We start from the raw sequence: 114,726 nt of genomic DNA on the forward strand, positions 1-114,726 counted from the left end.
ATAGAAAGTGTACCGGATACAACGCGTATGCCCAACGCCGCATCGGGGGCGGTGAAAACTGGCGGGCCTGACGCAACAGATGCACACCTGCCAGAGGAGCAATCAAGCAGGTCGCCAAGCCCGCCAGCGCGACCTGCGTGCCGCTACCGAGCAAGATCTGCCATTGATTGGCGGCGACACATACCAACCCCGGCAACATGCTGAAATACCACGGCCGATGAAATACCAATAACGTCGCCATCGGCAGCAATACACCAAAGAATCCGAACATCAACTGCGCACTGAACACCTCAGCAATTACCAGCGCGATCAGCGCCAATCCTCGATCAATAAACGTCTTCTGCTGCCACCCTCGCGCAACCAACAGACCCAATGCCAAGGTGGGCAGCACGTTCAACGTATCGGCATCCTCGATAAACATCCGATAGGGCACTTCACTGATCACACTGAACAGCAACAGCCAGCCCAAGTAGCGCCACTGGCCGCTCACCGGCAGATTCCTGGTCCGATGCAAATTGGCTGCAATCGCCAGGCAAAACCACGGGAACGCCAGGCGCCCCGGCACGTACAGGCCGTCCAGGCTCAAACCGACATAGCGCAAATGGTCCAGTACCATGCTCAGCAGCGCCAGCCACTTGAGCAGATCCAGTGCGCCATCGCGGACGCGTCCGACAGCCAACGTTTGTGTACCGTGCATAATTCCCCAGTGACTTTGCATTTACAGTGCGTGCGCACCCGCGACAATCTTGGTTACAGTGCGCACCAACATCGACCACAGGAATGGGCCATGACCGACAAGAGCCAACAATTCGCCAGCGACAACTATTCCGGCATCTGTCCGGAAGCCTGGGCCGCCATGGAACAAGCCAACCACGGACATCAACGCGCCTACGGTGATGACGAGTGGACCCACCGCGCCGCCGACGGTTTCCGCAATTTGTTCGAAACCGACTGCGAAGTGTTCTTCGCCTTCAACGGCACCGCCGCCAACTCCCTGGCACTGTCCTCGCTGTGCCAGAGCTACCATAGCGTGATTTGCTCGGAAACCGCCCACGTTGAAACCGACGAATGCGGCGCACCGGAGTTTTTCTCCAATGGCTCCAAGCTGCTCACTGCACGCACCGAGAACGGCAAGCTGACCCCGGAATCGATCCGCGAGATCGCCCTCAAGCGCCAGGACATCCACTACCCCAAACCGCGTGTGGTCACCCTGACCCAAGCCACCGAAGTGGGCAGCGTGTACACCCCGCAAGAAATCCGCGCCATCAGCGCCACGTGCAAAGAGCTGGGCCTGAACCTGCACATGGACGGTGCCCGCTTCTCCAACGCCTGCGCGTTCCTGGGCTGCTCACCGGCCGACCTGACCTGGAAGGCCGGGGTGGACGTGCTGTGCTTTGGCGGCACCAAGAACGGCATGGCGGTAGGTGAGGCCATCCTGTTCTTCAACCACAAACTGGCCGAAGATTTCGATTACCGCTGCAAACAGGCCGGCCAGTTGGCATCCAAGATGCGCTTCCTGTCTGCCCCATGGGTAGGCTTGCTGGAAAACGATGCCTGGCTCAAGCACGCACGCCATGCCAACCACTGCGCGCAATTGCTCAGCAGCCTGGTTGCGGACATCCCCGGCGTGGAATTGATGTTCCCTGTGCAAGCCAACGGCGTGTTCCTGCAGCTCTCGGAACCCGCCATTGCAGGGCTTACAGCCAAGGGTTGGCGCTTCTACACCTTTATCGGCAAAGGTGGCGCGCGATTCATGTGCGCGTGGGACACAGAAGAAGAGCGCGTAAGAGAATTAGCCGCCGATATCAGGGAAGTCATGAGGGCTTAACGTGGGAGTTCGGCCAGCGAGTAATGGCCGATTGCCGAGTCTGTTTTTTGATATTTCTGACAGCAGCACGCTGGATCTTCGTTGACTAGCCTCTTGGAACCCGGAAGGAAAACGCAGTGATATCTGCCGCCTTCCGGGCTCGCTGCCCGCCGAATAACCGGCTGGAAACGTGAATCCAATGGAGAGCTTAATCATGGAATATCAAAGCAATGGCAATACCCTGCAAAGTGACGGCACCATCAGCACCACCGTTATCGACTGGGATGAATTCAGAAAGTGCGCCAAAGTCGGAGATACCATCCGCGAGCCATCGAAGACGTTGAGGATTTACGAAAAAGTCTATGAATTGACAGCACAAGGCCAGCACTTCGTCGTCCATATTTACGCCCAATAATCCTGTTAACGCCCAGGGCCCGCGCCGAAGACTCATGACCTCCGACGCGGTACTGACCATCGCTTACCTACAATGCCTTCGGCTGGAGCGCCGTCCAATCGTCAATGGGGCCGCGGTTATTGATAAAGGTGCCTCCACCGAACTTCACCGCCAGCTTGTTAACCGCGTTCAGCGCAGTGGTCACCGCGCCTTCCGCCCATCCGCCGGTAAAGGACACATCATCCCCTGCAAGAATGAACCCATCGGGATTCTCGCTATGCACACCGTTCATGAACTGTGAAAACAACAGGCGCTGGTATTCGTACTGCCCCGGCAGGTTCATCTTGAAAGCACATAGAAAAAACGGCTGCTCTTCCCAGTTGATTTCGACAAATGGATCGGTCATGCCGAACTCTGCGGCAAGGTCCAACTGATGATGGGCATACACCGAATCCAGCAAGGTCGAACATACCGCCACATGGGACGGCAACGGCGCGACGCGATCACCCAGGAACTTGAGACTGTCGTCATTCCAGGTGTAAGACAAAAACATTCCGCTGCCCCTGTAGGCACCGTGACTCGCAGCGTAGTCCAGCAGGTAGGTGCCTCGGGTAATACGGTCCGATAACGTCACACTCATCCGGTATTGTTGGTCCACACCCACATCGGTCCAGAAGGGCTTCTTGGTCTGGGCAAAGATTTTGGCCGACTGCATGTAATGGGTGTACATCACCGCTTCCCATTGTTTAGCAGACAGCAGGCCATTCATGAGATTGAAGCGTTCGGCACCGTCCATATAGCGGAACTTGTCCAGAATCCGTTTGTGGGGTGTATAGACCACGGCAGGGAAAGTGTATTGGTGGCTGCTTCCCAGGTTGTGATCAAAAATCCACACGTCGAACTGGCCGTCCGAGCGCCGCATGATCTGTCGCACCTCCTGCTTGAAAATCTGGGGAATGACCTGGGTGCTCAGGCTCTCGACGGTGGTACCTGCAGACCAGTGGGCCATGCTGTCGCCCATCGCATCAGGGCTACGCCCCCACAGCCGGCAAGGCAGCTCGCTGGAACCGTCGTACATCAATTTATGGTTGGTATCCAGGCCGGTGTACAGCACTCGCAGCACCTCAAGAAAGCAGTTCGGATAGTCGGTATTCCACCCGCCCGTACCAAAACCGATCTGGCCAAACAGGTCGATGTCTTCGCGGCTCCAGCCAGCCTGCTCGACCATGGCAGCAAAAAAACTGAGATTGTCCCACCCTGCGTCAATAATCGCGTTCCACAGTGTCTTGATTTTCGCCTGATCAAGGCTGCCCTCGGACATTGCAGCTTCCATCTCACTGAACTTGATTGGGTCCTGCTCCAGGAAAACGTCGAACAACTTACGCTCAATTTCGGCATATTCCTCGGGCAAGTTATCACCTTCGTAATAGACCTGGCGCTGCTGATAATCGACCACTGTGCTGGGGGTTGCGGGCGAACCGGGATTAGGAAAGTCCGCCGAATTGGCACTCATGTCGACCTTGTCGAAATAGTGCATCAACGCCTTGCCGGAAACGGGAAAACGCATGGCGCCCATCTCGCAGATGACGCTGTTGGCTGAGTCTTGTGGATCGCCCTTCACATAGGAATAGAGTCGCCCGCCAATGCGGTCGCCAGCCTCCACTACCACAGGGTGCAAGCCCATGCGCATGGCTTCATAAGCCGCGACAAGACCGGCAACGCCCGCCCCGACGATCAATACCTTGCTACCGAGGGCACTAATGGAAACCTGCCCCAACGGCGTACCGTTGCTGGCAGCCTGATCAAGGAACCGGGCGTAATGAAAAGGGAAGTCTGGAACAAGTGCGGTGACATCGTTAGCCAGCAAGCGCACCGCGCCTTTAGTGCGAGAAGGAATAGCAGACATGTTGAGCATCCTTGGCAAGAAGAGGACGTCCACCTACTGCTTCACTGCGAAGGGCGACAACGACGAATTCAACTCCTAGCGTAGAAGATCGTAGGAATTGTCTCTATATCACTTCGAGATAAAAACGCCTCCCAAGGCAAACCTCGCGCTTGCAAGGTTTTGCGCAATCAGTTCAGAAATTCCTGAAGTGATTATTTACAAATACCGATTCAATTGTACTTTTGGTTAACGGACTCTTCGCCGATCACTCAATAAAAACAGACCGCGAAACCTATGAGCACATCCTGCGACCGAGCGGCAGCCCCCAGCCCCACGCTGAAGATCGAAACCCGTTCCATTGACTATGTACCGCGTCATGAACGCCACGGCAAAGTCTGGCACCAGGCGCCTTTCTGGTTCACCGGCAACTTCGTACTGACGACCATGGTCACCGGGTTTACCGGTGCAGCCCTGGGCCTGAGCCTGGTGTATGCGCTTCTCGCGATTGTCATCGGTGTAGGCCTGGGCACCTTTGCCATGGCTTTCCACGCCAACCAAGGCCCACGCATGGGCTTGCCGCAGATGGTCCAGTCGCGGGCGCAGTTCGGCTTGCGGGGGGCGATAGTACCGTTCATCGCGGTGGTCTTCGTGTACATCGGTTTCAACGTCTTCAACGTGATTCTCGCAACCGACGCGATCAACACCGTGCTGCCCGGCGAGCGCGCGCCCTGGTACGCCTTGATGATCATCCTGGCAGTGATCATTGCAGTAGTCGGCCACGACCTCCTGCACACCATACAACGCTGGCTGACGTACGTGATGATCAGTGTTTTTGCCGTGTTGACGGTGGCTGCATTAATGAGCCTGCAAGCCGACTCGGCAGTGGTCGACGCACACTTTTCCTGGTCGGCCTTCTTGATTCAACTGTCAGCCGCTGCGGGGTACCAGATCAGCTACTCCGTGTACGTTTCGGATTACTCGCGCTACCTGCCGCATACCACACCCACGCGCAGCGTCGTTACCTGGACCTACCTGGGAGCCGCCGGCTCGGCGCTATGGCTGATGTCACTGGGGGCTTTCCTTGCATCAGCCCTGCCCTCCCCTGATGCTATCGCCAGCGTTCAGGCCGTGGGCAACCAAGTCATACCCGGCTTTGGTACCTTCACCGTATTGATCGCGGTACCAGCACTGGTGGGCATCATGGCGGTCAACTGCTATGGCGCCATGCTCACCGGAATCAGTGCCATCGATGGTTTCATCTCGATCAAACCACGCCTCAAGAGTCGAATCATCGGCATCAGCCTGGTGGCCGCAGTGATTTTTGTGATCGCCCTGAGCATCCCTGAGAGTTACCTGCACAGCTTCAATAACTTCGTACTCTTGATGCTGTATTTTCTGGTGCCTTGGACGGCAGTAAATCTCGCGGACTTTTATGCAGTACGTAAAGGGCGCTACGCAATCAGCGACCTGTTCAACCCTGCTGGCATCTACGGTCGCTGGTCAAGCGCCGGGCTCACTGCCTATTTTCTGGGCATCGCGGCGATGGTGCCGTTCATGTCTCTGGGGTTCTATCAAGGCCCTGTTGCGCTGTGGCTGGGCGGCGCTGACATCGCATTCGTGGTCGGCCTGACGGTCTCGGCAGCCACCTACTGCATCATGGCCCGTCACCGCGATCACGCTCTTGAGACCCGCGCCGTAGAGGCCAGTGACCGGCTTCTGGAAGGAGAATAGCCAATGACATCGATAACGGTCGTTTGCCATCAACTGGCACCCCGTATTGGCGATCTTGATTACAACCGCACGCTCAGTGAAAGCGCGATCCGTGGCGCAAGCGACGCCCAGGTCATCGTTCTACCCGAACTGATGCAAAGCGGTTACGCCTTCAATAATCGCGCTGAAGCCTATGCGGCTTCCGAGACAGAAGACGGCCCAACCTTGCGCCTGTGGTGTGCCCTGGCCAGTGAACTGGATCTCATCATCGTCGCCGGGTTCTGTGAGCGCCTGAGTGCTGGACGGGTCGCCAATAGCGTCGCACTGATCCAACCCGCAGGCCGGCTGACGGTGTATCGCAAAGTGCACTTATGGAACCGGGAAAAGCTGATCTTCACGCCGGGTGCCGAGCCACCTCCGGTCGTCGACACCCAGGTCGGCCGGATCGCCACGATGATCTGCTACGACCTGGAACTGCCTGAGTGGGTGCGTCTGGCCGCGTTGGCCGGTGCCGACCTGCTATGCGCTCCAGTGAACTGGCCGGAAGGTCCACGCCCGGCCGGCGAGCGGCCGGGGGAAATTGTCCGCGTCCAAGCCAGCGCGGCAGTCAATCGCATGTTCATTGCCGCCTGCGACCGCTACGGCGAGGAGCGAGGCATCAATTGGGTAGGCGGCTCGACCATTGTCGATGCCGACGGTTACCCGTTGGCCGGCGCAGTCTCCCATCAGCGGGAACAGCGGCTAGTCGCTCAACTGCCTCTGGCCGAGGCCAGAGACAAGTTCATCAGCGAGCATAACCATGTTCACCATGATCGAAGGCCCGTTCTGTACTGACTAGAACTCGATGCGCACATCGCCCTTGGGCACACTGCAGCACGACAGGATGTAGCCTTCGGCTTCGTCTTCCTCGGTGATCCCGCCGTTGTGCTCCATCTCCACCTCCCCGCCCAGCTTCATCACCTTGCACGTGCCGCAGATACCCATGCCACAGGCTTTGGGGATCAACAGGCCAAGCTTGGCAGCTGCCGCGTGGACAGTCTCGCCGGGTGCCACCCGAATGCTTTTGCCCGATGCGATGAACTCCACCTGATGCAGATCCGCGAGGTCGACTTCCGGCGCATCCGCCGCTTGCTCGGCCTGCTCCACGGCGTCGGCCCGCGCTTCCGGCGGCGTCGCACCAAAAGACTCTTCGTGATAACGCGCCATATCGAAACCGGCGGTTTCCAGCAGGCGTTTCACTGCGCTCATGTAAGGCGTCGGGCCGCAACAGAATACTTCGCGCTCCAGGAAGTCCGGCACCATCAGTTCCAGCATCTTGTGATTCAGATAACCGCGGTAGCCGGCCCAGGGTTCACCCAGGCCATGCTTTTCGCAAATCAGGTGCAGGCTGAAGTTGTCGATCCGCGACGCCATGTGCTCCAGCTCGCGGTGGTAGATGATGTCCTTGGGTGAACGCGCGCTGTGAACAAACGTCATGTCCACATTAGCGTTGGTGTCGTAGAACCAGCGCGCCATGGACATGACTGGGGTGATCCCCACCCCGCCGCTCAGGTACAGCACTTTCGGGCTGGGGAAGTCGATCGCGTTGAACAGCCCGACAGGTCCGTGCACCGCCAGCTCCTGGCCCTCGTGCAGCGTGTCATGCAGCCAGTTGGACACACGCCCGCCCGGTACACGCTTGATGGTTACCGAAAAGCTGTAAGGCACCGACGGTGAACTGGAGATCGTGTAGGAGCGCATGATCGGCTGGCCTTCGATTTCCAGCTCCAGGGTGACGAATTGCCCGGGCTTGAAGAAGAACAGAATCGGCTGGTCAGCCATAAAACAGAAGGTGCGCACGTCCCAGGTTTCCTGGATGACTTTGACGCAACGGACGATGTGCCGACCATTGGCCCAGGTCTGGGTGGTTACCGGATTCAGGAAATTGCTAGACATGTTGTTCTCCACCGCCGACGTCGGCCTTATGGTGGCGATTCTGCGTAACGCCGGGGCCACCCATTTACCTATCTGCGACATTCACATACTTACGGCGACCAGCCCCCAAAGACAGGGCCTTGCGCGTCGGGATCAGATTGGGCCATGTCGCCCATGGATAAGGTTCGACCCAACGCCGGGCCCACACTCGCTCCCAACAAAGACGCGTTCTTTACGCCTTGCTGCAAACCTGATCAGCCACTATTCGCCGGCCACACAGAATGGCCATGAGGACACACACGATGGACGTCACCGCAACCTTAAGCTTGGGCGATCCGCTGGAACCCGCACGCAAGGCCACCGCGCACATGCTGCAAGAGCGCGAGCGCACTTATTCGCTGCCGCAGCCGTTTTACTCTGACGAGCGGTTGTTTGATATCGACATGCAGGAGATCTTCCAGAAAGAGTGGTTGATCGCCGGCATGACCTGCGAAATCCCCGCCAAGGGCAACTACCTGACCCTGCAAGTGGGCAAGAACCCGATCATCGTGATCCGTGGCGCTGACGGGGTGGTGCATGCATTCCACAACGTCTGCCGCCACCGTGGTTCGCGCTTGTGCACCAGCGAAAAGGGCAAGGTCGCCAAACTGGTTTGCCACTACCACCAGTGGACCTACGAACTGGACGGTCGCCTGCTGTTCGCCGGTACCGAGATGGGCGCCGACTTCGACATGAAGCAGTACGGCTTGAAACCGGTAAACGTGAAGACTGCCGGCGGCTACATTTTCATCAGCCTGGCCGAGACCCCGCCGGCCATCGATGACTTCCTGTCGACGCTCAGCCATTACATGGAACCCTACGACATGGAAAACACCAAGGTGGCGATCCAGACCACCTTGTTCGAAAAAGCCAACTGGAAGCTGGTGCTGGAAAACAACCGCGAGTGCTACCACTGCAACGCCTCGCACCCGGAACTGCTCAAAACCCTGCTGGAATGGGACGACGTCACCGACCCGCGCGCCGACCAGGCGTTCAAGGACCACGTAGCCGCCTCCGCCGCCGCCTGGGATGCCGAGAAGATCCCTTACGCCCACGCCAGCTTCGGCCTGCGTAACCGCATCGTGCGTATGCCGCTGCTCAAGGGCACTGTGTCGATGACCCTGGACGGCAAGCAGGGCTGCGCCAAACTGATGGGTCGCATCAAGAACCCGGACCTGGGCTCGATGCGCATCCTGCACCTGCCCCATTCGTGGAACCACTGCATGGGCGACCACATCATCGTGTTCACCGTGTGGCCGATCAGCGCCCAGGAAACCATGGTCACCACCAAGTGGATCGTGCACAAGGACGCCGTGGAAGGCGTGGACTACGATGTGGAGCGCATGCGCCAGGTGTGGGACGCCACCAACGACCAGGACCGTCGCCTGGCCGAGGAGAACCAGCGCGGCATCAACTCAACCGCCTACCAACCTGGCCCGTACTCCAAGACTTATGAGTTTGGCGTGGTGAACTTTGTGGATTGGTACAGCGAGCGCATGTTGAACAACTTGGGGGCCGCGCCTGCGCCGTACCTCAAAGGTGTGGCTGCACACGAGTAACTGACACCCCAAGGATCAAAAGGTGGGAGGGGGCTTGCTCCCGATAACGGAGTATCAGCCAATGCATGTGCAAGCTGAGCCATCCCTATCGGAAGCAAGCCCCCCTCCACACTTCAAGCAGGCGCTGCCTACTATTTGATCAACTCTCGTGCAGACCGCTAACACCCTGCCCTCCAGCCTTTGCCCAACAACTTATCCACAAAGCCACCCACAGCAATTGTGGGCAAGTCGGTGTGCGGCTTAAATTAAATCAAGAAAATCCGTGACTTATTTGAAACCAAGGTATCTATCCTTACCTGATCATTTATTGATCATATCCGTGCAGACCTCGATTCATATGGCCTACAGCACTAAGCGAACACCTTATCCACAGATGCACCAACAGACTTTGGGGGCAACTTTATCCAACCTGTGGAAAAGCGCACAAACCCTGTATAAATCGGGCTTCCCGGGGTTTCAATGCAGAAAAAAGCCGAAATTGATCAATTTTTGATCGGCCCTCTTAAAGCCTTTGTTTACGTGGCTTACAGACGATAGCGAACATCTTATCCACAGATGCGCCAACAGACTTTGGGGGAAAGTCAGTACTGCCAACCGGGAAAACTCCTGGAAAAACCGCAGCTTAGGCTGGCTATTTTTCGTACATAGGGCTGCAAGGCTTGATACACAGGGGGTGTGGACAACCGCGAACAGGTTATCCACAAGCGGATCAACAGCGATTGTGGGTAAACCGCAGAACTCTTGTGGGAGGGAGCGCCCCCCCTCCCACAGCGGATCAGCGTACGACACCCTCTTCAATCAACAGCTTGAGAATCGCCTGAGCGCCCTCTTCAGCACTCACACCCTTGAGCACCTGCCCACCACCGCCACTGGCCTTGGCTGTGGCAGCCTTCATACGGTCGGCGCCGCTCTTGGCCTTGATCACCTTGAGACGCTTGGGCCTTGGCTTGGCCGGTTGCAGCAGGGCGCCTGTGAATAACTCGTCCTGTTCGATCTCCACCTCATGGGCCGCCAGTTCGCCACGTTGCGCCGGGCCGTATGCACTCTGGCGCGGTTTGGGCGCAGCGTTATCCACGGTGGCCAGAAACGGCAGGCGCACTTTCAGGCGCCGCCGCTGGCCGCGAGGCAAGGCTTGCAGTACATGGGCCACGCCGGCGTCGATGGATTCCACCTGGGCCAACCCTACAACCAGGGGCCAGCCCAATTGTTCTGCCAGCAGAAACGGCAACATGCCCGAGCCTTCACCGGTTTCCGCCTGACTGCCGGTGAGTACCACCTGGGCGCCGGCGTCATGCAGGTATTCACTGAGTACCGGCAAGGCATCGGCGCCGGGCGGTTGTTCCAGTACATGCAGTTGCGCCAGCCCCATCCCCAGGTAGCTGCGCAAGGTCGGCTCGTTGATATCGCCGGCGTGCAGCACCTGCAACTTATCCCCAGCCATTTGCAGGCCCAGCTCGACAGCGCGGGCGTCCTGCTCCGCACGGCGCGGGCGCCCGGAAGTGGGGTGGGCGCCGATGGATACCAAGCTGATTACAGTGGTTGTCATGGTCATGTCCCTAAGCTGCATCGCGCTTGGCGCCGTTGCGGTAGGCCTGCACCGCATCGATCAAGGCTTGCAGAATCGCGGCGCTTTCGCCGATCACCGACAGGTCGGCACGCTTGATCATGTCGCAGGTCGGGTCGAAGTTGATCGCCACCACCTTGTCGCAGGCCCCGATGCCTTGCAGGTGCTGGATCGCCCCGGAAATACCCACGGCCACATACACCCGCGCCGTGACCCAGGTGCCGCTGGCGCCGACCTGACGATCACGCGCCATGAAGCCATCGTCCACCGCCACCCGCGACGCACCTTCGGTGGCGCCCAGGGCCGCGGCGGTCTGGTGGAACAGCGCCCAGTCCTTCACGCCATTGCCACCGGAGAAAATGAATTCCGCTTCGGCCATGGGAATCGCCGCCGGATCCACCGCCACCGCCCCCAGGTCCTCGATACGCGACAAACTGCGCGCCAGGCTTGTGGTTAACTCTACGGGCAGTACCTCATGCCGGGTCTCGCTGACCGGGTCGGCACACTCAACGGCCGCCAGGATCAGGCGCGGCAGCGGCCGGGCCAAATCTTGCTGGCCCGCCCCCGCACGGCCGATGCACTCATCGCCCTTGATTTGCCAAACACGTGTCGCCGGGCGTTCCTTGAGGCTGGCGGCAAAGCGCCGACCCAGTTCGCCGCCGCCGCTGCGGCTGTCCGGTAGTAGCCAGTGGCGTGGATTGAACTGGTTATCCACAGCCCGCAGGCCTTGCACGCGTTGTTCCGGTGAATAACCGTCGAACGCGTGGCCATCCAGTACCAGCAGGCGATCGACACCGGCAGTGGCAAAGGCGTTTTCCTTGTGTTCACCAAACACCACGGCCAGCACCGCGCCGTCGCTGCCAGCCAGTTGCCTGGCCAGGCCAAGCAAGTCACGGTCGTGGCTGCTCAAGCGGCCACCGACCATGTCCGGCACCACACTGATGTAGAACGCGGGCGTTGGCACCTGATGCAGTGGCAACTGCACTTCCACCGCCGCTGTACGCTTGGCCGCACCGCCCTGCTGGGCGCCGCTGCGGTCAATACGCTTGATGCCGTTGGGGCCGATAAAACCGACACCGTGCACGTTTTTACGAATGATGCCGTTGGGCCCCATCCAGCTCTGCTGCACGGGCTGCATGGCCGCGTGCAAGGGGTGAAGACGGTTACGGGCGATCCATTCGGCCCGAGGGTCACGGCGAATAATGTCGCTCATCAATGCACCTCCGCGGGTTCACGTTTAGGCGCTTTTGCCGGCACGGGGTCTTCAAGCAAAGCGTCGGCCACCAACTCGGCAATGTCCTTGATCAATGGTCGCGGCTCGACCACACCTTCCAGCATCGCTGTGCACTGCGGGCAACCCACGGCCACCAGTTCGGCACCGGTTTCGCGGATGTCTTCCATGCGCATGTCGGGGATACGTTGCTTGCCGGGAATGTCAGTGATCGGCGCGCCGCCGCCACCGCCGCAGCAGCGCGAACGGAAGCCTGAGCGTTGCATTTCCTTGACCTCGATGCCCAACGCCCGCAGCACTTGGCGCGGTGCCTCGTATTCGCCGTTGTAGCGGCCCAGGTAACAAGGGTCGTGGTAGGTCACGCTGCTGCCTTTGTGCTGACCCAGGTTGAGCGCGCCGTCGCCGATCAACTCGGCCATGAAGGTGCTGTGATGCTGTACGAAGTAATTGCCGTTGAAGGCGCCGTACTCGTTTTTCAGCACATGGAAACTGTGCGGGTCGCAGGTAACAATGCGCTTGAAGCTATATTTGCCCAACGTCTGGATATTGCGCGAGGCCAACAATTGGAAAGTTGCTTCATCGCCCAGACGCCGCGCTACGTCACCGCTGTCGCGTTCTTCCAGGCCAAGTACCGCAAAGTCCACCCCCGCCGCCTTGAGCACTTTGACAAACGCCCGCAGGGTGCGTTGGTTACGCATGTCGAAGGCACCGTCGCCGACCCAGAACAGCACCTCGCAGCTGCCCTTGTCACTGAGCAACGGCAGGTTCAGGTCAGCCGCCCAGTTGAGGCGACCGCCCGGTGCGAAACCGCCGGGGTTATCGGTGGCAATCAGGTTTTCCAGGACTTCGGCGCCCTTGTTCGGCGTGGCGCCTTTTTCCAGGGTGAGGTGGCGGCGCATGTCGACGATGGCGTCGACATGCTCGATCATCATCGGACACTCTTCCACGCAGGCGCGGCAGGTGGTGCACGACCACAACGTCTCGGCATCCACCAGGCCATTGACGATCGGCTGATGCGGGTTACCGCCGTGTTCGCCCACCGGTTTGCCTGGGTATGGGCTACCGGCGAACTTGGCATCGGTGCCACCGGCCAGGCCAACGACCATGTCCTGAATCAGCTTTTTCGGGTTCAGGGGCTGGCCGGCAGCGAACGCCGGGCACGCTGCTTCGCACTTGCCGCATTGCACGCAGGCGTCGAAGCCGAGCAGCTGGTTCCAGGTGAAATCCTTGGGCTTTTCCACGCCAAGCGGCGCGGTTTTATCACTGAGGTCCAGCGGCTTCAGACCGGTGGAGCGGCCACCACCGAAGCGCTCGGCGCGGCGGTGCCAGGCCAGGTGCAGGGCACCCGCGAAGGCGTGCTTCATCGGCCCGCCCCAGGTCATGCCGAAGAACATTTCCGACACGCCCCACAGCACGCCCACGCTCAGCAGCGCAGCGAGCAGCCAGCCGCCAAAGTCAGCGGGCAGAATCCCGGCCACCGGCAAGGTCACCAGGAAAAAGCTCACCGAGAATGCCATCAGACTTTTCGGCAGGCGCATCCATGGGCCCTTGGACAGGCGCCCAGGCGGATTGCGGCGGCGCAGGTACATGAAGATGGCACCGACAAACATCAGCACCGACGTCAGCAGCAACGCATAGCCGAGGATGCGGTTATGCAGGCCAAAGCCATGCACCACAATCGCCAGCAACGCCGAGAGCACAAAGCCCAGAGCCGTGGCGACGTGGGTGTTGGCGATGTATTTGTCGCGGGCGACCACGTGGTGCAAGTCGACCATGTAGCGCTTGGGCATAGCCAAAAGACCGCCAAGCAAGTCGACTTTGGATGCACGCCCACGGCGCCACATGCTCATGCGGCGCAAGGCGCCGAGGACGGCGAGCCCCAAAGCGGCAAACAAGAGAATAGGCAACAAGGTGTTCAACATGATGAAGCTCCCACAGACCACACAGGTCTACTGTGAAACTGGCCTTGAAATGTGGGAGGGGGCTTGCCCCCGATAGCGGTGGGTCAGCTACAGCTGTATCAACTGACACTCCGCCATCGGGGGCAAGGCGAATCGTCGCACCGCCCCTCCCACATTTGAACCGAGTCCACATTGGTTCGGTGTCGGGTCAGAAATCCTTGCACAAGCGCAGGGCGTCGTAGATTGCGGCGTGGGTGTTGCGCTGGGCCACACAGTCACCAATGCGGAACAGCAAGTACCCTTCACCCGCTTCGCTCAGGCATGGCTGCGGCTTGATCGCAAACAGCGCTTCGACGTCGATCTGGCCCTTGTTGCGTGAGCCTTCCTTGAGCCCGTAGTAAAGGGCCTCGTCCGGGCGTACGCCGTTCTCCACCACCACCTGGTCGACCACACGCTCCTCTTTGGCGCCGGTGTATTCGTTTTCCAGCACTGCCACCAGCTTGTCGCCCTCGCGATAGACCTTTTCCAGCATCATGTCGCCAGTCATGATCACTTCCTTGGGGTACATGCTGCGGTAGTAAGTCGGGAACGACGTACCGCCAATTGCCACACCGGGCTTGATGTCGTCGGTGACGATTTCCACCTGGCAGCCTTTGTCGGCCAGGAAGTCCGCCACCGACATGCCGGTGAACTCGCAAATGGTGTCGTACACCAACACGTTCTTGCCCGGCGCGACTTTGCCGTCGAGCACATCCCAACTGCTCACCACCAAGCCTTCGGCGGCGCCCCAATGTTCGTTCTGTTCGATGAACGGATGCCCGCCCACCGCCAGCACCACCACGTCCGGACGCAGGTCCAGGATGGTCTCGGCATCCGCCGCCACGCCGAGGCGCAGGTCGACTTTCAAGCGCGCCAGCTCCAGCTGGTACCAGCGAGTGATACCGGCGATCTGGTCGCGCTGCGGCGCTTTGGAAGCGGTGGTGATCTGCCCGCCGATGAACTCTTTTTTCTCCAACAGGGTTACGTCGTGGCCGCGTTCGGCGGCGACACGTGCTGCCTCCATACCAGCGGGGCCTGCGCCCACCACGACCACTTTGCGCTTGGCCCCGGTGGTTTTCTCGATGATGTGCGGCACGCCCATGTATTCACGGGAGGTCGCGGCGTTCTGGATGCACAGCACGTCCAGGCCCTGATACTGGCGGTCGATGCAGTAGTTGGCGCCCACGCATTGCTTGATCTGGTCGATCTGGCCCATCTTGATCTTGGCGATCAGGTGCGGGTCAGCGATGTGCGCACGGGTCATGCCGACCATGTCCACATAACCGCCTTCGAGGATGCGCGTGGCCTGGTTCGGGTCCTTGATGTTCTGCGCGTGCAGCACCGGGACCTTGACCACTTCCTTGATCCCGGCTGCCAAGTGCAGGAAAGGCTCCGGTGGATAACTCATGTTGGGGATAACGTTGGCCAGAGTGTTGTGGGTGTCGCACCCCGAGCCCACCACGCCGATGAAATCGAGCATACCGGTGTCGTCGTAATACTTGGCGATCTGCTTCATGTCCTCATGGGACAAGCCGTCCGGGTGGAACTCGTCGCCGCACAGGCGCATGCCCACGCAGAAGTCTTCGCCCACTTCGGCACGCACGGCCTTGAGCACTTCCAGGCCGAACTTCATGCGGCCTTCAAAGCTGCCGCCCCATTCGTCGGTACGCTTGTTGACCCGCGTGCTCCAGAACTGATCGATCATGTGCTGGTGCACGGCGGACAGCTCGACGCCATCCAGGCCACCGGCCTTGGCACGACGCGCCGCCTGGGCGTAGTTACCGATCACGCGCCAGATTTCTTCCGGCTCGATGGTCTTGCAGGTGGCACGGTGCACCGGCTCACGCACGCCGGACGGCGACATCAGGGTCGGCCAGTTGAAGCCGTCCCAACGCGAGCGACGGCCCATGTGGGTAATCTGGATCATGATCTTGGCGCCATGCTTGTGCATGGCGTCGGCCAGGTTCTGAAAGTGCGGGATGATGCGGTCGGTGGACAGGTTCACCGAGCTCCACCATTCCTGGGGGCTGTCGATGGCCACTACCGAGGAGCCGCCGCAGATCGCCAGGCCGATACCGCCCTTGGCTTTCTCTTCGTAATACTTCACATAGCGGTCGGTGGTCATGCCGCCGTCGGTGGCATACACCTCGGCATGGGCGGTACTGAGCACGCGGTTGCGGATGGTCAGTTTGCCGATCTGGATCGGCGCAAACATTGCTTCGAAAGCCATGGCACGGTCCTCGGCTTACAACGGTTTGACGGTGAACAGGCCATCGTCGTGGCCCTCTTCGGAGCCTCCGTAGACTTGTTCGGCGACAGTGCGGATCTTGCTGCCACGGGCCTCAAGAATCTGGTCCATGGCTCCGGCAAACCAGCCGGTGAACATGTAGTCGACCTTGCGCCCGACCTTGCCGTACACGTAGACGAACGCCGAGTGCTCAAGCTTGACGCTGGCGGTGCCTTTATCCAGGTCGATGTCCTGGATCTTGAACAGGCCCCAGCCGCGTTGCGACAGGCGTTTCATGTAGTGTTCGAACACCGCGACGCCTTCCAGGCCGTGACACTCGGCTTCCTTTTCACACCAGTGCCAGGCGGATTTGTAGCCGGCCTTGTAGAGGATCTCGGCGTAGGCATCAGCGCCCAGCACTTCTTCGATACCCATGTGGTTGTTGACGAAGAAATGGCGCGGCACGTACAGCATGGGCAGGGCGTCGGAGGTCCAGACACCGGTTTCGCTGTCGACTTCGATTGGCAATTGCGGGGCGATCTTGGCCATGGAAACTTAACTCCAGAAAAATTCGTTGTGGTGTTGCCGATAGGTGTCTGGCTTATTCGCCCCAGACGTCCTTCAAGACGTTGACCCAGTTCTCGCCCATGATCTTGCGTACCACGCGCTCGGGGTGGCCGCGCTTGAGCAGGGTCTCGGTGAGGTTGGGGAATTCACCCACGGTGCGAATGCCCAGCGGGTTGATGATCTTGCCGAAGCTGGTCAGCCGGCGGGCGTAGCCCTTGTCATGGGTAAGCATTTCAAAGAAATCCTGGCCATGCCCCTGGGTGAAGTCGGTGCCGATGCCGATGGCATCTTCGCCGACGATATTCATGGTGTATTCGATGGCTTCGGCGTAGTCGTCGATGGTCGAATCGATGCCCTTGGCCAGGAACGGCGCGAACATGGTCACGCCGACAAACCCACCGTGGTCGGCGATGAACTTGAGTTCTTCATCGGACTTGTTGCGCGGGTGTTCCTTGAGCCCGGACGGCAGGCAGTGGGAATAGCACACCGGCTTTTTCGATTCGAGGATGACTTCTTCGCTGGTCTTGGAACCGACGTGAGACAGGTCGCACATAATGCCGACACGGTTCATCTCGGCGACGATTTCGCGCCCGAAGCCCGACAACCCGCCGTCGCGCTCATAGCAGCCGGTGCCCACCAGGTTCTGGGTGTTGTAGCACATCTGCACCACGCCAACGCCGAGCTGTTTGAAGATCTCGACATAGCCGAGCTGGTCTTCAAAGGCATGGGCATTCTGGAAGCCGAAGATGATGCCGGTCTTGCCCTGCTCCTTGGCGCGGCGGATGTCGGCGGTGGTTTTCACCGGGATCACCAGGTCACTGTTCTCGCGAATCAGGGTCTGGCTGGCGACAATGTTATTGATCGTGGCCTGGAAGCCTTCCCACACCGACACTGTGCAGTTGGCGGCGGTGAGGCCACCTTTGCGCATGTCTTCGAACAGGTCGCGGTTCCACTTGGCAATAATCAGACCGTCGATAACGATGCTGTCGGCGTGCAACTCGGCTGGGCTCATCAGGCGTCCCCTTATTGGCGATTCATGCGCCGAATCGTCTGCCGGCGCTTTGGGGCCAGCATATGCCCAGGGACAACCCGAGCCGGGTGCAAAAACGACAGGGGAATTGCCGAAAGCGTCAATCCACGACAAAGGCTGTGCAGACATGCCTGACGGGCGACTGTTCTTTGTCTTACGCTTGAGCCAGAATTCCGCATCACCTGATATGAGACGGCGCAATGAAATCGATTTTCCTGGCTTTGGCACTCATCGCAACCGGCGTTCACGCAGCCGAAGACACCGACAGCACGCCGTGCGACGGCATCGAAAACGACAAACAGACCCTGGCCTGCGCCGCCTACAACAAAACCACCGCCGAGCAATTGCTCAAGGATAACTATCAGGGCCTGCTGGAGCGCATGGCTTCAACCTACGGCAGCGACAAGACCAAACTGGCCGACATTACCGCCCGTCTGAAGGACGCCCAGCAGAAATGGGAAAAACTGCGCGATGCCGATTGCGCGGTGGACACCTTCCCGGCGGTCAATGGCAGCAAGGAGTATGCGATTGCGCAGAATGATTGCCTGGCGCGGATGAGTGATGAGCGGTCGGAGTTTCTGGAGTCGATTGGGCAGGAGTAAACGCCCTTCCACACGGCTGAGACGCGGGAAGGGCCTTGCCCCATTCAAGCCATGAAAGGTGACTTGAACGGCCTCTTGGTCAGCGGCACGCCTGGTGCGTAGGCATAACCCAGGGTGGTGATGTCCATCACGTCGCGGATACGACGCTGCCAGGGTTTGATCACATCATCGTAATTGTGCCCGGCTGGACCACCTTGCATTGGGCAGTAATGAGGCGCCAGATCAGGCTTATCCAGCTTCATTTGCGCCTGCCAGTCGGCCCAGATCTTGTCGATAAAGCAGTGATGCAGAAAAAACACCGGATCCTCGGGGGACGTCATTGCCAACATGTTGCCACCGATCCACAGATGGACTCGGTTGTGCAACTGCGAGCCCGGTGTGCTGACTTGCGGGTCGCCCTTCTGGGTGATCCATCCTTCAAGTCGGTTCCTGAAGCCTCGGTTGAACGGGCTGGCGTTGTAATTAGGCTCGTCATACAAACCTTCATTCATTGCCATCTTCACGTCGTCAGCCGTAGGCAGCGAGGTGACCCATTGCGAGAATTGTCGCTTCAGGCCCGGGCCCGGCAGGTCGTCTTCAGGGTACGCAGGCACGGGCCAATTGCCGTAACGGTGTGCAAAGGGCCCATCTTGCACCCTGGACTCATCGGTAGCGTCACCGTCACCACCCATCAAGCTTTGCTCCCACACCGGTGAGTTCGTCGGGTCGGCCGCATCCAACGTCCAATCCCAGTAAGGTATCGTGATGCCAGGCGTAATCGATTGCAGGTCGGCCTCCAACTGCAACAACATCTCACGGTGCCACGGCAAAAAGGCCGGACCCAAGTGAGCCCCGTTACGATAGTCGGGGTCTTGGGGTTCATCGGGATGAACCGTAGGCACCATCACTGCGTGGTGCCAATGCACATACTTGTCATATCCGCCATTGCGCTTGAGGGCCAACAGAGTATTGGTAAACGCTAGTCGTTCAGGCCCGCTCAGTGTTCGAATTTCCTTGCGTATATTCATTGCTAACCCACTCCATCCGAAAGCATGGAACCGCGCACGGGCTCCAGCCTTGAATCTAGTTGAGATCCAGCATCAGGAGCTACTGTCAGATCTGACAGGTTCGGCACAGTGTCTGACGAACGGTCTACACCGCGAACCAGGCCCGGGCTGCTACCATTCACGCCCTCTTTATCCGCTCAAGGCAACGTCATGATCATCTGCGGCATCGAAATCAAAGGCAGCGAAGCCATCATCGCCCTCGCCGCTCTGGACAATCAGGCGCTGACCCACGTCGCCCTGGCTACCAAGAAAATCGCCCTCGATGACGACGATGAGGCCGCCAATGTCAAAGCCTTCGCCGCCCAGGTGAAGGCGTTCGTGCAGGACAACGCCATTGAACGCATCGCCATCAAGAAGCGCAGCAAGAAAGGCGAATTCGCCGGTGGCCCGACGACGTTCAAGATTGAAGGGGTGTTTCAGTTGCTGGGCGGGGTGGAGGTGACGCTGCTGTCGCCGCAGACCATCAATGCACAGAACAAGAAGCACACCTTTGATCTGCCCGCGACGCTGAACAAGTACCAGCATGAAGCCTACAAGGCGGCATGCTCGGCCCTGGTAAAGAAATAAGCCACACCCGCTCTCTTTAGGAGCCGGCCTTTTAGCGCGGTGCAGGGTTCTTGTGTTGCAGCCAGTCACCGAAGGTTTTGTCCTCCAGGGCATAGCCGCCTCGGCTCGACTTCCACACCAGTTCCTTGTCGCGCAGGGCATCGATGCAGGCCTGGATGGTCTGGGTACCCGGCACCACGTCGCTACCCATCTTTTCCAGCGCCTTGCTGACAGCCGTGAGGGTGCTATCGGTGAATGGCGCAAAGGGTTCGTTGTTTTGAGAACGCTCCACCATCACCTCCAGCACGGCGCGCTGAGGGATGGTCAGGGCGTTCCAGGCGCTTTCGAACTCGGTCCATACACCCGCGCGCAGCAGTTCTGCACGACTGTGCAGCAGTTGGCCCAGATTGCTCGCCTCGCCCAGCTCCAATGCGACTTCACCGATGATCGTGCGCAACATCTCGGGACGCCGACCTACCCGCTCAAACGCCTCATCAATATCAGCCGCGTTGAATTGGTTGTTCTTGGCCAGGTGCGCGTTGAGGTGCACGGTGTAGGCCTGGGTGAACTCTTTGCCCAGCAGCGGAAACGGCGTGATGCTGGAACCGAAGAATGGCTGGCTTTTACCCAATACCAAATGGGCGAGTTTGTCGCGATTGGATCCGGTAAACACCAGGCGCAAACCGCTGCCCTCCTCGTCACGGCCTTGGTTGAGCTGATCCCGCGCAGCCTTCAACGCGAACATCGCATTGATACCTGATTCGGTGGTTAATGCGTGCTGTGCTTCGTCAATCACCAGCACAACGGGTTTTCCTGCAGCCCGATGGAGCAATTCCAACGCTTGGGTCAGCGTCGCACCGACAGGCAATTGTGGCTTGGTAAAGTCCCAGGAAAGCGTACGCAGAAAGCTTAGTTTCTCGATGCCAATGTTCTTTGCCAGTTTGCGAATGCCCTTTTCAAACGGCACCAACGCCCCCGCAATGGCACTCGCGATCAGCTCGGCGGGGTCTTTTTCCTTGTTGGCCCACAGGTCGACATACACCGCCAGCCAGCCCCGGAGCTGACATTCCGGAATCAGGTCTTCGCGCAGAAAAGTGCTTTTGCCCGTGCGTCGGGGCGCCGCAAGAAACAGGCCGGAGGTGAAATCCTGAATACCGGCCCCCACTAGGCCATCGGCAATACTGCTTGCCAGGGTGGGGCGGCGAAACACAAAGCCGCTGTGCGTGGACATGGTTTTATACTCAATTATGGAAAGGACTATAAATTATAGCGAAGAGTATAATTGACTATAATTGTCCGTCAAACCACCTCCCGTCGCCGATCCTCCCTAGGACACTTGGCAAACCTGGCGCGATAGCTGCGGGTGAAATAGGACGGCGACTCAAACCCACACGCAATGCTCACTTCCAGCACACTCATGTCGCTCTGGCGCAGCAGTTTCCGGGCTTTCTCCAGGCGCAGGCCGAGATAGAAGTTGCTCGGGGTGTCGTTCAGGTGCAGACGAAACAGGCGCTCCAGTTGACGCCGGGTGACCTTGATCGCGTCGGCCAGGGCCAGGGTGCTCAGGGGCGGCTCAGTGTGTTGTTCCATTTCGCCGATCACGTGCACCAGTTTCTTGTTGTTGATGCCGTAGCGCGTGGCGATCTGCATGCGCTGGTGGTCTTTGCGTGGGCGTATACGGCCGAGCACGAATTGCTCCGAGACCTGGACCGCCAGTTCCGAGCCGTGGGCCTGGGCGATCAGATCGAGCATCAAGTCGATGGACGCGGTGCCGCCGGCGCAGGTGATGCGGCGACGGTCAATCTCGAACAGCTCCTGAGTCACGCTCAACTGCGGATAGGCTTCCTTGAAGGCGTCGATGGCTTCCCAGTGCAGGGTCAGGCGGTGGCCATCGAGCAGCCCCGCTTCGGCCAGCACACAGGCGCCGGTGTCGATGGCGCCCAGGGTCACGCCGTCGTGATCGAGGCGACGCAGCCAATGCTCCAGCGCCGGGGTAGAGCATTGCAAAGGCTCGAAACCGGCCACCACTAATAATGTGGCGCCTTTTTCCAGCGGCTCCAGCGCGGCGTCGGCGTTGACCGACATACCGTTGCTCGCCAGCACCGCGCCGCCATCTGCACTCAATATGTGCCAGCGGTACAACTCGCCACGAAAGCGGTTGGCGACCCGCAGCGGTTCCAAGGCTGAGATAAAACCGATGGCCGAAAAACCCGGCATCAGCAAGAAGTAGAAATCCTGGGACATGGTGGCGCTCTCGTGGGGCGGGCAGCGTGGCACTGTGATACTCCCGTTCATGCACGGATTCAAGGGGACAGGTCGCTGCAGTGCAAGAGCCGGTCGCCGTCGTGCGTTTTGTGGCTCGCCAAGCTGCGTAACGTGGCGTCACGGTGCACAAAGACACCGGCCCCCACAATAACGACCTGCCGAGGGACCCACCATGAACCGACTGATTCGCCGTTGCGTACTTGCACTCAGCGCCAGCGCCGTTTTGAGCACTAACGCCATGGCAGCGGATGCCGCTTCATGCCAGAACGTACGCATGGGCGTGGTGAACTGGACCGACGTGATCGCCACCAGCGCCATGACTCAAGTGCTGCTCGACGGCCTCGGCTACAAGACCAAACAAACCAGCGCCTCCCAGCAAATCATCTTCGCCGGTATCCGCGACCAACGCCTGGACCTGTTCCTGGGCTACTGGAACCCGCTGATGACCCAGACCATCACGCCGTTTGTCGAAGCCGGGCAGGTCAAGGTCCTGGATAAACCCAGCCTGGAAGACGCACGCGCCACCCTGGCGGTGCCGACTTATCTGGCAGACAAGGGCCTGAAGACCTTCGCTGACATCGCCAGGTTCGAGAAAGAGCTGGGCGGCAAGATCTACGGCATCGAGCCCGGCTCAGGTGCCAATACCCAGATCAAGGCGATGATTGCCAAGAACCAGTTTGGCCTGGGCAAGTTCCAACTGGTGGAGTCCAGCGAAGCCGGCATGTTGGCCGCTGTGGACCGCGCCGTGCGCCGCAAGGAAGCCGTGGTGTTCTTTGGTTGGGCGCCGCACCCGATGAACGTGAATGTGGCGATGACCTACCTCACCGGCAGCGAAGACGCCCTGGGGCCGAACGAAGGCCGGGCCAGCGTATGGACCGTCACGTCGCCAACCTACGCCGAGCAGTGCCCCAACGTGCACACGCTGCTGACCAACCTGACGTTCACCGCCGCCGACGAGAGCCGCATGATGCAGCCGCTGCTCGATCACAAGGATGCCCTGGAATCCGCCAGGCAGTGGCTCAAGGATCACCCTCAAGACCAACAGCGCTGGCTGGAGGGCGTGACCACGTTCGATGGCAAACCCGCGGCCGCCAACCTGAAACTCACCCGCAAATAACCTTCTCCGAATCACCGTTTCGCGGCCACTTGCGGCCGCGAACGGCACCACCACGCCTGTAAGGAACCGCCTCATGAACCACGACGTCATCATCACCTGCGCACTCACCGGTGCTGGCGACACGACCGCCAGAAGCCCGCACGTGCCGGTCACCCCCAAACAAATTGCCGCCGCCGCAGTAGAAGCCGCCAAGGCCGGCGCCACCGTGGTGCACTGCCATGTACGCGACCCGCACACCGGCAAATTCAGCCGCGATGTAGCCCTGTACCGTGAGGTGATGGAGCGCATCCGCGAGGCCGACATCGACATCATCGTCAACCTCACCGCCGGCATGGGCGGCGACCTGGAAATCGGTGGCGGCGAGAACCCGATGGACTTCGGCCCCAACACTGACCTGGTCGGCCCACTGACCCGCCTGGCGCATGTGGAGGAACTGCTGCCGGAGATCTGCACCCTGGACTGCGGCACCCTCAACTTCGGCGACGGCGACACCATTTACGTGTCCACCCCGGCGCAACTGCGGGCCGGCGCCAAGCGTATCCAGGCCCTGGGCGTAAAGGCCGAGCTGGAAATTTTCGACACTGGCCACCTGTGGTTCGCCAAGCAGATGATCAAGGAAGGGCTGCTCGATAACCCGCTGTTCCAACTGTGCCTGGGCATTCCCTGGGGCGCGCCGGCCGATACCACCACCATGAAAGCCATGGTCGACAACCTGCCCGCCGACGCGGTGTGGGCAGGGTTCGGGATTGGTCGCATGCAAATGCCGATGGCCGCGCAAGCGGTGCTGCTGGGCGGCAATGTACGGGTGGGCCTGGAAGACAACCTGTGGCTGGACAAAGGCGTGCTCGCCACCAACGGCCAGTTGGTGGAACGCGCCATTGAAATCCTCAGCCGGCTGGGTGCGCGGGTCATGACCCCGGCCGAGGGGCGAATCAAGATGGGCATGACCAAACGCGGTTAAACATGTGGAATCGTCGCACCGCCCCTCCCACAGGGGATCCCCGAACTCTCTAGGAATGTGCCAATGAGCTTTATCACTGACATCAAAACCTTCGCTGCCTTGGGCAGCGGTGTTATAGGCAGCGGCTGGGTATCCCGTGCCCTCGCCCACGGCCTCGATGTGGTCGCCTGGGACCCTGCCCCCGGTGCCGAAGCAGCCTTGCGCAAACGCGTCGCCAATGCCTGGGGCGCGCTGGAAAAACAAGGCCTGGCACCGGGTGCCTCCCAGGATCGGCTGCGCTTTGTCAGCACCATCGAGGAATGCGTCAAGGACGCCGACTTCATTCAGGAAAGTGCCCCGGAACGCCTGGAGCTCAAGCTGCAGTTACACAGCCAGATCAGCGCGGCGGCCAAGCCAAATGCGTTGATCGGTTCGAGCACGTCCGGGCTGTTGCCAAGCGAATTCTATGAAGGTTCGACCCACCCGGAACGCTGCGTGGTCGGCCACCCGTTCAACCCGGTTTACCTGCTGCCCTTGGTGGAGGTGGTGGGCGGCAAGCGCACTGCGCCAGAAGCGATCCAGGCGGCCATCAAGGTGTATGAATCCCTCGGTATGCGCCCGCTGCATGTGCGCAAGGAAGTGCCCGGTTTTATTGCCGACCGGCTGCTCGAAGCGTTGTGGCGCGAGGCGCTGCACCTGGTCAATGACGGCGTGGCCACCACCGGCGAAATCGATGACGCGATTCGCTTTGGCGCCGGCCTGCGCTGGTCGTTCATGGGTACCTTCCTCACCTACACCCTGGCAGGCGGTGATGCCGGTATGCGGCACTTCATGGCGCAGTTCGGCCCGGCGTTGCAGTTGCCATGGACCTACCTGCCAGCACCGGAACTGACCGACAAGCTGATTGACGACGTGGTCGATGGCACTAGCGATCAGTTGGGCCAACACAGCATTTCGGCGCTGGAGCGCTATCGTGATGATTGCCTGTTGGCAGTGCTTGAGGCGGTGAAAACCACCAAGGCCCGGCACGGCATGACCTTCGCCGAATAAAGGGAGCCGATAATGCCCGCATTGACCACCTATACCACCCGAGTCCTTCCCGACTGGGTGGACTACAACGGCCACCTGCGCGACGCGTTCTACCTGCTGATCTTCAGCTACGCCACCGATGCGCTGATGGACACCCTGGGCCTGGACAGCGACAACCGTGAAGCCAGCGGCCACTCATTGTTCACCCTGGAGCTGCATCTGAACTACCTGCACGAAGTGAAACTGGGCGCCGAGGTTGAAGTGCACACCCAACTGATCGCCCATGACGCCAAGCGCCTGCACCTTTATCACAGCCTGCACCGGGTGGGCGATGACAAGGAACTGGCCGGCAATGAACAGATGCTGCTGCACGTCGATCTGGCCGGGCCGCAGGCTACGCCGTTCACCGAGGCCACGCTGCAACGGCTCGCCGCGATCAGCGCTGCACAGGCCGAGCTGCCAAGGCCCGCCCTGCTTGGCCGCGTCATCGGTTTACCGGCAAAAAAAGCCCCGAGCCAGCCGTGACTGGATCGGGGCAGAGGGGCCTTGTGTGAGCTGTGCATCTGGAGGGTGACCAAACCGTCAAGCTGCGTGCCTGGGATCAGTGTGCCTATTAACCGTATTGCCAAGTGACCCGAAAACGACCTGTTCATAGCCATCCAAGCCATTGCTCGATTCTGCGCTTGCCCACCCGGCGGGGGCCTACCAGAATCCAGGTCAATCCCTGTTCCCTACACCAGGATAAACGTCATGATGCACGCGGATTTGATTGACCAGGATGACCTGCTGAGCCAACTGCGCTCGCTGGGGTTTGAAGTATCCAGCGGCTCCAGTGCCGAGCAGGCGTGTGAATGTGCGGTGCGCGGTTTGAGCGAAGCGCGAGCCAAGGCGCTCAAGGGGATGGTGGAGCAGATGTATACCGGCAAGGCGACCATTTTGCCGGCGGTACGCCAGGCGATCGATAAGCAGCTGTTGCCGGCGCTGATGCAATTCAAACAGAACTCCGGCGCCTGAAAATACCGCTATCGCAGGCAAGCCAGCTCCCACAGGAGAACGCATTCCAAGGTGGGAGCTGACTTGCCTGCGATGCAGACGACTCGGTTTAGAGCCTTACACTGGCAAACGTCGACTCGTTCCTGGCCTGGCTCAACGCCGACATCGGCCCCGACAACGGTGACAACACCAGTGCCTGCGGAATCGGCATCATCGCCACTTGCTGGGTGGTGTTGGAACCGACACGTTCATCGCGTGGCGGTATGCCGAAGTATTCGCGGTAGCACTTGGAGAAGTGCGGCGTGGACACGAACCCGCACACCGACGCCACTTCGATGATCGACATCGGTGTTTGCTTGAGCAACTGCCGTGCACGGATCAGGCGCAGCTTGAGGTAATACCGCGACGGCGAGCAGTGCAGGTATTTCTGGAACAGCCGCTCCAACTGGCGGCGCGACACGGCGACATACACCGCCAGCTCATCCAGGTCGATCGGCTCTTCCAGGTTGGCTTCCATGAGCGCGACGATTTCCTGCAGCTTCGGCTGGTTGGTGCCGAGCATGTGCTTGAGCGGCACGCGCTGGTGATCCTGTTCGTTGCGGATGCGTTCGTAGACGAACATCTCGGAGATGGCAGCCGACAATTCACGGCCGTGGTCGCGGCTGATCAGGTGCAGCATCATGTCCAACGGCGCAGTGCCGCCGGAGCTGGTGAAGCGGTTGCGGTCGAGCGTGAACAGACGCGTGCTCATCGCGACGCGCGGGAAGGCTTCCTGCATCGACGCCAGGCATTCCCAATGCACGCTGCAATCAAAACCGTCGAGCAAACCCGCGCAAGCCAGGGCCCAACTGCCGGTACACACGGCACCCAGGCGACGGGATTGACGCGCCTGGCTTTGCAGCCACGACACATGCTCACGGGTGACCGTGCGCTGGATACCCACGCCCCCGCAGACGATGACCGTGTCCAGCGCCGGCGCTTTGTGCATGGAGGCGTCCGGGGTGATTTGCAGGCCGTCGCTGGCCCATACCTGGTTGCCGTCCACGCTCAGGGTTGTCCAGCGGTACAGCTCGCGGCCGGACAACTGGTTGGCCATGCGCAGGGGTTCCACGGCCGACGCCAGTGAAATCAGCGTGAAATTGTCCAGCAGCAAAAAGCCGATGGATTGAGGCGCACGGTTCTGGGGTTGGGCCCCGGAGTTGAACGACGTCATCGCGGTATCTCCTCACACAAAGCAGGTGATGGCCTCAGGCGAGGCTCTTGTTATTGCGCTCATCCCCTGCGAGAGGAGAGAGGCTTTGAATTGACAGAGCAAATGCCATGCCGAAAATTGAATGGCTATTCAATAACTCCTGAAAACGACCTGTTGATGCGTCTATATAAGCCCGCGCGTGGGGTGCGGGATATGGCGTGAGAAGGGTGCTACTCAAAGCGTGTGAGCAAATCGGTAGCACTTGTGGGAAGGCGCTTTGCGGGCGTAGGACATGTCTGTCACCCAAAGCACAATGCGCAGGTGACGAGAGGGAAATCGTTTGGTAGCTACTTATCTGTTTGCGACGCGCTAAAAGGTGGCGTTTTTTGATCTGGTGTTCACTTTATGAGCAATTGTGTCTGCACTATTGCTATCGGGGGCAAGCCCCCTCCCACATTTTGAAGGTGTTCACAAATCAAGTGTGGGAGGGGGCTTGCCCCCGATGCAGGCGACTGGGTCTCAGCACTCAACCGCACTCACCGCCAACCCACCGCGTGATGTCTCTTTGTACTTGTCATGCATATCGGCCCCGGTATCACGCATGGTGCGGATCACCCGGTCCAGGGAGATAAAGTGCTGGCCGTCGCCACGCAGGGCCATTTGCGCCGCATTGATGGCCTTCACCGCCGCAATCGCATTGCGCTCGATACACGGCACCTGTACCAGGCCGCCGACCGGGTCGCAGGTCAGGCCGAGGTTATGTTCCAGGCCGATTTCGGCGGCGTTGCACACCTGCTCCGGCGTGGCACCTAGAATCTCCGCCAAGCCAGCTGCGGCCATCGCGCAAGCCGAGCCTACTTCACCCTGACAGCCGACTTCAGCACCGGAGATCGAAGCGTTCTTCTTGCACAAGATACCTACCGCCGCCGCGCCGAGCATATAGTCGACCACGTTGGCTTCGGTGACCTCCTCACTGAACTTCATGAAGTAGTGCAGCACTGCCGGGATGATCCCCGCCGCGCCATTGGTCGGCGCCGTCACCATGCGCCCACCGGCGGCGTTTTCTTCGTTGACCGCCAGGGCGAACAGGTTGACCCACTCCATGGCGCTCAAGGTCGAGCCGATCACATTGGGTTTGCCCAGCTCTTGCAAACTGCGATGCAACTTGGCGGCGCGGCGGCGCACATTGAGGCCGCCGGGCAGGATGCCTTCGTGCTTGAGACCCTGCTCCACGCAATCCTGCATGGCGCGCCAGAGTTTCATCAGGCCACTGCGGATTTCTTCTTCGGAGCGCCAGGTCTTTTCGTTCGCCAGCATCAGTTCGGCGACGCGCAGGTTGTGGGTCTTGCACAGCTGCAACAGCTCAACCGCACTGGAAAAATCGTAAGGCAATTCGGTGCGGTCCATATCGGCCACGCCGCTTCGGGCCTGGGCCTCATCCACCACAAAGCCGCCGCCGACCGAATAGTAGGTATCGCGATGCAGTTCGCCGTCATCGCCCCATACCACCAGGGTCATGGCGTTGGGGTGGAACGGCAGGTTCTCGTCGAGCAAGCGCATGTCCCGCGCCCACACAAATGGCACCGGCAAGCGGCTGTCCAGCAACAGGGTGTCGGTTTCACGCAAGGTTTGAATGCGTACGCCGATTTGCGAGGGGTCGATTGCGTCCGGCCACTCGCCCATCAGGCCCATGATGGTTGCGGTGTCACTGCCATGGCCGATGCCAGTGGCAGACAACGAGCCGTACAGTTGCACTTCGACACGCCGAACCCGTTCCAACAGTTCACGCTCACGCAACGCCTGCACGAACAACGCCGCGGCGCGCATGGGGCCCACGGTGTGAGAACTCGAAGGCCCGATGCCGATCTTGAACAGGTCGAAAACGCTGATAGCCATTAACGTGTAACTCCTCGATAAGCGCGGGCCGGGCTTGAACGAGGTGCTACGCTCAGATCGCCCAGATGGCGGCATCATCAAGCTTTTGTTGCTCGCCACGGCGTCTCACACCGACGCATCCATGCTCACCAGCGTCGCTCGCGTGCGAACGCCTGTTTTGGCCGTTTTTTGCGGTGCAGATGGGTAAAAACAGCAGTTTTACCTTGGGAAAAAGCTGTAAGCGACGTCATCGGTACTGGATGCGACCCTCCCTGTACTGGATACGACGCCCCCTGTAGGCGTCAGATTTTCACTGGTACATGATCAGTCTCGACTCGTTTGCAAGGCACCGCGCCAGAGCTGTTCTCGCACGCTCCAACCGCAACACTTATAAAGCGCGGCGAATGCCGCCAGAAAAGACACAGGAGTCTACCCCGATGAAAGGTTCACCCTCGTTGTTGTTGGCCGCCATGCTGAGTCTGCCCGTCATGGCACACGCCGCAGAACCGGAACAGTGCAAGACCGTCAACTTCTCCGATGTCGGCTGGACCGACATCACCGTCACCACCGCGACCACCAGCGAAATCCTCAAGGGCCTGGGCTACAAGCCGCGCACCACGATGATTTCGGTACCGGTGACCTACAAGTCCCTGGCCGACGGCAAGAACATGGACATCTTCCTCGGCAACTGGATGCCAACCATGGAAAACGACATCAAGCAGTACCGTGATGCCGGCACCGTGGAAACCGTGCGCGCCAACCTGGAGAACGCCAAGTACACCCTGGCGGTCCCACAGGCGCTGTACGACAAGGGCCTGAAAGACTTCGCCGATATCGCCAAATTCAAGGATGAGCTGGGCGGCAAGATCTACGGCATCGAGCCGGGCAACGACGGCAACCGCACCATCCAGACACTGATCGACAAAGACGCCTTCGGCCTCAAGACCGCCGGTTTCAAGGTGGTCGAGTCCAGCGAAGCCGGGATGCTCTCCCAGGTTGAACGCGCCTCCAAGCGCAACCAGGCCATCGTGTTCCTCGGCTGGGAACCGCACCCGATGAACACCCGCTTCAAGATGAAGTACCTGACCGGCGGCGACGATTCGTTCGGCCCCAACTATGGCCAGGCCACCATCTACACCAACACCCGCAAGGGCTACACCCAGGAATGCAGCAACGTCGGCCAGTTGCTGAAAAACCTGGTGTTCACGCTGGACATGGAAAGCACCCTGATGGGTAACGTCCTGGACGACAAGATGAAGGCCGACGCCGCCGCCAAGGCCTGGCTGCAGAAGAACCCGCAAGTGCTCGACACCTGGCTCGCCGGTGTCACCACCGTCGATGGCAAACCAGGGCTCGATGCCGTTAAAGCTTACCTCGCCAAATAGCACCCGCTGACCCCGGGCCGGTGCGCTGGCCCGGGATGTTTTCCCCTTCGCATGTGGACATTCACTACCATGCTGACTGAACAGAAAATCCCTCTAGGCCAGTACATCGCTGCCTTCGTCGACTGGTTGACCCAACACGGTGCCAACTATTTCGACGCAATCGCATCGACACTGGAAACGATGATCCACGGCGTGACGTTTGCGCTGACCTGGTTCAATCCGCTGGCATTGATCGGTCTGATTGCGCTGCTGGCTCACTTCATTCAACGCAAGTGGGGCCTGACGGTTTTTGTCATCGCCTCCTTCCTGCTGATCCTCAACCTGGGGTACTGGCAGGAAACCATGGAGACTCTGGCGCAGGTGTTGTTCGCCACCCTGGTCTGCGTGGTCATCGGCGTGCCGCTGGGCATTGTTGCCGCGCACAAGCCGATGTTCTACACCATGATGCGGCCGGTGCTCGACCTGATGCAGACCGTACCGACCTTCGTCTACCTCATCCCTACCCTGACCCTCTTCGGGCTGGGGGTGGTGCCCGGGCTGATTTCCACGGTGGTGTTCGCGATTGCCGCGCCGATCCGCCTGACCTACCTGGGTATCCGCGATGTGCCGCAAGAGTTGATGGACGCCGGTAAAGCCTTTGGCTGCTCGCGCCGCCAGTTGCTCTCGCGCATCGAGTTGCCCCACGCCATGCCGAGCATCGCCGCCGGCATTACCCAATGCATCATGCTGTCGTTGTCGATGGTGGTGATCGCCGCCCTGGTGGGTGCCGACGGCCTCGGCAAGCCGGTGGTCAACGCACTGAACACCGCTGACATCGCCTTGGGCTTTGAAGCGGGTCTGGCGATCGTCTTGCTGGCCATCATGCTCGACCGTATCTGCAAACAACCCGACGCTAAAGTAGGGGGTGATGCATGAGCATTATCCGATTCGACAATGTCGACGTGATCTTTTCCAAAGACCCACGCGAAGCGCTCAAGCTGCTGGACCAGGGCATGAGCCGTAACGAAATTCTGAAGAAGACCGGGCAGATTGTCGGCGTTGAAAAGGCCAGCCTGGATATCGAGAAAGGCGAGATCTGTGTGCTGATGGGCTTGTCGGGTTCCGGCAAGTCGAGCCTGCTGCGCTGCATCAACGGCCTCAACACCGTCAGCCGTGGCCAACTGTTTGTAGAGCATGAAGGTCGCCAGATCGACATCGCCTCCTGCACCCCCGCCGAGTTGAAAATGATGCGCACCAAACGCATCGCCATGGTGTTCCAGAAGTTCGCCCTGATGCCTTGGCTGACGGTGCGCGAGAACATCAGCTTCGGCCTGGAAATGCAGGGCCGTCCGGAGAAGGAACGGCGCACGCTGGTGGATGAAAAGCTTGAACTGGTGGGCCTGAGCCAATGGCGCAACAAGAAGCCCGACGAGCTGTCCGGCGGTATGCAGCAACGCGTCGGCCTGGCCCGCGCCCTGGCGATGGACGCCGATATCCTGCTGATGGACGAACCCTTCTCGGCCCTCGACCCGCTGATTCGCCAAGGCTTGCAGGATGAGCTGCTGGAGCTGCAACGCAAGTTGAGCAAGACCATCGTGTTCGTCAGCCACGACCTGGATGAAGCGCTGAAACTGGGCAGCCGTATCGCGATCATGAAAGACGGCAAAATCATCCAGTACAGCGTGCCGGAAGAGATCGTGCTGAACCCGGCGGACGACTATGTGCGCACCTTCGTCGCCCACACCAACCCGCTGAACGTGCTGTGCGGACGCAGCCTGATGCGCACGCTGGACAACTGCAAGCGCGTGAACGGTTCGGTGTGCCTTGATCCGGGTGGTGACTCGTGGCTGGACCTGGCCGAAGGCAACACCATCCAGGGCGCACGCCAGAATGGCGTGGCGATGAACCTGCAGAATTGGGCGCCGGGGCAAGCGGTGGAAGGTCTGGGCCGGGTGCCGACGCTGGTGGACTCCAACATCGGTATGCGCGATGCGTTGCAGATTCGCTACCAGACGGGGAACAAGCTGGTGTTGCATGACAACAACAAGGTGGTGGGGATCTTGGGTGACAGTGAGCTCTACCATGCCCTGCTGGGCAAGAACCTGGGCTGACGCTCACTAAAGCAATGCGGTCAATGTGGGAGCTGGCTTGCCTGCGATAGCTATGTTGGATTCACCCTTGCTATCGCAGGCAAGCCAGCTCCCACATTCGACCGCATTCAATGCTTGCAACAGCGGCGCCAGTGAAGGCGCCGCCAGCTCAACTATCAGCTATAGACCCGGCCAAGGAGCTGCCGATGGCTTTCAAACTGATCGAGCACATCCCGGGTGATCTGTTCCTGGGTGAAGCCCATCAGGTCGTATTCCTGAGGCCCGTTGTGCAGGTACACCTCGGCGCGGTAATAACGGGTGCGCTCTTCTTCAGGCAAGTCAGCCGGCGCCGACGAGTAAGCATCCAGGCTCACTTCGTAGACAAACGGGTTGCCCTCTTCCATCTCGATCCGCACGCCGATGCAGCGCTTGGACTTGCCCAGCAGTGTCTGCACTTCCAGCCCTTGCTCACGCAGCGCAACCGCCGCTTCTTCCAGCGCCGGCGTTACGTGCTTGTCCATAAAGCGTTGCACGGTGGCCTGGCTCGGTTGCAGGTCCAGCGCCGTCAAGCGCTCGCTGAACCCACGACGCCCGCGTTCAGCCAGTTGCGCCTGCTCCTGTTCGATGGCCACGTCCTGGCGCATCGCCTTGTGCAAACCGAACATAAAGAAGATCAGCACCACCGAGAACGGCAGCCCTGCCAGCACCACCATGGTTTGCATGGCTTCGAAGTTGCCGGCAAACAACAGGCCGATCGTCACCAGCGTAATGACCGCCGACCAGAAGATCCGCAACCAGTGCGGCGCATCTTCGTCCACATTGCCGCCTTTGCAGGACAGGTTGGCCATCATCACCGCGCCGGAATCCGCCGGGGTCAGGAACAACACAAAGCCCACGAAGATCGATACGCCGATGACAATTTTCGATGCCGGGTAATGCTCAAGCAGTTGGTAGATGGCCATGGACGGTTGCTCCAGCGCCGTCTTGCCCAACTCCACCGCCCCGTGGTTCAACACCAGGTCCAGGGCCGAGTTACCGAAGATCGACAGCCACGCCAGGGTAAAGCCCAGCGGGATCAGCAACACGCCAGCTACCAGCTCACGCACGGTACGACCGCGGGAAATACGTGCGATGAACATGCCCACAAATGGCGCCCAGGAAATCCACCAGGCCCAGTAGAACAGGGTCCACAGGCCCATCCAGCGCTCGGTCTTGTCGGCGTCGCCTTCGTACACGTACAGGTCGAAGGTTTTCAGAATGATGCCGTTGAGGTAATCGCCGGTGTTCTGCACCAGGCCGTTGAGCAGGTGCAGGGTCGGGCCGAACAGCAGCACAAAAATCAGCAAGCCGCTGAACAGCACGATGTTGAGGTTGGACAGGCGGCGAATACCGTTTTCCACGCCCGATACAGCGGCGATGGTTGCCACGGTGCTCATCACGATGATCACGATCAGCAAGTTGGTGTTGCTGTGCTCCATGCCAAACAGGTTTTCCAGCCCCGAGGACACCTGCATCGAGCCGATACCCAGATTGGTCACCAGCCCCAGCAAGGTGACGAACATGCCGAAACCGTCTACCGCATGGCCGGCCGCGCCCTTCACCCAACGCTCGCCCACCAGTGGGTAAAGCGCCGAACGCAAGGCCAGCGGCTGGTTATGACGGTACGCAAAATACGCCACAGCCAGGCCGACCAGGGCATAGATCGCCCAACCGTGCAGGCCCCAATGCAGGAAGGTCAGCTGCAGCGCCTGGCGGGCCGCGCCATTGCTGGCCGCTGCGCCTTCGGGCGGGTTGAAGTAGTGGTCCAGCGGCTCGGACGCACCGAAATACAACAGCGAAATGCCGATGCCCGACGAGAACAACATGCCGGCCCAGGCGCCGTAGCTGAAGTCCGGGGTGTCGTCCTTACTACCCAGTTTCAATTTCCCGTAGGACGAAAACGCCAGACCGACCACAAACACCAGGTAGGCGGCGATGACCACCATGTAGTACCAGCCAAAGCTCTTGGAAAGCCAGGCCTGGGCTACGCCGAGCATGCGCCCGGCCTCCTGCGGGGCGATGATCAGGATGGCGGTCAATATCAGAATCAGCGCGGTGGAGGTGTAGAACACCCAACCGTTGACCCGGACCTTTTCCGGCGGGGTCTTTATAAGAGAGGCAGAACTCATGGCGCAGATGCTCCAGGCAGTGCGAGAGAGAAACACAAGGCAACGGTTATCCCGGGACATCGATTTTTCGGCAGTCGACGGACGGGTGTTATAAAGACACCCCGAAAATTCTTGAGCCCGCCGAAGCGGTGATCAGGCGCTGAAGTGGCCTGTTTCAAGGGTTTTTGCAGGTGTCAGAGGTTGCAGCTCGCAGGTAGGAAATATCTGTAGGCAGCGACCATTTGTCGCAGATCTTATTCTTTGTTGATTGAACGTTCAATCAAAACAAAATAGACTGGCCCTCAAGCCGACGGACGTGGATCGCCCATCGGCAGGCCTAAGGAGAGGTGCTACATGCCCAAGGTCGGTATGCAACCCATACGCCGCCAGCAGTTGATCGAAGCCACTTTGACGGCCATCGATCAGGTCGGAATGGGAGATGCCAGCATTGCGCTGATTGCGCGGCTGGCCGGCGTCTCGAACGGCATCATCAGTCACTACTTTCAGGACAAGAACGGCCTGATTGCAGCGACCATGCGCTACCTGATGAATGCGTTGATCGAGAACGTCCACGAACGCAGGCGTGCCTTGAAGGATGACAGCCCACGGGCACACCTTCAGGTGATCATCGAAGGCAACTTCGACGCCAGCCAGGTCAACGGCCCAGCAATGAAAACCTGGCTGGCCTTCTGGGCCACCAGCATGCACCACCCGTCATTGCACAGGTTGCAGCGGATCAACGATCACCGTCTGTATTCCAACCTGTGTTGCCAGTTCCGCCGTGCGATGCCGTTACCCGAGGCACGCAGCGCAGCCCGCGGCCTGGCGGCTTTGATCGACGGTTTGTGGTTGCGCGGCGCCCTGTCGGGAGACGCTTTCGACACGGAGCAAGCGCAACGGATCGCTTACGAATACATGGATTTCCAATTGGCCAAGCAGGTGAGTTAGAGCACTTATAAACGCTCAACCCCTGAACGTCCGCCGCTCAGTGTTGCCACAACTCCATGGCCCACTGTACGGCGGGTAACGCCAACCACTTATGCACTTGCGAGGACTTTATGGCCCGTTTCGACCTGCAAAAACTCTACATTGACGGCGGCTACAGCGACGCTGGCAGCGATGCCACCTTCGAAGCCATCAACCCGGCTAACGGTGAAGTTCTCGCCCAAGTGCAACGCGCCACGAAAGAAGACGTCGAGCGTGCCGTGGTCAGCGCTGAAAAGGGCCAGAAAATCTGGGCTGCCATGACCGCCATGGAGCGTTCGCGCATCCTGCGTCGTGCTGTCGACATCCTGCGCGAGCGCAACGATGAACTGGCCGCCCTGGAAACACTGGACACCGGTAAAGCCTTCTCCGAAACCAAGTACGTCGACATCGTCACCGGCGCCGACGTGCTGGAATACTACGCAGGCCTGGTGCCAGCCATCGAAGGCGAGCAGATCCCGCTGCGCGACACCTCCTTCGTCTACACCCGCCGCGAGCCGCTGGGTGTAGTCGCCGGTATCGGCGCGTGGAACTACCCGATCCAGATCGCCCTGTGGAAATCCGCTCCGGCCCTGGCTGCCGGCAACGCGATGATCTTCAAGCCAAGCGAAGTCACCTCGCTGACCACCCTGAAACTGGCCGAGATCTACACCGAAGCCGGCGTTCCGGCTGGCGTGTTCAACGTACTGACCGGCAGCGGCCGTGAAGTCGGCACTTGGCTGACCGAGCACCCGCGCATCGAGAAAGTCTCGTTCACCGGCGGCACCGACACCGGCAAGAAAGTCATGGCCAGCGCCTCGAGTTCGTCGCTCAAGGAAGTGACCATGGAACTGGGCGGCAAGTCGCCACTGATCGTGTTCGAAGACGCCGACCTGGATCGCGCCGCCGACATCGCGATGATGGCCAACTTCTACAGCTCCGGCCAGGTCTGCACCAACGGCACACGTGTGTTCGTGCCCAAGCATCTGCAAGCTGCGTTTGAAGCCAAGATTGTCGAGCGCGTTGCGCGCATCCGTGTCGGCGACCCGCAGGACGACAACACCAACTTCGGCCCGCTGGTCAGCTTCGCCCACATGGAAAGCGTGCTGGGCTACATCGCCAAAGGTAAGGAAGAAGGCGCCCGCCTGCTGTGCGGCGGCGATCGCCTGACCGACGGCGACTTCGCCAAAGGCGCCTTCGTGGCCCCGACCGTGTTCACCGACTGCACCGATGAGATGACCATCGTGCGTGAAGAAATTTTCGGCCCAGTGATGAGCATCCTCACCTACGAGACCGAAGAAGAAGTGATCCGTCGCGCCAACGACACCGACTTCGGCCTGGCTGCCGGCCTGGTGACCCGCGACCTGAACCGAGCCCACCGCGTGATTCATCAACTGGAAGCGGGTATCTGCTGGATCAACGCCTGGGGCGAGTCCGACGCCAAGATGCCGGTCGGTGGTTACAAGCAATCCGGTGTAGGCCGTGAGAACGGGATCAGCTCGCTGAACAACTTCACCCGCATCAAATCGGTACAGGTTGAGCTGGGCGATTACGCCTCGGTGTTCTAACACCTGCGAGTCTTGTATTGCCCGTGAGGCCATCGCGGGCAAGCCCGGCTCCTACATTTGCGCTGTGTGAACCCGATCAAATGTGGGAGCTGGCTTGCCTGCGATCGAGTGCGAAGCACTCGCCAGACCTGACCACACTTCAAAGAGGGTACATTCATGTCCCAAGAATACGATTACATCATTGTGGGTGCCGGCTCCGCCGGTAACACCCTGGCGACCCGTCTGACCGAAGACGAAGGCGTCACTGTTTTGCTGCTCGAAGCCGGTGGCCCGGACTACCGCCTCGACTTCCGTACCCAGATGCCGGCCGCCCTCGCCTTCCCGCTGCAAGGCCGCCGTTACAACTGGGCCTACGAAACCGATCCAGAGCCACACATGGACGGCCGCCGGATGGAATGCGGGCGCGGCAAGGGCCTGGGTGGTTCTTCGCTGATCAACGGCATGTGCTATATCCGTGGCAATGCCATGGACTATGACAACTGGTCGAAGCTGCCCGGTCTGGAAGACTGGACCTACCTCGACTGCCTGCCGTATTTCCGCAAAGCCGAAACCCGCGACATCGGCCCCAACGATTACCACGGCGGTGAAGGCCCGGTCAGCGTGACCACGCCGAAAGCGGGCAACAACCCGTTGTTCCACGCCATGGTCGAAGCCGGCGTACAAGCCGGTTACCCGCGTACCGAAGACTTGAACGGTTACCAGCAAGAAGGCTTCGGCCCAATGGACCGTACCGTCACGCCGAATGGCCGTCGCGCCAGCACCGCACGCGGTTACCTGGACACGGCTAAAAAGCGTTCGACCCTGACCATCGTCACCCACGCCCTTACCGACAAAGTGTTGTTCGAAGGCAAGCGTGCCGTTGGCGTGCGCTACCTGATCGGCGCCGCCGAAGAGCGCGTTGAAGCCCGTGCGCGTAAAGAAGTGCTGGTGTGCAGCGGCGCGATCGCTTCGCCGCAACTGCTGCAACGCTCCGGCGTCGGCCCGGCCAAGCTGCTGGAAAGCCTCGACATCCCAGTAGTCCACGACCTGCCGGGCGTCGGCGAAAACCTGCAGGATCACCTTGAGCTGTACCTGCAATATGCGTGCACCCAGCCGGTGTCGCTGTACCCATCGCTGCTCTGGTACAACCAGCCGGCCATCGGTGCCGAGTGGCTGTTCAACGGCACCGGTATCGGCGCCAGCAACCAGTTCGAAGCCGGCGGTTTTATCCGTTCGCGTCCGGAATTCGAGTGGCCGAACATCCAGTACCACTTCCTGCCGGTGGCGATTAACTACAACGGCAGCAACGGTGTGAAAGAGCACGGTTTCCAGGCGCACATGGGCTCCATGCGTTCGCCAAGCCGTGGCCGCGTGCAATTGAAGTCGAAGAACCCACGGGACTACCCGAGCATCCTCTTCAACTACATGGCCACCGAGCAGGACTGGCAGGAATTTCGCGATGGCATCCGCCTGACCCGTGAAATCATGCAGCAGCCGGCACTGGATCAATACCGTGGCCGCGAAATCAGCCCGGGTATTGAAGTGCAAACCGATGAGCAACTCGACAAGTTCATCCGCGAGCACGCCGAAACCGCGTTCCACCCGTCCTGCTCGTGCAAGATGGGCACCGACGAGATGGCCGTAGTGGATGGCGAAGGCCGCGTGCATGGTATGCAGGGCTTGCGTGTAGTCGATGCGTCGATCATGCCGATCATCACCACCGGTAACCTGAACGCGCCGACGATCATGATCGCCGAAAAAATCGCCGACAAGATCCGTGGCCGCAAGCCACTGCCGCGCAGCACCGCCGACTACTACGTGGCAGGCGATGCGCCGGTGCGTGGCAAGCCGATGCGTGAAGTAGGCCCTACTGCGCAGTAACTGATACACCGCGGTGCCTGATATCGCAGGCAAGCCAGCTCCCACATTTGACTGTGTTCACAAATCAAAATGTGGGAGCGGGCTTGCCCGCGATGAGGCCCGACCCGACACCGCAAGCCCCCCCTACACTTTCCTTGATCAGCTCTGCGCCCCGGCCTACTCTGTTGGCCTGCCGCGCGCCGAGCCGCCCACAAGGAAGGCCCCATGTTCGAACACCACGCCACTCTCAAGCAGCACTTCAGTGCCCTGCGCACCCGTGCCGAATTCTTCTCCCTGCGCTACGTACGCGAATCCGGCCAATACCTGTCGGTACGCAAGAACGTCGCCGAACCACCGCACCTGAGCCACGATGAAGGCGCCATGCTTACCGTGCGTCTCAATGGCGTAGAAGCCTATGCCGCGACCAACGACATTTCCCTTGCCGGCCTGCAAGCGGCCCTTGAGCGCGCCGAACAGCAAGCCCGGCTGATCCAGCCCCACGCCCTGCTCGACCTGCACCAACAGCCAGTGTCCAGCGACGTCGCCGACTACCTGTCCCCTGACCTCGACCAGCCCTTCCCGTCCCTGAGCGACTGCTACCAATTGCTCGGCGATGAATCTGCTGCCGTGCCCAGGGATGAGCGCCTGGTGACCTGGGAAGTGAGCCTTGGCACTACGCAGGTTGAACAGATCTATCTCAACAGCGCCGGCGCGCAATTGCGCCAGGCCCAGCGCTTCGTCTTCCCTGGCCTGAGTGTCACCGCCTTCGACGGCAACGACAGCCAGACCCGTACCCTGGGCGGTACCAACTTCGGCCAGCAAGGCAGTGCCGGTGTGATCCAGCGCTTTGGCCTGGTGGGCGCCGCCCGCAAGGTGGCCGACGAAGCCCTGCAATTGCTGCTCGCGCCGAATACGCCCCATGGCCCACGCGACCTGCTGCTGATGCCCGACCAGATGATCCTGCAGATCCACGAATCCATCGGCCACCCGCTGGAGCTGGACCGTATCCTCGGTGACGAGCGCAATTACGCCGGCACCAGCTTTGTGAAGGCCAGCGACTTCGGCCATCTGCAATACGGCTCGCCGTTGCTTAACGTGACCTTCGACCCCGATATCCCCGAGCAACTGGCCAGCTACGGCCATGACGACGACGGCACCCGCGCCAGCAAGCAATTTCTGATCCGCGATGGCCTGCTGCTCAAGCCCTTGGGCGGTGCGTTGTCGCAATTTCGCGCCAACCTGCCAGGCGTCGCCAACAGCCGCGCCTGCGGCTGGAACCGCCCGCCCATCGATCGCATGGCCAACTTGAATATCGAGGCCGGCGATAAAAGCATGGCGCAATTGGTGGGCGGTATTGAAAACGGCATCCTGATGTCGACCAACCGTTCGTGGTCCATCGACGATGCGCGCAACAAGTTCCAGTTCGGTTGCGAGTGGGGCCAGTTGATTGAAAACGGCGAACTCAAGGGCGTGGTGAAGAACCCCAACTATCGGGCAATTTCCGCGCAATTCTGGCGCAACCTCAGCGCGGTCGGCGACGCCAGCACCTTCAAGGTATTGGGTACGCCCAACTGCGGCAAGGGCGAGCCCAACCAGGTGATCCGCGTCGGCCATGCGTCGCCGGCCTGTGTATTCAGTAACATTGACGTATTTGGGGGCGATGCCTGATGAACCACTTCAAGGCACTGGTGGACTGGCTCAAGCAGGCCGTCACCGACAAGGAGCAGTTCCACCTGGGTTACGCGGATGAATCGTCCGAGTTCGTGCGTTTCAACCACGCACAGGTGCGCCAGGCCGGCCAGGTGCAACAGGCCAGCCTGAACCTCAAGCTGATCAACGATGGCCGCCACGCCGACCTGGGCATCACCCTGTCCGGCGAGGCGGCACTGGATCGCCAGCGTCTGGCCAATGCCCTGCAACAGCTGCGTGAAACCCTGCCGCTGCTGCCACGTGATCCGTACCTGCTGCTCAGCCACAACGCCTGGCAAAGCAGCAACGAACAGCGACGGCCGCTGCCGGCCCTGGCCCAGGTGCTGGACGACATCAGCCAGGCTGCCGACGGCGTCGATCTGGTCGGCTTCTACGCCGCCGGCCCCATCAGCCGTGGTTTCGCCAGTTCCTCGGGCGCGTTCGGCTGGCATTGCGCCAACAGCTTCAACTTCGATTTCAGCCTGTTCCACGCCAATGGCGAAGCGGTCAAGGCCAGCTACGCCGGGCACACCTGGGACAGCACCGAATTTGCCGCACGCTTTCAACAGGCCCGCGAGCAACTGGCGTTCCTGGGGCGGCCGCTGCACAAGCTGGCGCCCGGCCAATACCGTGCCTACCTTGCACCGCCAGCGCTGGAAGAAATCATCAGCATCATTACCTGGGGTGGTTTTTCGGCCCAGGCCATCGCCAGCAAAGGCAGTTCGTTGCAGCGCCTGTATGCCGGTGAGCAATCACTGAGCCCGCTGGTGACAATCAATGAACAGATCAGCGGTTCCCTGAGCCAGGCGTTTTCCACCGAAGGCTACCCGCGCGCGGATGTGCCCCTGATCCGGGCAGGCAAGGCCGAGGGCCAGTTGATCAACTCTCGCAGCGCCGCCGAATACGGTTTGAGCACCAACGGCGCCAGCAGCGACGAGTCTCCCAGCGCCTTGCAAATGGCGGCAGGCAGCCTGGTCCAGGCCGATATCCTCAAGCAGTTGGGCACCGGGTTATATATCAGCAACCTCTGGTACCTGAACTATTCCGACCTGCCAGCGGCGCGCCTGACCGGCATGACGCGCTTCGCCACGTTCTGGGTGGAAAACGGCGAAATCAAGGCGCCGGTCAGCACCATGCGCTTTGATGACAGTGTGTATCACTTGCTGGGTTCTCAGCTCGAAGCCCTGACCGCTGATCGGGAACTGCTACTGTCGGCCAGCACTTACAGCCAGCGCAATACCGCCTCCAACCTGCTGCCAGGTGCCTTGGTCAAACGCCTGACCTTGACATTGTAAACCCCGGTAATCCGGCCCTCTGTAGGCGCGAGCGCACCCGCGCCTACAGAGGGAATTGCACCCTCTCAGCCAGACTTTTCGCCGTTTCCTACCGCAAATTCCCAACTCACCGTCTGGAGCGCCCGGTTGGTTGTCGCCTGTAAAAAACCTCGTTATAACGGTTAGTGGCATCCCGCCACCCCACCCACGTGCCCACACGTGATGCATGACCTTGCCCAGTAAACGGCAAGCTGGAGCGCTGATATGAACCATGGAAGTTTCGTCATTGAAAGGCTGTTCAAACACTACAACGTTCACGTAGAGCAGCTCGGTAATAACCCGCAAAGAAAAACCGTGCTGATGGTCAATGGCGCCCTGTCCACCACGCGCTCCTTTGCCCGCACCAGCAAATGCCTGGCCGAGCATTTCAATGTGCTGCTGTTCGATTTGCCATTCTCCGGCTACTCGCGCGAGCACAACACCGACCTCGACTTGGTTACCAAGGACGATGAGGTGCAAATCCTGCGCGCCCTGGTAGAGCGCTTTGAGGTCAACCATTTAGTGTCCGCCTCGTGGGGCGGCATCTCCACATTGCTGACCCTGGCGCACAACCCACCCTCCATCGAAAGCTCCGTGGTGATGGCCCTGGCCCCCAACCTCAATCAGGCCATGCTTGAATACGTGGAGCGCGTGCGCGTGTTGATCGAGGCCGATGACAAGTCCGCGGTCGGCCACCTGCTCAACGAGACGGTCGGCAAATACCTGTCGCCGCGCCTCAAGCGCAACAACCATCGGCACCTGTCGACCATGGCCACTACCGAGTACCGCCAGGCGCGCTTTCACATTCACCAGGTCCTGGCCTTGGGCGATGGCAACTATTTGCCGGCGCTGCGACAGATCGAGACGCCGGTGCACTTTCTCAACGGTGCCCTGGACGAATACACCCCGGCCGCCGAGGCCCAGCTGTTCAAACAATATGTAGGCCGCAGCAGCTTTGCGGTGGCCGAGCATACCGGCCACCTGCTGGACCTGGAGTCTCGGGAAGCGGCGCTGGCAGTTCACCGTGCATTGCTGGATTTCCTGGTCGGAGAGCACGCAACGTTGTCGGACTTAGACGAACCGCCAGTGGGAAAATGAGCGACGAATGGCGCATAATCGCCAACACATAGCCTGCTAATAAAAGGGTCCCCATGCCGAATCGTGCCCCTCTCGATGCCAAGACCGCCCGCTGGCTCCCCTGGGTGGTAGCGATTGCCTTCTTCATGCAATCGCTGGATGGGACGATCCTCAACACGGCTCTGCCGGCCATGGCCCGGGACCTCGCGGAGAACCCGCTGCGCATGCAGGGGGTGGTGATTGCCTACATGCTCACCGTCGCCCTTCTGATCCCCGCATCCGGCTGGATCGCCGACCGTTTTGGCACCAAGAAGATTTTCTTTGGCGCGATCATGCTGTTCAGTCTCGGCTCGCTGCTGTGCGCACTGTCCAGCAGTTTGACCATGCTGGTGGGCGCCCGGGTAATCCAGGGCTTGGGCGGTGCGCTGATGCTGCCAGTCGGGCGGCTGGTGGTGCTGCGCGCCTATCCGCGTTCCGAGCTGGTGCGCATCATGGGTTTCATCACTATCCCCGGCCTGCTCGGCCCCTTACTGGGCCCGACCATGGGCGGCTGGATGGTGCAATACCTGACCTGGCACTGGATCTTCCTGATCAACCTGCCGGTGGGCATGATCGGCTGCTATGCCGTATGGAAGTTCATCCCCGACCTGCGCGGCAGCGAGCGCACGCGCTTCGACGGCCTGGGTTTCCTGCTGTTCGGCGCGGCGATGGTGCTGATCACCATCGCCATGGAGGGTCTGGGCGAACTGCACCTGCCGCACCTGCGGGTCATATTGCTGCTGTTCGGCGGGTTCGCCTGCCTGGCGGCGTACTGGCTGCGCGCCGGGCATATTGATAACCCGTTGTTCTCGCCGGTGCTGTTCAAGACCCGCACCTTTGCCGTGGGCATTCTGGGCAACCTGTTTGCGCGGCTGGGCAGCGGCGCACTGCCCTTCCTGGTACCGCTTTTGTTGCAGGTGGCACTAGGTTACTCGCCATCAGAAGCCGGGATGAGCATGCTGCCACTCGCGGCGGCGGCGATGTTTGCCAAATCCGTGGCAAGGCCGCTGATCGAGCGCCTCGGTTATCGCATCGTGCTGACCGGCAACACCTTGGCTCTGGGCATCATGCTGGCGAGCATGGGCCTGGTCAGCGAGCACACGCCCTACCCGCTGCTGCTGGCCATGCTGGCGGTGCTGGGGGCGATCAACTCGCTGCAATTCACGGCGATGAACACCGTGACCCTGATCGACCTCGACGACGCCCAGGCCAGCAGCGGCAACAGTTTGTTGTCGGTGGTGGCGCAGTTGTCCCTCAGCCTCGGCGTGGCCTGTGCCGGCGCGTTGCTTGGCGGGTTTACTGCCGAGGCCGGCAATGACGGTGTGGAAAGTGTCCTCGGCGCGTTCCAGCTGACCTTCCTCACCGTGGGCATCATGGCGATGCTGGCGGCGGCGATCTTCCTGCAATTGTCGCCAAAAGACGGCAAACGCGTGGTCAGCCGCGAGCACGATATCGAGCATTGACGGGCTTCTCGTCGAGAACTTGCGGGGAAAATCCCACAGGGCTGGTACACTGCGCGACATTTTGTTTTGCAGAGCCAGTCCCGTGACTACCATCGCCACCGCTTTTAATACTTTGCCCCTGTCCGCCGCCATGCTGGCTAACCTCGACTCGCTGGGTTACGTCGAGATGACGCAGATCCAGGCGCAAAGCTTGCCGGTGATCCTCAAGGGGCTGGACCTGATTGCCCAGGCCAAGACCGGCAGCGGCAAGACCGCCGCCTTCGGCATCGGCTTGTTGAACCCGATCAACCCACGTTACTTCGGTTGCCAGGCGCTGGTGATGTGCCCCACCCGTGAGCTGGCCGACCAGGTCGCCAAGGAAATCCGTCGCCTGGCCCGTGCCGAAGACAACATCAAGGTGCTGACCCTGTGCGGCGGCGTGTCCCTCGGCCCGCAGATCGCCTCCCTGGAGCATGGCGCCCACGTCATCGTCGGCACTCCGGGCCGCATCCAGCAGCACCTGCGCAAAGGCTCGCTGGTACTGGATGGCCTGAACACCCTGATCCTCGACGAAGCTGACCGTATGCTCGACATGGGCTTCTACGACGCCATCGAAGACATCATCAGCAAGACCCCGCCACGCCGCCAGACCCTGCTGTTCTCGGCCACCTACCCGGTGAGCATCAAGCAGCTGGCGTCCAAGTTCATGCGTGCGCCGCAGCAGGTGAAGGCCGAGGCGTTCCACTCCGACGACCAGATCGAACAGCGCTTCTACGAAATCTCCCCAGAAGAACGCATGGACGCGGTGACCAAGGTGCTGGCGCATTTCCGCCCTGCCTCCTGCGTGGCGTTCTGCTTCACCAAGCAGCAAGTGCAGGAAACTGTCGACCACCTGACGGCCAAAGGCATTTCCGCCGTCGGCCTGCACGGCGACCTGGAACAGCGCGACCGTGACCAGGTACTGGCGATGTTCGCCAACCGCAGCACCTCAGTGCTGGTGGCTACCGACGTGGCTGCCCGTGGCCTGGACATCGACTCGCTGGACATGGTGATCAACGTCGAACTGGCCCGCGACTCGGAGATCCACATTCACCGCGTGGGCCGTACCGGTCGTGCCGGCGAGACCGGTATCGCCATCAGCCTGGTGGCACCGTCCGAAGCGCACCGCGCCCAGGCCATCGAGCAACTGCAGAAGTCGCCGCTGAACTGGGACCAACTGGACAACCTCAAGCCGCAAAGCGGTGGCCCGTTGCTGCCGCAGATGAGTACCCTGTGCATCGCCGCCGGGCGTAAAGACAAGGTCCGCCCAGGCGACATTCTGGGTGCATTGACCGGTGAAGCCGGCATTCCGGGCGCCCAGGTCGGCAAGATTGCGATCTTTGACTTCCAGGCATTCGTGGCCGTAGAACGCGGAATCGCCAAGCAGGCGTTGCAGCGCTTGAATGACGGCAAGATCAAAGGCCGTTCGTTGCGCGTGCGGATCCTGTAAATATCTCGCACACCAATGGAGATTCAAATGTGGGAGGGGGCTTGCTCCCGATAGCGGAGTCTCAGTCAATATAGATGTGACTGAACCACCGCCATCGGGAGCAAGCCCCCTCCCACATTTGACTGTATTTCAATTCAGAATTTGTATGAGGACACCGTTTTGCGCTCGACCGAAGTTGTGATCATTGGCGCCGGCGCGGCAGGCTTGATGTGCGCACTGACCGCCGCCGGGCGTGGGCGCAAAGTGATGCTGATCGACCACGCCAACAAGGCCGGCAAGAAGATCCTGATGTCCGGTGGTGGCCGCTGTAACTTCACCAATATGTACACCGAGCCGGCCAACTTCCTCTCGCATAACGCGCACTTCTGCAAGTCGGCCCTGGCGCGCTACACCCAGTGGGATTTCATTGGGCTGGTGGCCAAGCACGGCGTGCCGTACCACGAGAAAAAACTCGGCCAGCTGTTCTGCGATAACAAGTCCAGCGACATCCTCGGCATGTTGCTCGATGAGTGCATCCAGACCGGCGTGAGCCTGCACCTGGACACCTCCATCGAGGAAATCGCCAGGCTCGATAACGGTTACCAATTGCAGACCACGCTCGGCGAGTTGCACTGCGAGTCGCTGGTGATTGCCACTGGTGGCTTGTCGATCCCCACACTGGGCGCCACCGGTTTCGGTTACCAAGTGGCCAGGCAATTCGGCCATGAACTGTTGCCGACCCGCGCCGGGCTGGTGCCGTTCACCATCACCGACCAGCTCAAGGAGTTGTGCAGCGAGTTGTCCGGCACCTCGGTGGATTGCCTGGTCAGCTGCAACGGCCAGAGCTTTCGCGAGAACATGCTATTCACCCATCGTGGCCTGAGCGGGCCGGCGATTTTGCAGATCTCGTCTTACTGGGAGTCCGGCGACACGGTGGAAATCAACCTGTTGCCCGATCATGACGCCCATGACTGGCTGCAACAGCAACAGGCCGAGCATCCCAACAGCGAGCTAAAGACCCTGCTGGGGGAGATTTTCACCAAGAAGATGGCCAACCTGCTGGCCCAGAGCTGGTTCGAATCCAAACCGATGAAGCAGTACACCCATGCTGAAATTGCCGATATCGCGCAAAAGCTTGGGAGCTGGCAACTCGTACCGGCCGGCACCGAGGGCTATCGCACTGCCGAGGTAACCTTAGGTGGAGTGGACACGCGGGAAGTATCTTCCAAGACCATGGAATCACTGAAAAGCCCTGGCCTGTACTTCATCGGCGAAGTGCTGGATGTGACCGGTCACTTGGGCGGGTTCAACTTCCAGTGGGCGTGGGCATCTGGTTACGCAGCCGCACAATACGTCTGACACAACGCAGTAAAAATGTGCCAGGGAAAAATTTGCTGTTGGATGTGATCACCACACTTGCCGTGGCGTCCTTGATAGCTCAATTTAGCGACAACGTCCCGGAAGACTCCAGACTTCATGTCATCGACCTCGTTCAAGCAGTCCATGCGGCGCCTGTGGGCGCTGGATAAATTCAGCTACAGCGTACGGGTGTTCATCGCCCTCACCGGCAGCATGGCGCTGTGTTGGTACCAGGATGAAATGACGCTGCTGATCCCGCTGTTCCTGGGGATTATCGCCAGCGCCCTGGCCGAGACCGATGACAGTTGGCAGGGCCGCCTCAACGCATTGGCGGTGACGCTGGTGTGTTTCAGCATCGCCGCGCTGTCGGTGGAGCTGCTGTTCCCCTACCCCTGGATCTTTGCCATCGCCCTGGCCCTGGCCAGTTTCTCCCTGACCATGCTCGGTGCGCTGGGCGAACGCTATGGCGCGATTGCCTCGGCCACCCTGATTCTGTCGGTCTATACCATGATCGGCGTGGACCAGCGCGGCGGCGCCGTCACCGACTTCTGGCATGAGCCGCTGCTGCTGGTGGCCGGCGCCGCCTGGTACGGCGTGCTGTCGGTGCTGTGGCAGGCGTTGTTTTCCAACCAGCCGGTGCAGCAAAGCCTGGCGCGGTTGTTCCGTGAGCTGGGGCGCTATCTCAAGCTCAAGTCATCCTTGTTCGAGCCGATCCGCCAACTGGATGTGGAAGCCCGGCGCCTGGAACTGGCCCAGCAAAATGGCCGGGTGGTCGCCGCGCTGAATGCGGCCAAGGAAATCATTCTGCACCGTGTCGGCAATGGTCGACCGGGCTCGAAGGTCAGCCGCTACCTGAAGCTGTATTTCCTGGCCCAGGACATCCACGAACGCGCCAGCTCGTCTCACTACCCGTACAACGCCCTGACCGATGCCTTTTTCCACAGCGATGTGCTGTTTCGCTGCCAGCGCCTGCTGCGCCAGCAAGGCAAAGCCTGCCAGACCCTGGCCGAATCGATCCAACTGCGCCAACCGTTCATCTATGACGACAGCTTCGCCGAGGCCCTGGGCGACCTGAACGCCTCCCTGGAGCACCTGCGCATCCAGAGCAACCCCGCCTGGCGTGGCCTGTTACGCTCGTTGCGCGCCTTGGCCGCCAACCTGTCCACCCTTGACCGCCTGCTGGGCGACGCCAGCAACCCCGATGCCCTGGCCGACGCTACCGACAGCAACCTGTTGGACCGCGCCCCGCGTAACTTCAAGGAAATGTGGACGCGCCTGCGCACCCAACTCACGCCGACGTCATTGCTGTTTCGCCACGCCTTGCGCCTGTCACTGGCATTGACCATCGGCTATGGCACCCTGCACGCCATCCACGCGTCCCAAGGTTACTGGATCATCCTCACTACCCTGTTCGTCTGCCAGCCGAGCTACGGCGCCACCCGCCGCAAACTCGGCCAGCGGATCATCGGCACCGCCATCGGCCTGACCGTGGCCTGGGCGCTGTTCGATTTGTTCCCCAACCCGGTCGTGCAATCGATGTTCGCCATCGCTGCGGGCCTGGTGTTCTTTATCAACCGCACCACGCGCTATACCCTGGCGACTGCAGCGATCACCCTGATGGTGCTGTTCTGCTTCAACCAGGTGGGCGATGGCTACGGGCTGTTTCTGCCTCGCCTGTTCGATACCCTGCTTGGCAGCCTGATCGCGGGCCTGGCGGTGTTCCTGTTCCTGCCCGACTGGCAAGGCCGACGCCTGAACAAAGTGCTGGCCAACACCCTGACCTGCAACAGCATCTACCTGCGCCAGATCATGCAGCAATACGCCGCCGGCAAGAGCGACGACCTGGCCTACCGCCTGGCCCGGCGCAACGCGCATAACGCCGATGCCGCGCTATCCACCACCCTGGCGAACATGCTGATGGAGCCTGGGCACTTTCGTAAGGAGGCCGACGTAGGCTTTCGCTTTCTGGTGCTGTCACACACCTTGCTCAGCTATTTGTCGGGTTTGGGTGCGCACCGCGAAACCCAGCTTCCGGCCGACGTGCGTGAGCATTTGATCGAAGGCGCAGGCAACAGCCTGGCGGCAAGCATTGATGAGATCGCAAGCGGCCTGGCCAACAAACAGCCGATTGCGATCCAGAGTGATGCCGAGGAAGGGTTGGCGGCAGAGTTGGAGCAAATGCCGGATGAGATCGATGAGGCGCAGCGGCTGGTGCAAACGCAGTTGGCGTTGATTTGTCGGCAGTTGGGGCCGTTGCGCACGTTGGCCGCGCACTTGATCAAAGACACCAGCGCGGCTTAGGCCGCTATCGGGGGCAAGTCGAATCGTCGCACCGCCCCTCCCACATTCGATTGGTGTATGCCGCTCCCTTGTGGGAGGGGCGATGCGACGATTCGACTTGCCCCCGATGAGGCCCGCACAGACGCTACATCCCATGCGCCTTCATCAACCGCGCATAACTGCCATCCGCCTTCATCCGTGCAATTTCCCGATCAAAACCGGCAACAATCTGCGCGTGTTCGGGGTTCTTCAGGCTGACCAGGATATGCAAGCTGTTCTGGCTCAAGGGCTCGCCCACAAACGCCACAGCATTGCGCACCCGCGGCGATTCCCGCGCCAGGTAGTAACGCGCTACGTATTCATCCTCCAACGTCAACCGCACGCGCTGGGCCGCCAACATGCGCACGGCCATGGCAAAGTTGTGCACCGGCACTTTCTGCAACAGTGTGTCTTGGTCAAACGCTGCCGAGTAGGCGTAGCCGCGCACCACGGCGATCTTCTCGTCGTGCAGTTCTGTCAGGTTGCGATAAGCAATGGGATCGTCGCTACGCTTGAGAAAGCGCACACGGTTAAGCAAATACTCGCGGGAAAACTGCCCCAACTGCGTACGGGCCTCGTCGTACCAGGCGTTGATCAGCACGTCGTAGCGCCCATCACCCACCCCCTTCAAGGCGCGAGCCCAAGGCACCTGGTCAAAATCACTGGCATACCCCGCACGGGCCAGGGCCGTGCTGACGATATCCGTGGCCAGGCCGCCATTGATCAGGGTGGCATCGGTAAACGGCGGCCAGCTATCCGCCACCAGGCGCAGGCGTTGTGCCAACACCGGTTGGGCCAGTAACAACACGGCGATCAAAGCAACGGCACGAGTCAATCGCGGCATGCTCAAAGTCCTTGGCGGGCAGGCAGTGGCCTGATAACAGTAGCTCATCAATGAGCGTGCACTGCAGATTACACAAAGAAGCCCGCTGCGCCCGCGCCGAATGATGGCAAATTGACGCCATTCACAAAATTACCATTTTAGACACCAGCGCCCGCCGCGCTTACTATTCTTGGCACGTCTTTATACGAGCACACATCATGACGGTCGATTGGGTCTGCAAACATCACGACGACTTGGGCAAGGAACAGCTGTACGCCATCCTGCGCCTGCGAAGCGAGGTCTTCGTCGTCGAGCAACAATGCGTTTACCAGGACATCGACGGCCAGGATCTGACGGGCGATACCCACCACTTGATGGCCTGGCAAGATGATGAGCTGGTGGCCTACCTGCGGTTACTGGACCCTGAATCCCAGGGCGATGACGTAGTGATCGGCCGTGTCATCGTCGCGCCGGTGGCACGGGGCACCGGGCTGGGGCATCAAATGATGGAGGAAGCGCTCAAGCGCATTGAGAGTATCTGGCCAGAAATGCCGATTTTTCTCTCAGCCCAGGCGCATTTGCAGGGGTATTACGGACGGTATGGGTTTGTGGTGGTGGGTGAGGAATACCTGGAGGACGATATTCCCCATATTGGTATGCGGCGGGCTTGATGGCCTCATCGGGGGCATGGGTATCTACACAACTTCGTAGCAGCCACCAGTAACCACGATGCGAAGCGAGCCGCTCTTGATCTTGATCTGCTTTTGATCTTGGGCGCCCCGTTAAACCACGCTGGCCGGAATTCGACAGGGATTTGGGGGGTAAACCGGCAGGGATGCCGGTTTAGCCGCCCCGCGCCATGGATGGCGCGTGGCGGCGGCCCCCCAAATCACTGGCGGATTACGGGCACACCGAGCCCAGGCGAGGTGCCGAGTGGTGGGGCAAGAGCCCTTTGGTTACTTTGGGGCTTTTCCAAAGTGACCCGCTGTCAGAGCGGAACCCTAAGTGGCCGTTACCTAAATAACGGATATGTACTCGGTTTGATCCGGCATCCTGGTCGGCCCTAAGGCCGCCATCGGGAGCAAGTCGAATCGTCGCACCGCCCCTCCCACAGGGTCCGGCTTCGCACCAAAGTTGTGTAGATACCCATGCTCATCGGGGGCAAGCCCAGCCACCACCTATGTCAGGGGTAACCCAACACCTGCTTGATCATCGCAAGATTGGCCGCGATCCACCCCCGGTCAATCGCACCCCAATCACGAATCCGATAATGCCCAGCGTGATTACGCGCCCCCTCTTCCTGCTCAAACTCGCACACGATATCCAAGTCAGCCAACGCCGCAATCGTGTCCTGGGCCGTGCGCCGTGGCATACCAGTGGCCTCGGTCAGCGCCGGGACGCTGCTGGCCAATTGGCTGTCGATCAAATACGCCACATACAGGCGGCGATAGAAGCTGCTTTTGGTCTTGCTCACATCCATGGTCTGTCGCCTTGTGGTTAGGGCTTGCCCTGCAAATCGCGCCAGGTAAGGTACACCCGCAGGTCGAATTCCACCTGATGGTAGTCCGGCATCATGTATTGGCAGAGTTTGTAGAACGCCTTGTTGTGGTCCGATTCCTTGAAGTGCGCCAGTTCATGCACCACGATCATGCGTAGAAACTGCGGGGCGGCCTCCTTGAACAGCGAAGCGATGCGAATCTCTTTCTTGGACTTGAGATTGCCGCCCTGTACCCGGGAAATCGTGGTGTGCAAACCCAAGGCGCGATGGGTCAGGTCCAGGCGGTTGTCGAACAGCACCTTGTCGATGGACGGTGCGTTGCGCAAGTGTTCCTGCTTCAGGGCCAGCGCGTAGGCGTACAGCGCCTTGTCGCTCTGCACGGTGTGGCGTTCGGGGTAACGCTGCTCCAGATAGGCACCCAACTGGTCCTTGGCGATCAGTTGACGCACTTGCTCCTGAAGCGCAGCGGGATAGGCCTGAAGGTATTTCAACGCAGTCATGGGGTGTGCAACGCAAATGGGACGGTCGCCAGTGTAGCGAATTCAACGCACGCGAGGGTACGACCAGCCGGCAACGTCCTCGGCCATCAACGGCAACGCCGCCCACGGCCCCTGGATACACGTGCAGCCATTGGCCTTGAGCCATTCTGTTTGCTCAAGGGTCTCTACGCCTTCAGCGATCACCAACACATCAAAATGCCCACACAACTGGATGATGCTGCGGGCCATTGCGGCATCCCGCGACGAGCCTGGCAGGCGCGCCACCAACTGCGGGTCAAGCTTGAGCGTGTCGAACGCAAGATCGCGCAAATGGGCCAGGGAGCAGTGGCCAGCACCAAAGTCATCCAGGGCTATACGCACGCCAATGCGGCGCAGTAACTGCAGCTGTTTGGCCGACTCCTCAAGGTTATTCATCAGGCAGTCTTCACTGATTTCCACCTCCAACTGCCGCCCACGCAGCCCATGTCGCTCCAGTACCTGCTGCAGTTGGTTGGCCAGGTTGGGCATATTGAACTGGCTGCTGCTCAGGCTCACGCTCAGCACCAGCTCAGGGTCGAAGGCAGCTTGCCAGGCCTGGCGCTGGGCAGCGACTTGCTGGTAGATCCAGGTGCTCAACTGGCTGATCAAGCGCGCCTCTTCCAACAGCGGCAAAAACAAACCTGGCGGCACATCGCCAACACTCGGATGCTGCCAGCGCAACAGTGCTTCGACACCGCGCAGACGCCCATCCTCCAGGCACACCTGAGGTTGGTACACCAAGGTGAAATCCTTGTTCGCAATGGCTGTGCGTACGCTGTCTTCGAGCATCAGCCGCGAACGGGCGCGGCCGTTCATTTCCTGGTCGTAGTAACGATACTGCTGACGTCCGGCGCGCTTGGCTTCGTACATAGCGATATCTGCTGCCCGTAACAGACCGCTCAGGTCCGAGCCGCAATCGGGAAACGTCGCAATGCCAATACTGACGCCGAGCATCACATCCAGACCGTCGACCTGCTGGCACACAGACACTCGCTCGATCAGCTTCTCCGCGATCTTCGCAGCCTGTTCGGGGAACTCCAGCTCCAGCAAGGCGGTGAACTCGTCCCCGCCAATGCGTCCGAGAATGTCGTAGGAACGCAGACATGCCTGCATTTGTTCAGAAACCCAACGCAGCACGCGATCACCGGCGTCGTGGCCCAACGTATCGTTGACCCGCTTGAAGCCATCAAGGTCCAGGTACAGCAATACCAGCGCCTGCTCGCTGCGTTCGCCGCGCAGCAACGTATTCTCCACCGCCTGATGAAAACCCCGCCGGTTCAGCAGCCCGGTCAACGGGTCGGTCACGGCCTGGAACTCCAGCTGCTGGTGCAGGTGGCGCACTTCAGACATGTCCAGCACTGTCACCACCATCGCCTGCTGCTCGGCAGGCAAGGGCGCGCAGGATAACGCCACCGGCACCTGCTGGCCGCGACCCGTACGCAAAATGGCATCGTGCTGGCGCCACGTCTGGCCCTTGCGATACGCCTCGTACATCGGGAAGCCCAGCCAAGTGGGCACATGAGGTTTTTGCAGAAAACTGAGGAAACTCTCCCCCTGCAACTCGGCCATCGTGGCATTGAGCAGCCGCGAAATGGCCGGGTTGGCGTATTCGATCACACTGGTTTCGCCCACCACCAGAATGCCCTCGGCGGCGTTATCCAGCACCGAGGCATTGAAGGCGCGGGCCAGTTCCAGGTCATGGCTCAGGCGCTGCAAAGCGCGGCGATTACGCTGGTGATCCAGCAACGCCTGCACCTTGGGCTTGAGGATAAGTGGGTCAAACGGCTTGAACAGGTAGTCGATCGCACCGCTGGCATACCCTTCAAGCACCGCGTCGGGTGAATGGGCAGTGGCTGTCAGGAAGATAATCGGCGTCATGCGCGTGCGTTGGCTGCCACGCATCAGACGTGCCACCTCAAAGCCATCCATACCGGGCATGCGCACGTCCAGCAACACCAGGTCGACGTCGTGGGCCAGCAGCAATTCCAAGGCTTCCAGGCCGGAAGCGGCGGTCATTACCCGCCAGTCTTCACACTGCAATAGCGCACGCATGCTGACGAGGTTTTCCGGGTAGTCATCGACCACCAAAAGGACCGAACTGGCATCGCCTGGGTGTGGAGCGCAATCCATGCTACGTCTCTTCCTTGGGGAGCTGCACCGGTCAGTTCTGTTACCAAACCCGGATAAATACTGAGGGCTCACTCTAGCCTCGGTTCCAAAAAAGCAGAAGTGACGTGGATGCCCTCATTGAAACAAAAGCCAGGAAGCCGACTAACGGTAAGGCCCTGCAGCCCGCGGCTCATGGGCAACATGGCTTTTTGGCATTCCTCTGACGCCAATTAATTGCCAGCGATTGTTTAACAATTGCACCAGCACCGCCTATAAAGAACCGGTAAGGCCTCTGGGCCAACGTTTTCACCCTCTGTAAAAGGCCAACACCATGATCGACCTCTCTACCTGGAACCTGAGCATTCCGGTCGGCTCCCCGCCCACGACCATCGACACCCCAAGGCTGCTGAGTGGCTTCAACGATCAATACTTCCAGGCCGAAGGCAGCGATGTGCAGTTCTGGACCCCCGTGACCGGCACCCGCACCGAAAACGCCATTTACCCACGCAGCGAACTGCGCGAAACCTACGCCGACGGGCGCCTGCGCAACTGGACCTACCCCGAGGCCGATAACTTCCTGCGCGCCACCCTCACGGTCAACCAGGTACCCACCTCCGGCAAAGTCGTTATCGGCCAGATCCACGCCTATGACAGCCAGAAACCACTGATCAAGCTGGAGTACCAGTTCAAGGAAAAAACCCAGACCGGCAACATCGTCGCCAAGGTGCGCATGCGCCCGGACGAGGCCGAGAGCCAGGTCATCATCGTCGCCTCCAACGTGCCGCTGGAGAAGAGCTTCACCTACGTTATCAATCTCAACAAAGCCGGGCTGCTCAGCGTGTACGCCGCCGACAGCGAGTGGAATGAACGCATTGGCGCTGCCTGGGGCGACAAGCCGTTGTACTTCAAGGCGGGGGTGTATGTGCAGGACAACAGTGGGGACAGCAAGGAAGGCGCGCGGGTGACGTTTGCGAAGTTGGATATTGATCACGAGTAAATGGATTAGCCTATTTCGAGTAGGCAACGTCCGATAAGCCCAAGGATCATTCCCCGATAAATCCAGACGATTAAATCCCCTGTGGGAGGGGGCTTGCTCCCACATTTGGCCTGTGTGGCCTGAGGGCCTGGTGTTCGTCCTACAGGACCGTTGCGGTCAGCCAGCTCGCCGCTTATAGTTCGCCCCGTCGCTGGCGTTGATCAGCGATAGGGTTTCGCAGCCCTAACGATACGTGTGTAACCAAGCATCATGAATACAACGATGAGCGCTTCGGCGCCCGTCGTCTGTTTTATGGTGGCTGTGTGTGGGAGACCTCCGGGTCTGCCGGGTTCCTCGTATCCTCGGTCTGCGAACCCGCGCACAGCTACCACCCACTTCGTTTCGCAGCGAATGGCGGTAGTCCTTTTCAGATACGAGGATATTTGCCATGACCCAACAGCTTCCACCCCGCCGTTTCACCCCCTGCACCGAAACCGCCACCGACTACCCCGTGCTTCTCATCGACAGCGACGCCCCACTGCTCGACCTTCACGCCTGCCTGCGCGAACGCCTCAACGCTGCTTTGGAACACCTGAACCTGATGGCCTGCTCCAGCCTGCCGGACTTTGCCGAGCGCGACCTGAACAACGTGGCCAACACCGCACGCATTCTGGTGCAGGACGTGAGTGATGTGTTTCGGGTCATTGAACACCGTGGATTCGATACATCACCGCCAAGCTGATCGAAACCCGGACACAAAAAACCCGCATTTCTGCGGGTTTTCTTGAGGCGACGAAAGATTGGAAAATCCCCCGCCCCTACTTCTGAACAGGCAATGTGAACTTGGCAGGCCCCTTTGAGTTCATCAGCTCAAAAGCACAGTCCGTGACTTTACTATTTGTACACTCTTTATGCTCATTCCAACCAGAACCGTTAGCCACGGGAGGCAAGACAAACCGCTTAGACAACCTAAAATAATCGTCCTTGCCTTTCCCGCTGTAATTACAGATTACGTAGTGATAAGGCAATTTCGTTTCGCTGTCTGCACCTTGTTTGATCGCTGCGCCCAGAAACTTGACGCCCTCAGCCCCAGAATAATCGTCAACGAGCTGTTCGCCACTCCATTGCTGCTCTTGCTCTCCAGCTGAAAACTGAATGCTCACAACCTTGATAGTTGAAGAATCTGGGCAAGATAACTGCGCCGCCTGTGCATTACCTATCAGCATCAACGCACCCGTCGCCGCAAAAAACTGAAGCCACTTAAGAGTTGAATGTGACATAGCATATTCCCCTTCCTGGATGAGTGAGCCAAGCATGCGCAAGAGCGTTAACTAGCGATACTGTCAACATTGACAGGTTTTAATACAATTTAGAAATAAGCAACGCAAATGTAATTGCGTTCAACTCGATTGCGCCTCCCTTCCTTTATGAAGACAAATGCATTAACACTGTTTTCTGCTGCCAAGCATGGAACTGCCCAATTTTCCATACCCTATCGTTCAGCGAGGTACAACAAATAGGTCGTTCTCGCTCAATCGCAAGATTTCGAGGCCTATCTGTATATCTGCCGCCATTTACTTTCAATTCCAAAACAGTATAAGACACTGTCATATTTCACAGGCGCCATGCAGACCAACTCTCTATAGCCTTACAAAAACGGCACAACAAAAAATGCGCCGCTTTAAGCTAATCCTTTATCAAACGTTATAGGGAAATTTATCATGAACAATGCCTAATCCAATGGGAACGTATGCCGGAAACAACTGCCAATCCCACTCAGCCTCGTTACTTGACAATCACAAGTGCCGACAGCCATACCGGTGACGTAAAAGCACTCTACCATGACGGAGCCAGGGCCAATTCAATCAGCGGAACATATAAATTCGCTAATGCGGAAAAAGGAGGACAAGCAAGGTTAGATTTGGCCAGCCCCCCGGGTGAGCAAACGTCTTAAAAAGAAGCCCGCATTATTGCGGGCTTCTTTTTAAGCGCCTAAGGCTCAGCTCACCTTAGCGCTCAACTCACTTTTCAAATAGCGGAGGGGTCGTGATGAGCAAAATGTCACCTATATCGAACTTTCAACTAAATTAATCTGATTATGTCCCTTATGACGGACATTTCAATTACCTTACGTCTGATGCAATTCAGGCCAAAAGCAGCACGTGCAGTTCTGGACCCCCGTGACCGGCACCCGCACCGAAAACGCCATTTACCCACGCAGCGAACTGCGCGAAACCTACGCCGACGGGCGCCTGCGCAACTGGACCTACCCCGAGGCCGACAACTTCCTGCGCGCCACCCTGGCGGTCAATCAGGTGCCCTCATCCGGCCAGATCCACGCCTATGACAGCCAGAAACCACTGATCAAGCTGGAGTACCAGTTCAAGGAAAAAACCCAGACCGGCAACATCGTCGCCAAGGTGCGCATGCGCCCGGACGAGGCCGAGAGCCAGGTCATCATCGTCGCCTCCAACGTGCCGCTGGAGAAGAGCTTCACCTATGTGATCAACCTCAACAAAGCCGGGTTGCTCAGCGTGTACGCCGCCGACAGCGCGGGTTCTTTCTGGGTCACATCAGGTTACTTGATACACATCAACATAAAGCTCATCGAGGAATCCCCAGCTGGTTTGTTATCACCTACTTTCAGTGTCAGCACGTTGACATAGTTGATAGCCGGAATGCTTCCCAACTTTGCATGCGCGTAATAAATATGATCGTCGGAACGGACATCAACTACCGACACCGAGCAAAATGACGGAACCTCTTTGAAAACGCCGGGTACGAACCTGACTTTGTAGTCGGAGAAGTAGTCAGGATGTGCAGAGCGCTCTACTTGTTTTATCCAAATGGGGGATTGCTTCACGACTTCCCCTTTGGCATCTATCGTCGCTGTCATGACCTCCGCCAGCGCAAAACGCCCCGCAACAGCGGTTGCAAATGCAACAGCGGTGAGTGCGAGCAACTTCCCTAACCTCATATTCTAATTCCCACAAGTTCGTCAATTGAATGCATGGCCGAACAGCCATAAAACCTATCCAAAACAATAACCGAGGCACTGTCAACGACGCACATTGAAATTAGAAACTAGTTACCAATGAGAGGGTAAATACCTACACTCGGGAAGCTTTTTTAGCTCAATAGCCGAGAAACCTGCAATCAGCTACATTGCCAGAGCCTGGCTTGCAGAAGGCATTATCGTCCCAGTTCGGTTGTACCGGTTGTGGCAGCGTCAAGAAACGCCGGGACATACGCAGAAAGGCAAAATGTTCAGGACCCTCATAATCACAGGCAACAAAAGGTCCGTTTTGCCCGGGTCTGATCCCGGCGGAAATGAACTTCAATCCAGCCAGATAGGACTCCTGTGCATAGGGATTTTCTCCACTCCAACCAGCGCCCGGCGCAACAGAGACGTAACGATAGCCCTGCTCCTGTTTCTCTTGCTGAATGGCACCGATGGCCGGGCACATTGATACCGCTGCAGGATGCTGCCGAGCACATCCGGCCAAAGCTGCCAGCCCAACCAAAGCGGCTGGAAACAATAGTTTCATACCCTTGCACCCCATCATTCCAGTCCTCATAAATACATGCTTCGTTATTTTTTTAAAGAAGTTCGCCAATACCGTGACGTCGAGCACTGCCAAATTTTAAACAGGTTATGTTAGCGAAGTGTCAGGCAATCATTCATGTTGGTCCGTGGAGGTGACTTGTTCGCTGGTGGGACAGGTAGTAGCCGCGTATGCATGTCCGATCGAGGCGGCCATACTCATCACTGCCATCACACGCAATAACACATTGATAGTTGATCGAGCTGATACCGCTTTTGCGGCATTGACACCTTTCACTATCATCCACTCCTTTAGATTCCTTGAAAGCTCATACTGAAGGAAGATGACAGGGCTCGACACTGTAATTCTTGACAGTTATTTAAATAAATTAGAAATAATGGTTATGCCTTTTCGAAATTATAGGCATGGCCGACAAACCTGGGAAACAACTTTATTTGACTGAAGAGGGCGCGCAGGCGATGAGCATGATGGAATCGCAGCTAAAAAAAAGCCCGCATCACTGCGGGCTTCTCTTCAAACGCATAAGGCTTAATTCACCTAAGCGTTCAACTCACCTTTGAGGTAACGCTGGTACATTGCTTCCAGCGAGATCGGTTTGATCTTCGAAGCATTACCCGCAGTACCAAACGCTTCGTAGCGAGCAATACACACGTCGCGCATTGCGGTCACGGTGGCACCGAAGAATTTACGTGGGTCAAATTCGCTCGGGTTGGTGGCCATCAGGCGACGCATTGCGCCAGTAGATGCCAGGCGCAGGTCGGTGTCGATGTTGACCTTGCGCACGCCGTACTTGATGCCTTCGACGATTTCTTCAACCGGTACGCCGTAGGTTTCTTTGATGTCGCCGCCGTACTGGTTGATGATCGCCAGCCATTCTTGCGGTACCGAGGAAGAACCGTGCATCACCAGGTGGGTGTTGGGGATGCGCTTGTGGATTTCCTTGATGCGGTCGATAGCCAGCACGTCGCCGGTAGGTGGCTTGGTGAACTTGTAGGCGCCGTGGCTGGTGCCGATGGCGATGGCCAAGGCGTCGACCTGGGTCTTCTTGACGAAGTCGGCCGCTTCTTCCGGGTCGGTCAGCATCTGGCTGTGATCCAGCACGCCTTCGGCGCCGATGCCGTCTTCTTCGCCGGCCATGCCGGTTTCAAGCGAACCCAGGCAGCCCAGCTCGCCTTCGACCGAAACGCCGCAGGCGTGAGCCATGGCCACGGTTTGTTGGGTGACGCGTACGTTGTACTCGTAGTCGGTTGGGGTCTTGCCGTCTTCGCCGAGGGAGCCGTCCATCATCACCGAGCTGAAGCCCAGTTGGATGGAGCGCTGGCACACGTCAGGGCTGGTGCCGTGGTCCTGGTGCATGCACACCGGGATATGTGGGAATTCTTCGATGGCCGCAAGGATCAGGTGACGCAGGAACGGGGCACCGGCGTATTTGCGCGCACCGGCCGAAGCCTGGACGATCACAGGGGAGTCGGTCTTGTCAGCGGCTTCCATGATGGCGCGCATCTGCTCAAGGTTGTTGACGTTAAAGGCTGGGACGCCGTAGCCGAACTCGGCTGCGTGGTCCAGCATTTGACGCATGCTGATAAGTGCCATTGTGTTGTCTCTCCCGGTCGAGGGTCGTTAATCGTGCAAGCCTGCCGTAGCGGCGGCTGCTATTCAAGTTATTGCAGATCAAGGGGTTGAGCTTGAGCTGCTGAATCGTTATTGCTGATGGGTTCAGTTGGCTTTGCAGCCGCGCCCAATCAAATCATCGGTGGCCACCCAGTACACCAGGCCTTCCTCACCTTTGGTGTGAAACGCCAATTGGCCGTCGCTGTACAGCACGCCCGAGGCGGCTACCTCTTGCTTGAGACGGTAAACCTGGTCCGAACCGCCGAGGCGTACATCCACTTCGGAACGGGCCTGGTTGGCGAAGCGCCAGTTGAGCTCGGCCTTGCTGTCGCAGGTCCAGGTGGTCCACTTGTCGGCAGGCTCTGCGGCCTTGCTGAACATGTTCATGCTGCTGCAACCGGCCAACAGGGCCAGGGCTGCCAGGGCGAAAACGCCTTTCATTGCCAATCCTCGCAGGGCGACCTGGGGCCGCCGTTGCTGTTGGTTAGTGGATCAGACCCGTCAAGGGCAACCCTGTTCCTGACCGTTGGGCGCGGAGTCGTATTTCTCCAGCCGTTCGTTGCCGATGCGCTTGTTGATCACCGGCATGGTCTCGGCTTGCCAGTCAGCCTGGTAACAGCTTTTGTTCAACGGTGCCTTGGCGTTGTCCGCCTCCGGCGCCGCGCTGGGTGTGCCGCTGCAGCCGGCCAACAGGCCCGCTGCGATCACCAGTGCCAACGACTTGATCATGGGAACGCTCCTTTTCCTGATCACGCGAGCCTTAGCCCTTGGCTCGGGTTTCCAACACTTCCACGGCCGGCAAAACCTTGCCCTCGACGAATTCGAGGAAGGCGCCGCCACCGGTAGAAATGTAGGAGATCTGATCAGCAACGCCATATTTATCGATGGCCGCCAAGGTGTCACCGCCGCCGGCGATGGAGAAAGCCGAGCTTTCAGCAATGGCTTTGGCCAGCACTTTGGTGCCGTTGCCGAACTGGTCGAACTCGAACACGCCTACCGGGCCATTCCACAGGATAGTCTGGGATGCCTTGAGCAGTTCAGCGAAATTGGCCGCGGTTTGCGGGCCGATGTCCAGGATCATGTCGTCAGCGGCCACGTCAGCGATGAGCTTGACGGTGGCTTCGGCGCTTTCAGCGAACTCTTTGGCAACGACCACGTCCACCGGCAATGGCACGCTGACTTTGGCGGCGATGGCGCGGGCGGTATCCAGCAGGTCCGGTTCGTACAGGGATTTGCCCACCGGGTGGCCGGCTGCGGCCAGGAAGGTGTTGGCGATGCCGCCGCCGACGATCAACTGGTTGCAGATCTGGCTGAGACTGTTGAGCACGTCCAGCTTGGTGGAAACCTTGGAACCGGCAACGATGGCCGCCATTGGCTGGGCCGGAGCGCCCAGGGCCTTGCCCAACGCATCCAGCTCAGCAGCCAGCAGTGGGCCGGCAGCAGCAACCTTGGCGAACTTGGCCACACCGTGGGTCGAACCTTCAGCGCGGTGAGCAGTGCCGAAAGCGTCCATCACGAACACATCGCACAAAGCGGCATATTGCTGGGCCAGTTCGTCGCTGTTCTTTTTCTCGCCCTTGTTGAAGCGCACGTTTTCGAACAGCACGATCTCGCCGGCTTTCACGTCCACGCCGCCCAGGTAGTCTGTGACCAGTGGCACGTCACGGCCCAGGGCCTTGCTCAGGTACTCGGCGACAGGCTTGAGGCTGTTTTCGGCGGAGAACTCACCTTCGGTCGGGCGGCCCAGGTGGGAGCAGACCATCACGGCCGCGCCTTTTTCCAGGGCCAGCTTGATGGTCGGCAGCGAGGCCAGGATTCGCGCATCGCTGGTGACCACACCGTCCTTGACTGGGACGTTGAGGTCTTCGCGGATCAGTACGCGCTTACCTTGCAGATCGAGGTCGGTCATCTTCAACACGGTCATGGGTCGCAGTTCCTGAATTACTGTTGAGGTTGTTTAGCGGCGATGTGCAGATAATGTTCCGCAACATCCAGCATTCGGTTGGCAAAGCCCCATTCGTTGTCGAACCAGGCCAGGATGTTCACCAGCCTGGGGCCGGAAACGCGAGTCTGGCTGGCATCGACAATCGCCGAATGCGGGTCATGGTTGAAATCACAACTGGCGTGGGGCAACTCGGTGTAGGCCAGCAAGCCTTTGAGCGGGCCGCTGGTCGCGGCGTCACGCAGTATCCGGTTGACCTCCGTCGCATCAGTGTCGCTGACGGTTTGCATGGTGATATCCAGGCAAGACACATTCACCGTCGGCACACGTACGGCTTTGGCCTGGATTCGCCCGGCAAGTTCCGGCAACAGCCGCTCGATGCCGCGAGCTAAGCCTGTGGATACCGGAATCACCGACTGGAACGCCGAACGCGTGCGGCGCAGGTCTTCGTGGTGATAGGCGTCGATCACCGGTTGGTCGTTCATCGCCGAGTGAATCGTGGTGATCGACACATAATCCAGGCCGATCGCCTGATCCAGCAGACGCAACAACGGCACGCTGCAGTTGGTGGTACACGAAGCGTTGGACACCAGCAGCTCATCACCGGTCAGGCAATCCTGGTTGATGCCGTAGACAATGGTGGCGTCGACATCCGCCTCGCTGGCCATCGGTTGGGAAAACAGCACACGCGGCGCACCGGCGTCGAGAAAACGCTGGCCATCGGCACGGGTGTGATAGACACCGGAGCATTCCAGCACCAGGTCGACGCCCAGTGCTTTCCAGTCGATGCCTTCGGGGGTGGCACTGCGCAACACTTGTACGCAGTTGCCATTGATATGCAGACAATCGCCGTCGACCCGCACTTCGCCGGGAAAGCGCCCGTGAGTGGAGTCAAAGCGTGTCAGGTATTCGATGCTGGCCATGTCGGCCAGATCGTTGATTGCAACAATTTCAAACCCGGCTGCCGCCCCTCGCTCGAACAGAGCACGCAAGACGCAACGACCAATGCGGCCGTAGCCGTTGAGTGCAACTTTGTAGGGACGCGGTTGGGGCATGGGGTTCTCGATCAAGGTTAGTTCGGTGTTGAATGTTCTGACGCCATCGCGGGCAAGCCCACTCCCACATTGGACCGCGATCCAAATGTGGGAGCGGGCTTGCCCGCGATAGCGCCAGTGCAGACAACGCAGACTGACTTAGTCTTCCAGCAACTCTTCAGCCTGACCCAGGATGTTTTCCAGGGTGAAACCGAACTCTTCGAACAACGCTGGCGCCGGCGCCGACTCACCATAGGTGGTCATGCCGATCACGCGGCCTTCCAGGCCCACGTACTTGTACCAGTAGTCAGCGTGAGCCGCTTCGATCGCGATACGCGCGCTGACCTGCAGCGGCAACACCGATTGCTTGTAGCCGGCGTCCTGGGCTTCGAACACGCTGGTGCATGGCATGGATACAACGCGAACGTTGCGGCCCTGCGCGGTCAGCTTGTCGTAGGCCTGAACGGTCAGGCCCACTTCGGAACCGGTGGAGATCAGGATCAGCTCCGGCTCGCCGATGCAGTCCTTGAGCACATAACCACCACGGCTGATGTCGGCGATCTGCGCATCGGTACGCACCTGGTGTTGCAGGTTCTGACGCGAGAAGATCAGCGCCGAAGGGCCGTCCTTGCGCTCGATGGCGTGCTTCCAGGCCACGGCGGATTCGACCGCGTCGGCTGGGCGCCAGCAGTCCAGGTTCGGCGTGGTGCGCAGGCTGGTCAATTGCTCGACCGGCTGGTGCGTCGGGCCGTCTTCACCCAGGCCGATGGAGTCGTGGGTGTACACATGGATCACACGCTTCTTCATCAGCGCAGCCATACGCACGGCGTTACGTGCGTACTCCATGAACATCAGGAAGGTCGCGCCGTAAGGCACCAGGCCGCCGTGCAGGGACACGCCGTTCATGATGGCGCTCATGCCGAACTCGCGCACGCCGTAGTACATGTAGTTGCCGCTGGCGTCTTCGGCCGAGACACCTTTGCAGCCTTTCCACAGGGTCAGGTTGGAACCGGCCAGGTCAGCCGAACCGCCGAGGATCTCAGGCAGCAGCGGGCCAAAGGCGTTCAGGGTGTTCTGGCTGGCTTTACGGCTGGCGATGGTCTCGCCCTTGGCCGCGACTTCGGCGATGTAGGCCGAGGCTTTTGCCGAGAAGTCGGCAGGCAGGTCACCGGCCAGGCGACGAACCAGCTCGTTGGCAAGCTCCGGGAATTCGGCGGAGTAGGCCGCGAAACGCTGGTCCCACTCGGCTTCGGTGGCCAGGCCTTTTTCCTTGGCGTCCCATTCGGCGTAGATATCGGCCGGGATTTCAAACGGGCCGTGGTTCCACTTCAGCGCTTCACGGGTCAGGGCGATTTCCGCGTCACCCAGTGGGGCGCCGTGGCAGTCTTCTTTACCTTGCTTGTTCGGCGAGCCGAAACCGATGGTGGTCTTGCAGCAGATCAGGGTTGGCTGCGCGCTCTTGCGAGCGGTGTCGATGGCGATCTTGATTTCTTCCGGATCGTGGCCGTCGACGTTGCGGATCACCTGCCAGTTGTAGGCTTCGAAACGCTTGGGGGTGTCATCGGTGAACCAGCCTTCGACTTCGCCGTCGATGGAAATGCCGTTGTCATCGTAGAAGGCAATCAGCTTGCCCAGGCCAAGGGTGCCGGCCAGGGAGGCGACTTCGTGGGAGATGCCTTCCATCATGCAGCCATCACCCAGGAACACATAGGTGTGGTGATCGACGATGTCGTGGCCGGGGCGGTTGAATTGCGCGCCCAGAACTTTTTCAGCCAGCGCGAAGCCGACAGCGTTGGCCAGGCCCTGACCCAGGGGACCGGTAGTGGTCTCCACGCCTGGGGTGTAGCCGAATTCCGGGTGACCGGGGGTGCGGCTGTGCAGCTGACGGAAGCTCTTGAGGTCGTCGATGGTGACGTCGTAGCCGGTCAGGTGCAGCAGCGAATAGATCAGCATCGAGCCGTGGCCGTTGGACAGCACGAAGCGGTCACGGTCGGCGAACGACGGGTTGCTCGGGTTGTGTTTCAGGTAGTCACGCCAAAGTACCTCGGCGATATCCGCCATGCCCATCGGGGCACCGGGATGGCCGCTGTTGGCTTTTTGCACGGCATCCATGCTGAGGGCACGAATGGCGTTGGCACGCTCACGACGGCTGGGCATCGCTGATCTCCTGGAGTTTACTTATAAAGAAACGGAAAAAAGGACCGGCATTTTCCCTCAGCCACCGCCTGCGGGCAATGACAGATAGTCACTTGAGGGTGTTTTTCCTGTGGTTTGGACGGCAATAGGTTGCAGAAACCTTTAACTGGTTCGTCTAAAGGTTATAGCGGCGGCTTATAACCGCCACTTATCGATCAATATCAAAACTTTTTGATATTGGCCTTGCAGGGATTTACACCCGTCACTAGACTGCTGGCCTTATGAACCTACCCGTGCCCTCCCTGCGTCCTGACGACGGCGATGAACTGGCAGCCCTTTGCAAGGCTGCAGGTGATCCGTTGCGCCTGAACGTATTGCGCGCACTGGCCAACGATTCGTTCGGGGTGCTGGAACTGGCGCAGATCTTCGCCATCGGCCAATCCGGCATGAGCCACCACTTGAAGGTGCTGGCCCAGGCCGACCTGGTCGCCACGCGCCGCGAAGGTAATGCGATTTTTTACCGCCGCGCCCTGCCCCATACCGAACAGCTGGGCGGCAAACTGCACGCCGCCTTGCTTGAGGAAGTGGATAACCTGGGCCTGCCGAGCGACGTACAGTCGCGCATCGGCCAGGTCCACGGGCAACGCGCCGCCGCCAGCCAGGACTTTTTCTCCCGGGTTGCCGACAAGTTTCGCGCCCAGCAGGACCTGATCGCCGGCTTGCCCCAGTACCGCGAAAGCGTACTGGCGCTGTTGGACAAGCTGAGCTTCAGTAGTGAAGCAACGGCCGTGGAAGTCGGCCCTGGCGATGGCGGCTTTCTGCCCGACCTGGCACGACGTTTCGGGCAGGTGACGGCGCTGGACAACAGCCCGGCAATGCTTGAACTGGCGCGCCAACTCTGTGAACGCGAAGCCCTGGGCAATGTGCGCCTGCAGTTGGCCGACGCCTTGAATGACACCAGCCTGCGGGCCGATTGCGTGGTGCTGAACATGGTCTTGCACCATTTCGCCGCCCCCGCCGACGCCCTCAAGCAAATGGCCGGGTTACTGCACCCCGGCGGTAGCCTGCTGGTTACGGATTTATGCAGCCACAACCAGAATTGGGCCAAGGAGGCCTGCGGTGATCTCTGGCTGGGTTTTGAACAGGACGATCTGGCCCGTTGGGCCACCGCTGCGGGACTCGTTCCCGGGGAAAGCCTCTATGTAGGTTTACGTAATGGTTTCCAGATTCAGGTCCGCCATTTTCAGCGACCGGCTGGCGACACTCACCATCGGTAAATATCAGGAAAACATCGAGATGAGCGAATACTCCCTTTTCACCTCCGAGTCCGTGTCTGAAGGGCATCCGGACAAAATCGCCGACCAGATTTCTGACGCGGTGCTGGACGCTATCATCGCTGAAGACAAGTTCGCCCGTGTGGCGTGCGAGACGCTGGTGAAAACGGGCGTGGCGATCATCGCCGGCGAAGTCACCACTACAGCCTGGGTCGACCTGGAGCAGATCGTTCGTGACGTGATCACCGACATTGGCTACAACAGCTCCGACGTCGGCTTCGACGGCGCGACCTGCGGCGTGATGAACATCATCGGCAAGCAATCGCCTGACATCAACCAGGGTGTAGACCGTGCCAAGCCTGAAGACCAGGGCGCCGGCGACCAGGGCCTGATGTTCGGCTACGCCAGCAATGAAACCGACGTGCTGATGCCGGCGCCGATCACCTTCTCGCACCAGTTGGTGCAACGCCAGGCCGAAGCACGTAAATCCGGGGTATTGCCTTGGCTGCGCCCGGACGCCAAGTCCCAGGTGACCTGCCGTTACGAAGGCGGCAAAGTCGTGGGTATCGACGCCGTTGTGCTGTCGACCCAGCACAACCCGGACGTGTCCTACGCCGACCTGCGCGAAGGCGTGATGGAGCTGATCGTCAAGCACGTGCTGCCTGCCGAGTTGCTGACCAAGGACACCCAGTTCCACATCAACCCGACCGGACAGTTCATCATCGGCGGCCCGGTGGGCGACTGCGGCCTGACCGGTCGCAAGATCATCGTCGACAGCTACGGCGGCATGGCCCGTCACGGCGGTGGCGCGTTCTCGGGTAAAGATCCGTCCAAGGTTGACCGTTCGGCCGCTTATGCCGGTCGTTACGTGGCCAAGAACATCGTGGCTGCCGGCCTGGCCGAGCGCTGCGAAATTCAGGTTTCCTACGCCATTGGCGTGGCGCAGCCTACGTCGATCTCGCTGAACACCTTCGGCACCGGCAAGATCAGCGACGAGAAAATCGTCAAGCTGGTACGTGAAATCTTCGACCTGCGCCCCTACGCAATCACCACCATGCTCGACCTGCTGCACCCGATGTATCAGGAAACCGCAGCCTACGGCCACTTCGGCCGTACCCCTGCGCAGAAGACTGTTGGCGATGACACCTTCAGCACCTTCACCTGGGAAAAAACCGACCGCGCCAACGACCTGCGTATCGCTGCAGGCCTGTAAGCGTTCGCGCTGTATACAGAAACACCCGGTAAAAAGCCCCGAGCAATCGGGGCTTTTTTGTGGGCGCCTGGATGACTTAGGCTGGGCTCCCTTTTCGAGCACGGATGCTCATGATGCATAAGTTCATGGCTTTTTTTCTCAGTGTTTTATCCAGCTGGACGTGGGCAGAAACGTGCCCCGATCACGCTCACCTGCAACTCGACAGCTTGGCCAGGCAGATCAGCCAGTGGGACGACAGTTACCACCGCCAGGGCCAATCCCCCATCAGTGACGAACTCTACGACCAGGCCCGCCAGCGCCTGGCGCATTGGCGCGAATGCACCCGCCAACCTGCGCCGCAGGCTAATAACCCGCTGGCCAGTTCACGCGGCACGTTACGCCACCCGGTCACGCACACCGGCCTGGAAAAGCTGCCGGACGAACCGGCAGTCAAGGAGTGGCTCAACACCCGCCAGGACGTATGGATCCAACCCAAGGTCGATGGTGTAGCGGTGACGCTCGTCTATCGCCAGGGCCGCTTGCAGCAGCTCATCAGCCGAGGCGATGGCGTGCTGGGCCACGATTGGTCGGCCTCGGCCGCCAGGATCCCCGGTATCGTCCAACAGCTGCCGGACGCGATTGATGTGGTGCTGCAAGGCGAACTTTACTGGCGCCTTGATCACCATGTGCAAGCGATAAACGGTGGGCTCAATGCGCGCAGCAAAGTGGCCGGGCTGATGAACCGGCGACAATTGAGCGACGCTGAGGCGGCAGGCATCGGCTTGTTCATCTGGGCCTGGCCTGACGGTCCGGCGGATTTCACCGAACGCCTGGCCACGCTGACGCGCTGGGGCTTCAGCGATACACAGCGTTATAGCCATCCCATTGAGCACATCAGCGAAGCCGCTCATTGGCGCACGCATTGGTACAACGCACCGTTGCCCTTCGCCAGCGATGGCGTGGTGCTGCACCAGGCTGCGCGGGCACCCGCCGAGCGCTGGCAAGCCAGTGCGCCTTACTGGATGGTCGCCTGGAAGTACCCAGCCATCAAAGCCCTGGCACTGGTGCGCAAGGTGCAATTCAGGGTCGGTCGCACCGGGCGCATCACCCCCATCCTCGAACTGGAACCCGTGTGGCTGGATGATCGGCAGATCAGCCGGGTCAGCGCCGGCTCCCTGAAACGCTGGCAAGCCCTGGATATCCGCCCCGGCGACCATGTGTCGATCAGCCTGGCGGGCCAGGTTATCCCCCGACTGGACGAGGTGATCCTGCGCAACGAAACCCGTGTGGACGTGCAGCTACCCGACCCTCGCGATTTTCACGCCCTGAGTTGCTGGCAACTGGAGCCCGGCTGCGAAGATCAGTTGCTCGCCCGCCTCACCTGGCTGAGCGGCAAACAGGGCCTGGCCTTGCCACATATGGGCCGTGAAACCTGGAACATATTGATCCAGGCCGGTCTAATCGCAGGCTTTCTCGATTGGTTAACCCTGGATGCGGCGCAGCTTGCTACCATTGAGGGCTTCGGTGATCGCACTCGTGAGCGAGTGCTCGACAGTTTTAACAACGCCCGGCAACGCCCTTTTTCACAATGGCTCAAGGCCTTGGGCGTACCGCCAGCGGCGCGCAACAACCTGGAGGGCGACTGGCAGACGCTGGCCGCCAAAGACACCCAAGCCTGGCTGGCCTCAGACGGCATCGGCCCGGGTCGTGCAGCGCAACTGAGCGCGTTTTTTCGCGACCCGCAGGTGCAAGCCTTGGCTGAAACATTACGCGAGGCCGGGATAGATGGGTTTTGAACGCCACCCGGCCACCTGATTGCGACCTTGGAGCTTTATAGATGAAATTTCTCGCCCCCTTTGCCTTGCTGACCCTCGCAAGTTTCACAACCATGCCACTGCTGGCCGCCGAAGAAGCGCAGCCGCTCACCGGCTGCGCCGCCAAGCGCCAGGCCATCAGCACCCAGATCGAACAAGCCAAGGCCCACGGTAACAGCGCCCAACAGGCCGGCCTGGAAAAAGCCCTGAGCGAAGTCACCGCCAACTGCACCGACGCCTCCTTGAAAAAAGAACGTGAAAACAAGGTGCTCGACGCCAAGCACGAAGTCTCCCGCCGTCAGGCCGACCTCGACAAGGCCATGAAAAAAGGCGATCCGGACAAGATCAACAAGCGTAAGGACAAACTGGCCGAGTCGCGCAAAGAACTACAGGACGCGGTGGAAGAACTCGACCAGTAAAAACGATCAGTGATCGCGGAACTGTTTATGACAGGCGCTGCAGGCGTCTTCGACTTTTTGCACCGCCGGCTGAAGGTTGCTGGCCTTGTAGGGTTGCACTTGGCTGGCGATCACCAATTCACCGGTGGCCGCCTCAAGGTCGCGGGCCAGTTGCTGGAACTGCGCCTGTTTCTGCCACACGTCGTCCTTGGCGCTGGTGTGATCTTCTTCGCGCACGCTTGGAAAGTGCTTCCACGGCTCATGGGACAACGCATCCAGCTTGACCGCGCCTTCTGCAAACCTGGCACCGTCGAACGGGATACGCCCGCGCAACATCCCGCCCAGGTCTTCGCCGGTCTTGAGCATCTGCTTGAAGATCGCCTTGCGTTGGCCCAGTGGGGAATTGGGGTCAACACCGCCACAGGCGGACAAGGCCAGGCAGGCCAGCAGTACAACGGTCAGTTTTTTTAGAATCATGATGGCTTCAGGTCACGGGAAACGGCGGCCAGTATCCTCGCCCCGCCCGCAAAGACCAATAGCCCTATTAATAATAAGGGTTGCCCGAATGCAGTGAAGCATGGGTAATCGCTTCAGGAAGTGCTTACATGAATATCACCGCGAAACCCTGGAGCCGCCGACTCGCGTGGGCTCTGCCAATGATCGCACTGCTGGCCGGCTGCGATGCAGGTAAAGATGCCGGCAAAGAGGTCGCCAAAGAAGAAGCCAAACCCCATGCGGTCGCCACCTATGTGAGTGCACCCTGGGAAGCCTTGCCGGTGGTTTCCGACAGCGATTTGCTGGCCGGTTTTGAATCCTGGCGCAGCGCCTGCCAGCGCCTCAAGGCCGACCCGGTATGGGGCACCACCTGCGCGGCAGCGGCCAGCGTACCGGGCGATGCCGTGGCGGTTCGCGGCTTTCTCAAGGAACACCTCGATGTCTTCGGCTTGCGTTCGGCCAACAACACACCCAATGGTTTGATCACCGGTTATTACGAGCCGGTCTACCCCGGCAGCCTGACCAAAACCGCTACCGCCCATGTGCCGGTCTACGGCGTGCCGGATGACTTGATTATCGTCAACCTCGAAAGCATCTACCCGGAGCTTAAAGGCAAGCGCCTGCGTGGACGCCTGGAAGGTCGGGTGCTCAAACCTTATGACGACGCCAGCACCGTCAACAGCCAGGGCTCCACTGCCAAGCCGATCGCCTGGCTGACCGACCCAATGGACCTGCAATTCCTGCAAATCCAGGGCTCAGGGCGTATTCAACTGGCGGGTGGGCGCCAACTGCGCGTAGGTTACGGCGACCAGAACGGCTACCCGTACCGCCCAATCGGCCGTTGGCTGGTAGAGCAAGGCGAGCTGAAAAAAGAAGAGGTGACCATGGGCGCCATCAGCGCCTGGGCCAAGGCACATCCGCAGCGCATTCCCGAACTGCTGGCGAGCAACCCCAGCTACGTATTCTTCAGCGCACGCCCCGACAGTAACGAAGGCCCACGCGGTTCGCTGAACGTGCCATTGACCGCCGGCTACAGCGTGGCAGTGGACCGCAAGGTCATCCCGCTGGGTAGCCTATTGTGGTTGTCGACCACCAAACCCGATGGTTCACCGATCACCAGACCTGTCGCGGCCCAGGACACCGGCGGCGCAATCACCGGCGAAGTACGGGCAGACTTGTTCTGGGGCACAGGTGATGCGGCGGGAGAGCTGGCAGGAAATATGAAACAACAAGGGCAAATCTGGATGCTGTGGCCCAAAGGCGCGGCTCTGCCGCAAGTACCGGATGCCCCCGCCGGCACCTGACAGACGCTGATAATGAAATGTGGGAGGGGCGGTGAGACGACTCCCCTTGCCCCCTCCCACAAAGGATTTGCTCAGGCGTTAGATCGAGACAAAGAAGAAACTCGCAATCAACGCCATTCCCACGGCCCACACCAGCGAACGCAAAATCGCCCAATCGGCCAGGTAGCAAATGATGTACAGCAGGCGGCTGGTGATAAACAGCACCGCCAGCACATTGATCGTCACCAGCTCGGCGTTGCCGGCCATGTGCGCAATGATCACTGCCGCGGCAAACGCCGGGGTCACTTCAAAGCTGTTGAGTTGCGCATTGTTGGCGCGCTTGGCGACACCCTCAACGGTATCGAGGAAAGCACGCGGGTCGTGGTTGTGCCGAGCTCCGAACTTTCCCGTGCTGAACTTGGCGACACCCGTGCATAGATAGGGCAGAAAAATTGCGATCAACACACACCAGAAAGCGACTGTCATCACTCATTCCTTTTTTGGATTTATCCGACGGTTAGAGTTTCATCACGAACATGCCGATCAGCACCAACCCACAAGCTATGAGCCGTGGCCGCCCAAAAGGTTCTTTCAAGTAACGCATGCCGAACAGCACCACCAGGATCACGCTGACTTCCCGCAACGCCGCCGCCTCGGCAATCGAGCCCAACTGCATGGCCCAAAGCACCAAAGCGTAGCTCAACAACACGCACAATCCCACGCTCAGGCCCAACCGCCATTGAGTGCGCCAGAACAGGCTGAAGGCCGCACGCTTGCGCACCAGCACCAGGGCTGTCGCTACCACCAGAACCGCCTCAATTGATTCGTGATGTAACTTCACCTGTTTATACTAAACGCCACCTCGGCGCACCCCATGCGCCTACATTTCCCTGCTCCAAGGACCCCGGATGCTCGAACTTGTCGCCGCCTTCATTTGCCTCACCACCCTGCTCACCTATGTGAACTTCCGCTTTATTGGCCTGCCGCCGACCATCGGTGTAATGATCACTGCGCTGATTTTTTCCCTGATCCTGCAGGGCCTGAGCTTTATCGGCTATCCCGGCCTGGAGGAGCGCATCCAGCAACTGATCGGCCAGATCGACTTCGGCGATTTGCTGATGAACTGGATGCTGTCATTCCTGTTGTTCGCCGGCGCCTTGCACGTCAACTTGAACGACTTGCGCAGTTACCGCTGGCCCATCGGCCTGCTGGCCACCTTTGGTGTGTTGATCGCCACCGTGGTGATCGGCAGCCTGGCGTACTACATCTTCGCCCTGTTCGGCTGGCACGTGAGCTTCCTCTACTGCCTGCTGTTCGGCGCGCTGATTTCGCCTACAGACCCGATTGCGGTGCTCGGCGTGCTGCGTACCGCCAATGCGTCGAAACCACTGAAGACCACCATTGTCGGCGAGTCGCTGTTCAATGATGGCACCGCCGTGGTGGTGTTTACCGTGCTGCTGGGTATCGCGCAGTTGGGCGAGACGCCCACCGTGGGCGCCACTGCCCTGCTGTTTGCCCACGAGGCCATAGGCGGCGTGGTATTCGGCGGGCTGATCGGCTACCTCGTGTACCTGATGATCAAGAGTATCGAACAGCACCAGATCGAAGTGATGCTGACCCTTGCCCTGGTGATCGGCGGTTCGGCCATGGCTTCGGAACTGCACGTGTCCGCACCGATTGCAATGGTGGTCGCGGGGCTGATCATCGGCAACCTGGGGCGCAAGCTGGCGATGAACGACATGACGCGTCGCTACCTGGATGGTTTCTGGGAACTGCTTGATGACATGCTCAACGCCTTGCTGTTTGCGTTGATCGGCATGGAGTTGCTGCTGTTGCCATTCAACTGGCTGCACGTATTCGCGGCCAGTTTGCTCGCCGTGGCGATCCTGCTCTCGCGCCTGTTGACGGTGGCCCCGGCGATCTTGCTGCTGCGGCGCTGGCGCACGGTACCGCGCGGCACTATCCGCATCCTGACCTGGGGTGGTTTGCGTGGCGGTGTCTCGGTGGCCTTGGCCTTGGCGCTGCCCTTGGGTCCGGAGCGCGACTTGTTGCTGAGCATCACCTACATCGTGGTGCTGTCATCGATCCTGTTGCAGGGGTTGAGCATCGGCAAGCTGGTCAAACACGTGACCCGGGGCGAACCCCAGGCCACGCCTGAACATCACTGATCTTTTCTAGTCGGCTGCGGATGCCTCGGGTCCGCAGCAGCTTTGCCTGGCAGGCTGCTCTCACTGCGAATCTGCGCATGGCTGATCAGGGCGAAGATAAAACTGCCGCCGATGATATTGCCCGCCAGGGTCGGTCCGGCAAACACCAGCCAGAAATCCTTCCACGGCAGCTCGCCGGCAAACACCAGGTAAGACACTTCCGCCGAACCGACGACGATATGCGTGAAGTCACCCAGGGCCATCAGGTATGTGATCAGGATAATGATCCACATCTTTGCGCTTTCCATCGATGGGATCATCCACACCATGGTGGCGATCATCCAGCCGGAAACGATGCCCTTGGCAAACATCTGGCCAGAGTCGTTCTCCATGATCTTGCGTCCGATTTCAAGAAAGGCCAGGTCGGTCTTGGTATCGAAAATAGGTAAATGCAACATCACGTAAGCCACCAGCAAAGTACCGCACAGATTGCCTACCAGCACGACTGTCCATAGTCGTAGCAGACGTGCAGCATTGCCCAGAGTGGGTTTGCTCATAACCGGCAGCACCGCGGTCAGGGTGTTTTCGGTGAACAATTGCTGGCGTGCGAGGATCACCGCCAGAAACCCCGCGCAATAGCCAAAACTGGCTATCACCTTGAAGCCCTCGGCGTCCGGCAGGCGTGAATTGAGCAAACCCATCGCCATCAACGACAGGCCCATGGTAAGTCCGGCGGCCAGTGCCGACCACCATAAGGCGGCGACACTGCGCTCCAGCTCCTGGTCGCCCTGGGTACGGATGATTTCGTGAAGAACCGCCGCACGGGGCGGCTGGTTCTTGTCGACGTCCTGCTGCTCTTCCTGCGACAGGTTGGGGGTCTTGCCGTCTGCTTGAGTGGCCATGATGTACCAAAGTCCGAGGGGTGCCTGAAGCTACGACATGCCGCGACGATGGCTGTTCAATGACCCGGCAATTAAACCGGAATGCGCCACGCCTTGGCCTGTTCCACGGTGGTGGAACTCAAGGGTTTGCTCCAGGGTTTATTGCGCGCTTGATAGTATTTGATGATGCCATCGAGCACGCTATTGAAGTCTTGCGGCGTCTTCACCTCTTTCAAGTCACGCACCGCACGCTGCAGCAGCTCAACGTTGGATGCCGGCTGGCCAGGACGGTACAGCGATGGGTAGATGACCTCCCGCGTAAAGTGTTCAGCTTTCACCCCGATATCCCGACTTTGCATCTCGGCGACCGCACTGCTCAATACCTTGGACATACTTGGCACACTGCCCGATTTTTGCTTGGCGCCCACCTGTAAAAGCTGCTGGAAATTACGCTGGCCCGGCGTATTCAGACGTTTGCCCAACCACTCGATGTGCTCGGGCCTGCTGGCGAGAGAGTCCAGATTGCGTAAGGCCGCAGCAATCTTCGGAGTAATCTTCAGGGACGTGTCGGATTGGTTGGCTTCGGTGATTGCACTGTTCAACGCCTCCAACGCCTGTTTCGCCTCATCGCGAAACCGCACTGCGTCTGCGCTGGCGGGGTCCTTGCGCAATTCACCCTGCACGCTGGCAAGCATTTGATCATCCATCGCCAACACAGCATCGTCCAGGGAGGCGAACTCATGGCGCTCACGTGTCAGTTCACGCTTTTGCAGGTGGCTCGACACCGATTGGCGAGCCTGGGCCTGCAAATGCTGTTTCTGTTCAAGGGTCATGGTGAAGTTGACGGTGCCGTTGAGCAGGCCGCGAAAATCGCCTTTGTTCGAGTTCAACGGCAATGTCACCGTTTGATCCGAGAACGCCTTGAGCCGGTCATTTTGGTAGGTTTCAGCCGCGGTATGCGGCGTGCCTGTGAACGTGTCAGCCAAATGGCTGAAAAAGTCACCGCTCTGGCGCGGTGGTGAGCTCTGCTCGGATTCGAACTTGACGATCAGCGATTCGTCCTTGCCCAAAGGGCTCTCCGCAAACGAACGTTCAATGACACCGGGGGCAGGGGTATTGAGGAGCAGCCCTCCGTCTTGAAACGCCGTAACCTCTGCATCCGCCTGAAACCCATGGCCCTGTTCGGACGGGCTCTTGAACAGGCCCGGCAACGCCCCCGAAATAAGCGCAGCACGGGCGATGTCCATATCTGGCGTCAGGCTGGCATTGAACACCACCAACTGTGGACGACCGTCGAACATGCCTGTGCCCGTGATGTTCAGTTGCTTGATCGCCGGAATATGGCGGCTCAACACCTCCAGGTCGCGAAAGGTGGGCCCGGCTCCGGCTTTGAGCCGGTCGACGATTTGCGTGACTTCAGGCGGGCGGTCCGCCATGGGCATGCGCTCGACATGGGCAAGAATCGATTGACGTGACTGGTTGCGAATCAATTCTTCCAGGGGCTGCCCCTCGGTTTGCAGGCGCGGCAGCAGGGTCAGCAGCAGTTGCGAAATATTGCCGCCCGGGCCAGGTAGATTGCCGGCAAGCTTGCCAAGTTTGGAACTGGCATCCTGCAGCCAGGCCAGGATCGGATCCTTGCTGTTGAGCAGGCTAGGTAAGTCGAGACTGTTCGACAACTGCGTGAACGCCTTCGCGTCCATGCCACTGGCGAGTAACGCTGCAGAAATCGCACCGGCAGACGAGCCCGACACCACCTTGACGTCTTTGAGTTTGTCGGCGTCTTCAAGCGCCTGCACCATCCCGGGAAAGGCAATGCCCTTGGCACCACCGCCACTGAGCACCAAATGAGCAGGCGGCGGCGGGGACAGCAGCACCTCGACGCGGCCATCGCTATGCCGATAAATACTCAGGTTGCGCTCGCCCACGCCCTTGACCAAAGGCGTCTTCACGTCCTGGCTGAAGGTTTGAGACGAAAGAGGCTTATTTTCTACAACGGAACTGGAGACTTTCATACATGAGGCTCTCTCTACAGGGTGTAGGCCTGAGTGATGAGAGAGCCTCGCAAGGATCCACACGGAATGATTCGGTAACGCAAATCACGTCGCGCAGGTGTTACTCAGAAAGACCTTCGTCCTGGAACTGGTCCTTCACATACTTGATTTCGGTACGGCCATGGGGCGCCGGCAAACCATCTTCGCCCAGGTTGACGAAGACCATTTTTTCCACCGTCAGGATACTTTTGCGGGTGATCTTGTTGCGCACTTCACAGGTCAGAGTGATGGAGGTGCGGCCGAACTCAGTGGCGGTGATACCCAGTTCAATGATGTCGCCCTGGCGCGAGGCGCTGACAAAGTTGATTTCGGAGATGTATTTGGTCACCACGCGCTGGTTGCCCAATTGGACAATCGCGTAGATGGCTGCTTCTTCATCGATCCAGCGCAGCAGGCTGCCGCCGAACAGGGTGCCGTTGGGGTTGAGGTCTTCGGGTTTTACCCATTTGCGGGTGTGGAAGTTCATGATCACTCCAAAGCGTCTTGCCAAATGATGGGCAACATCATGGCAGAGCCAGGGCCCAAGCTCTATGAGCCATTGCCTATCGCCCCCATGCGCGATCTTCATGCCGCCGACAGAAAGGCTTGGGAAGTGCCACATACACGGCTATAATCGCCTCCGTTTCAAAACGGTCATCTTCGATTGATACCGTTCTCCCGCCACCTGTCCGAGGGGCGCTGCAGCAGGTTCAACCTGTCAGGCTCGGATGGGGCGTTGTCCGGCCTGGTTGCCCTGGCCTGATACTAAACGCACAACGGCGCCCATTCGCACACTACGAATGGAGGCTCTCTATGAGCGCTGTAATGACGCCTGCAGATTTCAACGACTACAAAGTCGCCGACATGTCCCTCGCTGCCTGGGGCCGTCGCGAAACCTTTATCGCCGAATCCGAAATGCCGGCCCTGATGGGCCTGCGTCGCAAGTACGCCGCTGAACAGCCGCTCAAGGGCGCGAAGATTCTGGGCTGCATCCACATGACCATCCAGACTGCCGTACTGATCGAAACCCTGGTTGCCCTGGGTGCCGAAGTGCGTTGGTCCTCGTGCAACATCTTCTCGACTCAGGACCAGGCCGCCGCCGCTATCGCTGCCGCCGGTATCCCGGTATTTGCCTGGAAGGGCGAGACCGAAGAAGAGTACGAGTGGTGCCTGGAGCAAACCATCCTCAAGGATGGCGCGCCATGGGATGCCAACATGATCCTCGACGACGGCGGCGACCTGACCGAACTGCTGCACAAGAAGTACCCGCAGATCCTCGACCGCGTCCACGGCGTGACCGAAGAAACCACCACGGGCGTGCACCGCCTGCTGGATATGCTGGCCAAGGGCGAGCTGAAGATCCCGGCCATCAACGTCAACGACTCGGTGACCAAGAGCAAGAACGACAACAAGTACGGCTGCCGTCACAGCCTGAACGATGCGATCAAGCGCGGCACCGACCACCTGCTGTCGGGCAAGCAAGCCCTGGTGATCGGCTACGGTGACGTGGGCAAGGGTTCCTCCCAGTCCCTGCGTCAGGAAGGCATGATCGTCAAGGTCTCCGAAGTTGACCCGATCTGCGCCATGCAAGCCTGCATGGATGGTTTCGAAGTGGTTTCGCCGTTCATCGACGGTATCAACGACGGCACCGAAGCAAGCATCGACAAGGCCCTGCTGGGCAAGATCGACCTGATCGTCACCACCACCGGTAACGTGAATGTGTGCGATGCGAACATGCTCAAGGCCCTGAAGAAGCGCGCCGTTGTCTGCAACATCGGCCACTTCGACAACGAGATCGACACCGCATTCATGCGCAAGAACTGGGCGTGGGAAGAAGTGAAGCCGCAGGTGCACAAGGTTCACCGTACCGGCGCCGGCAATTTCGACCCACAGAACGATGACTACCTGATCCTGCTGGCCGAAGGCCGCCTGGTGAACCTGGGCAACGCCACTGGTCACCCAAGCCGCATCATGGATGGCTCGTTTGCCAACCAGGTATTGGCGCAGATCTTCCTGTTCGAACAGAAGTACGCCGACCTGTCGCCAGCCCAGAAAGCCGAGCGCCTGACCGTTGAAGTACTGCCCAAGAAACTCGACGAAGAAGTGGCCCTGGAAATGGTCCGCGGCTTCGGCGGCGTCGTGACTCAACTGACCAAGACCCAGGCCGACTACATCGGTGTGACGGTTGAAGGTCCGTTCAAGCCGCACGCTTACCGCTACTGATCGGCCTTGCTGGCGCCGGCTCTTCTGTGGGAGCCGGGCTTGCCCGCGATGCAGACGCCTCGGTGTTCCAGTAACACCAAGCTGATGCTATCGCAGGCAAGCCAGCTCCCACAGAAAGCCAGGCACCCGCATCGATTGCGTATGCCTTCCAGGCTTTCGAGTTTCCAAGGGTATTACCATGTCCCAAGACCGTCGCTACAGCTTCGAGTTTTTCCCGACCAAGACCGATGCTGGGCATGAAAAACTGATGGCCACTGCCAAGGTGCTGGCCAGCTACAACCCCGACTTCTTCTCCTGCACCTACGGCGCCGGCGGTTCGACCCGCGACCGCACGATCAACACCGTGTTGCAGCTGGAAAGCGAAGTCAAAATTCCCGCCGCTCCGCACTTGTCGTGCGTGGGCGACAGCAAGGCCGACCTGCGTGGTCTGCTGACCCAATACAAAGCCGCCGGCATCAAGCGTATCGTCGCCTTGCGTGGCGACCTGCCGTCCGGCATGGGCATGGCCAGCGGTGAGCTGCGCTACGCCAATGACCTGGTGAGTTTCATCCGCGAAGAAAGCGGCGATCACTTCCATATCGAAGTGGCCGCTTACCCGGAGATGCACCCCCAGGCGCGCAATTTCGAAGACGATTTGCAGAACTTCGTGCGCAAGGCCAATGCCGGCGCCAACAGTGCAATCACCCAGTACTTCTTCAACGCCGACAGTTACTTCTACTTCGTCGAGCGTGTACAAGCGATGGGTGTGAATATCCCGATCGTGCCGGGCATCATGCCGATCACCAACTACAGCAAGCTGGCACGTTTCTCCGACGCCTGCGGTGCCGAAATCCCCCGCTGGGTGCGCAAGCAACTGGAAGCCTATGGCGACGACGTCAAAAGCATCCAGGCCTTCGGCGAACAGGTCATCACCGAGATGTGTGAGCAATTGTTGCAGGGTGGTGCGCCAGGGTTGCATTTCTATACCCTGAACCAATCTGAACCCAGTCTTGCTGTCTGGAACAACCTCAAGCTGCCACGCTGAGGTCTGTTCGGTTGTACCAAGGCCCTCAGACGAGGGCCTTTGTCGTTTTACGTGACCCACGGAACCCCGCAGTCCATGAATACAGTGTCCCCGACTTCCCGCCCGCAACTGGTCTATCTGGTCTTCGGTGCCCAGACCTACCACCAGGAAGCGGTATTCAGCATCGCCAGCGCACTGGCGTTCCTGCAGGACACCCCGGACGCGAACTTGGACATCCAGGTGTTCACCGACAATCCCGAGCCTTATCACCTGCTGCCGGTACGCGTGCGCCCACTGGACGAGGCCACTCGCAAACGCTGGAGCGAGCCCCACGGTTATCATTTCCGCACCAAACACGTGGTACTGCGCCAGGTACTGGAAGAGTCCGAGGTGGCGCTGCTGATCGACACCGACACGTTCTTCCACCATTCGCCCATCGCCCTGTTCGAGCGCGTGCAGCCCGGCACCCTGCTGTGCAACGCCTTCTACACCAAGTACGGCGACAACCACGAAAGTATCCTCTACACCGCCCTGCATCAGCGCCTGCTGGAGATGGGCGTGGCCGACGATGACATGATGACCCTCAATTCCGGGGTCATGGGCCTGACCCAACAGGATGCACACATCCTCGACCGCTCCATCGAATTGATGGATGAACTGTTCCCCCACGCCCAGGGCGCCTACACCCTGGAAGAGTTCTGCCTGTCCATCGCCGCCTACCGCACCGTCAACGTGCGCGAATGCCCGGACCTGATCCACCATTACTGGAGCCGCAAACAGCTGTTCCGGGCCAAGGTCAAGGCGTGGATCGCCAAACACGCCAGTGCCCCAACCAGTGCACAGGCCCTGGCCGATACCCGCCAGGTCTCCTCGCACCTGCCGCGCCCGCCGCGCGTGCAGCGCATGATGTACAAGCTGATTACCTTGCTGCTGCCCAAGCACCAGCAGCAGTTCATTCGTGAAATCCTCTATGGCTGCTACGAACACGAAAACGAATTCGATCAGGCCTGCGGTCCGGTTTGGTGGGACAAGGCACGACAAAACCAGGAAGAACGCCAGAAGCGTCCACTGGATGCCCACCAACTGGAACACTGGTTCGCCAACCCCGTGGTGCGGCTGATACTGGGCGAGCGCCGCGCCGCGATCCACGAACACTTGCTGGACGCTCCGGCGAAATAACACCGCCCGCCAATGCGCGTGGTAGAGCTTCTCTTTCTGTCGGGAGCGTCGTAACCTCAAGGTATGCCCGCCATTTTCAAGCTACTGACCGCTGTGCTTTTTTCTTGCCTGAGCCTGGTCGCTCATGGCGAGAAACTGCGCATTGTCACCGAGCCCTGGGCGCCCTATGTCTACGACGATAACGGCACCAGGGCCGGCCTGGATTACGAAACCACAGTGGCCGTGTTCCAACGTCTGGGCGTGGAAGTGCAATGGCAATTCCTGCCCTGGAAGCGCTGCCTGGCGATGCTCGAGCAGGGTCACGCCGATGGCGCGCTGGATATTTTCCACAGCCATGAACGCGACGCCCAGTTGCTCTACCCCAGTGAACCCTTGTCGGAAGTCGAATTCGTCCTGTTCTACGCCAATGATCGCCCTCACCCCGCCACAACCCTCGATGAGCTGCGTGGCCTGACTGTCGGCATCTCGCCCGGCTACCTCTATGGCGAGACATTCAGTGGGTCCAGCGCATTCGAGCGCGAGCCTGCCCCCAGCCATGAAGCCAATTTCGGCAAGCTGATGCTCGGGCGCATCGATATGGTCGTGACTGACCGGCGAGTGGGGCAGCACATCATCAAGACGCTGGGCCTTGAGGGCAAAGTCAGCCAGGCGGCAGTGGTGGTCAGCCGCCAACAACAATTTCTCGCGGTGCGCCGTGGAGCCGGCATGGACCTGTTGGTACAGCGCTTTGCCGCCGAGCTCAAGCGTTTCAAGCAAGAGCCGGCCTATGCCGCCTTGAGCGCCAAATATGGTGGGATGCAGGCGCAAACCGCACCGATATCAGCCTCCGAACACGCCGTTGAGCAGCAGGAAAGCAGCGCGCCGTGATTGCTCTGTTATACTCCGGCCTTTCCGCCAGGCTTACGCCCGGCCGCTCGGGTCTTGAAAAAGGCACCCAACCCAGCTACTGCGCAGCTTTGCAGCCCGCGCGAGCCGGTGGAGTGCCCGCCAGACACAGCAGGACCGGACGGGATTGCGCTCCCCTAAGCGCCATTCACGCCCGGCAAGATTATCCCTTTGGGCCAAGCCCTAACTAAAACAGGATTACTCATGTCCTTTGCTTCCCTCGGTCTCTCCGAGGCTTTAGTCCGCGCCATCGAGGCAGCGGGCTATACCGAGCCTACTCCGGTGCAACAGCGGGCCATTCCCGCCGTGTTGCAAGGTCGCGACCTGATGGTCGCGGCTCAGACAGGTACCGGTAAAACCGGTGGTTTCGCCCTCCCGATTCTGGAGCGGTTGTTCCCCAACGGTCACCCGGACAAATCCCAGCGTCACGGCCCGCGCCAACCGCGTGTACTGGTCCTGACCCCTACCCGCGAACTCGCAGCCCAGGTCCATGACAGCTTCAAGCTGTACGCCCGCGACCTGAAGTTCGTCAGCGCCTGCATCTTCGGCGGTGTCGGCATGAACCCACAGGTTCAGGCCATGTCCCGTGGCGTTGACGTACTGGTCGCTTGCCCGGGTCGTTTGCTCGACCTGTGCGGCCAGGGCAGCGTCGACTTGTCCCACGTGGAAATCCTCGTGCTGGACGAAGCCGACCGTATGCTCGACATGGGCTTTGTCCATGACGTGAAAAAGGTCCTCGCACGCCTGCCGGCCAAACGTCAGAACCTGCTGTTTTCGGCAACGTTCTCCCAGGACATCACGGCCCTGGCCGGCAAGCTGCTGCACAACCCGGAGCGCATCGAAGTCACGCCACCGAACACCACGGTCGAGCGTATCGAGCAACGCGTATTCCGCCTCGCCGCCAGCCACAAGCGCTCGCTGCTGGCGCACCTGATCACCCACGGCGCGTGGGAACAGGTGCTGGTCTTCACCCGCACCAAGCACGGCGCCAACCGCCTGGCCGAGTACCTGGACAAGCACGGTCTCACCGCTGTCGCCATCCACGGTAACAAGAGCCAGAACGCGCGCACCAAAGCCCTGGCCGACTTCAAGGCCGGCACTGTGCGCATCCTGGTCGCCACCGATATCGCCGCCCGCGGCCTGGATATCGACCAGTTGCCACACGTGGTCAACTTCGAACTGCCGAACGTCGATGAAGACTATGTGCACCGTATCGGTCGTACTGGCCGGGCCGGTCGTTCGGGCGAGGCCATTTCCCTGGTCGCACCGGACGAAGAAAAACTGCTGAAAAGCATCGAACGCATGACCAAGCAGAAAATCGCCGACGGCGACCTGATGGGCTTCGATGCCAGCGCCGTGGAGGCCGAGAAACCTGAAGCCCGCGAGCGTCCGGATGTGCGTAACCCGCGCAACCCACGCGGTCCGAAGGGCGATGGCCCGAACGGCGGCGGTGGTGGCGGTGGTCGTCGCGACAAAGGCAAGGACAAGGGCAAGGAAAAGTCCGCCACCAGCAGCCGAGGTGAACGCCCGGCCCGTGAGCAAAAGCCACGTGAAGGCACCCCGGCCCGCGAACAGCGCCAGCCGAGCCAGCCGCCACGCGCCGCCGCTGACCGTGCCCCGGACGAGTTCCTCGACGACGATGTGGATAACTTCGGTAACCGCGTCGACTACGTGCCCCAGGCCAAACCGGCCCAGGGCCGTGGCCGTCGTCCAGGTGCTCCGGCACAAGGCGCCGGTGCGGGTGCTCCCCGTGGCGGCCAGCCACAGGGTGGCCGTCAGAACGGCCCGCGCAACAGCAGCGGCGGCACCACCGGTACTCCGCCTGCCAAGCGCAGCGGCCCGCGCAACGGTGCACCGCGTGACGGCCAGGCCCGTCGCGAAGATTCGCGCAGCAACAACCGCCGCCCGGCCCGTGACGACCAGCCACGCCTGTCCGAGCCAGCGGTGCAAAACCCGCGTGGTGGCCCGGCGCCGAAGATCATCCACAAGGAGTCGAAAGCTGATCGCTTCCCGACACCCGAGCAGTTGGACCAACTGCCAGGCCGTCCTCGTGGTGAGAAACCGGCGCTGCTGACCCGCAACCGCTGAGTTCCAAAGCCATAGGCGTTGACTGTTACAACGCCATCGCGGGCAAGCCCACTCCCACAAGGGAATGCATTTCAATTGTGGGAGCTGGCTTGCCTGCGATGAGGCCCGGCTAGGCAACACGAATCGTCAGCCAAAAAAATGCCCCGCATCTTTCGATGCAGGGCATTTTTTATGCGCGGCGAAAATTACTTCGCTTTCACACCTTCAAACGTGATGTACAGCTGAACGTTGTCAGACTGTGGACCTACGTCCATACCGTCTTTGTTGAATTCCTTGCGGCTGATGTTGGTGGTGCCTTCAAAGCCGGCACGGTAGCCGCCCCATGGATCCTTGCCTTCGCCCAGGAACGTGGCTTTGACCAGGATCGGCTTGGTCACACCGTGGAAGGTCAGGTCGCCGGTCACATCAGCGGTCAGCTTGCCATCAGCATTTTTGCCAGTTGGCTTGACGCTGGTGGAGACGAACTTGGCATCAGGGAATTTGCCCGACTCCAGGAAGTCCTTGCTGTTGACGTGCTTGTCGCGCTCGGCGTGGTTGGAGAACACGCTGGCAGTACGCACGTTAACTTCAATCTTGGCGTCTTCCGGCTTGGCGGCGTCAAAGCTGAACTTGCCGTCCAGGTCCTTGAAGGTACCGGTAATGTAGCTGTAGCCCAGGTGGCTGATCTTGAAATCGACGAAGGCGTGCTGGCCTTCCTTGTCGATCACGTAGTCAGCGGCCATCGCCGAACCTGCGGACAGCAGAGCAGAACCGATTGCCAGCGCAGCGAGTGTTTTTTTCAACATGCTTTCTATTCCTTGTGAGTCGAGGTTGAACATCAGGCTTTGCGCCCCAGCATTCGTGTCAGGGTCGCATCACGATCGATAAAGTGGTGTTTCAATGCAGCCACGCCATGCAAACCGGCGAAGACCACCAACACCCAGGCCAGGTAAAGATGCACCCAACCGGCTGTGTCTGCCTGGTCCGGTAGACCGGAAACCACGGCAGGAATTTCAAACAGACCAAACACCGGGATACCGACACCGTCTGCGGTGGAAATCAGGTAACCGGCAATCATCACGGCAAACAGCCCGAAATACAGGAAAGCGTGCCCAAATGCAGCACCGATCCGCGTCAGGCGGCTATAGCTGGCCAGCGGTGGCGGCGGCGGGCTGACCAGGCGCCAGACGATACGTACCAGCATGATCGCGAACAGCGTGATGCCAATGCTCTTGTGCAGGTCCGGCGCATCTTTGCGCCAGGCGCTGTAGTAGTCGAGGCCGACCATCCACAAGCCCAGGGCGAATAAACCGAACACCACCAGGGCTACGCCCCAGTGCAAAACCATGCTGACCCAACCATAGCGGGCCGGCGAATTGCGTAGCTGCATGTACTTAATCCCGTAAGAACTGTGCCCAAGACTAGCGTTTTACCTATCGAATTAAAGCGGAAAATTTCGCTTTGAAATATCGAGAAATACGATGAAGAGGCTAGGTATCATAAATTAACAAGGGATTAAGACTATTCCCAAGAAACGCGACAGACCGTCCTGCATTTACCGCCAATTGCCCCACAATGGCTTGTGACACTCGCCACCATTGCATAGGCTTGCGCGATTGTTTCGCCTGCGCGCGCCGCAGGACCGCTTCGAGGAGATCACCGATGGGCTTGAACAACCAGTGGATGCAACGCGACCTCGCGGTGCTGTGGCATCCCTGCACCCAGATGAAAGACCACCAGCAACTGCCGCTGATTCCGATCAAGCGCGGTGAAGGCGTATGGCTGGAAGACTTCGAAGGCAAACGCTACCTCGACGCCGTCAGCTCCTGGTGGGTCAACGTGTTCGGCCACGCCAACCCGCGCATCAACCAGCGCATCAAGGACCAGGTCGATCAGTTGGAGCATGTGATCCTCGCCGGTTTCAGCCACCAGCCAGTGATCGAGTTGTCCGAGCGCCTCGTGCAGATGACGCCTGAAGGCCTGACGCGCTGCTTCTACGCCGATAACGGCTCATCCTGTATCGAAGTCGCATTGAAGATGAGCTTTCACTACTGGCTCAACCGTGGCCTGCCGAACAAGAAGCGCTTCGTCACCCTGACCAACAGCTACCACGGCGAAACCATCGCCGCGATGTCGGTAGGCGACGTGCCGTTGTTTACCGAGACCTACAAGGCGCTGCTGCTCGACACCATCAAAGTGCCAAGCCCCGATTGCTACCTGCGCCCCGACGGCATGAGCTGGGAAGAACACTCGCGCAACATGTTCCTGGCCATGGAACAGACCCTGGCTGACCACCACGATACCGTTGCCGCGGTGATCGTCGAGCCACTGATCCAGGGCGCCGGCGGCATGAGGATGTACCACCCGGTGTACCTCAAGCTGCTGCGCGAGGCCTGCGACCGCTACGGCGTGCACTTGATCCACGACGAAATCGCCGTGGGCTTCGGCCGCACCGGCAGCATGTTCGCCTGTGAACAGGCCGGCATCCGCCCGGACTTCCTGTGCCTGTCCAAGGCCCTCACCGGCGGCTACTTGCCGCTGGCCGCCGTGGTCACCACCGAAGATGTCTACAGTGCCTTCTACGACGACTACCCTACCCTTCGCGCCTTCCTGCACTCCCACAGCTACACCGGCAACCCGCTGGCGTGCGCGGCAGCCTTGGCGACGCTGGATATCTTTGAAGAAGACAACGTGATCGAAAACAACAAGGCCCTGGCCCAGCGCATGGCGACCGCCACCGCGCACCTGGTGGACCATCCTCACGTTGCGGAAGTGCGCCAGACGGGCATGGTGCTGGCGATCGAGATGGTGCAGGACAAAGCCACCAAGGCCGCCTACCCGTGGCAGGAACGCCGTGGCTTGAAGGTATTCGAACACGCACTGGAGCGTGGCGCGCTGTTGCGGCCACTGGGCAGCGTGGTGTATTTCCTGCCGCCCTATGTGATTACACCGGAGCAGATCGACTTCCTGGCCGAAGTGGCCAGCGAGGGGATTGATATCGCCACTAACAGCAACGTCAGTGTGGCGGTGCCGAAAGATTTTCACCCAGGCTTTCGTGACCCGGGTTGATACCAACCCCTGTAAGAACCGACTTGCCACAGCAAGCTCGCTCCTGCATACACCTCTTCAGAGAACAGAAATGAGACTGTCCCGCTTTTTCACCGACACCCCGCTGAGCCTCGGCGATCACGAACTTCCCGAAGCCCAGGCGCACTACATCAGCCGTGTGTTGCGCATGGGTGAAGGCGATGCCGTGCAGCTGTTCGACGGCTCTGGCCAGGAGTTTAGTGGCACGCTGCTGGAAGTCGGTAAAAAACGCGTCACCGTGCAACTGACGCGAAGCTTTGCCGGCCAAGATGAATCGCCGCTGCACATCCACCTCGGCCAGGGCCTGTCCCGGGGTGAGCGCATGGATTGGGCGATCCAGAAAGCCACTGAACTGGGCGTCAATGCGATCACACCGATCTTCAGCGAGCGCTGCGAAGTGCGCCTCAAGGATGAGCGCGCCGACAAACGCCTGCTGCACTGGCGTCAGGTTGCCATCAGCGCGTGCGAGCAGTGTGGGCGTTCAACGGTGCCGGTGATTCACGCACCGGTGTTGCTGGCCGACTGGCTGAAGCAAACTGAAGCCGACCTGAAACTGGTGCTGCACCCAGTCGCCGAGCCGATGATCAGTCACGCGAAGCCTTCGAGCCTGGCGTTTCTGATCGGGCCGGAAGGTGGCTTGACCGACGGCGAAGTCGACACCGCCCAAGGCGCTGGCTTCCATGCTGCGCGGTTGGGGCCACGGGTATTACGTACCGAAACCGCGCCCGTGGTGGCGCTGTCGGTCGCCCAGCAACTCTGGGGTGATTTCTAAACGGAGCGATCACTCCACCGGATCACTCACCGGCTTGGCAATGATCGCCTTCAACTCGCTGGTCATCGGGAATTCCAGGTTCAGACCCTTCGGCGGGATCGGCTGTTCAAACCAGCGCTGGTAAATCCCGTTGATCTCTCCCGAACGGTACAGATCACCCAAAGTCTCGTTGACCACGGCGAGAAACTGCGGGTCGTCCTTGCGCACCATGCAGCTGTAGATCTCCCGCGACTGCTCCTCGCCCACCACCACCCAGTGGTGCGGGTCCTTGGCCTTGGCGCGCTCGCCGTAAAGCAACGCATCATCCATATAGAACGCGACCGCACGGCCGGTCTCGAGCATCTTGAAAGCCTCGCCATGGTCCTTGGCGCTAATCACGAACATATTGGCTTTGTGTTCAGCGTTGTAACTTTTGAGAAAGCGTTCATTGGTGGTGCCGGCAGTGGTCACCACGTTCTTGCCCTTGAGGTCGACAAAGCCTTTGATCCCGCTGTCCTTGGCCGTTAGCAACTGCCCCTTCACGTAGATGAACCCGTAGGAAAATGCTACCTGCTTCTGCCGCTCGGCGGTCACGCCGGTGGAGCCACATTCCAGATCGACGGTGCCGTTCTGCACCAGCGGGATACGGGTTTGGGACGTCACCAGGTTGTACTTCACCTTGAGCTCACTCACCCCGATTTTCTGCTGGATGCGCTCGACAATCTTGCTCGCCAGATCCACCGAGTAGCCCATCGGCTTGCCACTGTTATCCCCAATGTAAGAAAACGGCACCGACGCATCGCGATACCCCAGGGTGATGGCCTTGGCGCTGGCGATCTTGCTCAAGGTGCCCTCCAGAGGCGTTTCGGCCGCATGGACGTTTGCCCCCAACAAAAGCCCCAGGGTGCAGCCGGTCAACAGGATCTTTTTCATTGTTATTCTCCGTTGGTTTTTGAGGTTATTTACGTACCGCAATCACGCCGCGTTACAGGGGTATCCTCAAGCGGCGCGGGGCGTCAGGCCCTGCATATCAATGGAAGGGGAACGCTGATCGATCAACTCGGCCAGCAGTTGGCCGCTACCGCAGGCCAGGGTGAAGCCCAGTGCGCCATGCCCCAGGTTCAACCACAAATTGCGGTAGGCGCTGGCACCGATCAACGGCACGCCCGTCGGTGTTGCCGGGCGCATACCGGCCCACTCGACCGCATGGGCGTAGTCACCGGCCAAAGGAAACGTTTCCAGCGCCTGACGCTTTATCAAGGCCAGGCGCTTGGGCTCAAGACGCGCATCAAAGCCGACAATATCCACCATGGCCGCGATCCGCAGTTGCTCACCAATGCGCGCGTAAACGATCTTGCGGTCATAGTCGGTGATGCTCACGTTCGGCGCCTTGTGCTGCGCGCCGATCGGCACGCTCAGGCTGTAGCCCTTGAGCGGATACAGCGGCAGGGACAAGCGCGGCAATGCCAACTCGGCGCTGCGATGCCCGGCAGCCAATACCAGTTGGTCGACCGGCATCACTTCATGGCCCAACTCGATGGCCTGCACCGCACCGTCGGCGTGACGAATCCCGGTAACCTTGCGCCCCAGCAAAAATGTGCAACGCCCGGACGCTTCCAACCTTGCAGCCAGGCGTTGGCAAAAGGAATGGCAGTCTGCAACTTCTTCACTGGGCGTATAGATGCCTCCGACAAAACCCTGCACCGCCAACGAAGGTTCCAGGCGTTGGCAATCGGCCATCGACAGGACCTGCTGCTGCAGGATGTCAGTGACGTTGGCGCGTGCACGCTCAAACGTCTCGGCATTGCGAAAGGTCACCAGCTTGCCGTTGCGCCGCCAGTCGAAGCCGTCCAGGCGATCATCGACACGCCATTGCTGCAAGGTGCCTTGACTCAGGCTCGCCAGCCGCAGCAAGTGGGCAGCGTTGCGCTTGTTCACCGAGCCCCGGCAGGCACCGATGAACGCGGCCATCCAGCGCCATTGCTGGAGGTCAAGCCGTGGGCGCAGCTTCAGCGGCGAGTCGCCGCGCAACAGCCACCCAATCGCCTGCAGCGGCACGCCCGCGTCGGCCAATGGCGCAACATAGCGATAGGACAGCTGCCCACCGTTGGCGAAACTGGTTTCGCTGCCCAAGGTATCGCGGGCGTCGATCACCGTTACCTCATGGCCAGCCCGTACCAAAGCATAAGCACTGGCCAAGCCGATAACCCCACCACCGATGATGCAAACCTGCCTGGCCATCCCAGCCCCCGACCGTTGATTAACTGAAGACCAAGCGTAGGCGCAGGTGACAGGCCACCGACAATGAATAAAGATGGGTCACCTATAAACAAAGGTTATGGACTTGCCATGCGCTTGCGTCATATCGAAATCTTCCAGGCCATTCGCCAGACTGGCTCGATCAGTGCTGCCGCGCAGTTGCTGCACGTCTCGCAACCAGCGGTGACCAAAGTGTTGCAGCACGCCGAATTGCAGCTGGGCTTTGCGCTGTTTCTGCGGGTGCGCGGCAAATTGCAGCCCACGCCGGAAGCCTTGGCACTGGAAAGCGAGGTCGAGAAAGTCACCGAGAGCTTGCAAGGTGTAAGGCGTCTAGCCAAGAGCCTGCGCCGCGCCCCAGGGCAAAGCGTGCGCATTGGTGCGATTCCGGCGTTGGCCTTGTCGCTGCTGCCTCCGGCGATTCTGGAATGGAAGCGCGAATACCCCGACATGGCTTGCGAGCTGTCCAGCGACCATAGCCGTGAGCTGGTCCAGAAGTTGTTGATGCGCGAAATCGACCTGGCGCTGACCCTCAACTTTTCCGGCCATCCTGGGTTGACCACCCAGGTGCTGGCCAATGGCGTGCTGGTTGCATTGGCGTCCAAGGGCTATTGGTCGGCGGCTGAAATCAACCAGCCATTGCCGCTGAGCGAACTGGCGGGCGCGCCATTGATCGGGCTGTCCAGTGCTGATCCGCTGGCGACCAAGCTGGACAGCTACCTGGAGAACGTCGATCCACCGCCACGCGTGACCCTCTCGGTGCAAACCTATTCCCTGGCCCGGGCGATGGTGGAGTCAGGCGCCGGTTTGACGGTCATTGACCCCTTTACCGCCCTCGGCGCATCGACGGCAACCACCTGCATCCGCACCCTCACGCCACCCCTGCCGATCACCCTCTACGCCCTGACCCGTGGCGATGAACCACCGCCGCATATGCTGGCCAAGCTGCTGCAGATCTTCGGCAGTCGCGCCTGTGAGCTACTGGCACGTCTCTAATACCACCGAAGCCCCCTCCCACATTCAAAGCACGTAATGCATGATCGCCACAAAATGCAGCAGGCTGCCGCCAATCACAAACAAATGCCAGATCCCATGGGAATGGCGCAGGCGATCCTCCAGGGCAAAAAAGATAATGCCTACGGTGTACAACACACCGCCCGACGCCAACCAGATAAACCCGGCCGTGCCCAGCGCCGCTATCAGCGGTTTGACCGCCACCAGCACGATCCAGCCCATTATCGCGTAGATCACGATGGACAGAATCCGCGCCTCCGAGCGCGGCTTGATCTCTTGCAGGATGCCGATCACCGCCAGCCCCCACACAATCCCGAACAGCGTCCAACCCCAGGGCCCGCGCAGAGTCACCAGGCAAAACGGTGTGTAGCTGCCGGCGATCAACAGGTAGATCGAAAAGTGATCGACCTTTTGCATGATCTCTTTTCGCCGCCCCCGCACGCTGTGGTACACGGTCGACGCGCTGTACAGCACCATCAGGGTAAAGCCATAAATCGCCACGCTGACGATCTTCCAGGGGCTGCCGTCCAGGCTCGCCACCACCAACATCCACACGGCGCCAATACACGCCGCGACTGCACCGAGCAAATGGCTCCAGGCGTTGAACCGTTCCCCGTGATACATCTATCGTTAACCTCCCCTCATCGTTGACGACTGGCGGCAAGCCTCCAGCCTTGCGCATAAGAGTGCAAGCAGCGTGTGACGTTCCAGCGACGAGGGCTGCGTTTGCAGGCACAATCGAGCGCAATCGAACAAGAGCCCACGGCCATGCTGATCGACGAAGAGTTCACCCTCAAGAAGCTGGAAATCTTCCTGGCGTTCATGCGCACCGGCAACCTGGCCCGCGCCGCCGCCGAACTGCAAACCAGCAACGTCAGCGTGCACCGCGCCATCCACTCCCTGGAAAGTGCCCTGCGCTGCCCGCTGTTCAAACATGAAGGGCGCAACCTCACCCCGCTGGAAAGCGCCTACGTGCTCGAAGAGCGTGCGCAAAAGCTGATAGCCGATGTGGTCGAGGGAGTGCGCCTGACCCGCGAAGCCGCCGGCTTCTGCGCCGAACGCTTCAAGCTCGGCTCGCTGTACTCGCTGACGGTCAAGACCGTGCCGCAACTGATCATGGGCCTGAAGATCCGCCGCAGCGAACTCAATATCGACCTGATCCTGGGCTCCAATTTCGACCTGTTCTACAAGCTCAAGAACATGGAGGTGGATGCGATCCTCATCTCCCTGGACGATCACGCCAACGATCCGGACTGCGAGCAGATCGCGCTGTTCAGCGATGACATCTTCCTTGCCACACCGGCCGATTCCCCCCTGGACCGTCATCAGGAAATCGACCTGGCCGACGTGCGTGACGCCACCTTTATCACCCTCACCCAGGGCTTCGCCACCCATCAGGACGGCAACCGGGTGTTCAAGCAGGCGGGGTTCGAACCGAAGGTGGCGATGCAGGTGAACGATATCTTTACCTTGCTGAGCATGGTCAGCTCGGGGGTGGGTTATGCGCTGCTGCCTGGGCGGATTGCAGCGGTGTATGAGAACCGCGTGAAGCTGATACCGCTGCAACCCAGGTATCGGTTGCAGCAGCAGATCGGCGTGGTGTTCTTGAAGGCCAAGGAGCGTGACCCGAACCTGCTGGCGTTGTTGGCGGAGTGTCGAATGTATGCCAATCGCCAGGCTTGAGAATGCCATCGGGGGCAAGTCGAATCGTCGCACCGCCCCTCCCACACTTGACCGAGTTCCAACCTGAGAATGCGGTCAAAATGTGGGAGGGGGCTTGCCCCCGATTGCGCCCGACCAAACACCACAGTCCGCAAACCTAACCCACCAACCCACGCACAATGAAGTACAACAGCGAAGGCCCGAGCAAACACCCAAGCCCGGTATGAAACGTCGCCGTCAGCGCCCCATACGGCACCAGCCGCCGATCCGTCGCCGCCAGGCCCGCCGTCACGCCACTCACGGTGCCGGCCAACCCACCGAACACCATCGCCGAACGCGGGTTATCCAGGCCCATCCAGCGCGCCGCCACCGGCGTGCCAACCATCACCAGTATTGCCTTGATCAAGCCCGTTGCGATCGACAGCGCCATCACATCCGAGGTCGCGCCAATCGCCGCGCCGGTCACGGGGCCGACGATGTAGGTTACAGCGCCAGCCCCGATAGTGGTCATGCTGATCGCATCGCGATAACCAAAGGCCCAGGCCATGCTCGCGCCAACGATAAACGGCAGGATCGTGCCCAGCAGCAGTGCAATCACGCCGATCATCCCGGCCTTGCGCGCCTCGGTGGCTTGCACTTCGAACGCCGTGGCGACGATGGCGAAGTCACGCAACATCGCACCGCCCATCAGGCCGATCCCGGAAAACAGCGCAAGGTCCGCCAGGCCCTTTTGCCCACCCGTGAGGGTGCCGCCGACCCAGGCCAGAACCAGGCCGATGACGATGGCAATCGCCGAGCCATGAATGCGCCCGAAGGTCAGGCGCTTGGACAGCACCACGGAAATCCACATCACCACGCCAACGAACGCAAAAGCGGTAATCAGGCCGTTATGTTCCAAGCCTTTTTCAATGAGATCCCACATATCAGCGACCTCCCGCGACGAGAATCAGCGGCTCTTCGGGCGGCAAGGGCTCGCCCTTGTGGGTGCGGCTGATCAAGGCGATGGTGCAGCCACACACCACGACCGAACCAATGGCCGCGAGCACTGCAACCGGGCCGCCATGCAGCGCCGTTACTACGTTTTGCTGCGCCGCCATCGCCACCACCACCGGGATGTACATGGCGCCCCAGAAACCCACGCCCATCTCGCAGTCCTTGGTCATGCCGCCGCGCTTTTGCATCCACAATCGCGCGCAGATCAGCAGGATCATCGCGATCCCCACGCCACCCACGTTGGATTTGACGCCCAGCAACACGCCGAGCATGTCACCCATGATCACGCCCGCAAGCGTGCAGATCGCCAGCAATGCCACACCGTAGATAATCATTGTCGTTGTCCTCAAAGTGCTCGTTCGAAATTGTTGTTGTTGTGCTTCGAAAGCCTTGGGTGTTGCTTTATCGGTGGCGGCGTTCCTCCTCTTGCAGCAGGGCCTGCAAGGTATCCAGGCGTGCGCCTTCGCAGGCGATCACCGTGCCTTGTTCGAACACGCGGCGTGACAGACCAGTGAGCACCGCGCCCGGGGGCAGTTCGATTTGCAGGCGCACACCGCGCTCGTAGGCGCTTTGCACGGTGCCGCGCCAGTCGACGACGCGGCACATGTTGAAGGCCAGGTCATCGCGCAGTTGCTCAGGGTTGTGGATAGGTCGCGCGCGCGTGCTGCTCAGGTAGGTGATGCGCGGCGCCTTGAGTGGCACGAACACTTGGGCAAGCACCTTGGCCGGCGCTTCCAGCAGCGCACAGTGGGACGGCACGCTTACTGCCAGACGCTTGGCGATGCCGTTGCCTTTGATGCGCTCGGCGACACGCTGCATCGCTTCATTGCTGCCGGCGATCACGGTCTGGTTGTCGGCGTTGATATTGGCCAGATACACCGGAGTTGCAGCGCTGTGGATATCTGCCAGCAAGGCTTCAACCGTGGATAAATCGGGGCCGATCAGGGCGGTCATGCCGTAGCCTTGTGGATAAGCCTGTTGCATCAGCTCGCCACGCAGGCTGACCAGTTTCAGCGCATCGGCGAAGTCCAGGGCGCCGGCGATGACGGCGGCCGGGTAGGCGCCGATGGACAGGCCCGCTACGTAGTCAGGCGTATGGTGCAACTGCTGGGCATGGGCAACGCCGACGATCAGCAGGCACAGTTGCACCGCACGCGTGCTCGCCAAGGCTTGCGCCGAATCGAGCTGACGCACATCTTCACCCAAGGCATCACTGGCTTCTTCCAGAACCTCGGCCGATAGCGCCTGGAGCATACCCGCCCGCTGAGCGCCCTGCCCCGGAAACACCAGGAGGCTGCTCATGCCACAGCCTGCCAAGGGTCGAGCACAAGGTGTGCGCCGCTGCTGGTTTTGAGCAGCACACGACGAGATACGCCGGCCCATTCGCGCAAGGCGACAGCGCCAAACGGGGTTTGCAGTTGCAGGTCCACGGCGCACGGCGCGGTGTCGAGTTTCGCCAGTAACGCCCGCGCCTCAAAGCGATCAAGCGGTTCGGGGGTGCGCAAAATCAAATCCAGGTCACTCATGACATGCAACGCTTCGACGCCGCTCGCCAATTCAAATCCGGCGCTACCGCTGACGCCCCAGTGGTGCTGCGCCAGCACTGGCCGCAGTTGATCGAGCGCCCGCAGCGCGGGTAAATCCCGTGGCGAGATCACCTGGCGCAAGTCTTCGGGCGCCACGCGCCGTTGCACCGCAGCAACAGGCATCACCGCCCCATAACGCTGCTCACGCAGACGCCCACGTACGCCAACCGCCACTTGACCCGCTTCGGTAATGGCGCGCCGCACCACTACTGGATGGCCGGCGCTCAGCGCGTCCTGCGCCCAGGCCGGAGCGTCAGCGGGCAGATGCGCGGGGGTCATGCCCCAGAGCAAGTCATGGGCGTTCACCATTGTTCCCGCAGCAGTTGGCGTACATGGCTTGAGGCGGCGCGATTAGTCGCACCGAGACGTCCTTTTAAATCAGGCTGCGCGACATCTTTGATCGCCTGCACCAGGCAATCGCTGACCCGTACCACATCGTCCGGCGTCGGCTGTTCAATCTGGCTCACCGACAAGGTCTCCCAGAGCAAACCCAGGCTGGCATAGCTGTCGATGTCATAGGCCATCGGCGGCACGCTGGCGGCCAGGGCTTCGAGTTCTTCGACGCTGCGCAGGGTCACCCGTGCGGCCGAAGCCTTGCCCATGGCGTGCACCATCACGCCGGGATCACGCAGGGCGATCAAGCGATTGGCCTGGTAACCGTGGGCCAGGAACGCGCCGGACATGGCCTTGCCCACCAGCAGTGCAATCACCGGGTGGCCGGCCAGGCGTGCGCGAGCGTAGCTGTCTGCGGCGGCGGCCAGGGCCTGGTGAATGCCGAGCGCCTCTTCACGACGGCCGTAGGCTTGGCTGGGCACATCGACAATGGCGATCAGCGGGCGTTTGTCACCCCTCTCGATGGCTTCATCGACGGCCTTGGCAAGCCCCCAACCTTCCAGCAATCCGACTTCGCCATTGCGTGCACGCGGGAAGCGGTTATTGGGGTCGGTGACCACGGCGATAAAGCGCACCGCCTGTTCACCCAATACGCCGTCTGCGACTTTCAATGAGTCCGGCAAGCCCTCTACGAGTGTCGCGCCGACGCTCAATGCGTTGAACCATTGCAGCCCTCTCATGAACGTTCTCCCTGATACAGAGCGCGAACCGTCGCGGGCTCGATTTGCGCGGTTGCGTCCAGTTCGGCCAGCTTCGCCAGGTAGAAATCAGCACGCCGGCTGCGGGGTTGTTCGGGCGCACCTTGTTGCAACAGCGCGCTCACGGTTTGCTGGATCTGCGCCACATCGTCCGCCACATAACGGTCGGCCAAGCCACTGTTGAAACGTTGTTCGCCGCCGGTGAGGCTCCAGATGAAAGGCCGGTCGCGGGAGTCGTATTCTTCCAGCCCGGCCTCCTGTTCGATCACCTGCGGCCCGTTCAGCCCCAGGCGCGCTTCACGGGTGACCACCAGGTAGCTGCACAACCCGGCCGCGATGGACATGCCCCCAAAGCAGCCGACACTGCCTGTCACCACACCGATCACCGGCTGATACTGGCGCAGGTCGACAATCGCCGCGTGAATATCGGCAATCGCGGCGAGGCCCAGGTTGGCCTCCTGCAAACGCACGCCGCCGGTCTCCAGCAGCAGCACGGCGCGGGTCGGGATGCCATTGCGGTTATCCTCGGCGGCCAGTTCCAGAGCGCCTGCGATCTTCGCGCCGCCGACTTCGCCGAGGCTGCCGCCCTGGAAGTTACCTTCGATAGCGGCAATCACCACCGGTAGACCAGCGACGCTGCCTTTGGCGATGACCACGCCGTCATCCGCCTGGGGCACCACGCCCTGACGGCTGAGCCACGGCGACATGACGCGTTGAAACGGGTCGATCAGCTCGCGATAGGTGCCAGCATCCAACAACGCCTTGGCGCGCTGCCGCGCACCGAGTTCGACAAAGCTGTGCTTGGTGAGCAAATCAGTCATGGCCGATCTCCTCGAAACCTTGCTCCAGGCGCAAACGCACCACGCCGGGGGTGGCGCCGAAATCGTGGATATCAATCTTCAATGCAGGCGGTACCTGCTCCTGGAAGATACGTTCGAACAGGTGCTGCCAACGTTGCTGCGCACCGTTGACCGAGGTCTGCACCTGGATCGTCAGCGTGCCGGCTGTACCCGGTTCCAGCAGCACTTCGAGGTCGCCGGAACCGACGCAACCCACCAGCGCACGGCCTTTTGGCGGCTGCCCGGCAGGGAATTCAAAGGATAAGGTTTCCATCACAACGCTCCGTCGAGGCGGTCGATAAACAGGCAGGCGGCGAGCAAGTCGGCAGCGCCGCCAGGGGAGGCATTCAGGGCCAGGAGTTGCTGGTCCAGTGCGTGCAGTTGGCGACGGCCCGCGAGGGTTGCGCTACCGCCAGCGTCGAGCACGGCCTGGGCGCCTTGCTGCATGGCTTGAAGGCCTACAGTGCCGGCGCGGTAGAGCACGCAGGTGTCGGCCAGCTCGGTCATGATCGCGAGCAAGGCATCCAGGCGGGCATTCTGCTCACCGACGTTTTGCCCGCGGCTTTTATGCAGTTGCGGCAGGCCGCGTTGCATCACAGCGGGGAAGCCCAGTTGCGCTTCTTCACGGGCACCGCGTGCGCCGTAGCGCTGGGCGACCTGTGCGCCGTGGCTCAACGGTTGCGGCGCGAAGCGGTCTTTGAGCAGAGCTAGTTTGGCCGCGGTCAGGGTTACGGCGCGTGGTTGCAGGGCCGCTGCTGCGGTGAGCAAACCAAGGGCCCAGATTGCGCCGCGATGGGTATTTACGCCGTGGGTAGTGATGAGCATCGCTTGCTCGCCTTCACGGCCAATACGGCCGAGTGCTTCACGCAAGGGCACACCGACTTCACCGCATTCAAGGGCAGCCTCGGCCATTTCCTTGAACATCGGCCACAACGACAGCGCCGACGCGTGCATCAGGCCCAGGTGCAAATCGCTGTGAGCACCGTTGCCACGCCGGTCTACCAGGGCGGGTTTAGGCGACAAATCCGCTTCATCGATCAGCGCGTCGACGGCCATATCCGCCAGGCGATCGGCCAGGCTCAGTTCATGCTGTTTGAGAGCGCGCATTTACCAGCTCCTGAATTTGGCGGGCGGGTTGTACAAGCCGCCGGACCACTCCACCAGGTCGGCCACGCTCTTGGCGGCCAACAGTTCGCGGGTGGCGTCGGTGCGGCGGATACCCAAGTCTTCGGGCAAGGCAATCAAGCCTTCGCGGCGCATACGGGCGGTGTCCCTGGGGTTATGGCGCAGGCCGATGGCGGTCACCCCGGCGACGGCAGCGATCATTGCCTGGCGTTCTTCCAGGGAGCGCGCCTTGTAGAGGTAGGCGATACCTTCTTCGGTGAGCAAGTGGGTAACGTCGTCGCCGTAGATCATGATCGGCGCCAGGGGCATGCCGCTTTTGCGGGCCACTTCTACTGCGTCGAGGGTGTCGACAAAGGTCGGTTTGCCGCCTTCCTGGAAGGTCTCGACCATTTGCACCACGAGTTTTTTGCCGCGCTCAAGCAGCGCTTCCGGCGCATCGTCATGGCGCATATCCAGCCAGGCCGGTGTGCCGTGCCGACGACCACGTGGGTCGTGGCCCATGTTCGGCGCACCACCGAAACCGGCAAGGCGGCCACGGGTCACGGTGCTGGAATGCCCGTCGCCATCCACTTGCAGGGTGGCGCCGATAAACAGGTCCACCGCGTACTGGCCGGCCAGTTGGCAGAACATGCGGTTGGAGCGCATCGAGCCGTCGCGGCCGGTGAAGAACACATCCGGGCGCGCGGCGATGTAGTTTTCCATGCCCAGTTCGGTGCCGAAGCAGTGCACGCTCTCGACCCAACCGCTTTCAATCGCCGGGATCAGCGTGGGGTGTGGGTTGAGGGTCCAGTTGCGGCAGATCTTGCCCTTGAGCCCCAGGGATTCGCCGTAGGTGGGCAGGATCAATTCGATGGCGGCAGTGTTGAAGCCGATGCCATGGTTGAGGGACTGCACATTGTGTTTTTCGTAGATGCCACGGATCGCCATCATCGCCATCAACACATGCACCGGCTTGATATGGCGCGGGTCACGGGTGAACAGCGGTTCGATGTAGAACGGCTTGTCGGCCACCACCACGAAATCGACCCAGCTTGCGGGGATGTCCACACGGGGCAAGTCGGTGACGTCATCCACCAACTGGTTGACCTGCACAATGACGATGCCATCGCTGAACGCTGCGGGCTCGATCAGCGCCGGGGTGTCTTCGGTGCTGGCGCCGGTGTAGATATTGCCGGCACGGTCGGCCATGAAGCCGGCGGAGAGCACCACGTTGGGGATCAGGTCCACCACCAGGCGTGCGTAGAGTTCGATGTAGGTATGGATCGCGCCGATTTCCAGCAGGCCATCTTCCAGCAACTGGCTGATGCGCAGGGATTGGGTGCCGGCGAAAGAGAAATCCAGCTTGCGGGCGATGCCCTTTTCAAACAGGTCCAGGTGCTCGGAGCGCCCGACACTGGGCATGATCATGTGCAAATCGTGGAGCTTGGCCGGGTCGGCCTTGGCCAGGGAGCGCGAGAGGAAGTCGGCCTGTTTCTGGTTGTTGCCTTCCAGCACCACACGGTCGCCGGGGAGGATCAGCGCTTCCAGGGCCTCGACGATCCTGTCACTGGGCAGCACCGCCCCGTCTGCAATTTTTTTGACCAGCCCGAGCCGCCGCTGCTTCTCGTCGCGCCGCCGCGTCCAGCGCGAGTCGGGGGTGATGGTTGTTGTCATGGTCGCTCCACGGGGTTTGCTGTCGTGGGGCTGTACCTTAGGAGTGAATTCGGGGGCCATCAATCAAGCTCAGCGACAGACCGTTACGCCTGGAGTAACAAAGCTCAAAATGTGGGAGGGGGCTTGCCCCAATGCCAGTCAGTTAAGCGGTCATCGCCTACTGTAGGAGCGAGCTTGCTCGCGAAAAACGTCAACGATAACGGGGGCTTGCTGAATGAACGCAGCGCCTGTGAGTTTTTCGCGAGCAAGCTCGCTCCTACAAAAAGTCCTTAACTGACTGGCATTGGGGCAAGCCCCCTCCCACACTTGCTCAGTAGCGCCTGCTAGATAGCGGTCCCAAAAAAGGACCGATCAATCCCTATTTGGGACCGTTTCGAAATTCCGGCGAAGGGCTGATTTGCTCAAGTGCCCTATCGACCAACAACTGACCAAACTCTGCCATTTGCTGAATCCCGAGCATGATGGCGCGCTGGGAAGTGTCCAGGTCGAAGGCCAGGTTACAGGTGAGTGCGTTGAGGGAGGACAGGGTTTCGCTGGCGTTGACCAGCAGGGTTTCGGTGTTTTGGTGGGGGTTTACGGTGAAGAGGGGTGGATTGGGGGTAGGTTTGATCATGATGAAACTCCTAAACAGTCAGTAAGGAGCGCCACCGTTCGCTTGCACGCGAATGAGGGTGGCGACCGTGCGCAGGTGTGCAAGACCGGGCCTGTTTAGGACACCCAGCAGGTCCGAAGACCTCCTGCGCGCAGCCGCCATAAAGCAGCGAGCACAAAAAACGCCCGTTGGATGGCTGGGCGTTCATACGCCTAAACAGTTTCGTCGGACTTGCACGTCCGTGTCACCGTTTTTTGCGATGACGGGACGAAGACTAGGCGTGCGGACCTCTCACCACAAGTTCATGCACGGCCCAAAATCTTGCAGGAAAAATCCGAAGCCTTTTATGTCGAAGTGCGTGCAGGAAGTTTCATACAGCGTTTTGGGGTTGTTGCTTGGAACTGGTCCTTCTAGCCTTCGCGGTTGAATGCCCATAGTCGAAGGACGTACCAACATGCCGATGCACAACCCACCTCACCCAGGTGAAATTTTACTTGAGGACGTTATCCCAGCCTTGGGCATCACCATTACCGAGATGGCGCGACGTCTTGGCTTCGCCCGCGAGACTTTTTCAAGGATCCTGCATGGCCACGCCCCGGTCAGCCCGGACCTTGCCGTCCGGTTAGAGCGGGCCGGTGTAAGTACTGCACAGCTGTGGTTGTCGATGCAAAGTGCCTACGACCTGTGGCAGGCCGAGCATCGGGAGCAGCCGGTAATTGAACGCTTGGCGCGGATTGATTGAGGAATGGAGAAAGTGGGAGGCGCAAGTCGAATCGTCGCACCGCCCCTCCCACATTTGCTCAGTAGCGCCTGTTAGATAGCAGTCCACGAGAAGTTCATGCACGGCCCAAATCTGCCCCAATCAATCTTCGCCACTCCCCACCTCTCGCTCTTCAAATGCCGATCGCACGGCTTCCACAACACGCTCTGCACGGCCCGTATCGTCCAACTGCGGATAGGCTTTCTTCAGTTTCCCTGATACCTGCCAGCCATTTTCCTTGAGCGAGCGAATGATGCGGTTCGCGTCGTGATCCGGCATTTCCAGCACTTCCTTGAGCCGCTCCTGGGCAAGCTGGAAAATGATGAGTACCCGCGCTTCATCAGCCATCTCGGTACGGACGGTATGCGCCACGACCTGCGCCGTGTACAGCACGTGCTCGGTCAGATCGGGATAGCGCCATGCAAAGTGCGCGTCGTCGTAGTCATCGAAGACCAGGTTGCTTGAGGTGCCGTCTTCGTAGACGGCGACTTTTCCAAAACGATAGGACGCTGCATAGCGTTGCATAAATGGCCGCGAAAACACTTCCAACGTACGGTCATAACGCGCCCGAAAATCAATCGAACGGGTGATGGTGGCCGATACAGGCAGGATCACGCCCTCCGGCACCGCCTTATCACGAATCAAGATATCGTTGATCAAGAAACGATGAATCCGACCATTACCATCGCGCATCGGATGGATATACACAAAGGCAAAGGCAATTGCCGCCGCCCGGGCCAACGGCTCGGCGCCGCGTGTGGCTAGTTCGAATGCCTTTAGGCCACCGAGCAAGTGTGGCAGCCCCTCAAAGGCCGGCGCGATGTAGTGCACGATATCCTCGCGCATCGTCGCCTGCCCCACGAAGACCGGTGAGCGTCGCAAGCCCAGCCCGAACGCGTCGTGCCCCAAAATTCCGGCTTGCAACGTGTGCAGGCTGTCGTTGCTCAACGGATCCTCGATACGGCCGCAATACTTGGCAATCACGTGGGCAAACCGCTGAATCCTGTCGGCTTTGTCTGACTCTTGCTCGATCAGAAAGCTGGCCCGCGACTCCTTGAGCGTCAACCAGCTGGCCGTGCGCATCAGGATGTCAGTGCCAAAGGTTTGGTTCAGCTCGCGAAGGGCTTCGCCCAGGTCAAATTGCAGCACTTCTTGAACCGATTCGGTACGGCGGACCAAGGGGCAGAACGCTGGCACACCGGGAAGATTATTGTTTATCCGCCAGCGTCGTACCCGCAGAAGCTCAACACGCGTCAGGTAATGCTGCGCTGATACGGCGTCGACATAACCGCCATTGGTGACATCCGGCACATCAAGGTGCTGTCCCGTCAGCCACTCGTACAAGAATCCAGCGCGGCGAGCATATTGACCAAAGGGCGCTTGCCGGCACCAGTCTTCGATTGGTTTCGGGCCAACTGTGGCAAACAGACGGGCAAAAAACTCAAGGTGAATCTCTTCGTACTTGAGCCCAAATTCGAAATGCCCCGCGAAATCGTCCGACGGTTGGTAGCTGGCAGGATACTTGCGCTCGACATGTCCATCGCTCTCGCGGCTCATCCGTGTCCTACCGATTACCGATTCGACGCGTAGGGGTTGTGCAAGTGCGATACCGTATTGCTCGGCGAGTGCCTTGAAACCTACTTGCATCATCAAATCCCCTAACGAGCCATTAAAAATACTAACTCTGGGGGATAGTAGGCGAAAACAATAATCTCGCGCTCATGAAAATGCTAACGCTCACTTTAATTTGATAACGAATCAGCTTTTCTCGTCTAAAACGATAATTTCAGCTGCAACGGCTCGACACGCGTGTTTACGCCAACCCGGACTCGACCAACAGCGCCTCCAACCCCATCAAATCCGGCACCTTCGCCACCTGTTCCCCCACTTGCACCGCCGCCAGTTCCAACGGGCACAACGGCACATCCACGTAGCTCAACTCGCTGTCGAGTTTGTACGAGCGGGGAATGCCCTGGATCACCAGCGCAATAAACTTCAAGGTCGGCCGCCCGCCCAGTGCGTTCAACACCACGATCCGCGAACGTTCGCCGGTCACGCTGGCTTCACCGCACACGGCTTCAAAGCTGATCAAGGGGATTTGCCGATCGCGCCAGGTCACCTGGCGCAGATACCACGGCGGCGCATCGCTGGCCGGTTCGCCGCGCTGGAAGTCGATCAGCTCGGCGATGGCCACGTTGGGCAGCACCAGGTGGCGGTCGGCCAGGGGCAGCAGCAGGCCGGTGAGTTGGCTGGCGCGGTGGTCAAGCATGGGACTTGCTCCAGTAGGTGATGCTTTCCAGCAGCACCGACTCCTGGTACGGCTTGCCGAGGTAGTCGTTGACGCCGATGGCCATGGCGCGGTCGCGGTGTTTCTGGCCGGTGCGCGAGGTGATCATGATAATCGGCAGGCGCATCAGGCGCGGGTCATTGCGGATCTGGATGGCCACTTCGAAGCCGTCCATGCGCGGCATTTCGATGTCGAGCAGCATCAGGTCCGGGGTGTGTTCTTCAAGTACGGCGAGGGCATCAATGCCGTCCTTGGCGGTGAGCACGTTCATGCCGTTGCGCTCCAGCAGGCGGCTGGTGACTTTGCGTACGGTGACCGAGTCGTCCACCACCAGCACCAGCAGCGGGCGCTTTTTCAGCGGGTCGTTGAGGACCAGTGGCACATCCACTGCCTGGGCCGGCAAGGCCGGTTGGCGGGCGCGGATATGCGCCAGCAGGTCGATGATCAACACCACGCGGCCATCACCGAGGATGGTCGCACCGGGCACGCCCTGTACCCCGGCAAACTGTGGCCCCAGGCCCTTGACCACGATTTCGCGCGTGCCGGCCATGGCGTCTACATGCACCGCTACGCGCCGTTCATTGCAGTGCACCAGCAACACCGGCAGCGGCTGGTACTGACCGAGCAGTTTCGGGCGGCTGACGGTGTGCAGCAAATCACCCAGGTAAAACAACTCGTAGCGCTGGCCGGCGTATTCATAATGCGGCGGGTCTTGCTGGTAGTGCCCGGCCAGTTCGTGGGGCAGTACGCGCACCAGGCCTTCGAGGGTGTTGAGGGGAATTGCGTACTGGTCGTCTGCGCATTGCACCATCAGCGCACGATTGACCGACACGGTAAACGGCAGGCGAATACGAAAGTGCACGCCCACGCCTGGGGTCGAGTCGATCACCATCGAGCCGCCGAGCTGACGCACTTCTTCGTGCACCACGTCCATGCCCACGCCACGCCCGGAGATCTGGGTGATTTTTTCTGCCGTGGAAAAGCCCGGTTGCAGGATGAACTGCAGCACGTCGCGGTCGCTGATGGTTTGATCCGGGCCGAGCAGTCCGCGCTTGATCGCCTTGCGCCGCACCGCTTCAAGGGGCACGCCGGCGCCGTCATCGCGCATGTCGAAGACGATGTCGCCGCCTTCGTGGGTCAGGTCCAGGGTAATGCGACCCTTTTCCGGCTTGCCCGCCTGCAACCGCACCTCGCGCGACTCCAGGCCGTGGTCGACGGCATTGCGCAGCATATGTTCCAGTGGCGCCGCCATGCGTTCGAGCACGTTGCGGTCCATCTCGCCTTCGGCATTGCCGACGATGAACTCCACGTCCTTGCCCAGCTCCTGCGCCACTTGGCGCACGATGCGCTTGAGGCGTGGCAGCATCCGCTCGAAAGGCACCATACGCGTGCGCATCAGGCCCTCCTGCAATTCGGTGTTGATGCGCGCCTGTTGCTGGAGCAAATCGTGGGCATCCTGATGGCGCTGCTCCAGGGTGTCCTTGAGGTCGAGCAGGTCGGAGGCCGATTCGGACAGCGCGCGGGACAGCTGCTGCAACTGCGAATGGCGATCCATTTCCAGTGGGTCAAACTCTTCGTAGCCCAGGCGTTCGGCCTCGGCCTGCTGACGACTGAGCAGGCGCCCCTGGGTTTCGCTGTCGAGCCGGCGCAATTGATCGCGCATCCGCTCGATGGTGGTTTGCACTTCATTCAATGCAATGCGCGCATCGTTGACTTGCTGCTCGATACGGCCACGGAAAATCGAGGTTTCACCGGCGAGGTTAACCAGGTCGTCGAGCAGTTCGGCGGAGATTTTCACCATGTCGGCAGCGGGGTCGACCGCCGCTTCAGCCTTGCCCGCAGGCAACGCTACGGGCACCACCGGCTCTACACTGGGGTGCACCAGGCTTTTGATGCGCTCGATAAGTTTGTCCACCGCCCCCACCGGCAGCCCATCCGCTACGGCATCGACCATCTGTGCCAAACGATCATGGCAACCTTGCAGCAGCGCAAACAGCTCTGGGGTCGGCGCCAGCAACCCGGCGGATAACCCCTCGTAGAGAAACTCCAGCTCATGGGCCAAATCGCCAATCGGCCCGATCTCTACCATGCGCGCCCCGCCCTTGAGGGTGTGCAGGTCACGCAACAGGGTTTCAACTTCCTGGCGGCTGCCCGGCTCGGCCTGCCAGCGCAGCAACGCGCTGCCTGAACTGTCGAGGATATCGGCGGCCTCTTCGAGGAAGATATCCAGCAATTCAGGGTCTGCACCCGAGGCCGGCGCCGCCGCAGCCGGAGTCGCCGGCGCGCTGTTCTGGCGCAGCTCGCGCAGTTTGGCGATCAGCTCGGCAGCATCGCTCAAAGGCTGCTGCTGTTGCAGTTCTTCCAGCTGCAAGGCCAACCGTTCGTGGCTGGCCATCAGCACCTGGGACAGCTCGGGGGTGTAACTGTACCGGCGGTCCACCAGGCCCTCGTACAGGCATTCCAGCTCATGGGCCAAGTCGCCCACCGGGTCGATTTCGGCCATGCGCGCACCGCCCTTGAGGGTGTGCAGGTCCCGTTGCAGTGAGGACAAAGGCGCGGCGCTTTCGGGCTCCAGCAACCAGCGCTTGAGGGACTGCCCGGCACTGTCGAGGATATCTACGGCCTCCTCAAGAAAGATGTCGACAATCTCATCATCCATGGCTGTTTGCTGATCCAAGTGCGCAGTGGCAGCGCCCAGTTCCGAAATGCTCAAGGCATGGCTGCCGTCGCTTTTGATCAGGCCGGTGGCGGACGGGTCCAGCGCGTCATCCAGCAACGCGTGCAGGGCTTGCACCCGCGCAGGCGCCGGGCTGATTTCCTGGCCGGCGGCCAGTTGGTCGAGCATGTTGATCAGCGCCTCATGGGCCTGTTCCGCCTCATGGAAAAACCGCTCGCTGACCGCCAGGCTGCTTTCTTCCACAGCGCCATACAGGTCGAGCAAGGCCTCGCACAACGCGTCGATGGCGTGCAGGTCGGCGATGTGCGCGCCCTCCCCCAAGGTGGTCAGCGCATCCAGCAAGGCGGTCAGTTCCTGGCGTTCGCCGGGATGTTGCTGCCAGCGGCGCAACAGGTTGTCGGCGTCGAGCAGAATGTCCATGCCCTGGGCCAGGAAGTTGGTGATCAGATGCCGATCGCGCTTGATCGGCAGGCCGGGACCAGGGGCTTCGAGCAACGCTGCAAGCTGCTGGTCCAACAGGCTTTGGGTGCGTCTGATCAGATCCGCCGCGCCCTGGATGGGTGCCAGGGGATCGCTGTCCAGGTCGCGCAGGCCACGCTGGAACAGCCCTTGGGCCTCCAGCAGCAACTCCACTTCGTCCAGGTCCAGGGGCAAGCGGTGGGCCTTGTATTCGCGGGTCAGGTGGTCGAGGGGGCGCGCCAGTTCGGCGATGGGCAACACCCCGGCCATGTAGGCACTGCCCTTGAGCGTATGCAGGGCACGTTGCAGTTCATCACTGACCTGCAACGGCACCTGTTCGGCGGCGTGGTGCAGGAAGTGGTTGAGGCTGTCCAGATGGCTCTGGGCTTCGTTGCGGAAGATCTCCATCAGCATCGGGTCATGGGGCTCGCCAGCGGTTGTTGCCGCGCCACTGGCCAAGGCATGGGCGCGGGCGGCCAGGGCGTCGACCTCGTCGCGCTGGCGTTGGTCGTCGATGGCAAAATCGGCGATCAATTCCGGCAGCACGGCCACGGCCTCATCCAGCACCTGCTGCACCTCGGCGCCAAGGGCGACGCTGCGTTCCAACACGCGGTTAAGCAGGTTTTCCACGGCCCAGGCCAGTTCGGCCAGCACCAGGGCACGGACCATGCGACCGCTGCCCTTCAACGTATGGAAAGCGCGGCGCATTTCGCCCTGGGCGGTTTTGTCCGCACTGTTGGGCAGGTTGCGGTGCAGCACGTCGAGAACTTCGTCGGTTTCTTCGAGGAAGACTTCGCGCAGCTCATCGTCAATCGGCTCTTCACCCGCCGGCGGTGGCAGCAGGCTGCCGGGGCGTTGCAGAGCCGGAGGATTAAGGCCTGACGTGGGGCTTGCCAGTGCGTCAAATTGGGATTGGCTCGGTGCCTGTTCGGTCGACAGTGCGCCATCGGGCGCGACCAATGCCTGGCGCCAGGGCTTTTCGGCCGGCAGATAACCCAGCGCCGCCAGGCTTTGGGTGGCCCGCTCCAGCACACGCTCGCCAGCGGCGTCAGGGTCCTGGAGCATGCGTTCCAGGTAATACTCCAGGCTGCTGATCACATCGGCGAACTGCTCCAGTCGCACCGGCGAAGGCGCGACGTCGCTGATCATCAACTGCTCGTCGACATAATCGGTGCAGCCGCGCATCAGGCTCGCCGCACGCGGCAGGGGGATCATCGCCAGCGCGCCACGCACCTGGCTCAGCAATTGCGGCAAGGATTCCAGGCGCTGGCGGTCCCAATGGGCTTCGATGCAGTCGATCACCAGTTCCTTGGCTTGTTTGAGGCACTGGCAGGATTCAGCAATCACCAACTGATGGATCTGGGTCAGGTCGGTGGTGGGCAGCCGGCTTTCTTCGCGGCTTTGCGGCTCCACCGTGCCGATCATGCCCGCCAGCGTGGCTTCGACGTAGAGCAACGCGCCTGCCACGTCCATCAGCACCGCGTCATTGGGTTCGCGTTGTCCCTGGGCCAGGCTCAGCACGACAGCCAACTGGTCGATGATCACTTTGCGCGGCTGGCCAAAACCCAGTACGGCGAGGGTGTCGGCGATCTGCCGCAGGGGCGCCAGCAGCGCGTCGAGTTCGTCGATGTGCTGGCGGTCACTGCGTACGAACAAATCGAGGCGCTCCTTGACCCGCACCAGCTCCTCACACAAGGCACCGAGTACCGACCCCATGGCATTGCGGTCCGGCCCGGCCATTCGAGCACGCTCGGCGTCGACCACGGCGCTGTCGGGCAAAGCTTCATCCAGGCCATAGCGCTCTTTAAGGCTTTGCATGCGTGGCGTCGGCCGGGTGACTTTGGCCACGTAAAACAGCAGGCTTTTGAGCAGCTCATCCGGCGCAGGCTGATTGATGCCGCCAATGCCCTGGGCCAGCAGGCGCTTGAGTTGCTTGCCGCTGGCCTTGAGCAGGCTGCGCAGCGCCGGGCTGTTGGCGACCACGCCGGTCAACATGCCCTCGACCAGCGCCGAGGCCACCTGCCACAACGGTAACAACGGCGCGCCCTGGCACAACGTCTCAAGGCGTGCGAACACTCGCGCCATGTCTTCCAGGTTGCTCGGACCGTGGTCTTCACGCAGCAACCCGGCGAGGGCTTGTTGCAGCAGGGGATGCCATTGGCGCAACTGCTCATGCAACTGCGGCGTTGCTCGTTGGGCCAGTGTTTCATCAGGCAGCGGCGCGATCGACAGCAGTTGCGGGCTGAACAGGCTGGTTTCCGACAGCAGGCTTTCACCCCGCGCAGTGCGCAGGTCGTTGAGCAGCGGCAGTACCACCAGCGGCAGGTCGCGGCGGGCGCTGTGTACGCGGTCCAGGTACAGCGGCAACTGGCCGAGGGCTTGTTGCAGCAGGCGGATGCTTTCTTCGCGCTGGCTGACGCGAGCGGTCTGGAGCGCCAGGGCCAGTTCCTCGATCTCTTCGGCCAACAGCGCCGCGCCGTAAAACTCGACCATTTGCAGCGCGCCATGCACCTGGTGGATCCCGGCCAGGCAATTGTCGAGGGTGTCGCCGTCGCCGGTTTCAACGTAAGCGTCCAGCGCCGAACGGGCCTGTTTCAGGGTTTCGGCAATGTCGCCCTTGACCCATTCGAGGGCCACGTAGTCGTGCCGATCAACCATAACTGCTCCGCTTAGAATTCGTGGGTTGCTGGTATCTCACAAACAATGGAGATCCAATGTGGGAGCTGGCTTGCCTGCGATAGCGGTGGGTCAGCAATACATCTGTATTTGACAGACCGCTATCGCAGGCAAGCCAGCTCCCACAATTGGACTGTGGCGTTCTTCAGGTCGTATTTCAATCGTCCACCTGTTTGGGTGGCGGCAAGGTGAAACCCGACACCGACCTGCGCAACTGACTGGCCATCTTCGCCAGGTTACCAATGCTCTCGGCGGTCGCGGTCGACCCCGACGACGTCTGGGTGGTGATCTGCTGGATCACATTCATGGTCAGGGAAATCTGCCCGGCCGAAGACGTCTGCTGCTGCGCCGCATTGGAAATGCTCTGGATCAGCGCCGCCAGGGTTTTCGACACGCCTTCGATCTCTTCCAGCGCGACCCCGGCATCCTGGGCCAGGCGTGCGCCGCGCACCACCTCGGTGGTGGTCTGCTCCATGGAGATCACTGCTTCGTTGGTGTCGGCCTGGATCGCCCGCACCAGAGTTTCGATCTGCCGGGTGGCCGCCGACGAGCGCTCGGCCAGGCGCTGCACCTCATCGGCCACCACCGCAAAACCGCGCCCGGCATCGCCGGCCATACTGGCCTGGATCGCGGCGTTGAGGGCGAGGATATTGGTCTGGTCGGCAATGTCGTCGATCAGGCTGACGATGTCGCCAATTTCCTGGGACGACTCGCCCAGGCGCTTGATGCGCTTGGCGGTGTCCTGGATCTGTTCGCGAATGTTGTCCATGCCATGGATGGTGTTGTGCACCACCTCGTTGCCTTTGTTGGCGATCTCAACCGAGCGCTCTGCCACCGCTGAGGACTCGGCGGCGTTGGCCGATACCTGGTCGATGGACTGCGCCATCTGGTTGATCGCGGTAGACGCTTCGGCAATCTGCTGCGCTTGATGTTCCGACGCCTGGGCCAGGTGCATGGCGGTGGCCTGAGTGTCCTGCACCGCGCCGGCGACTTGCCCGGCCGTCAGGTTGATGGTGGCGACCAGGTCACGCAATTGATCCACGGAATAGTTGATCGAATCGGCGATGGTGCCGGTGAAGTCTTCGGTGACCGAGGCGGTGACGGTGAGGTCGCCGTCGGCCAGGTCTTCGATTTCATCCAGCAGGCGCATAATCGCGTTCTGATTACGCTCGTTCTTCTCAGCGGTTTCACGCAGTTGGCGGTTGGTTTCGCGCACCATCACCAGGCCGATCAGGATGATCGAGGCCAGCGCCAACAGGCCCAGCAGATAACCGCCGATGGTGTCGAAACTGCGGCCGCCGGCGAGGTTTTCAAAACCGGTGGCCAGGTGCGAGGCTTCATCGAGCAGGGTTTGCGACAGGTTGAAGATATGGCTCGCCGAGGCCCGCACCTGGAACAACTGCGGCGAGGTTTCGAGGATTTCATCCACGGAGCCTGAGACAAACTCGAACAGCTCGGCAATCTCCGCCAACCGCGTACGGGCGTCAGGGTCTTCGACCTGGGTGATACGCAGCCCGGGGTTGCCGTTGAGCATACCGTTGAGCACCACGCCAAAACGGTTGGCGTCGCGACCGAAGGCATCGGCGGCCTGCACGGCGGTTTCATCGCCCGCAAGCACGGTGTTGACCGCCCCCAGGATCCGTTCGGCCAGCAGCGACTGGCGCTGGGCCAACGCCACCTGGCTGGCCGGGGCGCCGCGTTGCAGCAGGATATCGACGACCTTTTCCGACTCCATCTGCAGTTGCGGCACGGTTTCGGCCAGGGTCGCCGCCACTTGATGCAGCGACAGAACGGTCTGCTCGCTGGCGAGGATCGCATCGGTGTTTTTCAGCAGCGCTTCCCAGTCGGTCTGCACCGCACGCATTTCGGCGCGTACCGCGCTGGGTGCGGCGGGCAAGCCGGTTTGCGGATCACCCTTTTTCAGGTAGCCCCAGCGCTGGGCAAAATCGTTGCGCGCCTCGCCCAGCAGCTTGAACGCGGCGGCCTTGCCGGCGGCGGCTTCGGTGGCGTTCTTGGCAATGCGCTGGGACAGCACGCGCAGCTCACCGGCGTGGCCGATGTACTGCTTGTCGTAGGTGGACTGGGTGTTGAGGTACGCAAAGTTGGCGAACAGCAACATGATGAACACGATCAAGGCGATAAACAGCACGATGATCTGCGAACGGCTGCGCGAAGCGGCCTGGGGTTTGGGCGTGGTAACGGTGCTCATGCGGCGACATCCATGAAGCCAGGGGCCTGGGCCAAAGCGAAGGGGCTGAAGACTTGCCACTGCGGGTCGCCGTCGAACTGGCCCTGGATAAACGGCGCGCCGGACGCGGTGCTGGCCATCCAGGCGTCCAATGGGAAGTGCTGCATACCGACCACTTCGTCTACCAGCAGCCCGACAAACACGTCATTGAACTCCACGACCAACACCCGCCTTTGCTTGCGCGCCTTGGACAACTCAAGGCCGAGGAAACCGCCCAGGTCCAGCACCGGCAGCAAGCGCCCGCGCAGGTTGGCCACGCCCTTGACCCACGGCTTGACCCCCGGCATCAAGGTGCAGCGCGGTTCATGCAACACCTCGGCGACCTCGCCCATGGGCGCCACGTACCAGTGTGGCCCCAGGCGAAAGCCGATACCGCTCCAGCGTTGCAGGCGGGTTTCCTGGGACGGCAGGTCGGCGGCCAGCAGGCGGCAGCGGCGGTCGATGTCCAGCAGCAGCTCGAAAGCAGTTTGCGACTCGGTCATGATCGCGAGCCTTTAGCCGGCCAGTACCTTGTTCAGGGTGGCGATCAGGGTTTCTTCATCCACCGGCTTGGTCAGGTAATCCTTGGCGCCCTGGCGTGCCCCCCAGATCTTGTCGGTTTCCTGGTCCTTGGTGGTGATGATGATGATCGGAATACCGTTGGTTTCCGGCTCCTTGGACAACTGGCGGGTGGCCTGGAAGCCGTTGAGGCCCGGCATCACGATGTCCATCAACACGGCGTCGGGCTTTTCCTGACGGGCCAGCGCTACGCCGTCCGCGCCGTTTTCGGCTTTCAGGACTTGATGGCCGTGCTTTTCCAGCATGCCGGTCAGTTTGTACATTTCGGTCGGCGAGTCGTCGACGATCAGAACACGTGCCATGGTTTTCCCCACTACATTGGTCGGCGCCGGCCCTTGTGAGGTGGCGTCAGTGTGCTTGTTCTACTGCGGCGAAGGCAGGCACATAGGCCTTGATCGCACCCAGCAGTTCTTCCTTGCTGAAAGGTTTGGTCAAAAATTGATCGACACCCACGATGCGCCCCTTGGCCTTGTCGAACAGGCCATCCCTGGAGGACAACATGATCACCGGGATCGCCTTGAACGCCGGGTTGTTCTTCACCAGGGCGCAGGTCTGGTAGCCATCCAGGCGCGGCATCATGATGTCGACAAAGATAATGTGCGGGTGATGATCCACAATCCGCGCCAGGGCATCGAAACCGTCGATGGCGGTGATGACCTCGCACCCCATGTTCTTCAACAGTGTCTCGGCGGTGCGGCGGATCGTTTTCGAATCGTCGATCACCATCACTCTCAAGGCGTTGGAATGCTGTTCCATATCTGCTCTACCATCGCCACAGCGAATCGGTTTTCGGTGTGTACTGCCTGATGTTGCACAGGATGAGCGCCGCAAGCCTTGGAATTCAAGGGCTGCTACGCCGTGGCAGTCTTTTTAGCACAGTCTCCGGGCGCAATCTATCGAGGCACCCACCCGGTGGTTTTTCCTTGACCCACAACAACCACAGCGCCACTCTGACGCCACTTTTATGCGCCCTAATTTGCTAGAGGAAATCCCCCATGAGCGTTCGCGTCGGCATTGTCATGGACCCAATCGCCAGCATTTCCTATAAAAAGGACAGTTCGCTGGCCATGCTCCTGGCCGCCCAGGCCCGCGGCTGGACGTTGTTCTATATGGAACAGCGCGACCTGTACCAGGGCGACGGCGAGGCGCGGGCGCGGATGCGTCCGTTGCAGGTATTCG

99 protein-coding genes, 2 pseudogenes and 1 riboswitch (2 of these 102 only partly in view) are annotated in these 114,726 nt (G+C 60.3%); of the genes and pseudogenes, 46 read left to right on the forward strand and 55 right to left on the reverse strand.

Translation table 11 applies throughout. The features are described 5' to 3' along the window. A protein-coding gene (locus IH404_RS26215) for a TraX family protein (protein WP_005792138.1) crosses the window boundary here: on the reverse strand, positions 1–697 show its 5' portion. Its footprint begins 32 nt before the window's first position; the window shows 697 of its 729 coding nt (coding positions 1–697); its start codon is at positions 695–697; the stop codon falls past the left edge of the window. Positions 698–787: 90 nt separating this feature from the next. On the opposite strand from IH404_RS26215, the gene IH404_RS26220 reads away from it, so the two are divergent. Continuing rightward, complete coding sequence (locus tag IH404_RS26220; RefSeq protein WP_005792139.1) at positions 788–1,828, forward strand: low specificity L-threonine aldolase; 1,041 nt, start codon at positions 788–790, stop codon at positions 1,826–1,828. A 193-nt stretch (positions 1,829–2,021) separates the two neighbouring features. Further along, positions 2,022–2,222, forward strand: a complete 201-nt coding sequence (locus IH404_RS26225; RefSeq protein ID WP_005792140.1) for a hypothetical protein — start codon at positions 2,022–2,024, stop codon at positions 2,220–2,222. 67 nt (positions 2,223–2,289) lie between these two features. Here IH404_RS26225 and IH404_RS26230 read toward each other — a convergent pair whose 3' ends face one another. Next, entirely contained in the window at positions 2,290–4,107 is a 1,818-nt protein-coding gene (locus IH404_RS26230) for an FAD-dependent oxidoreductase (protein WP_194439435.1), read from the reverse strand. A gap of 273 nt (positions 4,108–4,380) precedes the next feature. Between IH404_RS26230 and IH404_RS26235 the strand changes: the two genes are divergently transcribed. Further along, positions 4,381–5,817 (forward strand): cytosine permease, encoded by a 1,437-nt coding sequence (locus IH404_RS26235; RefSeq protein ID WP_194439436.1) that lies wholly within the window; start codon positions 4,381–4,383, stop codon positions 5,815–5,817. Positions 5,818–5,820: 3 nt separating this feature from the next. Further along, positions 5,821–6,630: a nitrilase-related carbon-nitrogen hydrolase gene (locus IH404_RS26240; protein ID WP_005792143.1), complete on the forward strand. Its 810-nt coding sequence runs from the start codon at positions 5,821–5,823 to the stop codon at positions 6,628–6,630. Here IH404_RS26240 and gbcB read toward each other — a convergent pair whose 3' ends face one another. Then, on the reverse strand, positions 6,631–7,731 hold the full coding sequence (gene gbcB, locus IH404_RS26245; protein ID WP_005792144.1) for a glycine-betaine demethylase subunit GbcB: 1,101 nt from the start codon (positions 7,729–7,731) through the stop codon (positions 6,631–6,633). It lies immediately after the preceding gene. A gap of 281 nt (positions 7,732–8,012) precedes the next feature. On the opposite strand from gbcB, the gene gbcA reads away from it, so the two are divergent. Continuing rightward, positions 8,013–9,308 carry a glycine-betaine demethylase subunit GbcA gene (gene gbcA, locus IH404_RS26250; protein WP_005792145.1) on the forward strand — a complete coding sequence of 432 codons (1,296 nt, stop codon included), beginning with the start codon at positions 8,013–8,015 and terminating at the stop codon, positions 9,306–9,308. 775 nt (positions 9,309–10,083) lie between these two features. Here the strand turns inward: gbcA and IH404_RS26255 are convergent. The 6 genes from IH404_RS26255 to IH404_RS26280 all read right to left on the reverse strand — a co-directional run bounded on the left by IH404_RS26255 (position 10,084) and on the right by IH404_RS26280 (position 17,849). Then, the gene (locus IH404_RS26255) at positions 10,084–10,854 is read right to left on the reverse strand and encodes an electron transfer flavoprotein subunit beta (protein ID WP_005792147.1); all 771 of its coding nucleotides are present in this window, start codon (positions 10,852–10,854) and stop codon (positions 10,084–10,086) included. 10 nt (positions 10,855–10,864) lie between these two features. Further along, entirely contained in the window at positions 10,865–12,085 is a 1,221-nt protein-coding gene (locus tag IH404_RS26260) for an electron transfer flavoprotein subunit alpha/FixB family protein (RefSeq protein ID WP_194439437.1), read from the reverse strand. Further along, positions 12,085–14,025 (reverse strand): dimethylglycine demethylation protein DgcB, encoded by a 1,941-nt coding sequence (gene dgcB / locus IH404_RS26265; protein WP_194439438.1) that lies wholly within the window; start codon positions 14,023–14,025, stop codon positions 12,085–12,087. Before dgcB ends, IH404_RS26260 begins: the two co-directional genes overlap by 1 nt. A 187-nt stretch (positions 14,026–14,212) precedes the next feature. Beyond that, the gene (gene dgcA, locus IH404_RS26270) at positions 14,213–16,273 is read right to left on the reverse strand and encodes a dimethylglycine demethylation protein DgcA (RefSeq protein WP_194439440.1); all 2,061 of its coding nucleotides are present in this window, start codon (positions 16,271–16,273) and stop codon (positions 14,213–14,215) included. A gap of 15 nt (positions 16,274–16,288) precedes the next feature. After that, positions 16,289–16,819 carry a DUF5943 domain-containing protein gene (locus IH404_RS26275; protein WP_005792152.1) on the reverse strand — a complete coding sequence of 177 codons (531 nt, stop codon included), beginning with the start codon at positions 16,817–16,819 and terminating at the stop codon, positions 16,289–16,291. Positions 16,820–16,871: 52 nt separating this feature from the next. Next, a complete protein-coding gene (locus IH404_RS26280; RefSeq protein WP_005792153.1) occupies positions 16,872–17,849 on the reverse strand; it encodes a dipeptidase in 978 nt (325 codons plus the stop codon). A gap of 218 nt (positions 17,850–18,067) precedes the next feature. Between IH404_RS26280 and IH404_RS26285 the strand changes: the two genes are divergently transcribed. After that, the gene (locus IH404_RS26285; RefSeq protein WP_005792155.1) at positions 18,068–18,469 is read left to right on the forward strand and encodes a lysozyme inhibitor LprI family protein; all 402 of its coding nucleotides are present in this window, start codon (positions 18,068–18,070) and stop codon (positions 18,467–18,469) included. A gap of 44 nt (positions 18,470–18,513) precedes the next feature. Here IH404_RS26285 and IH404_RS26290 read toward each other — a convergent pair whose 3' ends face one another. Next, entirely contained in the window at positions 18,514–19,476 is a 963-nt protein-coding gene (locus IH404_RS26290) for a tyrosinase family protein (protein ID WP_194439442.1), read from the reverse strand. A gap of 189 nt (positions 19,477–19,665) precedes the next feature. Here IH404_RS26290 and IH404_RS26295 point away from each other — a divergent pair, with 189 nt between their 5' ends. Further along, positions 19,666–20,082 carry a DUF3010 family protein gene (locus IH404_RS26295; RefSeq protein ID WP_122735950.1) on the forward strand — a complete coding sequence of 139 codons (417 nt, stop codon included), beginning with the start codon at positions 19,666–19,668 and terminating at the stop codon, positions 20,080–20,082. Between the two features lie 31 nt (positions 20,083–20,113). Here IH404_RS26295 and IH404_RS26300 read toward each other — a convergent pair whose 3' ends face one another. Together IH404_RS26300 and IH404_RS26305 are read right to left on the reverse strand one after the other, a co-directional pair. Next, on the reverse strand, positions 20,114–21,292 hold the full coding sequence (locus tag IH404_RS26300; RefSeq protein WP_194439444.1) for an AAA family ATPase: 1,179 nt from the start codon (positions 21,290–21,292) through the stop codon (positions 20,114–20,116). Positions 21,293–21,360: 68 nt separating this feature from the next. Next, positions 21,361–22,305, reverse strand: a complete 945-nt coding sequence (locus tag IH404_RS26305) for a GlxA family transcriptional regulator (RefSeq protein ID WP_005792161.1) — start codon at positions 22,303–22,305, stop codon at positions 21,361–21,363. 193 nt (positions 22,306–22,498) lie between these two features. Here IH404_RS26305 and IH404_RS26310 point away from each other — a divergent pair, with 193 nt between their 5' ends. The 5 genes from IH404_RS26310 to IH404_RS26330 all read left to right on the forward strand — a co-directional run bounded on the left by IH404_RS26310 (position 22,499) and on the right by IH404_RS26330 (position 26,426). Beyond that, positions 22,499–23,443: a choline ABC transporter substrate-binding protein gene (locus IH404_RS26310; RefSeq protein WP_194439446.1), complete on the forward strand. Its 945-nt coding sequence runs from the start codon at positions 22,499–22,501 to the stop codon at positions 23,441–23,443. A gap of 73 nt (positions 23,444–23,516) precedes the next feature. Next, positions 23,517–24,404: a 3-keto-5-aminohexanoate cleavage protein gene (locus tag IH404_RS26315; RefSeq protein WP_005792163.1), complete on the forward strand. Its 888-nt coding sequence runs from the start codon at positions 23,517–23,519 to the stop codon at positions 24,402–24,404. A gap of 63 nt (positions 24,405–24,467) precedes the next feature. Then, positions 24,468–25,433: an L-carnitine dehydrogenase gene (locus IH404_RS26320; protein ID WP_194439448.1), complete on the forward strand. Its 966-nt coding sequence runs from the start codon at positions 24,468–24,470 to the stop codon at positions 25,431–25,433. A gap of 12 nt (positions 25,434–25,445) precedes the next feature. Further along, positions 25,446–25,937, forward strand: coding sequence for a thioesterase family protein (locus IH404_RS26325; RefSeq protein ID WP_005792165.1), 492 nt, complete (start codon positions 25,446–25,448; stop codon positions 25,935–25,937). 225 nt (positions 25,938–26,162) lie between these two features. After that, a complete protein-coding gene (locus tag IH404_RS26330; RefSeq protein WP_005792166.1) occupies positions 26,163–26,426 on the forward strand; it encodes a hypothetical protein in 264 nt (87 codons plus the stop codon). An 88-nt stretch (positions 26,427–26,514) separates the two neighbouring features. Here IH404_RS26330 and IH404_RS26335 read toward each other — a convergent pair whose 3' ends face one another. Together IH404_RS26335 and IH404_RS26340 are read right to left on the reverse strand one after the other, a co-directional pair. Then, the gene (locus IH404_RS26335) at positions 26,515–27,618 is read right to left on the reverse strand and encodes a GlxA family transcriptional regulator (RefSeq protein WP_005792167.1); all 1,104 of its coding nucleotides are present in this window, start codon (positions 27,616–27,618) and stop codon (positions 26,515–26,517) included. 498 nt (positions 27,619–28,116) lie between these two features. Continuing rightward, positions 28,117–29,493, reverse strand: coding sequence for an L-serine ammonia-lyase (locus IH404_RS26340; protein WP_005792168.1), 1,377 nt, complete (start codon positions 29,491–29,493; stop codon positions 28,117–28,119). A gap of 416 nt (positions 29,494–29,909) precedes the next feature. Here IH404_RS26340 and IH404_RS26345 point away from each other — a divergent pair, with 416 nt between their 5' ends. The 3 genes from IH404_RS26345 (at position 29,910) to choV (ending at position 32,947) form a co-directional block, all read left to right on the forward strand. Beyond that, complete coding sequence (locus IH404_RS26345; RefSeq protein ID WP_032879044.1) at positions 29,910–30,857, forward strand: choline ABC transporter substrate-binding protein; 948 nt, start codon at positions 29,910–29,912, stop codon at positions 30,855–30,857. 69 nt (positions 30,858–30,926) lie between these two features. Then, positions 30,927–31,772, forward strand: a complete 846-nt coding sequence (gene choW, locus IH404_RS26350) for a choline ABC transporter permease subunit (protein ID WP_003194913.1) — start codon at positions 30,927–30,929, stop codon at positions 31,770–31,772. Next, the gene (gene choV, locus IH404_RS26355) at positions 31,769–32,947 is read left to right on the forward strand and encodes a choline ABC transporter ATP-binding protein (protein ID WP_005792170.1); all 1,179 of its coding nucleotides are present in this window, start codon (positions 31,769–31,771) and stop codon (positions 32,945–32,947) included. Before choW ends, choV begins: the two co-directional genes overlap by 4 nt. 155 nt (positions 32,948–33,102) lie before the next feature. On the opposite strand, the gene IH404_RS26360 is transcribed toward choV, so the two are convergent. Further along, positions 33,103–35,037, reverse strand: coding sequence for a BCCT family transporter (locus IH404_RS26360; protein ID WP_232289439.1), 1,935 nt, complete (start codon positions 35,035–35,037; stop codon positions 33,103–33,105). A gap of 390 nt (positions 35,038–35,427) precedes the next feature. Here IH404_RS26360 and betI point away from each other — a divergent pair, with 390 nt between their 5' ends. The 10 genes from betI to yccS all read left to right on the forward strand — a co-directional run bounded on the left by betI (position 35,428) and on the right by yccS (position 50,131). Then, positions 35,428–36,021: a transcriptional regulator BetI gene (gene betI, locus IH404_RS26365; protein ID WP_005792172.1), complete on the forward strand. Its 594-nt coding sequence runs from the start codon at positions 35,428–35,430 to the stop codon at positions 36,019–36,021. 110 nt (positions 36,022–36,131) lie between these two features. Then, positions 36,132–37,604: a betaine-aldehyde dehydrogenase gene (gene betB / locus IH404_RS26370; RefSeq protein WP_005792173.1), complete on the forward strand. Its 1,473-nt coding sequence runs from the start codon at positions 36,132–36,134 to the stop codon at positions 37,602–37,604. A 156-nt stretch (positions 37,605–37,760) separates the two neighbouring features. After that, positions 37,761–39,464: a choline dehydrogenase gene (gene betA, locus IH404_RS26375; RefSeq protein WP_005792174.1), complete on the forward strand. Its 1,704-nt coding sequence runs from the start codon at positions 37,761–37,763 to the stop codon at positions 39,462–39,464. 204 nt (positions 39,465–39,668) lie between these two features. Beyond that, the gene (locus IH404_RS26380; protein ID WP_194439450.1) at positions 39,669–41,111 is read left to right on the forward strand and encodes a TldD/PmbA family protein; all 1,443 of its coding nucleotides are present in this window, start codon (positions 39,669–39,671) and stop codon (positions 41,109–41,111) included. After that, the gene (locus tag IH404_RS26385; RefSeq protein ID WP_194439452.1) at positions 41,111–42,427 is read left to right on the forward strand and encodes a TldD/PmbA family protein; all 1,317 of its coding nucleotides are present in this window, start codon (positions 41,111–41,113) and stop codon (positions 42,425–42,427) included. The genes IH404_RS26380 and IH404_RS26385 overlap by 1 nt, the downstream gene beginning before the upstream one ends. Before the next feature lie 243 nt (positions 42,428–42,670). Further along, entirely contained in the window at positions 42,671–43,543 is an 873-nt protein-coding gene (locus IH404_RS26390) for an alpha/beta hydrolase (RefSeq protein WP_005792177.1), read from the forward strand. Between the two features lie 53 nt (positions 43,544–43,596). After that, on the forward strand, positions 43,597–45,024 hold the full coding sequence (gene mdtD, locus IH404_RS26395) for a multidrug transporter subunit MdtD (RefSeq protein WP_032879027.1): 1,428 nt from the start codon (positions 43,597–43,599) through the stop codon (positions 45,022–45,024). Positions 45,025–45,154: 130 nt separating this feature from the next. Further along, the gene (gene dbpA, locus IH404_RS26400; RefSeq protein WP_232289440.1) at positions 45,155–46,492 is read left to right on the forward strand and encodes an ATP-dependent RNA helicase DbpA; all 1,338 of its coding nucleotides are present in this window, start codon (positions 45,155–45,157) and stop codon (positions 46,490–46,492) included. A gap of 159 nt (positions 46,493–46,651) precedes the next feature. Beyond that, a complete protein-coding gene (locus IH404_RS26405) occupies positions 46,652–47,830 on the forward strand; it encodes an NAD(P)/FAD-dependent oxidoreductase (protein WP_194439455.1) in 1,179 nt (392 codons plus the stop codon). Positions 47,831–47,947: 117 nt separating this feature from the next. Continuing rightward, positions 47,948–50,131, forward strand: a complete 2,184-nt coding sequence (yccS, locus tag IH404_RS26410; RefSeq protein WP_005792181.1) for a YccS family putative transporter — start codon at positions 47,948–47,950, stop codon at positions 50,129–50,131. Positions 50,132–50,255: 124 nt separating this feature from the next. On the opposite strand, the gene IH404_RS26415 is transcribed toward yccS, so the two are convergent. Then, positions 50,256–50,993: a transporter substrate-binding domain-containing protein gene (locus IH404_RS26415; RefSeq protein WP_005792182.1), complete on the reverse strand. Its 738-nt coding sequence runs from the start codon at positions 50,991–50,993 to the stop codon at positions 50,256–50,258. 197 nt (positions 50,994–51,190) lie between these two features. On the opposite strand from IH404_RS26415, the gene IH404_RS26420 reads away from it, so the two are divergent. After that, positions 51,191–51,643 carry a GNAT family N-acetyltransferase gene (locus tag IH404_RS26420; RefSeq protein ID WP_194439457.1) on the forward strand — a complete coding sequence of 151 codons (453 nt, stop codon included), beginning with the start codon at positions 51,191–51,193 and terminating at the stop codon, positions 51,641–51,643. Between the two features lie 512 nt (positions 51,644–52,155). Here the strand turns inward: IH404_RS26420 and IH404_RS26425 are convergent. From IH404_RS26425 to IH404_RS26435, 3 genes are read right to left on the reverse strand one after another with little or no spacing between them, the layout of a single operon-like run. After that, a complete protein-coding gene (locus IH404_RS26425; RefSeq protein ID WP_005792184.1) occupies positions 52,156–52,452 on the reverse strand; it encodes a winged helix-turn-helix domain-containing protein in 297 nt (98 codons plus the stop codon). 17 nt (positions 52,453–52,469) lie between these two features. Continuing rightward, on the reverse strand, positions 52,470–52,970 hold the full coding sequence (locus IH404_RS26430) for a M48 family metallopeptidase (RefSeq protein ID WP_005792185.1): 501 nt from the start codon (positions 52,968–52,970) through the stop codon (positions 52,470–52,472). Between the two features lie 42 nt (positions 52,971–53,012). Next, entirely contained in the window at positions 53,013–55,118 is a 2,106-nt protein-coding gene (locus tag IH404_RS26435; RefSeq protein ID WP_194439459.1) for an EAL domain-containing protein, read from the reverse strand. A gap of 310 nt (positions 55,119–55,428) precedes the next feature. Here IH404_RS26435 and IH404_RS26440 point away from each other — a divergent pair, with 310 nt between their 5' ends. Both IH404_RS26440 and IH404_RS26445 read left to right on the forward strand, forming a co-directional pair. Then, positions 55,429–56,094: a polysaccharide lyase family 7 protein gene (locus IH404_RS26440; RefSeq protein ID WP_005792188.1), complete on the forward strand. Its 666-nt coding sequence runs from the start codon at positions 55,429–55,431 to the stop codon at positions 56,092–56,094. Between the two features lie 427 nt (positions 56,095–56,521). Continuing rightward, a complete protein-coding gene (locus IH404_RS26445; RefSeq protein ID WP_005792189.1) occupies positions 56,522–56,815 on the forward strand; it encodes a hypothetical protein in 294 nt (97 codons plus the stop codon). Positions 56,816–56,891: 76 nt separating this feature from the next. On the opposite strand, the gene IH404_RS26450 is transcribed toward IH404_RS26445, so the two are convergent. Further along, positions 56,892–57,353 (reverse strand): DUF3757 domain-containing protein, encoded by a 462-nt coding sequence (locus IH404_RS26450; RefSeq protein ID WP_005792190.1) that lies wholly within the window; start codon positions 57,351–57,353, stop codon positions 56,892–56,894. A gap of 879 nt (positions 57,354–58,232) precedes the next feature. Here IH404_RS26450 and IH404_RS26455 point away from each other — a divergent pair. Next, positions 58,233–58,622 (forward strand): annotated as a pseudogene (locus IH404_RS26455) (polysaccharide lyase family 7 protein); the annotation flags it as partial. 585 nt (positions 58,623–59,207) lie between these two features. Here IH404_RS26455 and IH404_RS26460 read toward each other — a convergent pair. The 7 genes from IH404_RS26460 to tkt all read right to left on the reverse strand — a co-directional run bounded on the left by IH404_RS26460 (position 59,208) and on the right by tkt (position 66,383). Next, positions 59,208–59,621, reverse strand: a complete 414-nt coding sequence (locus IH404_RS26460; protein ID WP_164366064.1) for a DUF3757 domain-containing protein — start codon at positions 59,619–59,621, stop codon at positions 59,208–59,210. Positions 59,622–60,176: 555 nt separating this feature from the next. Continuing rightward, on the reverse strand, positions 60,177–61,232 hold the full coding sequence (gene fba / locus IH404_RS26465; protein ID WP_194439461.1) for a class II fructose-bisphosphate aldolase: 1,056 nt from the start codon (positions 61,230–61,232) through the stop codon (positions 60,177–60,179). Positions 61,233–61,355: 123 nt separating this feature from the next. Further along, the gene (locus tag IH404_RS26470; protein WP_005792196.1) at positions 61,356–61,691 is read right to left on the reverse strand and encodes an MliC family protein; all 336 of its coding nucleotides are present in this window, start codon (positions 61,689–61,691) and stop codon (positions 61,356–61,358) included. Positions 61,692–61,751: 60 nt separating this feature from the next. Continuing rightward, complete coding sequence (locus IH404_RS26475) at positions 61,752–61,979, reverse strand: hypothetical protein (RefSeq protein WP_005792197.1); 228 nt, start codon at positions 61,977–61,979, stop codon at positions 61,752–61,754. Between the two features lie 31 nt (positions 61,980–62,010). Then, positions 62,011–63,174, reverse strand: a complete 1,164-nt coding sequence (locus IH404_RS26480; protein ID WP_005792198.1) for a phosphoglycerate kinase — start codon at positions 63,172–63,174, stop codon at positions 62,011–62,013. Positions 63,175–63,191: 17 nt separating this feature from the next. After that, a complete protein-coding gene (gene epd / locus IH404_RS26485) occupies positions 63,192–64,247 on the reverse strand; it encodes an erythrose-4-phosphate dehydrogenase (RefSeq protein WP_005792200.1) in 1,056 nt (351 codons plus the stop codon). Between the two features lie 138 nt (positions 64,248–64,385). Next, on the reverse strand, positions 64,386–66,383 hold the full coding sequence (gene tkt / locus IH404_RS26490; RefSeq protein WP_005792201.1) for a transketolase: 1,998 nt from the start codon (positions 66,381–66,383) through the stop codon (positions 64,386–64,388). A gap of 260 nt (positions 66,384–66,643) precedes the next feature. Between tkt and IH404_RS26495 the strand changes: the two genes are divergently transcribed. From IH404_RS26495 to IH404_RS26510, 4 genes are all read left to right on the forward strand, one after another. After that, positions 66,644–67,639, forward strand: coding sequence for a metalloregulator ArsR/SmtB family transcription factor (locus IH404_RS26495; RefSeq protein WP_005792202.1), 996 nt, complete (start codon positions 66,644–66,646; stop codon positions 67,637–67,639). Between the two features lie 19 nt (positions 67,640–67,658). Further along, positions 67,659–68,849 (forward strand): methionine adenosyltransferase, encoded by a 1,191-nt coding sequence (gene metK, locus IH404_RS26500; RefSeq protein WP_032878996.1) that lies wholly within the window; start codon positions 67,659–67,661, stop codon positions 68,847–68,849. A 110-nt stretch (positions 68,850–68,959) separates the two neighbouring features. Then, positions 68,960–70,624, forward strand: a complete 1,665-nt coding sequence (gene ligB / locus IH404_RS26505) for an NAD-dependent DNA ligase LigB (protein WP_194439463.1) — start codon at positions 68,960–68,962, stop codon at positions 70,622–70,624. A gap of 41 nt (positions 70,625–70,665) precedes the next feature. Then, positions 70,666–71,061, forward strand: a complete 396-nt coding sequence (locus IH404_RS26510) for a DUF1090 domain-containing protein (protein WP_078822540.1) — start codon at positions 70,666–70,668, stop codon at positions 71,059–71,061. A 6-nt stretch (positions 71,062–71,067) separates the two neighbouring features. Here IH404_RS26510 and IH404_RS26515 read toward each other — a convergent pair whose 3' ends face one another. After that, positions 71,068–71,517: a cytochrome c gene (locus IH404_RS26515; RefSeq protein ID WP_005792207.1), complete on the reverse strand. Its 450-nt coding sequence runs from the start codon at positions 71,515–71,517 to the stop codon at positions 71,068–71,070. A gap of 128 nt (positions 71,518–71,645) precedes the next feature. Between IH404_RS26515 and IH404_RS26520 the strand changes: the two genes are divergently transcribed. Beyond that, a complete protein-coding gene (locus tag IH404_RS26520; protein WP_078822541.1) occupies positions 71,646–72,839 on the forward strand; it encodes an MltA domain-containing protein in 1,194 nt (397 codons plus the stop codon). A gap of 78 nt (positions 72,840–72,917) precedes the next feature. On the opposite strand, the gene IH404_RS26525 is transcribed toward IH404_RS26520, so the two are convergent. Next, positions 72,918–73,304, reverse strand: a complete 387-nt coding sequence (locus IH404_RS26525; RefSeq protein ID WP_005792210.1) for an MAPEG family protein — start codon at positions 73,302–73,304, stop codon at positions 72,918–72,920. 31 nt (positions 73,305–73,335) lie between these two features. Then, positions 73,336–73,602, reverse strand: a pseudogene (locus IH404_RS26530) (EamA family transporter); the annotation flags it as partial. A gap of 124 nt (positions 73,603–73,726) precedes the next feature. On the opposite strand from IH404_RS26530, the gene IH404_RS26535 reads away from it, so the two are divergent. Continuing rightward, positions 73,727–74,986, forward strand: coding sequence for a sodium:proton antiporter (locus IH404_RS26535; protein WP_194439465.1), 1,260 nt, complete (start codon positions 73,727–73,729; stop codon positions 74,984–74,986). Here the strand turns inward: IH404_RS26535 and IH404_RS26540 are convergent. The 3 genes from IH404_RS26540 to IH404_RS26550 all read right to left on the reverse strand — a co-directional run bounded on the left by IH404_RS26540 (position 74,980) and on the right by IH404_RS26550 (position 78,363). After that, positions 74,980–75,867, reverse strand: coding sequence for a formate/nitrite transporter family protein (locus IH404_RS26540; RefSeq protein ID WP_005792214.1), 888 nt, complete (start codon positions 75,865–75,867; stop codon positions 74,980–74,982). The two genes, IH404_RS26535 and IH404_RS26540, sit on opposite strands and share 7 nt — an antisense overlap. 71 nt (positions 75,868–75,938) lie before the next feature. After that, the gene (locus tag IH404_RS26545; protein ID WP_194439467.1) at positions 75,939–77,858 is read right to left on the reverse strand and encodes a patatin-like phospholipase family protein; all 1,920 of its coding nucleotides are present in this window, start codon (positions 77,856–77,858) and stop codon (positions 75,939–75,941) included. 100 nt (positions 77,859–77,958) lie between these two features. Then, positions 77,959–78,363, reverse strand: a complete 405-nt coding sequence (locus IH404_RS26550; RefSeq protein WP_005792217.1) for a hotdog domain-containing protein — start codon at positions 78,361–78,363, stop codon at positions 77,959–77,961. A gap of 198 nt (positions 78,364–78,561) precedes the next feature. Next, positions 78,562–78,668: riboswitch (S-adenosyl-L-homocysteine riboswitch) on the forward strand. A 21-nt stretch (positions 78,669–78,689) separates the two neighbouring features. On the opposite strand from IH404_RS26550, the gene ahcY reads away from it, so the two are divergent. From ahcY to IH404_RS26575, 5 genes are all read left to right on the forward strand, one after another. After that, positions 78,690–80,099, forward strand: a complete 1,410-nt coding sequence (gene ahcY, locus IH404_RS26555) for an adenosylhomocysteinase (RefSeq protein ID WP_005792218.1) — start codon at positions 78,690–78,692, stop codon at positions 80,097–80,099. A 178-nt stretch (positions 80,100–80,277) separates the two neighbouring features. Then, positions 80,278–81,123 (forward strand): methylenetetrahydrofolate reductase [NAD(P)H], encoded by an 846-nt coding sequence (gene metF / locus IH404_RS26560; RefSeq protein ID WP_005792219.1) that lies wholly within the window; start codon positions 80,278–80,280, stop codon positions 81,121–81,123. 75 nt (positions 81,124–81,198) lie between these two features. Continuing rightward, positions 81,199–82,281: a hypothetical protein gene (locus IH404_RS26565; RefSeq protein WP_194439469.1), complete on the forward strand. Its 1,083-nt coding sequence runs from the start codon at positions 81,199–81,201 to the stop codon at positions 82,279–82,281. A 63-nt stretch (positions 82,282–82,344) separates the two neighbouring features. Further along, positions 82,345–83,148, forward strand: a complete 804-nt coding sequence (locus IH404_RS26570; RefSeq protein WP_005792222.1) for a transporter substrate-binding domain-containing protein — start codon at positions 82,345–82,347, stop codon at positions 83,146–83,148. Between the two features lie 222 nt (positions 83,149–83,370). Continuing rightward, entirely contained in the window at positions 83,371–85,254 is a 1,884-nt protein-coding gene (locus tag IH404_RS26575) for a DEAD/DEAH box helicase (RefSeq protein ID WP_005792223.1), read from the forward strand. A gap of 185 nt (positions 85,255–85,439) precedes the next feature. Here IH404_RS26575 and IH404_RS26580 read toward each other — a convergent pair whose 3' ends face one another. Both IH404_RS26580 and IH404_RS26585 read right to left on the reverse strand, forming a co-directional pair. Then, on the reverse strand, positions 85,440–86,039 hold the full coding sequence (locus IH404_RS26580; RefSeq protein WP_014720298.1) for a YceI family protein: 600 nt from the start codon (positions 86,037–86,039) through the stop codon (positions 85,440–85,442). Between the two features lie 32 nt (positions 86,040–86,071). Then, positions 86,072–86,623: a cytochrome b gene (locus tag IH404_RS26585; protein ID WP_194439470.1), complete on the reverse strand. Its 552-nt coding sequence runs from the start codon at positions 86,621–86,623 to the stop codon at positions 86,072–86,074. A 272-nt stretch (positions 86,624–86,895) separates the two neighbouring features. Between IH404_RS26585 and IH404_RS26590 the strand changes: the two genes are divergently transcribed. After that, positions 86,896–88,302 (forward strand): adenosylmethionine--8-amino-7-oxononanoate transaminase, encoded by a 1,407-nt coding sequence (locus tag IH404_RS26590; RefSeq protein ID WP_194439471.1) that lies wholly within the window; start codon positions 86,896–86,898, stop codon positions 88,300–88,302. A gap of 70 nt (positions 88,303–88,372) precedes the next feature. Beyond that, entirely contained in the window at positions 88,373–89,092 is a 720-nt protein-coding gene (locus IH404_RS26595; protein WP_005792227.1) for a 16S rRNA (uracil(1498)-N(3))-methyltransferase, read from the forward strand. Positions 89,093–89,101: 9 nt separating this feature from the next. On the opposite strand, the gene IH404_RS26600 is transcribed toward IH404_RS26595, so the two are convergent. Both IH404_RS26600 and IH404_RS26605 read right to left on the reverse strand, forming a co-directional pair. After that, positions 89,102–90,004 carry a transporter substrate-binding domain-containing protein gene (locus IH404_RS26600; protein WP_005792229.1) on the reverse strand — a complete coding sequence of 301 codons (903 nt, stop codon included), beginning with the start codon at positions 90,002–90,004 and terminating at the stop codon, positions 89,102–89,104. Positions 90,005–90,070: 66 nt separating this feature from the next. Next, complete coding sequence (locus tag IH404_RS26605; RefSeq protein ID WP_005792230.1) at positions 90,071–91,312, reverse strand: D-amino acid dehydrogenase; 1,242 nt, start codon at positions 91,310–91,312, stop codon at positions 90,071–90,073. Between the two features lie 108 nt (positions 91,313–91,420). Between IH404_RS26605 and IH404_RS26610 the strand changes: the two genes are divergently transcribed. Next, on the forward strand, positions 91,421–92,323 hold the full coding sequence (locus IH404_RS26610) for a LysR family transcriptional regulator (RefSeq protein ID WP_194439472.1): 903 nt from the start codon (positions 91,421–91,423) through the stop codon (positions 92,321–92,323). A gap of 24 nt (positions 92,324–92,347) precedes the next feature. Here the strand turns inward: IH404_RS26610 and IH404_RS26615 are convergent, their stop codons facing one another. After that, positions 92,348–92,965, reverse strand: coding sequence for a hemolysin III family protein (locus tag IH404_RS26615; protein WP_122735908.1), 618 nt, complete (start codon positions 92,963–92,965; stop codon positions 92,348–92,350). A 144-nt stretch (positions 92,966–93,109) separates the two neighbouring features. Between IH404_RS26615 and IH404_RS26620 the strand changes: the two genes are divergently transcribed. Beyond that, positions 93,110–94,024: a LysR substrate-binding domain-containing protein gene (locus tag IH404_RS26620; RefSeq protein ID WP_122735907.1), complete on the forward strand. Its 915-nt coding sequence runs from the start codon at positions 93,110–93,112 to the stop codon at positions 94,022–94,024. A gap of 136 nt (positions 94,025–94,160) precedes the next feature. Here IH404_RS26620 and madM read toward each other — a convergent pair whose 3' ends face one another. The 10 genes from madM to IH404_RS26670 all read right to left on the reverse strand — a co-directional run bounded on the left by madM (position 94,161) and on the right by IH404_RS26670 (position 101,903). Further along, positions 94,161–94,925 (reverse strand): malonate transporter subunit MadM, encoded by a 765-nt coding sequence (gene madM, locus IH404_RS26625; protein WP_046069909.1) that lies wholly within the window; start codon positions 94,923–94,925, stop codon positions 94,161–94,163. Position 94,926: 1 nt separating this feature from the next. Continuing rightward, positions 94,927–95,331 (reverse strand): malonate transporter subunit MadL, encoded by a 405-nt coding sequence (gene madL, locus IH404_RS26630; protein ID WP_046069910.1) that lies wholly within the window; start codon positions 95,329–95,331, stop codon positions 94,927–94,929. Between the two features lie 67 nt (positions 95,332–95,398). Continuing rightward, on the reverse strand, positions 95,399–96,298 hold the full coding sequence (gene mdcH / locus IH404_RS26635; RefSeq protein WP_122735906.1) for a malonate decarboxylase subunit epsilon: 900 nt from the start codon (positions 96,296–96,298) through the stop codon (positions 95,399–95,401). Continuing rightward, positions 96,295–96,891 carry a malonate decarboxylase holo-ACP synthase gene (locus tag IH404_RS26640; protein ID WP_122735905.1) on the reverse strand — a complete coding sequence of 199 codons (597 nt, stop codon included), beginning with the start codon at positions 96,889–96,891 and terminating at the stop codon, positions 96,295–96,297. Before IH404_RS26640 ends, mdcH begins: the two co-directional genes overlap by 4 nt. Further along, positions 96,885–97,655 (reverse strand): biotin-independent malonate decarboxylase subunit gamma, encoded by a 771-nt coding sequence (gene mdcE / locus IH404_RS26645; RefSeq protein WP_122735904.1) that lies wholly within the window; start codon positions 97,653–97,655, stop codon positions 96,885–96,887. The genes IH404_RS26640 and mdcE overlap by 7 nt, the downstream gene beginning before the upstream one ends. Then, positions 97,652–98,494, reverse strand: a complete 843-nt coding sequence (locus IH404_RS26650) for a biotin-independent malonate decarboxylase subunit beta (protein ID WP_194439473.1) — start codon at positions 98,492–98,494, stop codon at positions 97,652–97,654. The genes mdcE and IH404_RS26650 overlap by 4 nt, the downstream gene beginning before the upstream one ends. Next, entirely contained in the window at positions 98,487–98,786 is a 300-nt protein-coding gene (locus IH404_RS26655) for a malonate decarboxylase subunit delta (RefSeq protein ID WP_122735902.1), read from the reverse strand. The genes IH404_RS26650 and IH404_RS26655 overlap by 8 nt, the downstream gene beginning before the upstream one ends. Next, positions 98,786–99,619 (reverse strand): triphosphoribosyl-dephospho-CoA synthase, encoded by an 834-nt coding sequence (locus tag IH404_RS26660; protein ID WP_122735901.1) that lies wholly within the window; start codon positions 99,617–99,619, stop codon positions 98,786–98,788. The genes IH404_RS26655 and IH404_RS26660 overlap by 1 nt, the downstream gene beginning before the upstream one ends. Continuing rightward, positions 99,620–101,290, reverse strand: coding sequence for a malonate decarboxylase subunit alpha (mdcA, locus tag IH404_RS26665; protein WP_194439474.1), 1,671 nt, complete (start codon positions 101,288–101,290; stop codon positions 99,620–99,622). 358 nt (positions 101,291–101,648) lie between these two features. Next, the gene (locus IH404_RS26670; protein WP_122735899.1) at positions 101,649–101,903 is read right to left on the reverse strand and encodes a DUF6124 family protein; all 255 of its coding nucleotides are present in this window, start codon (positions 101,901–101,903) and stop codon (positions 101,649–101,651) included. A 433-nt stretch (positions 101,904–102,336) separates the two neighbouring features. Here IH404_RS26670 and IH404_RS26675 point away from each other — a divergent pair, with 433 nt between their 5' ends. Then, entirely contained in the window at positions 102,337–102,624 is a 288-nt protein-coding gene (locus tag IH404_RS26675; protein ID WP_194439476.1) for a HigA family addiction module antitoxin, read from the forward strand. Positions 102,625–102,744: 120 nt separating this feature from the next. On the opposite strand, the gene IH404_RS26680 is transcribed toward IH404_RS26675, so the two are convergent. From IH404_RS26680 to pilG, 7 genes are all read right to left on the reverse strand, one after another. Then, a complete protein-coding gene (locus tag IH404_RS26680; RefSeq protein ID WP_122736023.1) occupies positions 102,745–104,289 on the reverse strand; it encodes a Fic family protein in 1,545 nt (514 codons plus the stop codon). A gap of 166 nt (positions 104,290–104,455) precedes the next feature. After that, positions 104,456–104,911 carry a chemotaxis protein CheW gene (locus IH404_RS26685; RefSeq protein ID WP_005792246.1) on the reverse strand — a complete coding sequence of 152 codons (456 nt, stop codon included), beginning with the start codon at positions 104,909–104,911 and terminating at the stop codon, positions 104,456–104,458. Continuing rightward, positions 104,904–110,723, reverse strand: coding sequence for an Hpt domain-containing protein (locus IH404_RS26690; protein ID WP_194439478.1), 5,820 nt, complete (start codon positions 110,721–110,723; stop codon positions 104,904–104,906). Before IH404_RS26690 ends, IH404_RS26685 begins: the two co-directional genes overlap by 8 nt. Positions 110,724–110,898: 175 nt before the next feature. Then, positions 110,899–112,950: a methyl-accepting chemotaxis protein gene (locus IH404_RS26695; protein WP_005792250.1), complete on the reverse strand. Its 2,052-nt coding sequence runs from the start codon at positions 112,948–112,950 to the stop codon at positions 110,899–110,901. Beyond that, entirely contained in the window at positions 112,947–113,471 is a 525-nt protein-coding gene (locus tag IH404_RS26700; protein WP_032878938.1) for a chemotaxis protein CheW, read from the reverse strand. Before IH404_RS26700 ends, IH404_RS26695 begins: the two co-directional genes overlap by 4 nt. 12 nt (positions 113,472–113,483) lie before the next feature. Then, positions 113,484–113,849: a twitching motility response regulator PilH gene (gene pilH, locus IH404_RS26705; protein WP_014720320.1), complete on the reverse strand. Its 366-nt coding sequence runs from the start codon at positions 113,847–113,849 to the stop codon at positions 113,484–113,486. Positions 113,850–113,895: 46 nt separating this feature from the next. Beyond that, entirely contained in the window at positions 113,896–114,303 is a 408-nt protein-coding gene (gene pilG / locus IH404_RS26710; RefSeq protein ID WP_005792254.1) for a twitching motility response regulator PilG, read from the reverse strand. A gap of 239 nt (positions 114,304–114,542) precedes the next feature. Here pilG and gshB point away from each other — a divergent pair, with 239 nt between their 5' ends. Further along, a protein-coding gene (gshB, locus tag IH404_RS26715) for a glutathione synthase (protein WP_122735897.1) crosses the window boundary here: on the forward strand, positions 114,543–114,726 show its 5' portion. The gene runs 770 nt beyond the window's last position; 184 of the gene's 954 nt are visible here — the first part of the coding sequence; the start codon lies at positions 114,543–114,545; the stop codon falls past the right edge of the window.

This window comes from Pseudomonas sp. OST1909, from assembly GCF_015277575.1.
Taxonomy (GTDB): Bacteria; Pseudomonadota; Gammaproteobacteria; order Pseudomonadales; family Pseudomonadaceae; genus Aquipseudomonas; species Aquipseudomonas synxantha_A.

What these genes read in the sequence shown, in the direction of transcription:
- IH404_RS26220 (WP_005792139.1), top strand. Translation starts at nt 788, where the DNA reads ATGACCGACAAGAGCCAACAATTCGCCAGCGACAACTATTCCGGCATC.
- IH404_RS26225 (WP_005792140.1), top strand. Translation starts at nt 2,022, where the DNA reads ATGGAATATCAAAGCAATGGCAATACCCTGCAAAGTGACGGCACCATC.
- IH404_RS26230 (WP_194439435.1), bottom strand. Translation starts at nt 4,107, where the DNA reads ATGTCTGCTATTCCTTCTCGCACTAAAGGCGCGGTGCGCTTGCTGGCT.
- IH404_RS26235 (WP_194439436.1), top strand. Translation starts at nt 4,381, where the DNA reads ATGAGCACATCCTGCGACCGAGCGGCAGCCCCCAGCCCCACGCTGAAG.
- IH404_RS26240 (WP_005792143.1), top strand. Translation starts at nt 5,821, where the DNA reads ATGACATCGATAACGGTCGTTTGCCATCAACTGGCACCCCGTATTGGC.
- gbcB (WP_005792144.1), bottom strand. Translation starts at nt 7,731, where the DNA reads ATGTCTAGCAATTTCCTGAATCCGGTAACCACCCAGACCTGGGCCAAT.
- gbcA (WP_005792145.1), top strand. Translation starts at nt 8,013, where the DNA reads ATGGACGTCACCGCAACCTTAAGCTTGGGCGATCCGCTGGAACCCGCA.
- IH404_RS26255 (WP_005792147.1), bottom strand. Translation starts at nt 10,854, where the DNA reads ATGACAACCACTGTAATCAGCTTGGTATCCATCGGCGCCCACCCCACT.
- IH404_RS26260 (WP_194439437.1), bottom strand. Translation starts at nt 12,085, where the DNA reads ATGAGCGACATTATTCGCCGTGACCCTCGGGCCGAATGGATCGCCCGT.
- dgcB (WP_194439438.1), bottom strand. Translation starts at nt 14,025, where the DNA reads ATGTTGAACACCTTGTTGCCTATTCTCTTGTTTGCCGCTTTGGGGCTC.
- dgcA (WP_194439440.1), bottom strand. Translation starts at nt 16,273, where the DNA reads ATGGCTTTCGAAGCAATGTTTGCGCCGATCCAGATCGGCAAACTGACC.
- IH404_RS26275 (WP_005792152.1), bottom strand. Translation starts at nt 16,819, where the DNA reads ATGGCCAAGATCGCCCCGCAATTGCCAATCGAAGTCGACAGCGAAACC.
- IH404_RS26280 (WP_005792153.1), bottom strand. Translation starts at nt 17,849, where the DNA reads ATGAGCCCAGCCGAGTTGCACGCCGACAGCATCGTTATCGACGGTCTG.
- IH404_RS26285 (WP_005792155.1), top strand. Translation starts at nt 18,068, where the DNA reads ATGAAATCGATTTTCCTGGCTTTGGCACTCATCGCAACCGGCGTTCAC.
- IH404_RS26290 (WP_194439442.1), bottom strand. Translation starts at nt 19,476, where the DNA reads ATGAATATACGCAAGGAAATTCGAACACTGAGCGGGCCTGAACGACTA.
- IH404_RS26295 (WP_122735950.1), top strand. Translation starts at nt 19,666, where the DNA reads ATGATCATCTGCGGCATCGAAATCAAAGGCAGCGAAGCCATCATCGCC.
- IH404_RS26300 (WP_194439444.1), bottom strand. Translation starts at nt 21,292, where the DNA reads ATGTCCACGCACAGCGGCTTTGTGTTTCGCCGCCCCACCCTGGCAAGC.
- IH404_RS26305 (WP_005792161.1), bottom strand. Translation starts at nt 22,305, where the DNA reads ATGTCCCAGGATTTCTACTTCTTGCTGATGCCGGGTTTTTCGGCCATC.
- IH404_RS26310 (WP_194439446.1), top strand. Translation starts at nt 22,499, where the DNA reads ATGAACCGACTGATTCGCCGTTGCGTACTTGCACTCAGCGCCAGCGCC.
- IH404_RS26315 (WP_005792163.1), top strand. Translation starts at nt 23,517, where the DNA reads ATGAACCACGACGTCATCATCACCTGCGCACTCACCGGTGCTGGCGAC.
- IH404_RS26320 (WP_194439448.1), top strand. Translation starts at nt 24,468, where the DNA reads ATGAGCTTTATCACTGACATCAAAACCTTCGCTGCCTTGGGCAGCGGT.
- IH404_RS26325 (WP_005792165.1), top strand. Translation starts at nt 25,446, where the DNA reads ATGCCCGCATTGACCACCTATACCACCCGAGTCCTTCCCGACTGGGTG.
- IH404_RS26330 (WP_005792166.1), top strand. Translation starts at nt 26,163, where the DNA reads ATGATGCACGCGGATTTGATTGACCAGGATGACCTGCTGAGCCAACTG.
- IH404_RS26335 (WP_005792167.1), bottom strand. Translation starts at nt 27,618, where the DNA reads ATGACGTCGTTCAACTCCGGGGCCCAACCCCAGAACCGTGCGCCTCAA.
- IH404_RS26340 (WP_005792168.1), bottom strand. Translation starts at nt 29,493, where the DNA reads ATGGCTATCAGCGTTTTCGACCTGTTCAAGATCGGCATCGGGCCTTCG.
- IH404_RS26345 (WP_032879044.1), top strand. Translation starts at nt 29,910, where the DNA reads ATGAAAGGTTCACCCTCGTTGTTGTTGGCCGCCATGCTGAGTCTGCCC.
- choW (WP_003194913.1), top strand. Translation starts at nt 30,927, where the DNA reads ATGCTGACTGAACAGAAAATCCCTCTAGGCCAGTACATCGCTGCCTTC.
- choV (WP_005792170.1), top strand. Translation starts at nt 31,769, where the DNA reads ATGAGCATTATCCGATTCGACAATGTCGACGTGATCTTTTCCAAAGAC.
- betI (WP_005792172.1), top strand. Translation starts at nt 35,428, where the DNA reads ATGCCCAAGGTCGGTATGCAACCCATACGCCGCCAGCAGTTGATCGAA.
- betB (WP_005792173.1), top strand. Translation starts at nt 36,132, where the DNA reads ATGGCCCGTTTCGACCTGCAAAAACTCTACATTGACGGCGGCTACAGC.
- betA (WP_005792174.1), top strand. Translation starts at nt 37,761, where the DNA reads ATGTCCCAAGAATACGATTACATCATTGTGGGTGCCGGCTCCGCCGGT.
- IH404_RS26380 (WP_194439450.1), top strand. Translation starts at nt 39,669, where the DNA reads ATGTTCGAACACCACGCCACTCTCAAGCAGCACTTCAGTGCCCTGCGC.
- IH404_RS26385 (WP_194439452.1), top strand. Translation starts at nt 41,111, where the DNA reads ATGAACCACTTCAAGGCACTGGTGGACTGGCTCAAGCAGGCCGTCACC.
- IH404_RS26390 (WP_005792177.1), top strand. Translation starts at nt 42,671, where the DNA reads ATGAACCATGGAAGTTTCGTCATTGAAAGGCTGTTCAAACACTACAAC.
- mdtD (WP_032879027.1), top strand. Translation starts at nt 43,597, where the DNA reads ATGCCGAATCGTGCCCCTCTCGATGCCAAGACCGCCCGCTGGCTCCCC.
- dbpA (WP_232289440.1), top strand. Translation starts at nt 45,155, where the DNA reads ATGCTGGCTAACCTCGACTCGCTGGGTTACGTCGAGATGACGCAGATC.
- yccS (WP_005792181.1), top strand. Translation starts at nt 47,948, where the DNA reads ATGTCATCGACCTCGTTCAAGCAGTCCATGCGGCGCCTGTGGGCGCTG.
- IH404_RS26415 (WP_005792182.1), bottom strand. Translation starts at nt 50,993, where the DNA reads ATGCCGCGATTGACTCGTGCCGTTGCTTTGATCGCCGTGTTGTTACTG.
- IH404_RS26420 (WP_194439457.1), top strand. Translation starts at nt 51,191, where the DNA reads ATGACGGTCGATTGGGTCTGCAAACATCACGACGACTTGGGCAAGGAA.
- IH404_RS26425 (WP_005792184.1), bottom strand. Translation starts at nt 52,452, where the DNA reads ATGGATGTGAGCAAGACCAAAAGCAGCTTCTATCGCCGCCTGTATGTG.
- IH404_RS26430 (WP_005792185.1), bottom strand. Translation starts at nt 52,970, where the DNA reads ATGACTGCGTTGAAATACCTTCAGGCCTATCCCGCTGCGCTTCAGGAG.
- IH404_RS26435 (WP_194439459.1), bottom strand. Translation starts at nt 55,118, where the DNA reads ATGGATTGCGCTCCACACCCAGGCGATGCCAGTTCGGTCCTTTTGGTG.
- IH404_RS26440 (WP_005792188.1), top strand. Translation starts at nt 55,429, where the DNA reads ATGATCGACCTCTCTACCTGGAACCTGAGCATTCCGGTCGGCTCCCCG.
- IH404_RS26445 (WP_005792189.1), top strand. Translation starts at nt 56,522, where the DNA reads ATGACCCAACAGCTTCCACCCCGCCGTTTCACCCCCTGCACCGAAACC.
- IH404_RS26450 (WP_005792190.1), bottom strand. Translation starts at nt 57,353, where the DNA reads ATGTCACATTCAACTCTTAAGTGGCTTCAGTTTTTTGCGGCGACGGGT.
- IH404_RS26460 (WP_164366064.1), bottom strand. Translation starts at nt 59,621, where the DNA reads ATGAAACTATTGTTTCCAGCCGCTTTGGTTGGGCTGGCAGCTTTGGCC.
- fba (WP_194439461.1), bottom strand. Translation starts at nt 61,232, where the DNA reads ATGGCACTTATCAGCATGCGTCAAATGCTGGACCACGCAGCCGAGTTC.
- IH404_RS26470 (WP_005792196.1), bottom strand. Translation starts at nt 61,691, where the DNA reads ATGAAAGGCGTTTTCGCCCTGGCAGCCCTGGCCCTGTTGGCCGGTTGC.
- IH404_RS26475 (WP_005792197.1), bottom strand. Translation starts at nt 61,979, where the DNA reads ATGATCAAGTCGTTGGCACTGGTGATCGCAGCGGGCCTGTTGGCCGGC.
- IH404_RS26480 (WP_005792198.1), bottom strand. Translation starts at nt 63,174, where the DNA reads ATGACCGTGTTGAAGATGACCGACCTCGATCTGCAAGGTAAGCGCGTA.
- epd (WP_005792200.1), bottom strand. Translation starts at nt 64,247, where the DNA reads ATGCCCCAACCGCGTCCCTACAAAGTTGCACTCAACGGCTACGGCCGC.
- tkt (WP_005792201.1), bottom strand. Translation starts at nt 66,383, where the DNA reads ATGCCCAGCCGTCGTGAGCGTGCCAACGCCATTCGTGCCCTCAGCATG.
- IH404_RS26495 (WP_005792202.1), top strand. Translation starts at nt 66,644, where the DNA reads ATGAACCTACCCGTGCCCTCCCTGCGTCCTGACGACGGCGATGAACTG.
- metK (WP_032878996.1), top strand. Translation starts at nt 67,659, where the DNA reads ATGAGCGAATACTCCCTTTTCACCTCCGAGTCCGTGTCTGAAGGGCAT.
- ligB (WP_194439463.1), top strand. Translation starts at nt 68,960, where the DNA reads ATGATGCATAAGTTCATGGCTTTTTTTCTCAGTGTTTTATCCAGCTGG.
- IH404_RS26510 (WP_078822540.1), top strand. Translation starts at nt 70,666, where the DNA reads ATGAAATTTCTCGCCCCCTTTGCCTTGCTGACCCTCGCAAGTTTCACA.
- IH404_RS26515 (WP_005792207.1), bottom strand. Translation starts at nt 71,517, where the DNA reads ATGATTCTAAAAAAACTGACCGTTGTACTGCTGGCCTGCCTGGCCTTG.
- IH404_RS26520 (WP_078822541.1), top strand. Translation starts at nt 71,646, where the DNA reads ATGAATATCACCGCGAAACCCTGGAGCCGCCGACTCGCGTGGGCTCTG.
- IH404_RS26525 (WP_005792210.1), bottom strand. Translation starts at nt 73,304, where the DNA reads ATGACAGTCGCTTTCTGGTGTGTGTTGATCGCAATTTTTCTGCCCTAT.
- IH404_RS26535 (WP_194439465.1), top strand. Translation starts at nt 73,727, where the DNA reads ATGCTCGAACTTGTCGCCGCCTTCATTTGCCTCACCACCCTGCTCACC.
- IH404_RS26540 (WP_005792214.1), bottom strand. Translation starts at nt 75,867, where the DNA reads ATGGCCACTCAAGCAGACGGCAAGACCCCCAACCTGTCGCAGGAAGAG.
- IH404_RS26545 (WP_194439467.1), bottom strand. Translation starts at nt 77,858, where the DNA reads ATGAAAGTCTCCAGTTCCGTTGTAGAAAATAAGCCTCTTTCGTCTCAA.
- IH404_RS26550 (WP_005792217.1), bottom strand. Translation starts at nt 78,363, where the DNA reads ATGAACTTCCACACCCGCAAATGGGTAAAACCCGAAGACCTCAACCCC.
- ahcY (WP_005792218.1), top strand. Translation starts at nt 78,690, where the DNA reads ATGAGCGCTGTAATGACGCCTGCAGATTTCAACGACTACAAAGTCGCC.
- metF (WP_005792219.1), top strand. Translation starts at nt 80,278, where the DNA reads ATGTCCCAAGACCGTCGCTACAGCTTCGAGTTTTTCCCGACCAAGACC.
- IH404_RS26565 (WP_194439469.1), top strand. Translation starts at nt 81,199, where the DNA reads ATGAATACAGTGTCCCCGACTTCCCGCCCGCAACTGGTCTATCTGGTC.
- IH404_RS26570 (WP_005792222.1), top strand. Translation starts at nt 82,345, where the DNA reads ATGCCCGCCATTTTCAAGCTACTGACCGCTGTGCTTTTTTCTTGCCTG.
- IH404_RS26575 (WP_005792223.1), top strand. Translation starts at nt 83,371, where the DNA reads ATGTCCTTTGCTTCCCTCGGTCTCTCCGAGGCTTTAGTCCGCGCCATC.
- IH404_RS26580 (WP_014720298.1), bottom strand. Translation starts at nt 86,039, where the DNA reads ATGTTGAAAAAAACACTCGCTGCGCTGGCAATCGGTTCTGCTCTGCTG.
- IH404_RS26585 (WP_194439470.1), bottom strand. Translation starts at nt 86,623, where the DNA reads ATGCAGCTACGCAATTCGCCGGCCCGCTATGGTTGGGTCAGCATGGTT.
- IH404_RS26590 (WP_194439471.1), top strand. Translation starts at nt 86,896, where the DNA reads ATGGGCTTGAACAACCAGTGGATGCAACGCGACCTCGCGGTGCTGTGG.
- IH404_RS26595 (WP_005792227.1), top strand. Translation starts at nt 88,373, where the DNA reads ATGAGACTGTCCCGCTTTTTCACCGACACCCCGCTGAGCCTCGGCGAT.
- IH404_RS26600 (WP_005792229.1), bottom strand. Translation starts at nt 90,004, where the DNA reads ATGAAAAAGATCCTGTTGACCGGCTGCACCCTGGGGCTTTTGTTGGGG.
- IH404_RS26605 (WP_005792230.1), bottom strand. Translation starts at nt 91,312, where the DNA reads ATGGCCAGGCAGGTTTGCATCATCGGTGGTGGGGTTATCGGCTTGGCC.
- IH404_RS26610 (WP_194439472.1), top strand. Translation starts at nt 91,421, where the DNA reads ATGCGCTTGCGTCATATCGAAATCTTCCAGGCCATTCGCCAGACTGGC.
- IH404_RS26615 (WP_122735908.1), bottom strand. Translation starts at nt 92,965, where the DNA reads ATGTATCACGGGGAACGGTTCAACGCCTGGAGCCATTTGCTCGGTGCA.
- IH404_RS26620 (WP_122735907.1), top strand. Translation starts at nt 93,110, where the DNA reads ATGCTGATCGACGAAGAGTTCACCCTCAAGAAGCTGGAAATCTTCCTG.
- madM (WP_046069909.1), bottom strand. Translation starts at nt 94,925, where the DNA reads ATGTGGGATCTCATTGAAAAAGGCTTGGAACATAACGGCCTGATTACC.
- madL (WP_046069910.1), bottom strand. Translation starts at nt 95,331, where the DNA reads ATGATTATCTACGGTGTGGCATTGCTGGCGATCTGCACGCTTGCGGGC.
- mdcH (WP_122735906.1), bottom strand. Translation starts at nt 96,298, where the DNA reads ATGAGCAGCCTCCTGGTGTTTCCGGGGCAGGGCGCTCAGCGGGCGGGT.
- IH404_RS26640 (WP_122735905.1), bottom strand. Translation starts at nt 96,891, where the DNA reads ATGGTGAACGCCCATGACTTGCTCTGGGGCATGACCCCCGCGCATCTG.
- mdcE (WP_122735904.1), bottom strand. Translation starts at nt 97,655, where the DNA reads ATGAGAGGGCTGCAATGGTTCAACGCATTGAGCGTCGGCGCGACACTC.
- IH404_RS26650 (WP_194439473.1), bottom strand. Translation starts at nt 98,494, where the DNA reads ATGACTGATTTGCTCACCAAGCACAGCTTTGTCGAACTCGGTGCGCGG.
- IH404_RS26655 (WP_122735902.1), bottom strand. Translation starts at nt 98,786, where the DNA reads ATGGAAACCTTATCCTTTGAATTCCCTGCCGGGCAGCCGCCAAAAGGC.
- IH404_RS26660 (WP_122735901.1), bottom strand. Translation starts at nt 99,619, where the DNA reads ATGCGCGCTCTCAAACAGCATGAACTGAGCCTGGCCGATCGCCTGGCG.
- mdcA (WP_194439474.1), bottom strand. Translation starts at nt 101,290, where the DNA reads ATGACAACAACCATCACCCCCGACTCGCGCTGGACGCGGCGGCGCGAC.
- IH404_RS26670 (WP_122735899.1), bottom strand. Translation starts at nt 101,903, where the DNA reads ATGATCAAACCTACCCCCAATCCACCCCTCTTCACCGTAAACCCCCAC.
- IH404_RS26675 (WP_194439476.1), top strand. Translation starts at nt 102,337, where the DNA reads ATGCCGATGCACAACCCACCTCACCCAGGTGAAATTTTACTTGAGGAC.
- IH404_RS26680 (WP_122736023.1), bottom strand. Translation starts at nt 104,289, where the DNA reads ATGCAAGTAGGTTTCAAGGCACTCGCCGAGCAATACGGTATCGCACTT.
- IH404_RS26685 (WP_005792246.1), bottom strand. Translation starts at nt 104,911, where the DNA reads ATGCTTGACCACCGCGCCAGCCAACTCACCGGCCTGCTGCTGCCCCTG.
- IH404_RS26690 (WP_194439478.1), bottom strand. Translation starts at nt 110,723, where the DNA reads ATGGTTGATCGGCACGACTACGTGGCCCTCGAATGGGTCAAGGGCGAC.
- IH404_RS26695 (WP_005792250.1), bottom strand. Translation starts at nt 112,950, where the DNA reads ATGAGCACCGTTACCACGCCCAAACCCCAGGCCGCTTCGCGCAGCCGT.
- IH404_RS26700 (WP_032878938.1), bottom strand. Translation starts at nt 113,471, where the DNA reads ATGACCGAGTCGCAAACTGCTTTCGAGCTGCTGCTGGACATCGACCGC.
- pilH (WP_014720320.1), bottom strand. Translation starts at nt 113,849, where the DNA reads ATGGCACGTGTTCTGATCGTCGACGACTCGCCGACCGAAATGTACAAA.
- pilG (WP_005792254.1), bottom strand. Translation starts at nt 114,303, where the DNA reads ATGGAACAGCATTCCAACGCCTTGAGAGTGATGGTGATCGACGATTCG.